Source organism: Microbacterium sp. B19(2022), assembly GCF_012030385.1.
Taxonomy (GTDB): domain Bacteria; phylum Actinomycetota; class Actinomycetes; order Actinomycetales; family Microbacteriaceae; genus Microbacterium; species Microbacterium oxydans_B.
Genome location: NZ_JAAUVO010000009.1, coordinates 112,122 through 195,006 on the forward strand (window position 1 = coordinate 112,122; position 82,885 = coordinate 195,006).

An 82,885-nucleotide genomic window follows, 5' to 3' on the forward strand; every position below is an offset into this window, starting at 1 on the left:
CTCACCCGCTCGCTCGCGAGGCTGGGGCGACCCCTCGCGGCGATCGACATCGACGAGCATCGGGTGCATCGCCTGCGAATGGCGCTGCCCGACGTGCGCATCGAGATCGCGGATGCGACGCGCCATCCGCTCGACGCGGAGGTCGTCGTCGGCAACATCCCGTTCCATGTGACGACGCCCATCCTCCGGCGACTTCTGTCGAGCGGTCGGTGGCGTCAGGCGGTCCTGCTGACGCAGTGGGAGGTGGCGCGCAAGCGCGCCGGCGTCGGCGGCGGCACGATGATGACCGCGCAGTCCGCGCCGTGGTTCGAATTCTCTCTGGAGGGCCGCGTCCCGGCCTGGGGGTTCTCACCGCAGCCGAGCGTCGACGGTGGGGTGCTGGCCATCACCCGTCGCGGCTCACCGCTCGTCCCGGCATCCGACCGCGGGGAGTACGAGGCGTTCGTGCGGGCCATGTTCACGGGACGGGGATCGAACCTCGTTGCGGTGGTGGCCACGGCGGCACGTGTACCGATGTCCCGTGCCCGACGTTCCGTCACGGCGGCGGGTGCCGACGACCGGCGTCTTCCCCGCGACCTGCGTCCGGAGCACTGGGCCGCGCTCTGGGATCAGGTCTCGCAGCGATGACGCAGGGGTCCGTCGAGCACGCGATCTGCTCGACGGTCCCGTCGTGGCGTCGACACGCTCAGAGCGCCGCGAGCACCTCCCGCAACCGGACCGCGAACTCCGCGGTGTGATCGACGAACCCGGTGTGATCGCCGGGGAAACGCGTCGGCGCGATGCCGAGCTGTGCGCCGAGCGCGGTCGTGGTGCGCTCGCACAGCTGACCGACCGACTCCTCGCCGATGCCGAGAACCAGGTGGTCCGCGCGTGCGCGCAGCGCTTCGATATCAGGCAGCCAGCGCACGCTCGCCGGCAGCTCGTATCGGAACCAGAACTGCTCGTCGGCGTGGTGCTGCGGATCGACCTCACCGCCGAACCACTGCACCAGTGCCTCTTCGGGCATCGGGATGTTCGCCTGGGCGAAGAACAGACGCCAGGCGCCGATGCGGTCGCCTGAGAGCGCTGCCGTCGTGAGCTCATCGGTGATCCGCCGCTGCTCGACGCGGTCGGGGAGCAGCTCGAGCAGAGGTGGCTCGTGGGCGACGACCGTGGGAGCCAGGTCGGGGCGGGCCTGCGCCAGCGCCAGGCTGGTCACGGCGCCGCCGCTCGAGCCGAAGACGATCGCGGGGCCGAGGTCGACGTGCTCGATCAGTGCCGCGAGGTCGGCGGCCCGGCGCTCCAGAGGCGAGCCCTGGGACGGGTCGTTCAGGATGCTCCGCTTGATGCCGCGCGGGTCGGTCGTCAGCACCGTGTGGTCGGTGGCGAGCTCGTCCGCGAACGGGGCGAAGGCATCGGCGTCCATCGGGGCACCGATCAGGACCATCAGCGGTCCCTCGCCGCGGAGTTCGAAGTGGAGACGCACGTCGGGCAGGTCGAGTGCCGCGCTGGTCATGCTCATGGGTGCTCCTTGTCGTCGTGGTCATCGGACGGCGTGTGCCGAATCCCTGAGTCCAGGGTCGTCCTGAACAGTCGACGACACCACCCCGGTCTGCGACACCGCTGTGTCCCGGGCCGTCGATCCGTCTGTCTGAAGCGGGCGGTAGCCTCGACGCATGTCCGCCTTCGCCACGCTCGCGACCCCGGTCGGGGTGATCGGGGTGGTCAGCGACAGCGTGGCGATCACCCGCGTCACGTGGCGGTCCACTCCGCCTGAGGGCAGCGCACTCCCGGCCAGCCCGACTGCTGATCCGCTGCTCGCCGAGGCACTCGCGCAGCTGGCCGCCTACTTCGCGGGCGAGCTGCGCCGCTTCGACGTTCCGGTTGATCTCGGCGTGCAGACCGTGGCGACGCGAGCCGTCCTCACGGCCCTCCACGAGACGGTCGGGCACGGAGAGACGATCACGTACGGCGGCCTCGCCGCGCGCAGCGGCACCGACGTCCCCGCCCGGGGGATCGGTTCGATCATGGGTGCGAACCCCGTCCCCCTGATCGTGCCCTGTCATCGGGTGGTGGCCGGCGACGGCCTCGGCGGATACTCCGGCGGCGATGCGGGCCAGGGCCTCGAGACCAAGCGCTGGCTGTTGGAGCATGAGGGAGCTCTGCCGACCTCGCTGTTCTGAGCCGGCGCTGCGGCATCCGTCATCCCGTCATCTCACCGACGAACACCCTGCGAGAATGGACGTGCCGAGTCCCGAGCCGAGGAGCCAACGTGCAGTTCATCTCCACCCGCGGCGGCATGCAGCCGCAGTCGTTCAGCGAGACGCTGTTGGAGGGCCTCGCGCCCGACGGCGGACTGGCGGTACCCGAGGTCATGCCGACCGTCGACGGCGAGACGCTCGAACGCTGGCGGGCACTGACCTACCCGCAGCTGGCGACCGAGGTGCTCGGACTCTTCGCGACCGACATCCCGCGCGCTGATCTGGCCCGGATGACCGACGCGGCATACGCCGACTTCCCCGACGGTGTCGTGCCTCTGCGTGCCATCGACGACGAGCTGACGCTCGTCGGACTCTCCGAGGGCCCGACGCTCGCCTTCAAGGACATGGCGATGCAGTTCCTCGGCCAGGTGCTCGAGTACACGCTGGAGCGGAATGACGCGGTGCTCAACATCCTCGGTGCCACCTCGGGCGACACGGGCTCGGCGGCCGAGCACGCCCTTCGCGGTAAGGAGCGCGTCGCGGTGTTCATGCTGTCGCCGCAGGGCCGCATGAGCGCATTCCAGCGGGCGCAGATGTTCTCGCTCGACGACGCGAACGTGCACAACATCGCGGTCGAGGGTGTCTTCGACGACTGCCAGAACCTCGTGAAGAAGCTCGCCGGCGATCTCGACTTCAAGCGCGCGCAGCACCTGGGCGCGGTGAACTCGATCAACCTGGCGCGCATCACGGCGCAGACCGTCTACTACTTCTGGGCGTGGTTGCGGGCGACGGATGCCGGCGGTTGGACCGAGCTGTCCTTCACGGTGCCCTCCGGAAACTTCGGCAACATCCTGTCCGGCTTCTTCGCCAAGCAGATGGGTCTCCCGATCCGTCGCCTCGTGCTCGCCGCGAACGAGAACAACGTCCTCGACGAGTTCTTCCGCTCCGGCGTCTACCGCCCGCGCAGCGCCGCCCAGACGCTCGCGACCTCGAGCCCCTCGATGGACATCTCCAAGGCGTCGAACCTCGAGCGGTTCATCTTCGAGCTCGTCGGCCGTGACCCTGCCCGCGTCGTGGGGGCCTGGGACGACCTCGAGGCCCAGGGGTACTTCGACTTCTCGGCCGATCAGGAGCGCTTCCTCGAGGAGTTCGGCATCGTCAGCGGCACCTCGACGCACGAGGACAGGCTGGCGACGATCCGCTCGGTGTACGAGACGACCGGTGAGGTCATCGACCCGCACACGGCCGACGGTGTCAAGGTCGCGCGCGAATTCGTCGAGCCGGGTGTTCCGATGCTCGTGCTCGAGACGGCCAAGCCGGAGAAGTTCGCGGAGACGATCCACGAGGCCATCGGTGTCGAGCTCGGTTACGCGCCGGAGTTGCAGCAGATGCTCGACGCGCCCCAGCACGTGACCGAGATGGGTGACGACGAGCAGGCTCTCCGCGCCTTCATCGAGACGAACGCGCTGCACTGATCCTCGCGGTGCTCACTCCTCGGGGTCGCCGTGCAGCATCCAGGGGATGCCGAAGCGGTCGACCAGCATCCCGAAGAGCCCGCCCCACGGCGGCACATCCAGCGGCATCGTGATCGTCGCCCCGTCGGCGAGCTTCTCCCAGACCGCCCGCGTGGCGTCCTGCGAATTGCCGCTCAGTGACACCGAGAACCCCTGCGGCTTCTCGTAGGGCATGCCGTCGGGAGAGTCCGACGCCATGAGGACGAGGCCCCCGGGAGCATCGATCTGTGCGTGCATCACGAGGTCCTTCTGGCTCGGATCCTGCGCCATGTCGGGGAACTCTCCGAAGGTGTTGATCACCAGCTCACCACCGAGCACGCTTTGATAGAACTCCATCGCCTCGCGGGCTTCGGTGCGGAACGAGAGATACGGGTTGAGAGCAGGCATGCGGACTCCAGGAGGTGAGAGGTGGGATGGCGGCACCGCTGACGCTCAGTCTGCGCCGCGTGTCTTGCCTCCGCAAGAGGTCCGACGAGGTCGCCCGCGCTCAGGCCGGCAGCGCCTTGACCGCCGCGGTGAGCACCTGCGGAACGGTGGGTACGCCCGTGGCGCGGAACACCTCGACTCCTGAGGAATCGCGGATTATCACGGTCGGCGTGACGTCGATGTCGAGTGCTTCTGCGGCATCGGGATCCTGCGCGACATCGATCTCGGTCACCGTCGCATCCGGCAGGAATCGAGCGGCGTCAGCCAACACGGACCGGGTCCGTGCGCAGGCGCCGCAGAACGACGATGACACCAGGGTCAGCTCCATCCCCACCTCCTCGGATCCGCGATGCTTCTCCCTCGTGCAACCGAAGACCGCGCCGGGCTGTTCCCCGAGCTAGGACGCGAGCCACTCGTCGAACGTCTGGACACCCAGGTCCGCATCGGGGCCGGGCAGAGCATGTCCCGCGCGCATCCCCGCCATCTGGGGCCCCGGCACGTTCAGGGCCGGAATCCAACCGCGATATCCCTCGCGGCGGGCGAAGGCGCGAATCATGTCGGACAGGCTCTCCTCGCGCGGGCCTGCGAAGTCGCGCACGCGACCCTGCGGCGACCCGGCAGCGAGCGCGGCGAGGCGTGCGCCCACTTCGGCGGCAGCCACCGGCTGCGTCCGCGCGTTCGGAGCGAGGTGCAGCGGGCCCACCTTCGCGCGCTCGAACATCTGACCCGCGAACTCATGGAACTGCGTCGCGCGGAGGATCGTCCACGGCACGCGCGAGGCCTCGACGACCTTCTCCTGCGCGACCTTTCCCGCGTAGTAGTCGTACGGGATGCGATCGATCCCGACGATCGACAGCAGCAGGATGTGGCGGATTCCGGCGTCCGCGGCCGCCGACAGCAGGTTCCCGGTCGCGGCGGTGAAGAACTCGATCGCCGCGCTCGCCTTGAGCGTCTGGATGCTCGCGACGTCGATCACCGTGTCGGCGCCCGCGAGAGCGGCATCCAGGCCTTGCCCGGTCACCAGGTCGACTCCCCGTGACCGGCTGAGCACGATCGCCTCATGCCCGGCGGCGCGCACCGCCTCCACGGTGTGACGACCGACCGTCCCGGTTCCTCCTGCGACAGCGATTCTCATGACTGCTCCTTGTTCTTCTCGGTACATCCTTCTCCATGGCTGACCGGACAGGTGCTCGAAATGTGAGACGTCCGCAGAAACTGCTCGCTACGATTCCTCAGAGCGGGCGACCGCTTGACCTTGTCCCGAGGGCAGAGAGCATCGTGAATCCTGTGAGCCACTCCATCGACCTCCTCAGCATCGGTCCCTTCTCCGAGGCCGCCCTGCTCTCGCCGAAGGCCCTGCGCCTCTACGAGAAGCGCGGACTCCTGGTGCCGCATGCGGTGGACCCGGACAACGGGTACCGCTTCTATCGGATCGAGCAGGCGAGGACGGGGCGGCTCATCTCCCTGCTGCGGACGGCGGGTATGAGCCTCGATGCGATCCAGGAGGTGCTTGCGCTGCCTGACGGCGACGCGATCGCGGCTCTGGATGCATTCCGGGATCAGGTGCGGACGTCCGCAGCCTCGACCGCCACGCTCCTCGACCAGGCGCGTGGCCATTTCAGAGGATCACCGATGAACACGAAGTCCCTCACGACCGACATCCGCCCCGAGCAGGCGGTGCTCAGTCTGCTCGTCACGACCTACGTCGGCGAGCTCGACGAACGCATCCGCGAGGCGCACGAGCGATTGAGCGCGCTGGCGGCCGAGCGCGATCTCACCGTCCCCTCCGACGCGTTCGGGATCTTCCATGCCCCGATCACCGCCGACAGCGACGGTCCCATCGAGGTGTGCCTTCCGGTCGACCGCGTCATCCGGGACACCCCGGAGGGAATCCGGAGCCATCGCCTCAGCGGCGGTGCGGCCGTCGTCGTCACGGTCGAGGGAGACGACACGGAGTTCCCCGCGATCCTCGCCGCCTACGACCGCGGTTGCGAGTGGATCGACGAGCAGAAGGCCACCAGGGTGGGCCCGCCACGGGAGATCTGGCACGTGCTTCCGTGGGACGAGTCGCGTCCGGCGCGCATGACGGTGCTCTGGCACTACGCGTAAGCACCGCCCGGCGGCGCTGCGTCCGGGCGGATGCGGCGATGCGGGCGGATGCGGGCGGAGCCGGGGCGCTCGGTACGATGGCGACTGTGACCACATCGACCGTGCGCCCCGGAATCGCCGAGCGGCTTTCGCAGATGATCCGCATCCCGACGGTCTCGGCTGAGCTCGATGAGCGCGGCGCGGCACCGTTCGAGGAGTTCGTCGCACTGATCGCCGAGCTTTATCCCCTGACGCACGAGCACCTGCGCCTCGAACGGCACACCGACTTCGGTCTGCTGTTCCACTGGCAGGGCACGGGCGCGGCATCGGGCGGACCGGTGGTGCTGATGGCGCACTACGACGTCGTCCCGGTCGATGAGAGCGACCCCTGGACCCATCCGCCCTTCGACGGCGTGATCGCCGACGGTTCGGTGTTCGGCCGCGGCGCCTTGGACGACAAGGGTCCGCTCATCGTCGTGCTCGAAGCGGTCGAGAATCTGCTCGCCGACGGGTTCGCCCCGTCCCGCGATGTGTACCTCTCGTTCGGCGGCAACGAGGAGACGTATGGAAAGGCAGCCGAGGAGATCGCGCGAGTGCTGCGTGAACGCGGCGTCGTGCCCTGGCTCGTGGTCGACGAGGGCGGTGCCGTCGTCGACGCGCCCCTGCCGTTCGTCCCCGGGCGGGCGGCGATGATCGGCGTCGGCGAGAAGGGCGTGATGACGCTCCGGGTGTCGGCGCGCGGCGAGGGCGGTCATGCCTCGGCTCCGCCGTCGCGCACCGCTGTGCGACGCATCGGGAGGGCCGTCGACCGTCTCGGACCCGCCACCTTCCGCCCTCGCGCCTCGAAAGCGGTCCTGCGGATGCTGTCGCAGCTGGCGGCGCAGACGCCGGGGCCGGCCCGCCACCTGCTGCGGTTCCTCGGAGCGGCGCCGCTCGTCACCGGTCAGGTGTTCGCGGCGCTCGGCGGTGAACCGGCGGCGCTCGTGCGCACCACGGTCGCCCCGACGATGCAGTCCGGCGGGACGGCCGCGAATGTGCTGCCCTCCCAGGCCTCCGCGACCGTCAACCTCCGCATCGCGCTGGGGGAGACGACGCAGCAGACCGTGTACCGGGTGCGCCGCCGCATCCGCGATCCGCTCGTGTCCGTCGAGGTGGTCGAGGCCAGTGAGCCCTCGCCGGAATCGCCCACCGACAACGCGCAGTTCGCGCTGCTCGCGGCCGCGCTCGAGGTCTCGCATCCCGGGGTTCCGGCGGTGCCGTACGTGATGATGGCCGCCACCGACTCCCGGCACTTCCACCGCTTCTCGCCGGCGGTCTACCGCTTCGCTCCGTTGGACATGTCGAACGCGCAGCGCGCCTCGATCCACGGCGTCGACGAGAGCGTCGAGATCGCCGCGCTGGAGCGCGGAGAGCGATTCCATCGCGCGCTTCTCGAACGGCTAGGGTGATCTCACCCTCCTCCCGCCTCGAGCGGGAGTACCCGAACAAGAAGCAGGAGACGCGATGACGCGCACCCGCACTCTGGGCACCCTCGCCGTCGTCGTCGGCTTCCTCGCGTTCGTGGAGTTCACGAGCGGCGTGCTGCAGGGCTATTACACGCCCATGCTCAGCGATATCGCCCGCCACCTCGGCATCCACGACGCCGACGTCAACTGGCTCGAGGGTGCGCAGCTCATGCTGTCGGCGCTGGTCGTCCCGGCGTTCGCGAAGCTCGGCGACATGGTCGGCCATAAGCGGATGCTGCTGATCTCCACCGCCGTCACCGCGGCGGCGGCCCTGGTGCTGCCGTTCACGGACTCCTTCGGCGTGTTCCTCGCGGCCTGGGCGCTCATGGGTTTCTACGTCGTCTGGCTCCCGCTCGAGATCGCCCTGATCTGGTCGCGGTCGCGCCGCATGGAAGGACGCTCCTCGATCACGGCCAAGGCGGCCGGTCTCCTGGTCGCCGCCCTCGAAGGCGGTGCGATCATCGGCGCTCTCGTCGGCGGCGCACTGATCGACGTTCTGCCGCTCACGGTCGTCCTCCTGGTTCCGGCCGTGCTCATCATCGTGTGCTTCTTCGTGATCCTGTTCGGAGTCAAGGAGTCGCCCGAGCCCAGCGGCGGGATCTTCGACACGGTCGGCCTCGTGCTGATCTCTCTGGCCCTCGTCTGCTTCACCGGCGGACTCAGCCTGCTCCGCCTCGAGGGCGGTCTCGTGAATCCGTGGTCCTGGGCCGTGGTCGTCTTCGGCGTGCTGCTGGTGATCCCGTTCGTGCTCTGGGAGCTGCGCTGCGACGACCCCCTCATCGATGTGCGCATGTTCCGCTCGCCCGCGCTCGGACCGGTGTTCCTCACCGCGGGCCTCTTCGGCGTCAGCGTGCTCGGTGCACAGGCTCCACTGTCGACGTTCGCGCGCACCGACCCGTCGATCTACGGCTACGGTCTCGGCACGAGCGGGTTCGCGACCTCACTCATCATCGGCGTGTACCTCGTGGCGATGATCGCGGGTGCGCTGCTGTTCCCGACCATCGCACGATGGGCGACTCCTCGGGTCACGCTGATGGGCGCTTCGGTGCTGGTGGGGCTCGGCTTCCTCCTCTTCCTGCCGTTCCATGACACCTACGGTCAGGTCATCACGAACATGGTCGTCGTGGGCCTCGGCTCCGGCGCGCTGGTCGCGGCTCTCCCCGCTGCCGCCGCATCTGCCGCGCCCGCGACGCAGACCGGAGTCGCGACGGGTCTCACCAACTCGGTGAAGACCGTGGGCGGGGCGATCGCCTCGTGCGTCTTCGGCATCGCGCTGCTGCACGGTGTCGCCACCACCGCCGGTGCGACCGAGGGGACCGCGGGTTCGCTCGCGGGGTACTTCACCGTCTGGATCGTCTGCGGTGTCACCGCGCTCGTCGCGGCCGTCATCCTCGTGTTCGTGCCGAAGACCGCGTTCACCGACCGGTCGGTCGACGCGGAGGTCGCCCCGGTCGTCTGAAGTCGGGGCTGATCATTCCCGATCGAGACCGAACGTGCGCTTCACGATGGCCTGCACGTCGCCGTCGAGCCCGTCGATGCGCGTGTTCACGGCATCGAACCGCGTGTCCACGGCGTCGAACCGCGTGTTCACCGCATCGAATCGGGCGTTCATCTCGTTGCGGAGTCCGCCGATCTCACTGCGGACGACGTGGATGAACAGCGTGGAGACCACGGTGAGAGTGCTGAACATCAGCGCGCTGAACGCCCCGATCATGGTCCAGATCTGCGCGTCATTCATGAATTCCACCCCGTCATCGTCGCATCGATTCCGCAAGCTTGCCAGGCCACGGGCAGCGAAGATATCGGTGACCCGGGAGGTGGGGACAGGACGTTTTCGAGCGTGTCGGGGGAGGAGTAGTCGTGCCGCTCTGACGAGGGCGACGAGGATGCCGCCGGAGCCGGGCGGCGCGATCTCCGCCGCCCGGCTCCTTGTCTCAATCGCCCTTCACGTTGACGAGCTGCCGCAGCGTGTGCCGGATCGATACGAGGCTCGCGGCATCCGCCATCACCCGGTCGATCGGCTTGTACGCCTGCGGGATCTCGTCGACGAAGGCGTCCGTGTCACGGAACTCGATGCCCGTCATCGCCTCCCGCAGCTGGTCGTGGGTGAACGCCCGCCTCGCGGCCGACCGGGAGTACTCCCGACCCGCCCCGTGCGGCGAGGAGTTCAGCGACTGCGGGTCGCCGAGTCCCTCGACCACGTAGGAGGCGGTGCCCATCGATCCGGGGATGAGCCCCGGCCGACCGGCGTCCGCCTGGATCGCGCCCTTCCGTGACACCCACACCTGCTTGCCGTAGTGCTTCTCCGACTCGGTGAAGTTGTGGTGGCAGTTGATGCGCTCCTGCTCGTCGACCGCGGTGCCGAGGAACTCGGACACCTGCCGGATGACCCGGTCCATCATCTCCTCCCGGTTCAGCAGGGCGAAGCGCTGTGCCCACCGCAGCTCCCGGATGTAACGGGTGAACTCCTCGGTGCCCTCGACGAGGTACGCCAGGTCGGGGTCGGGGAGGTCGATCCACCACTGCTTGCACAGCCGCTGCGCGACCGAGATGTGCTTCATGGCGATCTTGTTGCCGACGCCTCGGGACCCCGAGTGCAGGAACAGCCACACCCGGTCGAGCTCGTCGACCGACACCTCGATGAAGTGGTTGCCCGAACCGAGCGTGCCCAGCTGCAGCCGCCAGTTGCCGGCGTAGCTCGCGGGGTCGAGGCCGTTCTTCTCCGCGAGCTGCTCGAGCTCGGCGATGCGCGGCTCCGCGGTCGCGACGACCTTGCGGTTGTATCGGCCGGCCGACAACGGGATGGCGCGTTCGATCTGCTCCCGAAGCTCCGCGAGGTCGCGACCTTCCAGGTCGCTCCTCGTGAACTGGGTGCGGACGGCGATCATGCCGCAGCCGATGTCGACACCGACGGCCGCGGGGATGATCGCGCCGAGCGTCGGGATGACCGAGCCGACCGTCGCCCCCTTGCCGAGGTGCGCATCCGGCATCAGTGCCAGGTGCGGGTGGATGAACGGCATGCGGGCCGTGGTGTGCGCCTGAGCGAGTGTCTTCTCGTCGATCAGCGACGCCCACGACAGCAGCCGTGCGGAGAGCCTCTCCATGATTCCTTTCCTTGTGGTGGTGGTCAGCCACAGGTCAGGGTGCTCTCCAACGGAAAACGCCCCGGACCTGACGGTGCGGGGCGTTGCGAGAGCGGATGCTGTCACACGGCGCGCGCCGGAGGGTACGACTTGTTGCGGTCATTGCGCTTCGACTGAAGCTGCAACACCGCTGCGATGGGAAGGTTCCGCTGGGCGTTCATCCGTCGACTCCTCGGCTGGCGTGCTGGGCCGATCGGCACAGCTTTGCCACATTAGGGGGCGACACGCCCGGGAGTCAAGCCGTCTCGCGCGGCGGGTTGTACATGAACTCGATGCGGATGCCGTCGGCGTCTTCGACGAAAGAGGCGTAGTAGCGCTCGGAGTAACGGGGATACTCCTTGGGGTCGCGCACGGCGGTCCAGCCCGCATCCAACGCGATCGTGTGCAGGCGTTCGACCTCGTCGCGCGTCGGAACGGCGAAGGCGATGTGCTGCCAGCCGATCTTGCCGTGCCGGTGCGGGGAGGAGTCCTCGTCCCAGGTGTACAGGATGATCTCGGTCTCGTCGCCGTTGTTCCACGAGACCGAGTGGTCGTCTTCGCCGCCGCTCTGATAGCCCAGAGCCGTGAGGACCGGATGGAACTGCGCGCGGCCGCGCTCGAGGTCGTCGACGGTGATGCCCAGATGATCCAGAAGTGCCATGCGGCCCAGTCTTCCAGAAACGCTCTATCCCGTCAGGGGGCGATCTTCCCGAATGTGGCGGGGTCGACGGGCCGTTGGCGACGAGGGAGGTTCTCCACGACGAGGAGGTACGACTCGGTCACCAGCTCCCGGACGAGGTCCTGCGGCAGCTCGCCGCCGGGGCGGAGCGAGATCCAGTGCTTCTTGTTCATGTGATAGCCGGGGATGATGTCATCGAACTGCCGGCGAAGCGCGTCGCCGTCTTCGGGTGCCGACTTGAGGGTCACCATCGCCTCGCCGGTGGCCGAAGTGAGCAGCATGAACACCTTGTCGCGCACTTTGAACACGTCCCATTCGGGGCCGAAAGGATGCTCGAGTCGAGCCCCCGGCAGTTCCTCGGCGCGGTCGCGCGCACACTGCTGCAGGCGGTCACCTTTCATGAGCACTCCACCCTCGAGACAATGAGAACCACGGTGACACCACCGTACCCACCTGCACCGACAGAGACGGCGGCGGAGCCGGAGAACAGGATCAGTGCGGCGCGTGGTACTCGGCTTCGCCGCGCTTCCAGTAGCCCTTCACGACGGCGTTCGCGGTGTCGACGCCCCAGCGGCCGAGCAGCGCACGGCCTGGCTTGACGATCGACTGCTCAGCGGCGATGAAGACGAACGGGTCGGAGCCCACGGCGTCTTCGGCGGTCAGGCGCTCGAGGAAGGCGATGAGCGCGGAGCCGGAAGGAGCATCGCCGCGGTGCAGCCACTCGACCTCGACCGGCGCTTCGATGTCGAACTCGCGGCCCTGATTGACGGTCTCCACCACGATGCGTGCCGGGGTTCCCTCGGGGATCAGCGCGGCGAAGCGGCGGATCGCGGGGATCGCCGTCTCGTCGCCGACGAGCAGCCATCCACCGGGCTCGCCGACCAGCACGGCCGACCCGCGGGGGCCGCCGACGCCGATGGACGAACCGAGCGGAGCCGTCGCCGCCCACGGCGCCGCGACGCCCTGATCGCCGTGCACGGCGAACTCGACGTCGAGCCAGTCGTCGCCCCAGTCCAGCGGCGTGTACTCACGGCTCGGAGAAGCACGCAGCTCCTCGACGGAGCCGACCGGCCCCGCCGGGAAGAACAGCCGCATGTGGTCGTCCGAGCCCAGCGACTCGAAGCCGGCGAGGTCGGAGCCGGTCAGCCGCACCCGCACGAAGTCCGGAGCCAGCCATTCGCGGGCGCTCAGAGTCACGGTGCGGAAGCGCAGCTCGAGGCCGCGACGCTCGATCGAGAAGCCGAATTTCGTATCGCTCATGAAGTAAGGCTAACCTAAATAAGTCGAGGGAAGGGCACCCTAACCTCGACGTCCCGGCGCCATCGTGTGCGCACAGATCCCGCAGAACAGGAGTCTCTCCATGTCCGTGCCCAGAACCCTCACCGCCACGAGCGCCGCGCTCGTCGGCCTCCTCGCCCTCGCCGGCTGCGCTTCCGGCAGCACGGCTGAACCTGCGAAGGACGAACCCGCGGCGGCATCCGTCACGATCGAGGACAACACCGGCACGCACGAGATCGCGACCCCTCCGGCCTCCATCGTCGCCCTCGACAACCGCACCTTCCAGACGCTCTCGGACTGGGGAGTCGAGCTCTCGGCCGGCGCCGTCGCGCTCATGCCGGAGACCGTGTCGTACGTGAAGGACGACGGCATCGTCGACATCGGTCTGCACAGCGAGCCCGACCTCGAGGCCGTCGTCGCGGTCGAACCCGACCTCATCATCAGCGGCCAGCGCTTCACCCAGCACAACGCGGCCATCGCCGACCTCGTCCCCGACGCGACGATCATCGATCTCGAGCCCCGCGAGGGCGAGCCCTTCGACGCGGAGCTCAAGCGCCAGGTCACCGTGCTCGGCGAGATCTTCGGCAAGCAGGACGAGGCGCAGAAGCTGGTGGACGATTTCGACGCGGCCGTCGAGCGAGCCCAGGCCGCCTACGACGACGCCGACACCGTCATGGCCGTGAACACCTCCGGCGGCGAGATCGGGTACCTCGCCCCGACCGTCGGCCGCTCACTCGGCCCGATCTACGACATCCTCGGCCTGACTCCCGCGCTCGAGGTCGAGGACGCGACCGACGACCACCAGGGCGACGACATCTCGGTCGAGGCGATCGCAGCCTCGAACCCCGACTGGATCCTCGTGCTCGACCGCGACGCCGTGTTCGCTGCGGAGACCCCCGACTACGTCCAGGCGGCCGAGATCCTGGAGAGCTCCGAGGCCCTCTCCAGCGTCACGGCGGTCAAGGACGAGCAGATCGTCTACATGCCCACCAACACCTACCTGAACGAGGGCATCCAGACCTACACGACGTTCCTCGAGGACTTCGCCGACGCACTCGAGGCCGCGAAGAACTGAGGTAACGCGGCGGCATCCGGATGACCCGGGTGCCGCCGCACCGTCATCATGGTCTCCACCGACATCACCCAGCCGTCCCGGAATGCCGGGCGGCTCTTCGACGGCACGCTGCTCATCGGCGTGCTCGTCGTCGTCGTGCTCCTCGTCATCTCGCTCTTCACCGGCGTGTACGACATCGCCGGAGCCGACGACGGCGCGGAGATGTTCCAGATCACGCGCGTCCCCCGCACGATCGCCCTCGTCCTCTCGGGGGCGGCGATGGCGATGGCAGGCCTCGTGATGCAGCTGCTCACCCAGAACCGTTTCGTCGAACCCACCACCACCGGAACCACTGAGTGGGCAGGACTCGGGCTCTTGACGGTCATGATCCTCGTCCCGCAACCGTCGCTCCCGCTGCGGATGGCCGGAGCGGTGCTCGCGGCGTTCGTCGGCACGATGGTGTTCTTCGCCTTCCTGCGCCGCGTCGCCCTCAAGTCCTCGCTCATCGTCCCGATCGTCGGCATCATGCTCGGCGCGGTCGTCGGCGCCCTGTCGACCTATCTCGCTCTCGCCACCAACTCCCTGCAGATCTTGGGCGTCTGGTTCGCCGGCAGCTTCACCTCGGTGATGCGCGGCCAGTACGAGATGCTGTGGATCGTCGCGATCATCGGCGTGATCGTCTTTCTCGTCGCCGACCGCCTGACCATCGCGGGGCTCGGCGAAGAGGTCGCCACGAACGTCGGGGTGAACTACAACCGGATCATCCTGCTCGGCACGGTGCTGATTGCCGTGACGACGGGGGTGGTCACGGTCGTCGTCGGCAACCTGCCCTTCCTCGGCTTGATCGTGCCGAACATCGTCTCGATGGTGCGCGGTGATGACCTGCGCAGCAACCTGCCCTGGGTGTGCCTGCTCGGCATCGCGATCGTCACGGTGTGCGACATCATCGGGCGCACCATCATCATGCCGTTCGAGGTACCGGTGTCGCTGATCCTCGGGGTCGTCGGCGCCGTGGTGTTCGTGCTGCTCCTGTTGAGGCAGCGTCGACGTGGTTAGCGGCGTGGGGGAGCAGTTGACGACGACCCCGGCGACGCGCTCGGCCGGCTCGTTCACGACCCCGCGTGCGCGTCGGCGCTACCTGATCGTGCTGGGCATCCTCATCGTCCTGGCAGCGGGATCCGGATTCGGCCTCCTCGCGTGGGGGAACCCCATGCCCGTCGGATCGACGGGGTTCTGGCGCATCGCCCAGCATCGCGCGATCGATGTGACGGTGATGGCGCTCGTCGCGGTCGCGCAGGCCATCGCCACCGTGAGCTTCCAGACTGTCACCAACAACCGCATCATCACCCCGTCGATCATGGGCTTCGAGTCGCTCTACCGCGTCGTTCAGACCTCGACCGTCTACCTGTTCGGGGTGGCCGGGCTCGTGGCGATCCAGGGGGTCGGCCAGTTCGCGATCCAGGTCGTGATCATGGTCGGGCTCGCGGTCGCGCTTTACGGCTGGCTGCTGTCCGGTCGATACGGGAACCTGCAGATCATGCTCCTGGTAGGCATCGTGATCGGCGGCGGACTGGGCGCGATCGCCACGTTCATGCAGCGACTGCTCACGCCCAGCGAGTTCGACGTGCTCGCCGCCCGGCTGTTCGGCAACGTCTCCAACGCCGATCCCTCCTACCTCCCGTTGGCGGTCCCGCTCGTCATCGCGGCATCTGCGCTGCTCTGGCTGCGGTCCCGCCGGCTGAACCTGATGGCCTTGGGTCCGGATGCCGCGCGCTCCCTCGGCGTCGACCATCGCCGCGAGCTCTTCATCGTGCTCTTCCTGGTGGCCGTGCTGATGGCGACCTCGACCGCGCTCGTCGGTCCGATGACGTTCCTCGGATTCCTGGTGGCGACGCTGGCGTATCAGTTCGCCGACACGCACGACCATCGGCTCATATTTCCCGTCGCGGTGCTCACGGCGTTCACCATCCTCGCGGGCGCGTACTTCGTGATGAAGAACGTCTTCTACGCGCAGGGGATGGTGTCGATCCTGATCGAGCTCGTCGGCGGCACCGTGTTCCTCATAGTCATCCTCAGAAAGGGCAGACTGTGATCGCACTCGACGGCGTCCGCCGTGACTACAGCAGCGAGGTCGCGATCGGCCCCGTCGACCTCGAGATCCCCGCCGGCGGTATCACCGCGCTCATCGGACCCAACGGCGCCGGCAAGTCGACCCTGCTGACGATGATCGGTCGGTTGAACGGCATGGATGCCGGCGCGATCGAGATCGCCGGACTCGATGTCGCCTCCACCAAGTCGAAGGACCTGGCGAAGGTCGTGTCGATCCTGCGCCAGGAGAACCACTTCGTCACCCGGCTCACCGTGCGCCAGCTGGTGGGTTTCGGACGCTTTCCGCACTCGAAGGGGCGGCTGACTCGGGCGGACGAGGAGATCATCAGCCAGGCGATCGACTTCCTCGATCTCGGGCCTCTCGAGGGGCGCTATCTCGACGAGCTCTCCGGCGGGCAGCGCCAGCGCGCCTACGTCGCGATGGTCTTGGCGCAGGACACCGAGTTCGTGCTGCTGGACGAGCCGCTCAACAACCTCGACATGCGGCACGCGGTGCAGATGATGAAGCACCTGCGCCGGGCGGCAGAGGAGCTCGGACGGACGATCGTCATCGTGCTGCACGACATCAACTTCGCCGGGCACTACTCCGACCACATCTGCGCCATGAAGGACGGAGCGGTGGTGGAGTTCGGGCCACCGGCCGAGATCATGACCGACGATGTGCTCACGCGGGTGTTCGACACCCCGGTCCGTGTCGTCGAGGGGCCGTCGGGGCCGCTCGCCGTCTACTACTGAGCGGACCGATGCGGCGCGCGAGGGGGCGCTCAGAGCTCGATGCCGTGGTCCTCGTCGTTGACGCCGGCGTTGTTGCCGCGGCGCGACTCGTAGCCGAGGAACCATCCCAGCCAGACGATCGCAGCGAGGAGCACACCGAGCCAGACGTTCTGGAAGATCAGCCCGACCACCACGCCGACGATCAGCAGGCCGACGGTGATGGAGATGCGTAGCGCTGTACGGGACATGGCCCCAGCATAGGCGGACGGAGTCAGCGGCCGCGATGGTCCTCGGGAGCGAGGCGAGGGCCGCGGCGCGGCTCCTGGACTCCACTGGCGAAGATGAGGCGGATGACGCGCTGCCGCTGACCGGCCCAGGGTTCGAGGAGCTCGAGCATCCCGTCGTCGTCGGTGCGCTTCCCGGTGAGCGCGTGCCCTACCTCGTGCGCCAGGTGGTAGTCGCCGACGCTGACGGCATCGGGGTCTCCCAGCGCGCGGATGCGGGTCTCTGCCGACGTCCAGACGCCGACGCCCGGCAGGCTGGTGAGCACGCGGTCGCGGTCGGCGCCGGTCGTCGCCGCGCTCACGGCACGGGCGATGCGGTCGCCGCGCTCGGCCGCGCGCACGATCGTGCGGGACTGCGGTGGCTCCACTCCCGCGCGGTGCCAGGCCCACGAGGGGATGCGGAACCACTGCGCAGCTGTCGGTGCGGCGAACATCGGTCGCGGCGTGGGGCCGGGTGCACGCTCGCCGAAGCGGGAGACGAGCCAGCGCCAGGCGCCGAAGGCCTGCATGCCGGTGACCTTCTGCTCGATGATCGCGCACGCGAGAGCGTCGAACACCTCGTCGGTGCGGGTGAGCCGGAGGCCGGGATGGCGGCGGGCCGACTCGGTGATGAGGGGATGCCGTGCGGCGTCGAAGTCGCCGGGATCGTCGTGTGCGCCGCAGAGTGCGGGGACGAGCGCGAGTGCTTGCTCGGCGCCGGGTCCCCAGGCCGAGGCCCTGACCTCGTCGCCCGACATGCGCAGGGCGAGCGTCGCGGGGCCGAGCGGAGTGCGCACGGCACGCCAGATGACGGCGCCGTCGATGACGGTCGTCGGATCGGTGCCGCCGCGACGCAGCATGCCGACGGTGCGCCGGAGATCGAGGGGGTGCGGCGGCCGGTAGACAGTGTCCCGGCGAGCATCCGCAGACGCGGCATCGGCCGCTGCAGGATGCTCGATCAGGGTCATGCGCCCACCCTACGCGCCGGTCCTGACACCGACCCCGGGTAACTCAGAAGCGGTCGGGCGAGGGGGTGCCGTGGCCGTAGCGGATGACGACGTCGGCGTGGCGGTCGAACCGGTAGCCGATGCCGCGCACGGTGCGGACGATGTCCTCGTAGCGGCCGAGCTTGGCACGAAGACGGCGGACGTGCACGTCGATCGTGCGCTCGCCGGGCGTCTCGTCGTCCTGTGCCTGCCAGAGCGCGGAGACCAGCTCGCTGCGCTCGATGGTGCGTCCCTCGCGGAGCACCAGGTACTGCAGCAGCTCGAACTCCTTGTAGGTGAAGGCCGCGGACTCTCCGTCGATGAGCACGCGCTTTCGGGAGATGTCGACGGTGACGCCGGTCTCCTCCTCCACGATCTCCTCTTCGGCGGCGGCCTTGGTGCGAGCGATCGCACCCGGCTCCTGCAGGGCGAGGCGGACGACGTCGAGGTCGCGGCCTCCGGAGCCATGGGGAGCGAGGGCGACTGTGGCGTGCGTCTCGGCGCCCGGTGCGAGCTCGGCGAGAGTGCGGCGCAGTGCGTCGACGAGGAGGGGGAGGCTCACTCCGGCTTCGGCCGCCTTGATCTCGTCGAGTCCGACGTAGAGGGCGAAGCCGCGGGGCGAGCGGACAGCGGGCAGATCGGCTCCGGCGGCGGCCAGGGGAGCAGCGGCGTCCGGCTGCGTGCGGATCGCGGCGGTGGTGGCGGGACGCTCGAGAAGTGCGGTGTTCGACATGATGATGAGTCCTCAGGACGTGAGCCCGGATCGAGCGGGGCTCTGATGCGTTGCATGAATGACCGGCGGAGCCGGGAAGCGAGCAAAGGGTGGATGCTCGGTGACTCTGACCTCGCAGATGGCGAGGCGTCAGGTCAGGCGGGGTGGCTGTTCGTTCAGCGACACATTCGGCAACACATGCCAACGCGACCGGGCATCATCATCCCGGCAGTCCTGTTCGCCTCCTGGGCGGACAAAGGGCTTGCGTTGGTGGTCATGGGGGGATTATGTCCGATCGTGACCGCTCATGTCAAAACGCCCGGGCGTCGGCGAGCGGGCGTAACGTTGTGCGGATGACGATCTCGCACACTGTCGGCGGCTTCATCCTGACCGACGAGAAGGACGCGTCGCGCTACACGCTCATGCGCGACGGAAAGCTCGTGAGCGTTCTCGACTACCGCGACGACGGACACACGATCGCTCTGACCAGGGCCTTCACGGTCCCGACTTTCCGCGGCAACGGCTACGCAGGGAAGGTCGTCGAGGGGGCCGTCGCCGACATCGAGGAGCGCGGAGACCGCAAGGTCGACGCTGTCTGCTGGTACGTCGCGGACTGGTTCGCAGCGAACCCCGAGCACGCCCCGCTGTTGCGCTCGCGCTGACTCGCCTGCTGTATGACGCCGTGTTACGGACGCCTGCTGCGAGGATGGGCCCATGAAACTCGCTGAGGCCCTCACCGCACGCGCCGATCTGCAGCGCCGCATCGAGCAGCTGCGTGCCCGCATCGTCGCGAACGCCCGCTACCAGGAGGGTGAGGAGCCGGCTGAGGATGCCGCGGCCCTCATCGTCGAAGCGGACGCCGCACTGACCCAGCTGCGCGACCTGATCCGTCGCATCAACGCGACCAACGCACGACTCGATCTCGGCGCGGACGGCACGATGACGGATGCGCTCGCCGCCCGCGATGTGCTGCGTCTGAGCCACTCCGTGCTGACGGATGCGGCCGCCGCGGCATCCGGATCGAACGACCAGTACCTGCGCCAGATGCGGTCGGAACTGCGGCAGGTCTCGGCGCTGCCGGTCGCGCAGCTGCGGTCGCGCGCCGACGCCGTCGCGCAGGAGCTGCGTGAGCTCGACAATCGGATCCAGCAGGCGAACTGGTCGAACGACCTCGAGGAGGAGAACGGAAGTCGGTAGTCACGACGAAGCGGGCACAACCCTCAGCCGGCGGGGCAAGCCGGCACCTGTTGGGCGGAGGGCAGCCCTGATATCGCATCGCGCAGCCCCGCACGCCGCACAGGTGAAGGTGCACAGCGCATCTCGCATCACCGCGTGCCGATCGTCGCGACGAGGGTGGGTCAGGGGACCTTCCGCTTCCTCCTCGAACATCATGCGATAGAATGGAGTTCTGCTCAGCCCCGTTGGCTGAGGTGGTCAGGCGCCGAGAGGCGTGCTGATCCGAGGCTCGAAACCTCCGGCATCCTCATCAGACACCGGAGGTTTTTCCATGTCTTCATCCCTGCGCGCCCATCCACATTCCCGGTGGTGGGCACTCATCGTCATCTCCCTCACTCAGCTCGTCGTGGTGCTCGACGGCACCATCGTGAGCATCGCGCTGCCGCGCGCACAGGCCGCTCTCGGTCTCACCGACGGGCAGCGGCAGTGGGTCGTCACGGCTTACGCCCTCGCGTTCGGTGCGCTCCTCCTCTTCGGCGGACGCCTCGCCGACTACATCGGCCGCAAGCGCATCTTCATGATCGGCATGATCGGATTCGGCGCGGCATCGCTGTACGGCGGATTCGCACAGCAGGGGTGGGAGCTCATCCTCGCGCGCGGACTCCAGGGCGTCTTCGCGGCGCTGCTCGCTCCGGCGGCGTTGGCGCTCTTGACGGTGTCGTTCCCCTCCGGCCGCGACCGCAACACCGCCTTCGCCGTGTTCGGTACCGTCGCCGGAACGGGGGCCGCGGTCGGCCTGCTGCTCGGCGGGCTGCTGACCGAGTTCGCCGACTGGCGCTGGTGCCTCTTCGTCAACCTCTTCTTCGTCGTGATCGGACTCATCGGCGGCGCTCTCTTCCTCACCGAGAGCAAGGCCGAAGGCGAGAACCGGTATGACGTCTGGGGCACCATCACGGTGACCCTCGGGCTCGGGGCACTCGTCTACGGGTTCAGCCTCGCCGAGCACGGCTGGGGCGATCCACTGACGATCACGTTCCTGGTGCTCGGTGTCGTCCTGCTCGCGGTCTTCGTCTGGATCGAGAGCCGGGTCGCGCAGCCGCTGCTGCCGTTGCGGATCGTGGCCGACCGCGTCCGGGGTGGGGCGTTCCTCATCCAGGGTGTCGCCGGCGCCATCATGATCGGCGCCACGATGTACCTCACGTTCCACCTGCAGTTCGTGCTCGGGATGGGGGCGTTCCCGGCGGGACTCGCCACGCTGCCCCTGCCGATCGCGACGATGATCATCGCACCGATCGCGACCCGGCTGCTGCCGGTGATCGGACCGCGGCCGATGCTCATCGTCGGACCGCTGCTCGCCGCGGCGGGGATGGTGTACCTCTCGGGGATCACGCCCGATGGCGCATATCTCCTGCAGGTCGCCCCTGCGCTGGTGGCGCTCGGTGTCGGCATGGCGTTCATCTTCATCCCGCTGCAGAACCTGGCGCTGTCGGGGGTGGCCCCGCACGACGCCGGTGTCGCATCGGCCATGGCGAACTCGGCGATGCAGATCGGCGGATCGATCGGTCTGTCGGTGTTCACCGCCGTGTACGCGGCTTCCGTGGGCGGTCATGCTCAGGCCGACGTCACGCCGTCGCAGTTGACCGACGCATACGGCTGGACCTTCATCGCCGCAGCGATCTTCATGGTCGCCGCCTCGGTGATCGCGGTCTTCCTGGTGCGCGGCACCAAGGACGAGCTGATGCCGGCGCAGGGCGAACGAGCCCTCGCCGCGCACTGATCCGTGGTCGCGGCATCCGCCCGGGCGCAGATCGCTTGATTCCCACCCCGGGAACGGATGCCGCGGCACGCCTCGGACGTAATGTCCGAGGGTGTTCGTACCGTGTGAGTATGCGAATCCTGCACACCTCCGACTGGCACATCGGCCGGACGTTCCATGGCAACTCGACCATGGACGCGCTGGCCGAGGTGCTCGGCGCGCTCACGGAGCAGGTTCGCGAGAACGCGGTCGACGTCGTCGTCGTCGCGGGCGACGTCTTCGACTCCGCCGCGCCGTCGGGCGCCTCCTACACGCTGCTCGGCGATGCTCTGGTGTCACTGCACGAGACCGGCGCCCGCGTCATCGTCACGAGCGGCAACCACGACTCGGCCGCGCGGCTCGGTTTCCAGGCGCGGCTGCTCCGCGACGGCATCCACGTGCTCACCGATCCGCTCGCGGTCGGCGTTCCGGTCACCATCGCCGATGCCGAGGGGCCGGTGCACTTCTTCGGCATCCCGTATCTCGAACCGGCGATCGTCCGTCAGCACTGGCCCGAGGGCGACAGTTCGGGGCGGCAGCTGCGCACGCAGGCGCAGACCATGGCCCATGCGATGGACCTGGTCCGCGCGGGCATGCGCGAGCACGCGGGGCGCTCGGTGGCGATCGCGCACTGCTTCGCGGCCGGCGTCGACGCGACCGTCGGGCTCGAGCGCGAGGTGCGCCAAGGCGGACTCGACGTCGTGCCGCTGAGCGTCTTCGACGGCCCCGATTACGTCGCGCTCGGGCACATCCACGGGCGCCAGCAGATCAGCGAGCGCGTCCGGTACGCAGGTGCCCCGCTGCACTACAGCTTCGGCGAGCAGGACAAGCCGCGCGGATCCTGGCTCGTCGACCTCGACGCCGACGGCCTCGCCGCGGTCGAGTGGCTCGACCTGCCGGTGCCGCGTCGGCTCGTCACGCTCACGGGCTCGCTCGAAGAGATCCTCGCAGCCGACAACGTCGCCGCGCACGCCGACGACTGGGTCTGCGCCATCTATACGGATGCGGTGCCGCAGTCCGAGCCGATGCGGCGTCTTCGAGAGAGCTATCCCCACTGCGCGATGGTGCAGCACCAGCCCGCCGCCGTCGCCGAGGTGGAGGAGACGTCCTACGTGCAGCGCCTGCGCTCCGCCGTCACCGACGCCGACCGCATCGAGGCGTTCCTCGAGCATGTGCGGGCAGGACACGGGCCCACCGAGGTCGAGCACGAGCTGATCCGCGCGGTGCTCGATGAGCGCGTGCGCGCGGAGGCACTCGTCTAGATGCGTCTCCATCGCCTGGAGGTCGAAGGGTTCGGTCCCTTCCGTTCGCGGCAGGTCGTCGACTTCGACGCGTTCGCCGACGACGGCATCTTTCTGATCGCCGGCCGGACGGGAGCGGGCAAGTCGAGCATCCTCGACGCCGTGTGCTTCGGACTCTACGGAGGCGTGCCGCGTTACGACGGCGGTGAGAAGCGATTGCGCAGTGATCACTGCGAGCCCGACGATCCGTCGGAGGTGGTCGTCGAGTTCAGCACGCCGGCCGGCCGCTTCCGCGTGACCCGCTCGCCCGAGTACCTGCGTCCCGCCAAACGTGGCGGCGGCATGACCAAGCAGGCCTCGGCCGTCGCCCTCGACGAGTGGACCGATGCCGGCTGGGTGGGTCGCGCCGCTCGAGCCGTCGATGTCGCAGGCGAGCTCGACGAGATCCTCCAGCTCAGCCGCGAGCAGTTCCTCCAGGTGATCCTCCTCGCGCAGAACCGATTCTCCGAGTTCCTGCTCGCGGGCAGCAGAGACCGCCAGGCACTGCTGCGGCGGCTGTTCGGCACACAGCGGTTCGAAGACGTGCAGGCACGGTTCGACGAGCGGCGCCGGGAGGCGGAACAGACGCTCGGCACTCGGCTCGCGACGGTGAACGCGCGTATCGACGAGGCCGAGCAGCTCGTGATCACGAGCGGGTTGTCCGGCGACTCCGAGGACGGGACTGCGCCGGCGGAGCGCCCGGCGACATCCGCGCCCTCGTCGGTCGAAGAGCGTCTCGAGGCACTGCGGCGCGCGAGGGCGCGGGCCGACTATCGGGCGGAGCGCCGCGCCTCGGAGCGGGCGGAGGCGGAGAAGCGTGCGGCCGATGCCGACGCGGCGCTCGCCACGGCTCGCGAAGAACAGCACGCCCAGCGGGAACGTGACCGCGCCCGGGCAGCTCTCGCGCGGCTGGATGCCGACGCGCCGTCGATCGATGCGGCCCGTGCAGAGCTCGCGGCCGCGCGCGCCGCCGAGGCGGTGCGGTCGACGATCGCTGCCGCAGCCCGAGCACAGACGGCGGTCACCGTCGCGGCCGAAGACGAGCAGCAGTCACGGGAAGTGTGGGAGGCATTCGAGCTCGCCGTCGACGGCGACCTCGAGGAGTGGGCGGCTGCACGCACCAGGGAGAGCGGTTCCTGGGAGCGCGCGCGGGAGCTCGAGGGGGAGGCGCCGGCGCTCGATGCCGAGCTGCAATCCGCCGAGGAGGCCGTGGCGGCGGCGACCGCACGCCTCGAGGCCGGAGAAGCCGAACGCGCCACTCTCCCCGCCGCGATCACCGCGCTGACAGCGGAACGCGACGAGAGACGCCGCCTGGCCGACCGGGTGGGCGATGCCCGAGCAGCCCAGGAAGAGGCAGACGCTCGACGAGCGGCGGCCCACGAGGCGGAGCGGCTGCAGCGAGCACAGGCCGCGACCGAGGTCGAGCTCACCGATGCCACGACCGTGCACGCCGCCGCGCAGACGGACCTTGCGCAGTTGCGGCAGCGTCGCATCGACGGGATGTCGGGCGAACTCGCCTCGAGCCTGCGTCCCGAGAATCCGTGTCCGGTCTGCGGCTCGCTCGAGCATCCGGCTCCGGCCACGCACGTCGACCCCGTGTCACCCGAAGACATCGCTGAGGCAGAGAAGGCCCGCGACGCCGCGGCGCACCGGGAGCGCGAGCTCTCCTCGGCGTCTTCGACCCTGCGAGCCGAACTCGCGGCTGTGACCGCCCGTGCCGACGGGCGGAGTGTCGATCAGGCCGAGACCGAGCACGAGGCGGCCGCCTCAGCGCATGCGCGCAGTCTGTCCGCCGTCGACGAACTGAAGACGCTCGACGTGCAACTGAGCGAACTCGTCGCCCGGGTCGCGCAGCTCGACGCCGAGAAGACCGAGGGCACGGCGGCGCTCGCTCAGGCGCGGGAGCAGCACGCTCTGCTGCAGCAGCGGAGCACCGAGGCCTGCGAGCTGATCGCCGCGGCGCGAGGAGTCTTCGACACGGTCGCCGAGCGTCTTGCCGACACGGCCGCGAAGATCTCTGCCGCCCGCGGGGTCGCTCAGGCGACCGCAGAACGTCTGCGGAGGACGCAGGCTCTCGCCGAGGCAGAGGCCGAGAGGGATGCGGCACTCGCCGACTCCACGTTCGACGATGTGGAGTCCGCCGAACGTGCCCTCCGCCCGGCGGCGACGCAGGAAGCTCTGGATGCGCGGATCGCTGAGCACGCCGTGCAGCGGGAGAAGGAACGGGCGATCCTGTTCGATCTGGAGCTGCGGACGCTGCCGGAGGAGCCGATCGACCTCACGCCCGTCGAACAGGCCTCGAAGGCCGCCCGAGCGATCTGGACCGACGCGGTCGACGCGGCGGCTCGAGCGGCGGGCACGGCCGAACGGCTGGCTGGTCTGATCGAATCCGCCGCCGCCGAGCACGCGCGCACCGCCACCGATGCCGCCGAGTTCGAGGTGCTGCAGAATCTCGCGGACACGATCGCCGGGCGAGGCGCCAACACCCGCAAGATGACGCTGGAGACGTTCGTCCTCGCGGCCGAGCTCGAAGAGATCGTCGAAGCGGCGAACCGGCGTCTGCACGACATGTCGACGGGCCGCTACCAGCTGCAGCACTCCGACGCGCTCGCGGCTCGAGGGGCAGCATCCGGGCTCGGGATCGTGGTCTCCGATGCCTTCACCGGCCAGACCAGGCCGCCGCAGTCGCTGTCGGGCGGCGAGACGTTCCTCACCTCACTCGCACTCGCACTCGGTCTCGCCGAGGTGGTCACTGCGCGGGCCGGCGGAATCCGCCTCGACACGCTGTTCATCGACGAGGGCTTCGGCTCCCTCGACGGCGACACGCTCGACGTCGCCATGCGCACGCTCGACGAACTGCGGCAGGGCGGCCGGACGGTCGGAGTCATCAGTCACGTCGAGGCCATGCAGGAACAGATCCCGGCGCAGCTCACCGTGCGAGCGCTGCCGAACGGTCCGAGCATCATCGAGGCCCGCTGAGCCCACGCGGAAGCCGATGGCCTCCGCCGGGTCAGACCCCGTACTCGGTGCGGATGAAGTCGCGCAGCTGCACGCTGCAGCGGGCGACCGCCTCGCGCCAGTCGGTCAGAGCGCCGTCCTCGGCCTGATCGGACACGGCACGGAACACGCGGATCGGCACGCCGAACTGTCCGGCGACCCAGATGTACGCGTAGGTCTCCATATCGACCAGTGCCGCTCCCGACGGACGGATCACGGCGGTGACCTCGGCATCCTCGACGAAGTGGTCGCCCGTCGCGATCAGCACGCCGTCGCGTCCGGTGGCGACCCGCGCCGGCAGCGAGACATGCTGGCCGGCGACACCGTCGAGGTCGGTGACGTCGTGCTGGAACGCGGTGCCGACCTCGTGGACGGTCGCTTCCAGGTCGGGATCGATCGCGCCCGCCGTGCCGACGACCACGATCTCGTCGTAGACGGTGGCGTCGAGCGCACGCGTCAGGGCGTACGTCGCCTGCAGCTTGCCCGGGCCGGTCACGAGACGGTCGAAGCCCTCGAGTTCCTCGGGGAAGGCGGACAGTTCGGATGCGAGCGCGGCGACGAGGAGTTTCACTGCCCCATTCTCTCAGGTCGTGACTGACAGGAACGTGCGAACGCCGCGGCGTCACCCCGACGTAACACGGAAGCGGGATACTGATTCGAGGAAACGAGCGGAGGATCACATGTCGTTGCAGCAGCAGATCTCTGAGGACCTCGGTGTCAGGTCCGAGGTCGACCCCGAAGCCGAGACCGAGCGTCGCATCGGTTTCCTCGCCGACTACCTGCGCACGACCGGAGCGAAGGGCTATGTGCTCGGGATCTCCGGCGGGCAGGACTCGACGCTGGCCGGTCGCCTCGCCCAACTCGCGGTCGAGCGGGTGCGGGCCGAGGGCGGCGAGGCGAAGTTCCTCGCCGTGCGTCTGCCCTACCGCGTGCAGCACGATGCCGACGATGCCCAGGCCGCACTCGCCTTCATCGCGCCCGATGCCTCGGTCGAGGTCAACATCCAGAACGGCGTCGATGGTGTCGAGGAGGACATCGAGTTCGCGGTCACGAGAGACATCAGCGACTTCAACCGCGGCAACATCAAGGCACGCGTCCGCATGGTCACGCAGTACGCGCTCGCAGGTCACGACGGACTCCTCGTGATCGGCACGGACCACGCCGCCGAGGCGGTCACCGGCTTCTACACGAAGTTCGGCGACGGCGCGGCCGACATCCTTCCGCTGTCCGGCCTCACCAAGCGTCAGGGGCGCTCGCTCCTGCAGTTCCTCGATGCGCCGGATCGGCTCGCATTCAAGGTGCCGACCGCCGATCTGCTCGACGGGCAGCCCGGTCGTGCCGATGAGGACGAGCTCGGTCTCACCTACGAGCAGATCGACGACTTCCTCGAGGGGCGCTCCGTCGATCCCGAGGTCGCCGGTCGCATCGAGGCGCGATACCTCGCCACGCAGCACAAGCGGCACCTCCCGGTGACCCCCGACGACACCTGGTGGCGCTGACCGCACGTTCGCATCTGCGGAGGCGCCGCTTCGCGTCGTGTCGGATGCCGCAGATAGTGTCGAAGCATCCGACAGAACGGGAGCATCGTGCGGATCGACACTCAGGCGCAGCGCGTCATCTGGAGCGCGAGCGACCTCAAGGCGGCCGCCGAATGCGAGTTCGCGTGGTGTCGGGCGATCGACGCGAAGCTGGGGCGGGTCCCTGCCGTCGAAGAGCCCGAAGACGCGACGCTGAAGCGGGCCGCCGAGCTCGGCGACGTGCACGAGCAGAACGTGCTCGCCCGGTACATCGATGAACTCGGCGATGCGAGTGTCCACCGCATCGAGAAGGTCTCGTCGGTTGATGCCGAGGCGCTGGCGGCCGCGATCGACGAGACGGTCGCGGCGCTGCGCTCCGATGCGCTCGTGGTGTTCCAGGCGGCTTTCTCCACCGACGAGTTCGTCGGATTCGCCGACTTCCTCCGCAAGGACGACGACGGCCGGTGGCGCGTTCAGGACTCCAAGCTCGCGCGCAAGGCGCGAGTCACTGCCCTCATGCAGCTCGCGGCATACGTCGACCAGCTCGACCGCCTCGGCATCCCCCGGTCCGACGAGGTCGACCTGATCCTCGGCGACGGCACGCTCAGCACCCATCAGGTGGATGATCTCCTTCCGCTCTTCCAGGTGCGGCGCGCTCGGCTGCGGGCGCTCATCGCCGACCGGCGCATCGCCGATGGGGCGGCGGGTGCGCCGCTCGCCTGGGGAGACGATCGCGGCGACCTGCAGATCGTGGCCTGCGGACGCTGCGCGACCTGCGAGGAACAGGTGCTGGCGCACCGGGACCTGCTGATGGTCGCGAGGATGCGCCCGGTGCAGCGTGCGCGACTGCGGGCGTCCGGGATCGAGACGATCGATGCCCTGGCGGAGGCATCGGGGCCGCCAGCGGGGATGAACATCGACTCGTTCGAGACGCTCCGCGACCAGGCACGACTGCAGTTGCGCGCCGATGCCGAGGGGCGGCCCACCTACGACGTGCACTACGCGCCGGCGATCCACACCCTCCCGCTGCCCAGCCACGGCGACATCTTCTTCGACTTCGAGGGCGACCCCCTCTACACGGAGCCGGCCGCCGACGGCGAGGGGCACTGGGGAATCGACTACCTCTTCGGGTGGGTCGACAACGCCGACCAGTACTCGGCCCTCTGGGCGCATACCTTCGCCGACGAGAAGCGCGCGCTCGAGACGTTCCTCGACTTCGTGAATGCGCGCAGGATCGCCCACCCCGGCATGCACATCTACCACTACGCGCCCTACGAGACCTCGCACCTGGTGGCGATGGCGGCACGGCATGGGGTGCGCGAGGGTGAGGTGGATCGGCTGCTCCGCGAGGGCGTGTTCGTCGACCTGTATCCGCTCGTGCTGCGGACGGTGCGCGTCGGTTCGCGCTCGTACTCGATCAAGAAGCTCGAGCCGTTGTACATGGGCGCCGACGTGCGAACCAGCGACGTGCAGAAGGGCGACGACTCGATCGTGCAGTACGTCGCGGCTCGTGAGCTCGCGGCTGCGGGGGAGCAGGCCGGGGCCGACGCGGTCCTGGCAGACCTCGCCGACTACAACCGCTACGACTGCGTGTCGACCAGGCGCCTGCGCAACTGGCTGATCGACATCGCGCGTAAAGAGGGTGTCACCCCGGCCCCGCCCGACGAGGCTGACGAGGTCATCTACGAGCCGTCGCCGCGCTCGGTCGCCCTCCTCGCAGATGCCGAGCGCGCCGTCGAGGCGGGTGGTGACGGGCTCGTTCATCGGCTCGCGGCCGCCGCGATCGACTACTTCCCGCGCGAGGCGAAGAGCTTCTGGGTGTCGCACTTCCAGCGGCTTCGCGAGCCGGTGACCATGTGGGACGGTACGCGCGATGTGGTGCGGGTCGACCGCCCGTCCTCGACCGTCCGTCGTGACTGGAGCATCGGTGAGGGGCGTCGGGTGATGTCTCGTGACGTCGAGATCCGTGGCGAGGTGTCGCCCGGCACGACGCTCGGCGCCGGGTCGCAGCCGTTCGCGCTCTACGGCGTTCCGGCGCCGTTCGACACCGAGGTCCCTTCGCGGGCGGTGCATGTGCCGCACACCGTCACGGTGGCGGAGGTGCTCGACGACGGCTACCTCATCACCGAGTCGGCGGTGCAGGGGCAGACCTGGGACGAGCTGCCGCTCGCCCTCACCCCGGCCGCACCGCCACGCGTCGTGTCCCTCCAGGGCGCGATCGACGAGTGGGCCGATGCGGTGCACACCGCGGCTCCGGGGTTCCCCGACGATGCGGCGACCGACATCCTCCGTCGGATCCCCCCGCGCACCGTATCGGGCGCGCCGCTGCCCGCCCCGGGCGATGACACGGTCGACGCGATCGTGACGGGGGTGCTCGACCTCGACCACAGTTATCTGGCGGTGCAGGGCCCTCCGGGAACGGGCAAGACCTACACCGGATCCCGGGTCATCGCACGCCTCGTGAACGAGCACGGCTTCAAGGTCGGCGTCGTCGCGCAGTCGCACGCGATCATCGAGACGCTCCTCGAGCGAGTGGTAGCCGACGGTGTCGCGCCGGCTCAGGTCGCCAAGGCCCCGAAGGACCCGAACGGGGAGCATTCCTACACGACCATCCCGAAGACGGGGATGGCGGCGTTCCTCTCCGAGCATGCCGGTGAGGGCGCCGTCGTGGGCGGGACGGCCTGGGACTTCAGCAACACCCAGCGCGTCGAGCGAGACGGCCTCGACCTGCTCGTGATCGACGAGGCGGGGCAGTTCTCGCTCGCCTCGACCATCGCGGTCGCCGCCGGGGCGAAGCGGCTCCTGCTCCTCGGCGATCCGCAGCAGCTTCCGCAGGTGAGTCAGGGAGCCCACCCCGAACCGGTCGATGCCTCCGCGCTCGGCTGGGTGATGGACGGCGACCCGGTCGTGCGGCCGGAGTACGGCTACTTCCTCGCGCGCTCCTGGCGCATGCATCCGTTCGTCGCGGCCCCGGTGTCGAAGCTCGCCTACGCGGGGCAGCTGGCGTCAGCCCCCGGCACCGAGCTGCGTTCGGTCCAGGGGATCGACCCCGGCCTGCACGTCGTGCCGCTGCGGCACCGCGGCAACTCGACGCAGTCGCCCGAGGAGGCGGCCGAGGTCGTCCGGCTGGTCCGCGACCTGGTCGGTCGCACCTTCACCGACAACGACGAGTCCCGGTCAGCCAGGCCGCTCGTGCCCACCGATATCATCGTGGTCACGCCGTACAACGCGCAGCGTCAGCTCGTGCTCGACGCGCTCGCGGCGGCCGGGTACCACGACGTCCCGGTCGGCACGGTCGACAACTTCCAAGGCAAGGAGGCGGTCGTCTCGATCACCTCGCTCGCGGCCTCGAGCGGTCGGGACGCCCCGCGGGGCCCGGAGTTCCTGCTGCTGCAGAACCGACTGAACGTCGCGATCTCCCGCGCGCAGGCCGTCGCCTATCTGATCCACTCGCCCGCACTGCTCGACGATCTTCCGTATACCCCGGAGGGGGTGGCCCGCCTCAGCGCCTTCGCGCGTCTGGTCGGTGCGGCGGACTGAGTACCGCGCGCTCGAGCGGCCTCTGCGGCCTCTGCGGCCCCGCGACCGCGCAGAACGACCGCGGCGCGGTGTGCAGAACAACGGCGGTGCGGAATGCCGCCGGCCGGGTCAGACCGTGCCGTAGAGCCGATCGCCGGCGTCGCCGAGCCCGGGCACGATGTACCCCTTCTCGTCGAGACGCTCGTCGAGTGCACCCAGGACGAGGGTCACATCGCGGTCGCCGGCCATGGCTTCGATCGCGGCCACGCCCTCCGGCGTACCCAGCAGGCAGATCGCGGTGACGTCCTTCGCGCCGCGGTCGAACAGGAACTGGATCGCCGCGGCGAGCGAACCGCCGGTGGCCAGCATCGGGTCGATCGCGAAGCACTGACGGTCGCTGAGATCGTCGGGGAGACGCTCGGCGTAGGTCGTCGGCTCGAACGTCGTCTCATCGCGGACCATGCCGAGGAACCCGACCTCGGCGGTCGGAAGCAGCTTGACGAGGCCCTCGAGCATGCCGAGGCCTGCGCGCAGGATCGGCACCACGATCGGTCGCGGCTCCGAGATCTTGACGCCCATCGTCGTGGTCACGGGGGTGGTGATCTCGATCGGGCTCACCTTCACGTTGCGGGTCGCCTCGTACGCGAGCAGCGTGACGAGCTCCTCCGTCAGCTGCCGGAACACCGGTGAGGGGGTGCGCACATCGCGCAGCACCGAGAGCTTGTGAGTGATGAGAGGGTGGTCGGCCACGTGAACGCGCATGGATACAGGGTAATGCGCCGCGCCTCCGGGAACGACATCGTGGCCCCCGACGGTGGCCGGTGGCTGTCGTAGGCTCGACGCATGACCGCTGCCGACGACCTCGCGATGGGGCGTGCGCTCGAGCTCGCTGCCGAGGCCGCTGCGGCGTCGGAGATCCCCGTCGGCGCTGTGATTCTGGATCCCGCCGGACGGCTCATCGCTGAGGGACGCAACACCCGCGAGGCCACGAACGATCCGACCGGGCATGCCGAGGTCGAGGCGCTGCGGCGGGCGGCGGCGTCCGTCGGCTCCTGGAATCTCGAGGGGCACACGCTGGTCGTGACCCTCGAGCCGTGCATCATGTGCGCCGGTGCGATCCTGCAGGCCCGCGTCGGTCGGGTGGTCTTCGGCGCGTGGGACGACAAGGCGGGCGCGGCCGGCTCCATGTACGACGTGCTGCGCGATCGGCGACTGCCCTATCGGGCCGAAGTGATCGGCGGCGTCGAGGCGGATGCGGCGACCGCACTGCTGCGGGCGTTCTTCGAGCAGCGGCGCTGATCGCCGAGGCGCACGCACGCGCGTCGGGCTCGTCAGCCCTCGGATTCGACGGTCCACCAGGTGACGTCGACGACGCACAGCCCGTCGTCGGTCTCCTGGTAGAAGACGTAGCCGGGGAATTCCACGCCCCCGGCCACCCGCTCCGTGGGCAGGGAGAGGCCGATGTTCCAGCGTGGCTCCAGGGGGACCTGATCCGGCCAGTAGTCCGCCACGAAGCGTTCGGGCTCCTCCGCGGACAGCCCTTCCCAGTCCGCCGGTTCGCGAAGCTCCGGGTCGTGACCCTCGCACATGTACGACTCGGCTTCGCCTTCCGTCGCTGCGTCGATCAGGCCCTCGGTCGTCTCGATCACCCCAGCTCCGTCGTCGCCCCAGAGCATCGTGTTCAGGGAGCAGCCGGAGAGCAGGACGGCCAGACCGGCCGCGCCCAGGAGACCGAGGAGTTTTTTCGCCTGCGTCATGTCGGAAGCCGACGATCAGTCCGACGACTTCAGCACGAAGACGTCGGTCGACGGCTCGGGGTCGATCGCCGGGCGGTAGACATCCGGCTCGATGTACACGATGCGCGCGACCGGCACGGCTTCGCGGATGCGTGCCTCGATGGCGTTGATGTCGTCGGCGGCCTCGCGCAGCGGCTTGTCGGCGTTGAGGGCGATCTTCGCGGCGACCATCAGCTCGTCCGGGCCGAGGTAGAGGGTCTTCATGTGGATGATCTTCTCGATCTCGTCGCCCGCGTTGATGGCATCGACGATCCGGTCGTGGTCGGCCTGGGTCGCGCCCTCACCGACCAGCAGGCTCTTGGTCTCGATGCCCAGCACGATCGCGATCAGCACCAGCAGCACACCGATTATCACGGTGCCGAGTGCGTCGAACACGGGGTTTCCGGTGAGCAGTGTGAGCCCGACGCCGAGCAGAGCGAAGGTGAGACCGGTCAGAGCGCCCACATCTTCGAGCAGCACGACCGGCAGCTCGGGGGCCTTCGAACGGCGCACGAACGACACCCACGACTGCCCCTTCTCCCGCACGAGGTTGCTCTCGCGCACGGCCGTGCGCAGGGAGAACGACTCCAGCCCGATCGCGACGACGAGCACGACCAGGGGCAGCCACCACCAGGTCTTGTCCAGCTCGTGCGGGTTCGTGAGCTTGTCGATGCCCTCGTAGATCGCGAACAGGCCACCGACCGAGAACAGGATGATCGAGACGACGAACGCGTACACGTAGCGTTCCCGGCCGTACCCGAACGGGTGCGCGCGGTCGGCCTCCCGCTTGGCCTTGCGTCCGCCGAGCATCAGGAGCAGCTGGTTGCCCGAGTCGGCGACGGAGTGGATGGCCTCGGCGAGCATCGAGGCGGAGCCGGAGAGGGCCCAGGCGATGAACTTCGCGATGGCGATACCCAGGTTCGCCAGGAACGCCGCGACGATGGCCTTGTTGCCTCCGGATGCACTCATGGGACGAGTCTAGAACCGCCCGCCCGAGGTTGCGGGAGTGCCCGCCGTAGGATGACGACATGGCTGACTCGCTTCCTTCTCTCGCTTTTCTCGGTGCCGGTTCGATGGGCGGTGCGATCCTCCGGGGTGTGGTCGCCTCCGGCATCCGGATCGACGGCGGGATCACCGCGACGAACCGCACCGCGGAGAAGGCCGAGGCGTTCGCCGGCCTCGACGGGGTCACGAGTATCGCGCTCGCCGAACGGCCGGACGGCAACGCCGAGGCCGCCGCTAGCGCGCGGATCGTGCTGGTCGGCGTCAAGCCCGCGATGGTGCCCGACCTGCTGCGCGAGATCGCTCCGCACCTGACGGACGACGCGATCGTGGTGAGCGTCGCCGCCGGCGTCACGCTCCAGACCTTCGCCGACGTGCTCGGCGCCGACGCCCGCGTCATCCGCTCGATGCCGAACACGCCGTCGACCGTGCGCAAGGGCGTCACGGGGCTCGCTGCCGGTTCCGCCGCCACAGCCGAGGATCTCGCCCTCGTCCGCCGGCTGTTCGAGACCGTCGGCGCGGTCGTCGAGGTTCCGGAGTCGCAGATCGACGCGCTGTCCACGATCTCGGGCTCCGGCCCCGCCTACGTGTACCTGCTGATCGAGGAGTTCACGAAGGCCGCTATCGACATGGGCTTCGCCGAGGCCGACGCCAGGCTGATGGTGGAGCAGACCTTCATCGGCGCGACCGCGCTGCTCGACGCGTCGGGGGAGGCCCCCGCCGAGCTGCGGCGTCGCGTCACGAGCCCCAAGGGAACCACCGAGCGTGCGGTCGCCGTTCTGCAGGACGCGCAGCTCGACCGTACCTTCGCGGATGCCGCGGCCGCAGCCCTCGCACGGGCGAAGGAACTCGCCGCCGGGGCCTGAGCCATGCAGCTGCGGATCGAGGGAGTCATCTGGTACTGGCGCGGGCCGGCGCCGTTCCACTTCGTCACCGTGCCGCCGGCCGAGAGCGAGATGATCCACGATGTCGCGTCGATCGTCACGTACGGGTGGGGGATGATCCCCGCATCCGTCACCATCGGTTCCACCACCGTGACCACGGCCCTCTGGCCGAAGGACGGTGGCTACATCGTGCCGATCAAGAAGGTGCTCCAGGACCGCGAGGGTCTGGGCGTCGATGACGTGGTCGAACTCGTCCTCGACATCGACGCCTGACCGCCCGACCCCGCTCAGCTCTCGCTGGAGACCTCGGCGAGAACTTCCGGCCAGCGCCGGTTCAGGATGCTGCCGCCCAGCACCGCCCCGCCCCACAGGGCCGCGGTGCCGAGCACGACACCGCAGCCGAGACTCACCCAGCCGAGCGCAGGATTCCAGATGCCGGCGATCGCGAAACCGAGCGCCGGCGCCCCGAGCACGAGCGTGATCGGTCCGATGATGATCATCGCCAGCAGCGACTGCACACCACCGGACGAGCCGCGGCCGAGGGGGTTCGCCTCGGGTGCGGGCGCCCGACCCGGAAGGAAGCTGCCCACCCAGGCCCCGGCGCCGGCCGAGATCGCCGTCAGGCCGAAGGCAGACCCGATGCTTGCGGGGAGCAGGTCCCATCGGCCGGCGATCAGGCAGGTGGCCGCGCACAGCAGCAGCGTCACGGGAATCGCGATCAGCCCGAATCCGAGCAGTCGCCCTGCCCGGTCCGCCGCACCGCTGACGCCGTTCAGGATGTGGGCGGCGACCGCGTCGTTGTCGTAGGCGATCGCCATCTGCATGATCGTGCCGGTGAGGAGCGCGTTGATCGTCGGGATGAGGATGATGGCCGGACCGAATCCGAGGGACTCGTCCTGCAAGCCGTTCATCAGGGAGAGGCCGATGAAGATCGCGGGCAGCAGCAGGAGCATCACGATGTTCACGATCTGCCGGGGGTCGCGCCGGAAGTACCGCAGCGTGCGGGCGGCGATCGCCCCGACCGGGCTGGCCGGCAGTATCCGATCGAGCAGTCCGACCGAGCGCACGCGTCCGCCGCCGGTGTCCTGGATGGGGGCGACCAGCCGCGCAGCGAGCAGGCCCTGTGCCGCGAACCACAGTGCCGCGACCGTGGCGAGGGCGATGAGCAGACGGAGTGCCGCGGTGAGGAGGTCGCCCTGAGCGACGGATCCGGATACGCCGAAGACGGCGCCCACCGGTGTCCACGCGGCGATGTCGGCGATGGTGGTGAACGCTCCGCCGACATCGTTCACCCGGACCAGCGCGCCGATGCCCACGTTGAGCAGGACACCGGACGAGGAGAGGAGCACCACGCCGACGATCACGACCAGGTCGCGGGCGCTGCGTCGGGCCAGCCAGCCGGCCAGCACACCGCTCACCACGCGGGCGCCCAGCACGCAGGTGGCGACGGCGACGGGGATCATGATCAGCGCGGTCAGCATTGCGGGCAGGCTCACCGACCAGCCGAGGAGCATGAGCAGGAGGGCGACGGTGGTGCCGATACCGCCCACCGTCGTCGCCCCCGCGACGACGAAGCCCGGCAGCAGGGAGCGCGCGGTCAGGGGGAGCAGCGCGAACCGCTCCGGCGCGAGCGAGTCGTCGGCGCTGACCAGGATCGACCCGATCCACCAGCCGAGGACGATGACCGCGCCCGCCAGCACGATCGCGGTGACGGCGGCGTCGGGCGCGGCGAACCGCAGTGCCACCAGTCCTGCCGTCAGTGCGGCGAGGAAGCCGAGCGCGAACAGTCCGGTGATGACCAGGGTGACGATCATCCAGGGATTGCGGGAGAGCTGATGGCGCAGCTGGCGCCAGCGCAGGCTTACGAGGAGCGCAACCATGCGAGCGTCTCCGTCCCGAGGTCATGTGCCCCCACCAGGGCGAGGAACCGCTGCTGCAGCGACAGTCCGGCGCGCACCTCGTCGAGCGTCCCGTTCGCGAGCAGGCGTCCCTCGGCGACGATCGCGACCCGATCGCACATCGACTCGACGAGCTCCATCACGTGGCTGGACAGCACCACGGTGCCGCCACCGTCGACGAACGCCCGCAGGATCTGCCGGATCGTCTCGCCGGACACCGGGTCGACGGCTTCCAGCGGCTCGTCGAGGATCAGCAGGCGAGGCGCGTGGATCAGCGCGCATGCCAGACCGATCTTCTTGCGCATGCCTGCCGAGTAGTCGACCACGAGTCGGTCTCGAGCGTCGGTGAGGCCGAGCGCGGCCAGGAGCTCGTCACTGCGAGAGACGACCTCGGCTTCGGCCATGCCGCGCAGCAGTCCGGTGTAGCGCAGCAGTTCGGCACCGGTGAGGCGGTCGAGCATGCGGATTCCGTCGGGGAGCACGCCCATCCGGGCCTTCGCGTCGGCAGGGTTCTGCCACACGTCGGCGCCCAGGACCCACGCGGCGCCGGCATCCGGCCGCAGCAGACCCGTGGTCATGGCGAGGGTCGTGGTCTTGCCCGCGCCGTTGGGGCCGAGGAGCCCGAGCATGGATCCGGCCGGCACATCGAGGGAGAGGTCATCGACCGCGATCTTCTGCCCGAATTGCTTGCGGAGCCCGCGGAGGGCGAGGACGGGAGGGGCCGCTGCGTTGTCGGTCATGCGTCCCATCCCACCACGGCCGTGCACGACGGTGCATCCGCCGCGAGGGGGAGTCGAGGGATCGGACGTCTCCGAGGTCAGCGGTCGAGGCCGGCGAAGCGCTCGATGTCGCTGTTGGTCCCCGAGACGATGATGAGGTCGTGGTTCGTGACGATGGTGTTCGCCTCGGCGTAGCGGAAAGGCTTGCCCGGACTCTTCACGCCGACGACCGTGACCTTGTACTTCGAGCGCACGCCCGACTCGTTGAGGCCGACGCCGCGGATGAACTTCGGCGGGTACATCTTGGCGAGGACGAAGTCGTCGTCGAAGCGGATGAAGTCGAGCATCCGCCCGCTCACGAGGTGCGCGACGCGCTCACCGGCCTCGCGCTCCGGGTAGATGACGTGGTTCGCGCCGACACGGGCAAGGATCTTGCCGTGGGACTGCGAGACGGCCTTGGCCCAGATCTGCGGCACCTTCAGGTCGACGAGGTTCGCGGTGATCAGCACGGACGCCTCGATCGAGGAGCCGACCGCGACGACGGCGACCTGGAAGTCCTGGGCGCCGATCTGACGGAGGGCGTCGATGTTCTTCGCGTCGGCCTGCACCGTGTGGGTGACCCGGTCGGACCACTTCTGCACGAGCTCGAGGTTGTCGTCGATCGCGAGCACCTCGCGGTCGAGGCGGTCGAGCTCTCCCGCGCAGGCAGCGCCGAACCGACCGAGACCGATGACGAGGACGGGAGCGTCGCCCCGGAGGACTTCAACCAACGATCGGCCTTTCCACGGGCAGTGAGTAGTACTGCGTTCGCGATGTCGCGGCAACCGCCGCGGCGAGTGTCACTGTACCAACGCGCCCCATGAAGATGGTCGCGGCCATGACGTAGGAAGCCGAATCGGGGAGCTCTGCCGTGAGGCCCGTGGACAGACCGACCGTGCCGAACGCCGAGATGACGTCGAACAGCACATGACTGATGTCGTCTTTGGTGATCTGGGCGATGGTGATGGTCGACAGCGCCACGATCGTGGCGCCCCACGCGACGACGCTGAGCGCCACGCGCTGCACGTCGCTGGGGATACGGCGGCCGAAGGCCTCGACCGACTGGCGGCCCTTGGCCTCGGACCAGACGGCGATCGCGAGCACGGCCAGAGTGGTGACCTTGATGCCGCCGGCGGTCGAGGCGGAGCCGCCACCGACGAACATCAGCATGCTGGCGGCGAGCAGGGACGAGCCGTTCAGATCGTCCATCTCGATCACGTTGAAGCCGCCGGATCTGGTCATGGCGGAGAGGAAGAAGGCTTGGAACGTGGTGTCCGCCGCATCCATCGACCCGAACGTCTTCGGGTTGTTGAACTCGAGCACGACGAAGACGACGGCGCCCAGGATGAACAGCAGCACGGTCGTGACGAGTGTCAGCTTGGTGTGCAGCGACCACCGCTTCACGTGCCAGACGTGCTTGGCGAGGGTATAGATGACGGGGAAGCCGATGCTGCCGAGGAACACGCCCACCATGAGGAGGAACAGCACGAGGTAGTCGTCCGCGAACACCGCGACGCCGCCGTCGTTCGGCGCGAACCCGGTGTTCGTGAACGCCATGGCCGCGAAGTACGGCGCCTCCCAGAGCGCGGCGATGGGGTCGACCTTCGCCATCACCAGTGCCGGGTACAGCAGGGCCGCCAACGACGCCTCGATGATGAGGGCCGACACGGCGACCGTGGTCAGCAGTTGGCCGACCTCACCGAGTCGTACGGTCTGGCTCTCGTTCACCACTCCGCCGTGTGCCCGCAGAGGGTTGGTGTCGCCCGCTGCCAACAGCTTGGCCCGCAGGCCGAGACGCTTGGAGATCAGCATCCCCATGAGAGACGCGAGCGTGAGGACGCCGAGGGCGCCGATGTTCACGCCGAGGAAGATCAGGACGTGGCCGAAGGGGGACCAGTGGTTGGCCATGTCGACGGTGGCGAGGCCGGTGACGCAGATCGTCGACACGGCGGTGAAGAGCGCATCGCTCAGCGGTGTGACCGTGCCGCTCGCGGACGCGATCGGCACCGACAGCAGCACCGTGAACACGAGGATCAGGAGCGCGAACACGACGATCGCGAAGCGGGACGGCGACGAGGTGACGAGGTGCTTCACCCGGCCGGCGGCGCCTTTGAGGGCCTGTCGTGGGGACGACGCCGAAACGATGCCCGACATCGCTGCCCCCTCGTGATTCTCTCTCGCCCGCGCGCCGCGGACACGCGGCGCCAGTCGCCGAGCCTTCGTCATGGTACTCCGTGCCGGAGCCGACTACCCTGATCACATGACGGACATCTTCGACGTGATCGCAGACGGTACGAGGCGCGACATCCTCCAGCTCCTGCTGCGACGCACGGACGAAGGAGAGACGGGCACCAGCGTCAGCCAGATCGTCGCCGATCTCGGCATCAGCCAGCCCACCGTGTCGAAGCATCTGAAGGTGTTGCGCGACGCCGAGCTGGTCTCCGTGCGCGAAGACGGACAGCGTCGTTTCTACAGTCTCGCCGTCGAACCGCTCGAGGTCGTCGACGACTGGCTGGTCCCCTTCCTCGTCGATGCGTACGGCGACGAGGCCCCCGACATCGATTACCCCGTGAACGACAGCGCCGCGCACGCCGCCGAGGTCGTCGGTCGTGCCGCGGCCTCCGCGAAGCATGCCGTCGCCAACGCGCTCAAGCGCCTCGGCGCCTGAGCCGTCCAGGCATCCTCAGCGACGTCCCGCCTTGCGGCGGAAGAGCCACGCGCCCCACGTCACCGCGATCAGCAGGATGACCAGGCACCAGCCGATCGCCCACCATGCCTCGCCCTGTAGGGGCGTATCCATCAGGAGGGCGCGGATCGTCTCGACGATGGGCGTGATCGGCTGATTGGCCGCGATCGGCTGCAGCCACTCCGGCATGCTCGCGACGGGCACGAATGCGCTGGAGAGATACGGCAGGAACAGGAGGACGAATCCGTAGCCGTTCGCGCCCTCGGGGCTTCCCGCGGCGAGACCGATGGCCGCGAACAGGTATGTGATCGCGAGGATGTAGAGGGTGATGAGGCCCGCGAACGCGATCCATTCCCCGAGGCTCGCGGTGGGTCGGAACCCGACCAGCACGCCGACGCCGATCACGATCGCGGTGGCGATCAGGTTCCGCAGCACACTGGCGACGACGTGCCCGGTGAGCACGGCGCCCGCACGCAGCGGCATGGTGCGGATCCGATCGATGATGCCGGTGCGCATGTCGTTCGCGACATACACGGCGGTGGACGATGCCCCGAAGCCGGCGCACGTCAGGATGATGCCCGGCACGACGTAGTCGACGTAGGCGCCCGACGGGTCGATGGCGCCGCCGAAGACCCAGGTGAACATGAGCATGAGCATCACCGGCAGCATGATCGCCATCAGCAGCGATTCACCGTCGCGGACGGAGTGCCGCAGGCTCCGTCCGACGAAGACGGCCTCGGCGGTGAATCCGCGCAGCCTCGGTCGGGGAGTGGGCGCGGAGTGGGCGGATGCCGTCGCTCGAGGCGCGGCCAAGGTGGCGTTCATACGTTCTCCTTCACGGGGCGAGGGGTGGAGGCGGGCGAGGTGACGGCGAGGAACACGTCGTCGAGGGTGGGGCGTCGCAGCGTGACGACGCCGTCGGCGCCCTCCTCGTCGAGCAGGTCGAGCGCTCGCCGCAGGTCGGCGACCGTGCCATCGGTGGGGATCTGGCGGGCGAGCACGCCAGCGTCGTCATGGAGCTCGACGGTGTCTCCGCCGATGCGCGCCTTCAGCTCCGCGGGTGTGCCGAGCGCGGCGATGCGGCCGTCGTGCAGCACGGCGATCCGGTCGGCGAGCTGGTCGGCCTCCTCCAGGTACTGCGTCGTGAGGAACACCGTGGTGCCGGAGGCCGCGAGCATCCGGATGATGTCCCACAGATCGCGGCGGCTCCGCGTGTCGAGACCGGTCGTCGGTTCGTCGAGGAACAGCACCTCCGGCGTCACGACGAAGCTCAGGGCCAGGTCGAGTCGGCGGCGCATCCCCCCGGAAAACGTGCGCACGGTGCGGGTGGCGGCATCGGTCAGGTCGAACTGGGCGATCAGGTCGGTGGCGCGACGCTTGGCGGCGGCGCGGCCGAGGCCGGCGAGCCGGGCGAACATGACCACGTTCTCCGTCGCCGTCAGCGCGTCGTCGACGGCCGCTGCCTGACCGGTGAGGCTGATGCGGCGCTGCACGTCGACCGCGTGCGTGCGCACGTCCCATCCGGCGACGGTCGCCACACCGGTGTCCGCGGTGGTGAGCGTGGTGAGGATGTTGATCGTCGTCGTCTTGCCGGCCCCGTTGGGTCCGAGCAGGGCGAAGACCTCGCCGCGTCCGACGGCGAAGTCCAAGCCGTCGACGACGGTCTTCTGGGCGAAGGCCTTGTGCAGGCCTCGCACCTCGATGGCTGTGTCCATCAGGCGATTCCTTTCTGCGTATGACAAAAACTGTGTACGAGCAACGCAACTGTGTATGACGGTAACACACTGTTTATGAAATAAACAGAAGTAAGATGAGGCCATGACTGAGACCGAACCGCCGGAGCTGCCGCGGGGGATCGCGCTCGCCTGGGGCGTCGCCGCCAATCCGCAGCGCGGACCCAAGCGGGAGATGAGCGTCGAGAAGATCGTCGACGCCGCCGTCGAGCTGGCCGATGCCGAGGGGATCGGCGCCGTGTCGATGGCGGCGGTGGCGGCGAAGCTCGGCTTCACGCCGATGTCCCTCTATCGCTACGTGGCGGCCAAGGATGACCTGCTGCTGCTGATGCAGGAGGAGGCGACAGGGCTTCCGCCCGAGAGCCACCTCGAGGTGGACGGATGGCGCGGGCGGCTGCTGGCGCTCTACGAGGCGCAGATCATGCTCTACCTGCGTCACCCCTGGATGCTCTCGCTGCCGATCACCGGATCGCCGATCACCCCGAACAGCTCCGCCTGGCTCGATGCAGGACTCGCCGCTCTCGAAGAGACCCCGCTGACTGCCGAGGAGCGGTTGGCCGTCGCTCTCGCCATGACGGGGCACGCCCGCTGGTGCGGAATCGTGCAGGCCGGCTACACGGAACAGGCCCGCGGCAGCGGGCTCACGCCTGACGAGGTCTCCGCGCGCGAGGCCGCACTCTTCGATCGGGTGATCACCGCCGAGGAGTTCCCGGCTCTGCGACGCGCGATCCAGGATGATGTGTTCCTCTCCGTCGCCGATCCGTTCCGCTTCGGGGTCGAGCGGACGCTCGACGGCGTGGCCGCCTACATCGCCGGACTCGACCGTGGCGAGACGCGGTCCGCGGCAACCGAGTGGGTCGACCTCGAGCCCGCCGAGCTCGCGGGAGACCGCCGCCTGAAAGAAGCACAGAGGGCGGTGCGCGACGCGGAGAAGGCTCTGCGCACGGCTCACAAGGTCGAGCGACAGGCGCTTCGCGAGGCGCGGGAACGACTGGCCAAGGTGAAGAAGCCGGCCTGACCCCGCTCGCGGCGTGGGCCGTGTGCGCTTCGTCCCGCTGATCACACGGGCCACATGGGTTTACATGCGTCCCAGCTACCCCATAGAGTGTGCACATCGAGAAAGGGGTACGTGGGATGCCCGAGGTTCCAGATGTCCGATTCCTCACGGTGGCTGAGGTCGCCGAGCTGATGCGCGTGTCCAAGATGACCGTGTACCGGCTGGTCCACGCCGGGGAGCTGCCGGCCGTTCGCTTCGGCCGCAGCTATCGCGTGCCCGAGTCCGCCGTGGCCGACGCGCTGCAGCGGCCCATCGCCGACGTCGGTTGAATCCGCGGAGAAGACACCGTGGACGTCAGCACGTTCTACGCTCTCTTCTCCACCACGTGCTTCACGCTCACCGGGCTCTGGTGGAACGTCGTCCGCGCTCGGCGTGACTGGACCGCGAACCCCGCGATGCGCCGGACCATCGGCGGCATCTACCTCTCCTTCCTGCTCCCCGCCCTGATGGGGCTGTTCGCCCAGGTCGGCGGCACCGAGACCCCGATCCTGTGGCGGCTGTCCTTCGTGGTCGTCGCGATCGTGGGGGGCGCCTCCATGGTTCGTCTGGTCGCACAGGCCAGGGGAGACGGGACCCCGGCGTCGGTGCGTTGGATTCAGGCCGGCACCGTGGTCGTCTATGCGGCGGTCGCCGTGATCGGCGTGGCTCCCCAGATCGTCGCTCCGCTCGGGCTCACCGGCATCCAGGTTGAGGCTCTCCTGCTGATCGCGCTCGTGGCCCTCGGGCATGCCCTCGTGTGGCGGTTCCTGGTGACGGACGACGTTCCGGAGTGAAGGCGCACAGCTCAGGCCGTCGGGTTTGCTAGACTGGCCCGAGGCATTTTCCGTGCCCGTACCCGGGTGTCCGATTTCGGCGACACCCAGCCACTGACTTAGTGAGGTTTCCGTGGGTTCTGTCATCAAGAAGCGCCGCAAGCGCATGGCGAAGAAGAAGCACCGCAAGCTGCTTCGTAAGACTCGCCACCAGCGTCGCAACAAGAAGTAAGCGACCAGACACGAGCGCCTGTCTTCGGACGGGCGCTTTGTGTCTCTGCCCGCAGTTCCGTACCGCCGAGAGGATGTCATGAAGTCGATCACCGTCACCGAACTCGCCGAGCGGTCGGGTGTTCCGCTCATCGACGTGCGGGAGGTGGACGAGTTCGCTGCAGGCCATGTGCCCGGTGCCGTCAACATCCCCATGTCCGAGATCGGCAACCGGCTCGAGGAGCTGCCGGCGGAGTCGTTCGACGTCATCTGCCAGGCCGGCGGTCGCTCCGCCCGCGTCGTCGAGGCGCTGGAGTCCCGCGGCTTCGATGCCACCAACGTCGAGGGCGGCACGGGGGAGTGGATCTCCCAGGGGCGCGCTGTCGAGGTGCCGTCGGCGTGACCACGCTGACCCTGATCCGCAAGCCCGACTGTCATCTCTGCGAGGTGGCCTCCGACGTGATCGACGCTGTCGTCGCCGAGCTGCCCGACGCCGCCGCGGAGCAGATCGAGATCGTCGAGGCGTCCATCCAGGACGACCCCGCACTGTATGAGCTGTGGTGGGAGAAGATCCCCGTCGTCCTGATCGACGGCGATCTGCACGCGCACTGGCGCGTCTCGCCCGAACGACTGCGCGAGGCGCTGGAGGCCGCGGTCCGCGGTGAGGCGCGAACCGAGACGAAGGAATCCCTGTGACCATCCGCCATGTCGTGATGTGGAAGCTCGCGGCCGAAGATGCCGCCGTGCGTGCCGAGCAGGCGGCCGAGGTCGCTCGTCGCCTCAACGCCCTGGGCGGTGTCGTGCCGCAGCTGCTGTCGATCTCGGCCGGTGCAAACGCGGCCTACCCCGAGACGAACTGGGACGTGACGCTCGTGGCCGACTTCGGCTCGGTCGCCGACATCGACGCGTACCAGGTGCACCCCGCGCATGAGGAGGTCGCCGGCTACATCCGCTCGGTGGTCGCCTCGCGCGCCGCGGTCGACTTCGAGGTCTGAGACCGCGTCGCACGCGCTGCGGCACTTGATTTCACGTCGCCACTGACGTGCACTTGCAACGCAAACGTGATACGTCGACCGACTGATGTCATTGGTCACGCGACGAGCCGCATGTTTAGATGTTCTCCTACCCGTCCGTGGGCACACCCCGCCCTCGTCTTACAGGAGCCGACATGCCTCGTCGTAACCTCATCGCCGGTCTCGCCCTCGTGGCGACCGCCACTCTCGCGCTCGCCGGCTGCGCGACCGGTTCGTCCGATGCGGGAAGCAGTGACGCTCCCGCCGCGGGCGATGAGTACGGTCTGATCGAGGCCGGCACGCTCACGGTCTGCTCCGACGTTCCCTACCCGCCCTTCGAGGTCGAGGACCCGTCCAGCGACATCGAGTACTCCGGATTCGACATCGATCTCCTCGCGGCGATCGCCGAGAAGCTCGATCTCAAGGTCTCCGTGCAGGACGTGGGCTTCGACCCGCTGCAGTCGGGTGCGATCCTCGTCTCGGGTCAGTGCGACATCGGTGCGTCGGCCATGACGATCACCGAGGAGCGCAAGGCCAACATCGACTTCTCCGACCCGTACGTCGACTCGCTGCAGTCGCTGCTGGTCCGTGCCGATTCGGACATCAAGTCCATCGACGACCTCGACGGCAAGAACGTCGGCGTGCAGCAGGGCACCACCGGCGAGTCCTACGCGACCGAGAACGCCAAGGGCGCCCAGCTCGTGCAGTATCCGTCGGACGGTGAGCTGTGGCCGGCGATGCAGGCCGGGCAGATCGACGCGATCCTGCAGGACCAGCCCGTCAACTATGTGCACGAGCAGGACGACCCCGCGTACAAGATCGTCGAGACCTACCCGACCGACGAGTCGTACGGCTTCGCCTTCGCCAAGGGCGAGAAGGACGAGCTCCGTGAAGCCATCAACAAGGCGCTCAAGGAGCTCCAGGACGACGGCGGATACCAGGAGATCTACGACGAGTACCTCGCGGCCAAGTGACCGGCGGCGTCGGTAGAGCGGGAGGACCTCGACGATGGCGTTGAGGCGTACCACCAAGGGCAAGCTATATCGGTATTCGGTCTATGCGGTGCTGATCGCGATCGCCGTCTGGGCGATCGTGACCACCGACTGGGCGAAGATCGGACCGCTGTTCTTCAACCCCGAGATCGCGGCGAAGATGTTCCCCGGGATCATCACGACCGCACTCGTGAACACCCTGTGGTTCACGGCCGTGGCGTTCGTCGGCGGCCTGCTGCTCGGTGTGCTGCTGGCCCTGATGAAGCTGTCGGTCATCGCGCCGTTCCGCTGGATCGCGACGTGCTGGATCGAGCTGTTCCGGGGACTCCCCGCGATCCTCACGATCTTCGCCATCGCCTTCATCCTGCCGATCGCCGTGGGCGTTCCCGGGACGAAGCTCGGCGGACCGGTCGTGCTCGGACTCATCGGTCTCATCCTCGTCGCCTCGGCGTACATGGCCGAGACGATCCGCGCCGGGATCCAGGCGGTCCCGAAGGGGCAGACGGAGGCCGCGCGCTCGCTGGGTATGTCGCCCATGAAGACGACCTTCTGGATCGTCGTGCCGCAGGGTTTCCGGATCATCATCCCGCCGCTCACCAACGAGTTCGTGCTGCTGCTGAAGGACACGTCCCTGTTGTTCATCGCGGGGTCCTTCATCTGGTCGAAAGAGCTCACGAACTTCGCGCGTGACGCGAGCACCCAGAACGCGAACGGAACGCCGTTGATCATGGCGGCGATCCTGTACCTGATCGTGACGATCCCGCTCACGCGCTTCAGCGCGTGGCTGGAGCGTCGGATGGCGAGGCAGCGATGATCACCGAACTGATCGATGTGCATGCCCCGGCGATCGACGTGCAGGGGCTGGTGAAGTCGTTCGGCGACAACGAGGTTCTCAAGGGCATCGACCTCACCGTCACCAGGGGCGAGGTCGTCTGCGTGATCGGGCCATCGGGCTCCGGCAAGTCGACGCTGCTGCGGTCGGTGAACCTGCTCGAGGAGCCGACCGCCGGCAAGGTGCTGATCGAGGGGATCGACATCACCGATCCCGACGTCGACATCGACGGTGTGCGCACGCGCATCGGCATGGTGTTCCAGAGCTTCAATCTCTTCCCGCACCTCGATGTGCTCGGCAACCTCACGGTCGCCCAGCAGCGGGTGAAGAAGCGCTCGAAGAAGGAAGCCGAGCTGATCGCGCGCGCCATGCTCGAGCGCGTGGGACTGTCCGAGAAGTCGGATGCCTACCCCGGACACCTGTCCGGCGGGCAGCAGCAGCGCGTCGCGATCGCGCGTGCGCTGTGCATGAACCCGGACATGATGCTGTTCGACGAGCCGACCTCGGCACTCGACCCCGAGCTGGTCGGCGAGGTGCTGCAGGTCATGCGCTCGCTGGCCGACGAGGGGATGACGATGCTCGTCGTCACGCACGAGATGGGCTTCGCGCGGGAGGTCGGCTCGCGCCTGATCTTCATGGACGGCGGACACATCGTCGAAGAAGGAGACCCGCGCGAGGTGCTCGCGAACCCGCAGCATCCGCGCACGAAGGACTTCCTGGCGCGCGTGCTCTGAGGTTGCGGCGGCACGGTCTGCCGAGACCCCGCCTTCACGACGAGACCCCCTGGTGCAGACGTCTGCACCAGGGGGTCTCGTCGTGAAGTGGGGGTGTCGAGCTAGTCGACCTCGACGACCTCGGCGTCGGCGGCGTTGCGGCGGACGGCGTCGATGCCGTTCAGCGCGGCGGACTTCGACGAGTAGCCCTCACCCGTCGCGATGACCTCGCCGTTGCCGGCCTTCAGACGGAACCGGTACTCACCGGACTTGTCGGTGTACAGCTCGAACGTGCCTGCCATGAGGCGTCCTTTCTCTTTCGGATGGAGGGAACCCGCCCTCGCGGCTCACGCTATCGGTCCCGGTATATCGGTGGGAAGAGCGGCCTCACCCGCGTGGGTGCACCGCGACCGGCTCCGGCGCGACGGCGATGCGCACCCGGTCGCCGAACGAGGGATGGATGCCGGGGGCATGCTGCACCCGGACGAGCTCGCCCGACTCGGTGCGGACGAGCGTGCGGCGCATGCTGCCGAGGAAGGTGCTCTCCTCGACCAGGGCATCGGTGGCGGCATCCGCCTCCGACGCGAAGTAGACGTTCTCGGGTCGGAGGTACACATCGACCGGACCGTCGGCCGGTGACTGCAGGGGGAGGTGCTGCCCCCAGACCAGCACATGATCGCCCTCGGCAACACCCGAGACGACGCTGGAGAGCCCCACGAAGGCCGCGACGCCCGCCGTCGAAGGGGTCGTGTACAACTGCTCGGGGGAGCCGATCTGCTCGATCCGTCCCGCGTTCATCACGGCGATCCGGTCGGAGACGGCCAGCGCCTCCTCCTGGTCGTGCGTGACGAAGACCGTCGTGATGCCGAGGCGCAGCTGGATGCGGCGGATCTCATCGCGCAGCTGCACGCGCACCTTGGCGTCCAGTGCCGACAGCGGCTCGTCGAGCAGAAGCACCTTGGGCTCGGTGACGAGAGCCCGCGCGAGCGCGACCCGCTGCTGCTGCCCGCCGGAGAGCTGGTGCGGAAAGCGGTCGGCGAAGTCCGCCAGGCCGACCAGCGCGAGGGCATCGAGCGCGCGCTTCTGCGCCTCCTGCCTGCCGATGCCGCGCCGCCGCAGACCGAAAGCCGTGTTGTCGACCACCCGCAGATGGGGGAACAGCGAGTACGACTGGAAGACCATGCCGATGTCGCGCCTGTTCGTCGGCACGCGCGACACGTCGCCGCCCCCGAGCAGCACCGCACCCTCGTCGGCGCCCTCGAGCCCGGCGAGCACGCGGAGCAGCGTGGTCTTGCCGCATCCCGAGGGGCCGAGCAGCGAGACGAACTCCCCGGGTGCGATGTCGAGGTCCACCCCGTGCAACACGCGTGTGCCCGCATAGCTCTTGACGATGCCCTGCAGTTCGACGCGGGTGCCCTCGCCGGCCCTCGCCAGCAGCAGGTTGTCCTTGGTGCGCGGCAGCGCCTGGTCGAGGGTCATGAGCGTGCCTTTCGGGTGCCGCGCGCGACGCGGCCGATGAGGAGGAGCAGGAAGTAGACGAACGCCAGCGCCAGCAGGGTGAAGATCGCCGGCGCGAAAGGATCCTGCTTCTGCACGACGACCATGGCGGTCTGGAACACCGGGCGGTTCAGGAGCGAGGCGATCGTGAACTCGCCGAGCACGACCGCGATCGAGATCAGCGATGCCGCCAGGAGTCCCTGCCGGAGGTTCGGCGCCAGCACCTTCAGGATCACGGTCGGCCAGCTCGCGCCCAGAGAGCGCGCCGCCTCCGAGAGGGTGCGCAGGTCGGCGGCATCGATCGAGGCCTGGATCGATCGGGAGGCATACGGGAGCACGGTGATCCCGTACGCGAAAGCGAGGGTCCAGGTGCCCGTGCCCAGCGTGCGTCCGATCTGCAGATAGAGGGGCGCGAGCCCGACGACGAGCACGATCGCGGGGATCGAGATGGGCAGCAGTGCCGCGAACTCGAAAGCGGGCTTGAGCTTCGGGAAGCGCAGGTTGACCAGGATCATGGTCGGCGCCAGCAGGAGCAGCACGATCGCGACCGTGACGACGGCGAGCACGAGCGAGTTGCCCAGGCCCGTCCAGATCGGCTTGATGGCGGCGGAGGCGGCCGGATCGAAGAGGGCGGCCCAGTGCTCGAGAGTCGGTCCTTCCTTCCCGCGGAGCGTGAACAGGAAGGTCGAGGCGAGGGGGATGACGAAGAATGCGCCGACGAGGATGCCGATGACCCAGCGGGTCACGCGGGAGGGGCCGAGGCGATTCACGACTGCCACCGCGCCGCGCGGCGCTGGATGAGCGAGTACAGGGACATCACGACCGCCACCACGACGATCATGCCGAGTGCGAGGGCACCGGCGAGGTTCTCCCGCCCGAGCAGCGTCTCGCTCGTGAGGGCGGTGCGGATCTGCAGCGGCACGATCTGCGAACCCTGGCTGGCGAGAGCGGCGGCCGTCGCATAAGAGGAGAAGGCATTGGCGAACAGCAGCAGCAGGCTGGCGAGGAATGAGGGGGCGAGCACGGGGAGGCCGATGCGCAGCCAGAAGCTGGAGCGGCTACCGCCGAGCGTGAGGTTGGCCTCGGCCCACTGCGGCTTGAGCGCGGCGAGGGCGGGCATGAAGGTGATGACCATGAGCGGGATCTGGAAGTAGATGTAGGGCAGGATCAGCCCGGGCAGCTCGTACAACCAGGCGCCGTTCGCGAAGATGTCGATGCCGAAAGCGTCCTGGAGGAACAGGGTGACGACGCCCTGGATGCCGATCGTGGCGATGAAGGCGAACGCCAGCATGACCCCGCCGAACTGCGCGAGCACGCCGGCCGCGGCATCCACCGACTGGCGCATCGCCCCGTCGGGGTTCATGCCGAGGAGGGCATAGCAGACGAGCGCGCCGACGACCGCGCCGACGACGGCCGTGAGCAGGGAGAGCCAGGCGGAGTTCGCGAAGGTGTTCAGCACGACCGGGTCGGCGAGGGCCGCGACGTTGGTCCAGGTGAAGGCGCCGTCGTCGTCGAAGAAGCCCGACCCGATCGCGAGGACCGTCGGCACGGCGAGGAAGAGCACCACGTAGGCCGCGAACGGGACGAGCCCGAGCCAGGCCGGGGACGGGCCGGACCGCCGGGCCTTCGCGTGTGGCGAAGACCCGGCGGGGGTGGCGGGGGCGGATGCCGCAGCATCCACCCCCGGTAGGGAGAGGGTCGTCACTGGACGGCCGCGGCCCACTTCTCGCCGAGCAGCGTGCCGGCGTTCGTCGACTGCTCCTCGGTCGGGACGACGGTCTCGTCCGGAGCGTCGGGGAGTGCCGCCGCGAGGTCGGCATCGATGGTTCCGGCCTCGGTCATGGCCTCCATGCGCACGGGGCGCGCTCCACCCTTCAGCCACAGGTTCTGCACCTCGTCGCTGTAGAGGAACTCCTGCCACAGGCGTGCCGCCGCCGGGTTCGGGGCGTCGACGTTGATGGCCTGGTTGTAGTAGCCGGCGTAGCCGGTGCCGTCGAGCACGACGACCTTCCAGTCGTCGTTGTCGGCCGTGTGCGAGGCGTTCAGGTAGTCCCAGTCGAAGACGACCGGGGTCTCGCCGCTCGCGATGGTCGCCGTCGTGACATCGACCTTGAGCAGGTTGCCGGCCTTCTGCATCTCCGAGAAGAAGTCGATGCCGGGCTGGAAGTCGTCGAGCGTTCCGTCGGACTGCACGGTCGCGAGGCCCACGGCGGCGAACGCGGCGCCGGCCTGGGTCGGGTCACCGTTGATCGCGACGGAGCCCTTGTAGCCGGCCGACAGCAGGTCGGCGAGCTCGGAGGGCGCATCGAACTTCGACGAGTCGTAGCCGATCGACATGTATCCGCCGTAGTCGCCGACGAAGAGGCCGGTCGGCTCCTTGAGCTCGTCGGGGATCTCGTCCCACGTCTGCACCTTGTAGGGAGCGAACGTGTCGGTGCTCTGCAGCGCGACGGTCAGACCGAGGTCGAACACGTCGGGCGCGGTGTCGAGGCCCTTGTTGGTCTCGGCGGCCTGGATCTCTTCGGCGCTGGAGACGTCGGGCGAGGCTTCGTTGATCGTGATCTCGGGGTACTTCTCGGCGAACAGGTCGAGGATCTCGCCGTAGTTCGCCCAGTCGCGGGGAAGGGCGATGACGTTGAGCGAACCCTCCTCCTTGGCAGCGGCCTCGAGTTCGGCGAAAGTACCGAAGTCCTCCACGGACGTGGCCGCGGCGGCATCGACCGTCTCGCTGCTCGACGCCGGTGCGTCGGTGGCGGACGCGCAGGAGGTCAGCGCGAGTGCGGCCGTGGTGGCCAGGGCGATGCCGGCGCCGATGCGCGCGCGGCGGATGAAGCGAGCCATGAGTGTCCTCTCGGTGTCCGGCGAGGGTGCGCCGGTTTCGGGTTGCGAGAGGACACTATGAGGCGCAGGTTGCCGACCGTCCCGGGCCGGGTGAACGGCGCGTGTCGCGGTGGTGGCGGGACGGGTGCGGGGTGCGGTTCGCTCGGCCTTCCGCGCTGCGCTCGGCCAGAATCCGAGAATCAGGCCGAGGACGCTGCGATCGGCCGACGGAAGCGCGCGGGTCAGGCCTGCGGGACGTTGTACTTGAAGCCGCGGTGCGAGCCCACGTAGCCCAGGCGCTCGTAGAAGCGGTGGGCGTCGGTGCGGGCGGCATCCGAGGTGAGCTGCACCATCGACGCGCCGACAGCGGGGGCCGCCGCCTCGCCCACCCAGCGCATCACCGCGGATCCGATGCCCGACGACCGCAGACCGCTGTGCACGCGTACCGCCTCGACCAGCAGCCGCCGCGCGCCGCGGCGTGACATCCCGGGGATCGAGGTGAGCTGCAGCGTGCCGACGACCGCACCGTCGAGCTCGACGACGAGCAGGTCGTTCGAGGGCTCGGCCAGGATCTCGGTGAGTGCCTGGGCGTAGACGGGGCGATCCTCGTCGGATGCCACATCGCCCCGCGCCGCGCTGATCGGGTCGTCCGCGAGTAGCGCGATCACGGCATCCGCGTCGTCGACCACCGCGCGGCGGAGCACCGCCGTCCCGATGCGCGAGCCGAACGAATGGGGCAGCGGAAGGGCGTCGAGCATGCGACCAGTCTGCCAGCGGGCGGAGCGGATGCCGGCGCGCGGCCGACTCTCTGGAATCATGGCCGAGTGGATATCGGCGCCGTGCTCGGACTGGAGCAGCTCACCTGGGGGATGCTCCTCCTCGTCGTCATCGCCGCGTTCTGCGCCGGGTGGATCGATGCGGTCGTCGGCGGGGGAGGCCTGCTGCAGCTGCCGGCGCTGCTGCTGATCCCCGGCATCTCGCCCGTGCAGGCACTCGCGACGAACAAGCTCGCCTCCGTCTTCGGCACCGCGACCAGCAGTGTCACCTACTACCGCCGCGCCAAACCCGACATCCGCACGGCGTTGCCGATGGCGGCGATCGCGTTCATCGGCTCGTTCGGGGGTGCGGCCGTCGCGACCGTGCTGCCGCCTGCCGCGTTCAAGCCCATCATCGTGATCGCCCTGCTGGTCGTCGCTCTGTTCACCGCGTTCCGGCCGCAGATGGGCGCGGCGACGAAGCTGCGGTTCCACGGGCACAAGCACCACATCATGGCGGGTGCCGCCGGGCTCGGCATCGGGTTCTACGACGGGATGATCGGCCCGGGCACCGGCACCTTCCTCGTCATCACGCTCGTCGCGCTGCTCGGTTACGACTTCCTGCAGGCGAGCGCGAAGGCGAAGATCGTGAACCTCGCGACGAACGCGGGCGCGCTGATGCTGTTCATCCCGCACGGGGCGGTGCTGTGGCTGCTGGGCGGCATCCTCGCGGTGGCGAACGTCGCGGGCAGCTACCTGGGGTCGCGGATGGCGATCTCGCGGGGGACGACCTTCATCCGCGTCGTGTTCCTCGTCGTCGTGGTCGCCCTGATCGCGAAGCTCGGCGTCGACGTGTGGAACGAGAACATCGTCCCCGCGTTCGCTCTCCTCGGCTGAACGTCGCAGAAAAGCGCCCGGGTCGCACGATTCCGAAGAATGCGTGCGACCCGGGCGCGAGTCTGCGACGGGGCTCAGGCCTCGTCGTCCTCGGGCTCGAAGTCGACGCCGGCCTCGGCGCGCTGCGCGTCGGTGATGGGCGCGGGAGCGGAGGTCAGCGGGTCGAAGCCGTTGCCGGACTTCGGGAACGCGATGACCTCACGGATCGACTCGGTCTTCGACAGGTGCTGCAGCACGCGGTCCATGCCGAGCGCGATCCCGCCATGCGGCGGGGCCCCGAACTTGAACGCGTCGAGCAGGAAGCCGAACTGCTCGTCGGCCTGCTCGTCGCTGATGCCCATGACCTCGAAAACGCGCTTCTGCACGTCTTCGCGGTGGATGCGGATCGAGCCGCCGCCGAGCTCGGAGCCGTTGCACACGATGTCGTACGCGTAGGCGAGGGCCGAGCCGGGGTCGGTGTCGAACGTGTCCTGGAACTCGGGCTTCGGACCGGTGAACGCGTGGTGCACGGCGGTCCAGGCGCCCGCGCCCACGGCCACGTCGCCCGAGGCCACGGCGTCGGCCGCCGGCTCGAACATCGGAGCGTCGACGACCCAGGTGAAGGCGAACTCGTCCGGGTTCAGGTAGCCGAGGCGGCGACCGATCTCGACGCGGGCGGCGCCGAGCAGCGCGCGGCTCTCCTTGGTCGAACCGGCGGCGAAGAACACGCAGTCGCCCGGCTCAGCCCCCACGAACGCGGCGAGTCCGGCCTGCTCGGCCTCGGAGAGGTTCTTGGCAGCGGGGCCACCGAGTGAGCCGTCCTCGTTGAACAGGACGTAGGCGAGACCGCGAGCGCCGCGCTGCTTGGCCCAGTCCTGCCAGGCGTCGAGCTGCTTGCGCGGCTGGCTCGCACCACCGGGCATGCGCACGGCACCGACGTACTCCGCCTGGAACACGCGGAACGGCGTGTCCTGGAAGTACTCGGTCGCCTCGACGAGCTCGAGGCCGAAGCGCAGGTCGGGCTTGTCGGAGCCGTACTTGGCCATGGCGTCGGCATACGTGATGCGGGGGAGCGGGGTCGCGACCTCGACACCGATCGTCTTCCACATCGCGACGATGAGCGACTCCATCAGCGTGATGACGTCTTCCTGGTCGACGAAGCTCATCTCGATGTCGAGCTGCGTGAACTCGGGCTGGCGGTCGGCGCGGAAGTCCTCGTCGCGGTAGCAGCGCGCGATCTGGAAGTACTTCTCCACGCCGCCGACCATCAGCAGCTGCTTGAACAGCTGCGGCGACTGCGGCAGGGCGTACCAGCTGCCCGGGCTCAGACGTGCCGGCACCAGGAAGTCGCGGGCGCCCTCCGGGGTCGAGCGCGTGAGAGTCGGCGTCTCGACCTCGGTGAAGTCCTCGGCGTGCAGCACGTCGCGGATCGCCTTGTAGACGTTCGAGCGCAGGCGCAGGTTCGCTGCCTGGGCAGGACGACGCAGGTCGAGGTAGCGGTACTTGAGGCGGGCTTCCTCGCCGACGGTCTCGGTGTCGGCGACAGCCGTGGAGACCTGGAACGGAAGCGGCGCGGACTCGTTGAGCACCTCGACGTCCGTCGCGATGAGCTCGATCTCGCCGGTCGGCAGGTTCGGGTTCGCGTTGCCCTCGGGGCGTCGCGACACCTCGCCGGTCACCTTCAGGACGAACTCGTTGCGCAGCGGGTGGGCGATCTCCTCGTCGCGGATGACGACCTGGGCGATGCCCGAGGCATCCCGCAGATCGATGAAAGCGACTCCTCCGTGGTCACGACGGCGGTCGACCCAACCCGAGAGGGTGACGGTCTGACCGATGTGCTCGGCTCGCAGAGAGCCTGCCGAGTGGGTGCGAAGCACGGAGTATTCCTTCTGATCTGGGAAATGGGGAACCCGGCCATTCTACGGGGGTGCGCGACTCCTCCCGGCGGGGTGGGCGATCGATCAGTAGGGTGTCTGTGAACGGAAGGTGCCCCCATGAATCTCGCCCTCGTCCCCGCGGCCGACGTCCCGGTCGTCCCCGACTTCGTCAGCCAGATCTTCTCCGGAACCTCCGGCGTGGTGGCGCTGATCTTCTACATCCTCCTGGCCGTCGCGTGGTGGAAGGTGTTCACCAAGGCCGGATACCCCGGCATCCTCGCCCTCATCCCGATCGTCAACGCGATCTTCCTGCTGCGGATCGCCGGGATGTCAGGCTGGTGGGTGCTGCTCTATCTGGTGCCGATCGCCAACGTGGTGCTCGCGATCGTCGTCGCCGTCAAGGTCGGCGCACGCTTCGGCAAGGGCGGGGTCTTCTCGTTCTTCCTGCTCTTCGTGTTCTCGTTCATCGGATACTTCATCCTCGGCTTCGGCGACTCCCGCTACCGCAAGGCGTGACATGACGGCGTCTCGTCTGCACCTCGTCCGACACGGTGAGGTGCACAACCCTGCTCGCGTGCTCTACGGGCGGCTTCCCGACTATCACCTGAGCAAGGCCGGCCGGGGGATGGCGGCGGCTGCGGCCGATCACGTGGGATCGCTCGATCGTCCCGTCGTCGCGCTGTACGCCTCGCCTCTTGAGCGGGCGCAGGAGTCGGCGGAGCCGTTCGCTGAGCGGTTCGACCTCGTGCCCGAGACGGACATCCGCCTGATCGAGCCGGCCAACGTGTTCGAGGGCACGCAGATGCGTCGCTCCCTGATGAACCCGATGAACTGGTGGCACCTGCGCCAGCCTTCTGTGCCGAGCTGGGGCGAGCCGTACACCTCCATTGCGGAGCGGATGCTCAGCGTGATGGACGAGGCCTGGGATGCGGCGCCGGAGGGGGACCTCGTCATGGTCTCGCACCAGGCGCCGATCTGGATCACGCACCTCCGGGTCGCGGGTCTGCCGTTGCGGCACGACCCGCGCACCCGTCGCTGCGCGCTGTCGAGCGTCACCTCGTTCGAGCGTGTGGGTGACGTCTGGCGCGAGGTGGCGTACGCGGAGCCCGCCGCGACGGGCTCCGCCGTCGACGTCGGCGCGGTCTGACCCGCTCACGCGAGTGACTGGATGATGCCGACCGCCGCGAGCTGACCGGCGGCTGCCGCCAGCAGCACCGACGCCATCGGGCCCGGGAGGCTGGCGCGGTGGGCGAGGTCGCCGGCGGCGAAGACGCCCGGGGTCGAGGTGCGGCCGAACTCGTCGATCTCGATCGAGCCGGACTCGAGCATCGCCAGTTCGAGATCCGCGGCGAACGGCGCCCGCTGGCGGATCGACCCCGCGGCCACGAAGATGCCGGCCACCACGCCCTCGTCGTCGGCCGTGCGGATCCGCACACCGTCGGCGTCCTTCTCGACCGAGGTGACCGGGGTGCTGCTCGCCCGCACGCCCTTCGCCTCCAGCGTCCGCATGTCTTCATCGGAGAACGCCTCGCCGAGGGGGAAGACGGTGATGTCGCCGACGATACGACCGAGAAGCCCGATGAGGTGCTCGGCTCGAGGAGCGGCGCCGAAGATGCCGATGGCCCTGCCCGCGTGCTCGTGTCCGTCGCAGAACGGACAGCTGAACGCGCGCGTGCCCCACAGGTCCTGCAGTCCGGGGACGTCGGGCAGATCGTCCGCGACTCCCGTGGCCAGGATCACGCGACGTCCGTCGACCGTCGAGCCGTCGGCCAGGGCGACCTGGAAGGCCCCCTCGCTTCCGGAGATGCCGGTCGCACCGGTGTCACGGATCTCCACGTCGGCGTAGGCGGCGAGCTCGGCGCGGGCGGTGGCGCGGAGCTCCGCCGGGGGTGCTCCATCTTCGCCGATCATGTTGTGCATGTGCAGGACGGTGCCGTTGCGGTATTCGCCCGAATCGAGGAGCAGTGTCGAGCGGTGCATGCGTCCGAGGGTCAGAGCGGCCTGCAGTCCTGCCGGTCCTGCGCCGATCACGATGGCGTCGTACATGGTGGTCCTTCCGGTGGATGTTGCGTTCTCCGTCAGCCTGTGACTTCATGTCAACATGAAGTCAAGCGCTGAGCATCCGTGGTCCGTCGGCGATGTCGCTGCCCGTTTCGAGCTGCCCACCAACGTGCTGCGGCACTGGGAGTCGGTGGGTCTCCTGCAGCCGCCGCGCGACTCTGCCGGACGACGCCGCTACGGAGAGGACGAGGTCGTGCGCATCGCCGTGATCCAGCGCAGCAAGGCCGCCGGGATGACGCTCGACCAGATCGCTGTGCTGCTCGACGACGGCAGCGCAGGTCGACACCAGGTGCTGCAGCAGCATCTGGACGACCTCGACCGGCGCATGGAGGAGATGCGCCGGTCACGCGAGATGACCGAACACGCGATGGGATGCCGGGCTCATGACATCGCGACCTGTCCGCGGTTCCGGGCCGGCGTCGACGACGTTCTGGCGCGATTCTGACCGGGGTCTCAGGCCCTTCCGCATCCACCTCGTGCATAGGATCCTCTGCGTAAACTCGGAGTCGTGCCACGCGATTCGACGGTCCGTCAGATCCGCAGCGGCCGCTCCTCCCGCACCCGGCGTTCACGCCGTGCGGTCGGTGCCGCGCTCGCTGCGGTGCTCGCCATCGGTCTGAGCGCCTGCGCTCCCGATCCGGTCAGCCAATCCTTCCTGAGCGGCGAGAACACCGGCTACGTCGCCGCCGACGGCGCGATCGTCGAGATCCCCGTCGCCGAGCGCGACGAACCCGTGGAGTTCGGTGGGGTCACCGAGACCGGCGAGAAGTTCGACAGCGCTGACATCGCCGGCGACGTCACCGTCGTCAACTTCTGGTATGCCGGGTGCGCGCCGTGCCGGCTCGAAGCCGCCGACCTCGAAGCCGTGTGGCAGGACTTCTCAGGCGAAGACGTCTCGTTCGTCGGTATCAACACCCGCGACCAGGCCGACACTGCCGTCGGTTTCGCCGAGGAGCACGACATCACATACCCCAGTCTGATCGACGTCGACACCGCCGAGGCCAAGCTCGCGTTCGCGAAGGTCACGCCGATCGCCGCGACGCCGACCACGCTCGTGCTCGACAAGCAGGGGCGTGTCGCCGCGCGCATCATCGGACCGATCGACGGCCCCTCGATCCTCTCGACGCTCGTCAAGGACGCGCTCGCGGAGGACTCGTGAGCTGCCCGGGAGCGTTGTGAACCCCGAAGCGATCATCGGCTCCGGGGCCCTCTGGATCGCGATCCCGGTCGCGATGTTGGCGGGACTCGTCTCGTTCCTGTCTCCGTGCGTGCTGCCGCTCGTTCCCGGCTACCTCGGCTTCCTCGGCGGTGCCGTGGCACCCCGCCAGGTCGCTTCCGGCGGCGGCGAAGGGCGCGCCACGACGCAGACGACCGAGACCGCGACTCGCGGCCGGCTCGTCCTCGGCGTGCTGCTCTTCATCTTCGGCTTCAGTTTGGTCTTCGTCTCGATCACCGCCCTCGGGGGCGTCGCGAGCGTCTTCCTGCTGCAGTGGGGCGAGATCATCACCCGGGTCCTCGGCGTCGTGATCATCGCCATGGGGCTGGTCTTCCTCGGCCTGTTCGGCTTCGCCCAGCGCGAGCTCCGCTTCCACGTCGACTCGAAGGCCGGCATCATCGGCGCTCCGCTGCTGGGCATCGCGCTCGGCATCGGTTGGGCGCCGTGCCTGGGCCCGACGCTCACGGCGATCTTCGCGCTGTCGTTCAACGCCGGCGACCCGGTGCGCGCGGGGTTCCTCGGGCTCGCCTACTCGCTCGGCCTCGGCATCCCGTTCCTGCTCGTCGCGCTCGGCTTCGGCTGGGCGACGAAGGCAATCGGCTTCCTCCGCCGCCACATCCGCGTGGTCAACGTCATCGGAGGGGTGCTGCTGATCCTGCTCGGCATCCTGATGGTCACCGGCCTGTGGACCGACATCATGTCTCGACTGACGGCGGTGATGGGCAGTGTCATCCTCCCGCTCTGACCGTTCTGAGAAGAACCGCCCCGAGAAGAACACGACCAAGAACAAGGGTGCCGTGAACAGCGACTCCAGCGATCCGCTCCGCCCGTCCGACCACGTCGACGGCGACGACTCGATCACCCAGCCGCGTCTCGGCTTCGTCGGCTGGCTGCGCTGGGGCTGGCGTCAGCTGACGTCGATGCGCACCGCGCTGGTGCTGCTGCTCGTTCTCGCGATCGCGGCTATCCCCGGCTCGATCTTCCCGCAGCGGATGGCCGACCCGAACGGCGTCACGCAGTGGGAGCGCGACAACCCCGATCTCTTCCCGGTGCTCGACGGACTCAAGATGTTCGACGTGTACCTGTCGCCGTGGTTCTCGGCGATCTACCTGCTGTTGTTCGCCTCGCTCGTCGGCTGCGTGATCCCGCGTATCAAGCACCACGCCAAGGCGCTGCGTGCCCGTCCGCCGCGCACTCCCGCACGACTGCAGCGGCTCGAGGACTACCGTGCCGTCAGGCGCGATCCCGCTGCCGACTCGGGAACGAAGACCGGCGACGCCGAGGCTGAGGCCGCTGCGTCGATCGACGTCGCCACCAAGCAGCTCAAGGCTCTCGGCTACCGCGTGGAACGCTATGACCGCGGCCGCACGTTCTCGGTCTCCGCCGAGCGCGGGTACTGGCGCGAGACCGGCAACCTGCTCTTCCACCTCGCGCTTGTCGGGGTCCTGGTCACGGTCGGCGTCGGCGGCGGCTTCTCCTATACCGGACAGCGGGTGCTGGTCGAGGGCGAGACCTTCGCGAACACCCTGCTCGACTACGACTCGATGAACCGCGGCCGCTTCGTGGGCGACGACGCCTTCTCGCCGTACTCGATGCGCCTCGACTCGTTCGACGTGACCTATCAGCCCTTCGGCGAGCCGGGCTCGGGACAGGCAGGCGACTTCTCGGCCAACGTCACGGTGCAGGAGAACGGCGAGGAGCGCACGGGAGCCGTCAAGGTCAACGAGCCGCTCGGCGTCGCCGACGACGACGTGTTCCTGCTCGGCAACGGCTACGCGCCGACCGTGACCGTGCGCGACCCGGACGGCAACGTGGTCTTCACCAACAGCACGCCGTTCCTCCCGCAGGACACCAACATGACCTCGCTCGGTGTGCTGAAGATTCCGGACGGCCTGGCCGAGCAGATCGGGCTCGTGGGGTTCTTCTACCCGACGACCGGTGTGCTCGAGAGCGGAGCCTTCTTCTCCGCCTACGGCGACCTCACCAACCCGACCCTCACGCTCGACGTGTACACCGGCGACCTCGGCATCAACGAGGGCGTGCCGCGTTCGGTCTACGTGCTCGACACCACCGGCATGACCAAGCTCACCGGCCGCAGCACCGACGTCGAATCGATCGAACTCGTCCCAGGGCAAACGGCCCAGCTGCCGAACGGCCTCGGCTCGGTCACGTTCGATGACGAGTCCCCGGCCGGGGCAACGGATTCCTCGGAATCGGTGAAGAGGTTCGCGTCGCTGCAGATCCACCGTGACGAGTCCGGCGTGTGGGTGCTCGGCTTCGCGCTGCTGGCGCTCGGCGGGCTCATGATCGCGCTGTTCGTGCCGCGTCGACGTGTGTGGGTCAAGGCCACCGCGCACGACGGGGAGATCGCGCTGGAGTACGCCGCGCTCGCTCGCGGTGAGGACCCCACGCTCGCCGCCGCCGTGGACGACCTCGTCGCCGGTCACGCCCGACTCCTCGACGCGGCGGGCGGCACCGCCGTGCGCACCGAGACGGATGCCGCCGCCGACGACACCGCGCAGGAGTCCGCAGCGCCGGACGCCCCGGCTCCCGACACCCGGAAAGTAGACTGACACCATGCTCGAGCTCAACGTGATCTCGCCGGTCCTGCTGTGGACGGCGATCGCGATCTACGCGGCGGCCTTCGTGGCCTACGCCTTCGATCTCGCACGGCGCTCGCAGGCCACGGCCGACGCGCAGACCGTTCGCGAGCCGGCGCTCGTCGGCGCCGGCGGGGGAACCGCCGTCACCGCCACGGGCGCACCTGGTGCAGAGGTGCCGCCGCAGCGCTTCGTGATGGCACGGATCGGCACCTCGCTGACGGTGCTCGGATTCGTCTTCCACCTCGCGGCAGCGGTCACCCGCGGTATCGCCGCCGGGCGCGTGCCCTGGGCGAACCTCTACGAGTTCGCGATGATGGGCACGCTGCTCATCGTGGCCGTCTTCCTCGTCGTCCTCACGCGCCTCGACCTGCGCTTCCTCGGCACCTTCATCACCGGTCTCGTCGTGGTGCTGCTCGGCCTCGGAGCGACGAACTTCTACGTCGACGTCTCGCCGCTGATGGACCCGCTCAAGAGCGTGTGGCTCGTCATCCACGTGTTCGTCGCCTCGCTCGCCACGGCGTTCTTCGCACTCGCCTTCGCCCTCTCGGTGATCCAGCTCATGCAGTCGCGTCGTGAGCGTCTCGTCGCAGAGGGCGCCGCGAAGACGGGCCCCGGGTTCCTCCGCACCTTCCCGACGTCGGTGCGGCTGGAGAGCCTGGCGTACATGTTCACGATCATCGGGTTCATCCTCTGGACCTTCACGCTGATCGCCGGATCCATCTGGGCGTACTACGCCTGGAGCCGGTTCTGGGGCTTCGACGTCAAGGAGACCTGGACCTTCGTGATCTGGGTCATCTACGCGGGGTACATCCACGCGCGTGCGACGCGCGGCTGGCGCGGCAACCCTTCGGCGTGGCTCGCGATCGTCGGCTTCTCGGCCGTGATCTTCAACTTCACGATCGTGAACGTCTTCTTCAAGGGCCTGCACGCCTACTCCGGCCTGAGCTGAGTCTCGCCGACTGGCACACCTGAGGCCCGTCCGCGGCACGATCCGCGCGGACGGGTCTCGTGCGTCCGACGCGCGCGGACACATGCCGCCGAAACCGCGAATACGCGGTTGTATGCTCATCGCAGGGGAGCGCGCCGGAGGCAGGAGCCCACATGCCCGTACTCGTCGGAATCGTCGAAGAACATCCCGCGATGCTGTTCGGCATGGCCACGATCCTCAACAGCAGCGACGGCATCCGAGTGGCGGCGAGCGGTGCGACGGCCGATGAGCTGGTGAGCCGCGCCCGACGACTCGACCTGATCCTGCTGGATCTCGCGCTGTCCGACGGTTCCACTCCGGCCGAGAACCTGCGCACCCTCGAACCCCTCGGCGCGAGCGTCGTCGCCTACACCGCAGGTGATCAGCCGCATCATCTCCGCGAGGCCGCGCGGGCGGGGGCCGTGGGCATGATCAACAAGTCCGACTCGCTCGAGGTCATCACCTCGTCGGTCCGCCGTGCGGCGCAGGGCCACATCCTCGCCACGGCGGAGTGGGCGGCCGCCCTCGACTCGGATCACCAGTTCGTCGCGGCGCACCTCAGCCGCCGCGAGTCCGAGGTGCTGTCGCTCTACGCCTCGGGGGAGACGGCCGAGCGCGTCGCACGGACACTTTTCCTGTCGCGCGAGACCGTGCTCGATCACATCCGACGCATCCGGGCGAAGTACGCGGCCGTCGATCGGGCGGCACCGACCAAGGTCGACCTGTTCCGCCGGGCCGTGGAAGACGGGCTGGTCCTGCAGAACCTGTGAGGGAGCCCGGACGTGCTCAGCCCGTGAAGGGCCAGATCAGCGGCACGTAGAACACCGCGACCACGAAGAACAGGATCGTCAGCGGCCAGCCGAAGCGCGCATAGTCGCCGAAGCGATAGCCGCCGGGCTCCATGACCATGAGATTCGCCGGCGTTGCGACGGGGGTGAGGAACGCGGCCGCTCCGGCGATCGTGAGAGCCATCAGGAACGGCAGCATCGACGCCTCCATCGCGGTGGCCAGAGCGACGGCGACCGGAGCCACGATGAGCACGGTCGCGGTGTTGCTGATGAGCTGCCCGAGCACCAGCGTGATCAGCACGATCACCGCCACGGCCGCGTGCGGACCCGCGTCGCCGAGGAACGAGCGCAGCCCGTCGGCGATCAGCTGCGCGGCACCGGTCTCCTGGAAAGCCGTCGAGAGCGGGATCATTCCCGCTACGAGGATGACCGTCGTCCAGGAGATCGCGCGGTAGGCCTGGGTGATCGAGACGACACGGGTGAGGATCAGCGCCCCCGCGGCGAGCAGCCCCGCGATCGCGGCCGGCACGATCCCCGTCGCGAGCAGCACGATCATCGCGAGCAGGATCACCGCCGTCCGCTTCGCGCCCGCGCCGAGCGGCACGGAGCGGCGGAGGGTGAGTGGCGCGTCGACCACCAGGACCTCATCGCGCCTGGACGTGTGACGCTGGAGGTCGTCCCAGGAGCCGTCGAGGAGCAGGGCATCGCCGGCCTGCAGATCGGTGCCGGACTCGTCCAGCGCCTCCTGCCCGCGCCGCACACCGAGCACGACGAGGTCGCCCGACGGTGTGCACATGCCGGGGAACACGTGCAGGCCGATCAGGCTGGAGCGCGGCGGCACGACGACCTCGGCGACTCCGCGCGAGGCGGACACCAGTGCCCGGTCGGGCGAGAGCGCATAGTCGGCGCGCAGCAGGGATGCGAGGCGCTCGAGGTCGATCGGTGCGGAGGCCGGCCTGCGCTCCGGCAGCAGCCGGTTGCCCAGGAGCAGGATGATCGCGAGCGTGCCGACGAGCAGCGGGAGCCCCGCGAGCGCGAACTCGAAGAAGCCGAACGGTCGGGCGCCGTTGTCGGTGGCGACCTCGGACACGATGATGTTCACCGGAGTGCCGGTGAGGGTGAGCATCGACCCGGCATGGGCCGAGAAGGCGAGCGGCATCAGCATCTGCGAGGGGCGGATCCCCGCGCGCGCGGCGACCACGACGACGAGCGGCAGGAGCGAGGCGACCGAGCCGTTCACGCTGATCACGGCCGTCATCGCGGCGGTCAGCAGCCCGATCGTGAGCAGCAGCCGCCGACGGCCGGTGCCGGAGCGGGCGACCACCTCCTGCCCCGCCCACGCGATGATGCCGGTCGATTCCAGTGCCTCGCTGACGACGAACAGGGACGCGATGAAGAGCACCGTCGGGTCGCCGAATCCGGCGAGAGCCGACCCCAGATCGAGCACCCCCGTCAGGTAGAGAGCCACCGAGACGCCGACGGCCACGACACCGAGGGGGATGCGGTTGGAGACGAAGGCGATGACCGCGCACAGCAGGATGACGAGGGTCGCGACGATCGGGTCCACGGCCCCACGATAGGGCGCGCTCCGGATCGCGGCGACCCCCCTAGTTCTAGGGGGTGTGCTTGCAGGAGCTTCTCGCTCGACACGATCATGGGGGCTATGGCTGCGGAGAAGTCGGTGAGTGCCTCGGATGCCGAGAGCAAGGGATTCCTGAACTGGATCGAGAAGGTCGGCAACAAGGTGCCGGACCCGACGATCATGTTCGTCTACCTGATCGGTCTGATCGCGGTGCTCTCCGCCATCCTGTCCTGGGTGGGGGTGTCGGTCACGGACGACGTCGTGATCCCGGTCCCGAAGGACGAGTTCTCCCAGGTCAACGAGCAGTTCGGCGGCAACTGGGAGATCTACGACACCACGACAGGAATGCCCGCGGAGGTCCCCGACTACACGATCGAGGAGCAGACCTTCGAGGTGCGCAACCTGCTGTCCATCGACGGCATCCGCTTCTTCTTCTCGTCTTTCGTCGACAACTTCGCCGGCTTCGGCGTCGTCGCGGTGGTGCTCATCGCGATGGCGGGTGTCGGCGTGGCCGAGCACGCCGGACTCATGGGGGCGATGATCCGCCGCGTGGTCAAGGTCGCGCCGCGTCGCTGGCTCGCGTTCATCCTGATCTTCGTCGGTGTGCTCTCCTCGGTGGCGACGGATGCCGGCTACCTGATCCTGGTTCCCTTGGCCGCCGCCGCGTTCTTCACCGTGGGGCGGCATCCGCTCGCAGGTCTCGCCGGTGCGTTCGCCGGCGTCGGGGCGGCGTTCGGCGCGAACCTCCTCATCACACCGAGCGACAGCATGCTCACCGAGATCACGAACGAGGTGCTCACCAGCGCCGGGATGCAGCCGATCGAGGTGACGCAGAACTTCTACTTCGGGATCGTGTCGACGTTCCTGCTCACGGCGGTGGCGCTGCTCGTGACCGTCCTCGTCACCGAGAAACGGCTCGGAAAGTACGACCGCAAAGACATGACGATCGCGGACGAGGCCGAGAACGTCGACCACGACGCCGAGGCCCGCGGGCTGAAGTTCTCGTTCTGGGCGCTGCTGGGCTTCGTCGCCGTGATCCTCGCGCTCACCCTGCCGCCCGGCGCACCGCTGCGCGACCCGGAGACGGGCGACATCATCGGCACCACGCCGTTCATGGCCAGTCTGGTCTTCATCATCTCGCTCGCGTTCCTCGTGTGCGGCCTCGCGTACGGGGCGGGCGCGAAGACACTGCGCGGTGGCTCGGCCGCGGTCGGTGCGATCGCGAAGACGTTCGGGAGCCTGGGCGGCCTGCTCGTGATGTTCCTGATGATCGCCCAGTTCATCGCCCTGTTCAACTGGAGCAATCTCCCCACCGTCGCCGCCATCTCGGCCGCCGAACTGCTGGAGCAGGCGAACGTGCCTGCGATCGTGCTGCTGCTCGCATTCATCGTCGTGATCGTGATCCTCGACTTCATCCTTCCCGGCCTGGTTCCGAAGTGGGTGATCTTCGCCCCGGTCTTCATCCCGATCTTCGCGTCGCTCGATGTGGCACCGCAGACGCTGCTCGCCGCGTACCGCGTCGGTGACTCGCCGGTGAACGTGCTGACCCCGCTCATGGTCTACCTGCCGTTCATGGTGACCGTCGCACAGCGCTACAAGAAAGAGGCCGGCATCGGCACGATCATCGCGCTGATGATCCCGTACGCGGTGTGGATGCTGCTGTCGTGGACGGCGCTGTACGTGGTCTGGTTCCTCCTCGGCATCCCCTGGGGCCCCGGCTCACCGGTCGACATGGTCGGCTGACCCGTCTCCCGTCCCGGCAGGGTGCAGGGACGGATCTCGACGCCGCATCGCAGAACAAGGAGCAGACTCATGGACCGCAGGCCGAACAAGCTGATCCCCGCCGATCTGAAGACCACCCCGGGGCTGGATGCCGTCGATGCGGCCCGGATCCGGGTGGATGAGATCGCCGCCGATGTCGAGGCGATCGGGATCGGGGTGTATTCCGACGGTGAGGTGCCCGCAGCCCTCGGGTTCGATCGCGACGCACTCGAGAACGCCGGGTTCACGGCGAAGCCGGGCACCTCGATCGTGCTTCCGCGCGCCGGGGAGCCCGACCTCGTCGCCGTCGGACTGGGGGCGAGGGCGGATGCCGGGGCCGGCGGACTGCGTGACGCCTCCGCGACCCTCGCCAGGGCCGCCTCGCGGCGGCAGACGCTGGGCCTGCGGATCGACGACCTCGCGGGAGTGGATGCCGCTGTTGCCGTGCGTGCGCTCGCCGAAGGGGCTCTGCTCGCCCGCTACCGCTACACGGTGCTGAACGGGTCGTCGAAGCACGTCCCGCTCGTGTCGTTCACGATCGACGTCCCCGGAGGGACGGCCGAGCCCGTCGCCGCCGCTCTCACCGGCGTGCGTGCCGCCGTCGTCGCCCGTGATCTGGCGAACACGCCTCCCGGGCATCTGACCGCGGTCAACATGGGCGAGATCGCCGTCGAGCTCGGCGCCCGCTTCGGGTTCGAGGTCGAGCTCTTCGACAAACAGGCGCTCATCGATCTCGGCTGCGGCGGGCTGCTCGGTGTGAACCAGGGCTCAGTGGAGGAGCCGCGCATGATCAAGCTGGTCTACACCCCCGACGGCGGTGGCACGGGGCATCTGGGCCTCGTCGGCAAAGGCATCATGTACGACTCGGGAGGCATCAGCCTCAAGCCCAGCGACCCCATGCACCTGCTCATGAAGATGGACATGGGCGGCGCGGCCGCCGTGCTCGGCGCCTTCGTCGGGCTTCGCGACGCCGGGGTCGGCGCCCAGGTCTCGGGGTGGCTGATGTGCACCGACAACATGCCTTCGGGCACGGCGTACAAGCTCGGCGACGTGCTCACCGCCCGCGGCGGCACCACGATCGAGGTGAAGAACACCGACGCCGAGGGGCGCCTGGTGATGAGCGATGCGCTCGTGCTCGCGACCGAAGACGAGGTGGATGCGATCATCGACATCGCGACGCTGACCGGTGCCGCGCTGGTGTCGCTTGGCGCCGCGACCGCTCCGGTCTTCGGCAACGACCAGGCGACGGTCGACCTGGTGCTCGCGGCCTCCGAGGCCGTCGACGAGTCGGTGTGGCAGCTGCCGCTGGAGCAGAAGTACCGCAAACAGCTCGACTCCGAGATCGCAGACATCGCGAACCTCGGCGGTCCGTTCGCGGGGGCGACGACGGCGGCGCTGTTCCTGGAGCACTTCGTCGGCGGCACTCCCTGGGCGCACCTCGACATCGCCGGCACGATGCAGACCGAGAAGGACGACTCCTGGCGCACGGCCGGAGCCACCGGTTTCGGGGCGCGGCTGCTGCTGGAGGCGGCCCGGACGTTCCCGCCGGCATCCTGACCTCCTCGGCTTCGCTGGCGCGGCGAAAACGGAGACCGAATGCGGTCGGCCCGGCGTGTCATGATGTGACGCGCCGGGCCGGCAGTGGATGGTCTCCGTTTTGGCAGGGGTGAGGGGGCAGGGAGCGGATCAGGCCGTGGCGAGGACCGCCTTGGCCGAGGTCGTCCGGCGGAGGGTGACCGCGAGCGTGGTCGCCACCAGGGACAGCACGCCCCAGACGACCAGGGCAGCGACGGCCGAGCCGCTTCCCGCGATCAAGCCGGCGAACGCCGGAGCGGTAGGCAGCGCGGCACCGATGCTGGAGAGCCACCCTGGCACGGTCGAGATGAGACCTGTCGCGACGGCGAGCACACCGACCAGGGCGGAGATCCAGCGCCCGACGCCACCGAACAGGGCCACGAGGGCCTGGTTCACGGCTGCGAACGCCACGCCGGCGAGCACCGCTGTTCCCGCGAACGCCCACCACGCGGCCGCGTCGTAACTCGCCACGATCTGCACGATCAGTGACACCAGCAGCCCCTGGCCCGCGCCGATCAGGGCGGCCGGAGCGAAGGCGCGCAGCGTCAGCGCGGCGGACGGGCGACGGGACGTGAGAGTGCGGGCGGTGTGGGCGCGCATCACCACGAAGGTGGCGAGTCCGCCGAACCACAGCACGACGGCGGCGAGCAGTGGGATCGCGGTCGGTCCGAAGATCGTGTCCATCGAGGAGTTCGACGACACCGGGTCGGCGATCACCGAGGCGAGCGACTTCGAATCGCTGTCGCTGAACGAGGGGAGCGAGTCGGATGCCGTGCGCAGCCCGCCCGCGAGGTCACCGGTTCCGGTCGCCAGGGTGTCGATCCCGGTCGCCAGCTCGGTCGTGCCGTCGGCCAGTGCGGTCGCGCCGGTGGAGAGCTGGGTCGCACCGGTCGCGATCCCGCGTGCTCCGGTGGCGGATGCGGCGATGCCCTGGTCAGCGAGCTGGGTGAGTCCGCCGGAGAGCTGGGTGGCTCCCGCACCGGCCTGAGACATCTGAGAGGAGAGCTGCGACGTGGCCTCGGTGTCGAACGCGGTCAGGCCCGCGGCCGTGCCGGCCGCCGCACCCGCGGACGTGTTCGCTGTGTCGACGAGCGTGTCCGCCCCGTCGGCGATGGCGCTGAGCTCGCCGCAGAACTCCGGGGTGGCTGCGGCCGCGCACTTGGCAAGGAGGCCATCGAGTCCCGTGGACAATCCGGAAACGCCCTTTGCCACTCCGCCAGCCAGCTGAGAGGCGCCGTTCGCGCCCTTGAAGAGTGGATCAGGCACCAGCCCGTTCTGCGACAGCGTCGTGGCCCCGCCGGTGAGCCCCGACCCGATCTGCGCAGCACCTGCCGCGGCCTCCCGCGTCTTGCCGGCGATCGTGTCCAGCCCCGAGGCCAGCGACGACGCACCCGTCCCGAGCTCGCCCGCCCCCGATGCCAGCTTCGTGGCGCCGTCGGGGATCGCCGCAGCACCGGTCGCGGCATCCCGCGCACCGTTCGCGAGCTTCAGCGCCCCGTCGGCGGCTTCGCCGATCTGGTCGCCGATCGTGGTGAAGCCGACCAGGATGTTCTCGGTCGTCGCCTCGGACAGCATGGTGCCCATCGTCGAGGCGGCGACATCGGCGATCTGGCCGGTGATGAGGTCGTCGGCGACGAGGCCGTCGTCGGGAGTGGTCACGGTGATGGTGGCCTGCTCAGCCTCACCGCCGCCGTCCGAGATCGCCTGACCGGCCGAGGTGGCCGCGGCGGAGAACTCCTCCGGGATCGTGATGACCGCCTGGTACGAGCCGTCGGCGAGACCGTCGGCCGCATCCTCTTCGTTCGAGATCACCCAGGTCAGGTTCGAGTCGAGGTCGTCCGAGCCCTCGACGAGACCTGCGGCCAGCTGGCGTCCGAGCGGGGTGACCTGGTCGTCGATGGTGACCGGCTCGTCGAGGTTGACGATCGCCGCGGTCATCGAGTCCAGACGCTCGGTCGGGTTCTGCAGGGCCGCGACCAGGATGCCGCCGACCGCTGCCGGGAGCAGCAGTACGCCGAGGATGGTCAACCACGTGATGGGCTTGCGGGAGCGCGCGCGCTCGATGGGGAGGGTCATGCGGTCACCTCGGTGGATTCTGCGGCGCTCCGGCGAGGAGCACGCGTGTCGAGAGTTTCGGCGGCGGGCCAACCGGCCTCCGCGAGAGCGGTCCGTGCCACGTCGGCATCGGAGGCGGTGGCGAACACCGCGAGCGTGCGGGAGGCCGCGGCATCGCGCAGCATCGCGGCCGCCTGGTCGCGCTGGCCGCCGGTCAGGCGGTCGATCCCGTCGATCACGACGATCTTCGACTTTCCACGCAGCGCCTCGGCGAGGTCCGCGAGGGCAGCGTCGGCGTCGTCGACCAGCACGCAGCCGACGTGTGCGCGCACCCAGGCGCCGCGTCCGGGCAGCAGATGGCCCGCGACGCGGAGCCGTCCGTCGGTGGGCGTCACCCGGCCCGCGATCGTGAGCGCCAGTGCGCGTCGGGCGCGCACGTCGCCACCGGTCGCGACGAGCGCCCCGCCTTCCGGGATGCGCAGCGACAGGTTCTCGACGATCGGCGCATCGGCGCTGATGTCGAGATCATCGGCGGCGACGATCGAGCCGTCTCCCGGCCACTGGGCCAGGTGACGCTCGCGCTCCACGGCCTCGCCTTCGACGTCGACCCGGGGGAGGATCTTCTCCAGCCACGCGGGCAGCTCCCAGGCGCGCTCACCGAGGATCGCCATGAGGGCGGGGATCAGTGTCATCCGCACCAGGAAGGCGTCGATCGCGATGCCGGCCGCGAGGCCCAGGGCGATTGGTTTCAGCGACGAGTCGCCCTCGGGGACGAACGCCACGAAGACCGCGAACATGATGAGCCCTGCGGCGGTGACGACCTTGGCCGATCCCGTGAAGCCGCTGCGGACGGTGCGCAGCGCGGCAGCGCGTCGCGTGGCCCGATCAGGGCTCTTCGAGTCGGGGTCGTGCACGAAGTCCTCGCGCATCCGCGAGACGAGGAACACCTGATAGTCCATCGCGAGCCCGAACAGCACGCCCATCAGGATGATCGGCATGAAGCTGATGATCGGGCCGACCTTGGCGACGTGCAGCAGATCGGCGAACCAGCCCCACTCGAACACGGCGCCGACCACGCCGAACGCGGCGACGATCGAGAGCAGGTAGCCGGCGGCTGCGGTGATCGGCACCCACAGCGAGCGGAAGACGATGGTGAGCAGGATGAGCGAGAGCCCGATCACGAAGATGCCGAACGGCAGCAGCGCGTTGCCGAGCTGGTCGGAGATGTCGATGCCGATGGCGGTGAAGCCGGTGACCTTGAGGTCGATCCCGAACTCATCGAGCCACTCGTCGTGGTGGCTCCGCAGCTCGCGCACGAGGTCGGCGGTCGCCGGGTCGTCCGGGGCGGTCTCCGGGACGATCTGCACGATCCCGGTGTCCGCCGTCTCGTTCGGCGTCGCGAGGGCGACCTCCTTGACGCCGGGAACCTCGGCGACAGCATCCCCGAGGTCTTCCATCAGCGTGAGCGGGTCGGTGGAGGTGACGATGGTGCCGGTGAGGATCATCGGGCCGTTGAAGCCCGGTCCGAACTCCCCGGCCACCAGGTCGTAGGTCTGACGCGCCTCCGAGTCCTTCGGCAGCACGCCGGCGTTCGGAAGTGCGAGGTTGAGGCTGAGTGCCGGGATGGCCACGATGCCGAGGCCGATCACGACCGCGAGCGACACGAGGATCGGGCGCTTGGTGACGCCGTTCACCCACCGCGCGCTGCCCTTCGCACGCACCGGAGCAGCGGGAGCATCGTCACTGTCGGCCTTCTTCTTCGCCTTCGGGGCGCGCCTCGGGCGACCGACCACCTTCCCCTTCATGAAGCCGAGGAAGGCCGGCGTCAGGGTGACCGCGATCGCGACGGCGACCGCCACCGAGACGGAGGCCGCGATGCCCATGGTCGTCAGGAACGGGATGCCGGCGAAGCCGAGGCCGATCAGTGCGATGAGGACCGTGACGCCGGCGAACACGACGGCCGATCCGGCGGTGCCGACGGCGCGCGAGGCGGATTCCTCGGGATCGACGCCCTCACGGACCTGGTCCTGATGTCGCGCCATGATGAACAGCGCGTAGTCGATGCCGACCGCGAGTCCGAGCATGAGCGCGAGCAGCGGGGTGGTGGACGACACGGTGGCGAACGCGGTCGCGGTGAAGATGCCCGCCATCGAGATGCCGACACCGAGGATGGCGGTGAGCAGCGGCAGGCCGGCCACGACGAAGGAGCGGAAGGTGACGATCAGCACGAGCAGCGCGATCAGGAGGCCGACCGCCTCGGTGAGGGTGACACCGGGGATCGAGATCGCGAAGAGGTCGCCGCCCAGCGAGGTCTGCGCACCATCGGGGAGCTCGGCGTCGAGGTCGCTCACGACGGAGCGCAGCGCATCCTTCGTGTCATCCGAGACGTCGGTGGACTCGCCGTCGAACTGCACGCGCACGATGGCGGCGGTGTCGTCGTCGTTGATCATGCCCTCGACCATCTCGTCGTAGGGCGAGGTGGCGGCGAGCACGCCGTCGAGGTCGCCGAGTTCGTCGACGGCATCCTCGATGTGGTCGCGGTAGTCGTCGGCAGTGATCTCGTCGCCGTCGGCGGCCACGACGATGAACTGCGCGTTCGTGCCGCTCACCTGCGGGAACGAGCGCGAGAGCTGCTCGAGGCCGGCCTGTGATTCAGTGCCGGGGATCGAGAACGTGTTGTCGGTGCCCGCCCCCAGCACGAGTGCTCCGGCTCCGGCGATGCCGAGCGCGAGCAGCCAGGACACGAGGACTCGCCAGGGGTGCCGGAAGGACCAGCGGCCGAGCGAGGACAGGAGTGTGGACACGCGTTCCTCCGAGGGGTACTGATTGGATACACAGGTGTATCCGATACATGCATGTATCGTAAATTGACCGGCACGTCGGAATCTGTGTGCCGGGTGTGAATCGTGCGAGAGTGAAGGGTCAGGAGGTTTCGATGTCGACACCCGCAACCCGCAGCCGTGAGAACACGCGTGCCCGTCTGCTCGAGGCCGCCGCGCAGGTCTTCGCCGAGGTCGGTCTCGACGGCGCCTCGGTCGAGGCCGTGTGCGAGCGAGCCGGATTCACCCGCGGCGCGTTCTACTCGAACTTCGAATCCAAGGACGAGCTGTTCCTCATGCTCGCCGCGAGCGTCTCCGACGTGCGCGTGAGCGGAGTTCGCACCCGGGTCGAGGAACTGACGGCGGAGGGTGCCCTGGTCGAGGGGTGCGATCCGATCGAGCTCGTGCAGCAGATCATGGAGCTCGGCGGCGACGACCGCCTGGGCGTGATGCTGCTGAGTGAGATCCGCATCCGGGCTCTGCGCGACGCGAAGTTCGGCGAGGCCTACCTCGCACAGGAGAGCGAGATGGTCGCGAGCATCGCGCAGATCATCGACGACATCGTCTCGGTCAGTGCGTTGAAGCTGCGCCTGCCGGCCGAGACTGCAGCACGCATGCTCATGATCCTCTGGGAGGGCATGACCGTGCGCGGGGCGATGGCCGGCCAGGACGACGCGCAGCTGCGCCAGGCGGGCAGCGAGCAGCTCGGGCGGCTCGTGCAGCTGATCATCGAGTCGTAGCGCGAGTCGCCGAAGCATCGGGCGCGGAATCGCTCGATCGGGCGCGATTCGGCGCGAGCGACAGCAGGGCGCCGGCCACCAGGAGCGCGGCCGTGACGAGGAACGTCGTCCGGAGCGCAGCAGTCAGCGCGTCCGGGGAGGCGGCGGCGATCTCGCCGGAACCGGATGCTGCGGCGAAGAGTGCCGCGAGCACGGAGGCCCCCGTGACGAGACCGAGATTGCGGGAGAGACCCAGCAGTCCTGACGCCGCCCCGCGACGGTCGGCGGGCGTGGAGTTCAGGACGCCGGTGTTGTTGGCGGCGAGGAACAGCTGGTAGCCGGGGGCGAGCAGCACGGTGCCCGTGAAGTATCCCGGCAGCCCCCACCAGGCTGGCAGCAGGGCGAGCGCGAGCGCCCCGAGGAGCATCCCGCCGAGTCCGACCGATGTCATCCGGTGCGTGCCGAACCGGTCGACCGCGCGTCCGGCCAGCACGCCGGTGCAGATCGATGCGAGCGGTCCGGCCGCCATGACGACGCCGATCGCCGCGGGAGGCAGGTGCAGCGCGCCCGCGAGGAAGAAGGGGCCCACCACGAGGGTGCTCATCATGACGGTGCCGACGATGAGGTTCAGGATCGCGCCCCGCGAGATACTGCGGTTCCTGAGCAGCACCGGCGGCAGCAGCGGGTGGCTCGCGCGACGCTCGCGCATCACGAACAGCACGGCGGCGGCGACGGCTCCGCCGAGGAGTGGCAGCGTCGGCCACGAGGCCTGATCGCCCGGTGCGGTGACGCCGAGCGTGTAGAGGGCGACGGCCACCGTCAGCAGGACCATGCCCGGCAGGTCGAAGCCGCGTCGGGGACTGCCTGCCTGCCGTGCTTCCGCTCCGGTCGCGGCCGCCAGGGCTGCGGCGAGGAGTCCGAGCGGCACCATGGCGGCGAAGATCGCCGGCCAACCCGCCACCGTGATCAGGAGACCGCCCAGCGCCGGACCGGAGGCGGTCCCCACCGCTGCCGTGGTGCCGAGCAGGCCCATGACGCGCCCCAGGCGATCGGGCGGGACCAGGTCGCGGGCGCGCGCCAAAGGGAGCGCCATCATGACGGCGGCGCCGATGCCCTGCAGTGCGCGGGCGGCGATCAGCATCCACAGGGTCGGCGCGATCGCAGACAGCGCGGCCGCGATCGTGAAGACCGCGATGCCGAGCAGCAACACCCGACGCCGGCCGAGCAGGTCGCCCAGGTGTCCCACCGTGAGGCTCGTCGCCGTCATCGCCAGCAGGTACGCGAGAGCCACCCACTGCGTCTGCGCGAAGGTGCCGTCGAGTTCCGCGGCGATCGTGGGGAGCGCGACGTTCGCGGCGCTGGTCCCGAGCGATGCGACCAGGACGCTGAGGGCGAGCCCGGCCGTGCCCGCGCGCAGGAGGGGCGTGGGGGTGGAAGTCTCCGTCATGTCCTCAGCATCGATCGCGGAACGCTCGACCAGCAACCCGCGTTGCCGAAACCGGGACGCCCGTGGTCCTATAAAGCCATGGAACAACAGGAATCGGTCCTCGACGCGACGCTGGAGCAGATCGGTCCCCGTCTTCAGTCGCTGCGCGCTCGCCGCGGCCTCACGCTGACCGAAGTCGCCACAGCCACCCGGATCTCGAAGAGCACACTGTCACGGCTCGAGACCGGTCAGCGACGTCCGAGCCTCGAGCTGCTGCTGCCGCTCGCGCGGATGTACCGCGTCTCGCTCGACGACCTCGTCGGCGCTCCGGAGACCGGCGACCCACGGGTGCGGCTGCGCCCGCGGAGGGTCAACGGCCGCACCGTGGTCGCGCTGACCCGCCAGCCCGGGGAGAGGCATGCGTGGAAGATCCTCGTGCCGCGGGAGGCGTCGGAGCCGAAGCTCACCGCGCACGACGGGTCATCGTGGATGTACGTGCTCGCCGGCCGCATCCGCCTCATCGTGGGGGACCGCGACGTGATTCTCGAAGCCGGCGAGGTCGCGGAGTTCGACACCCGAACGCCGCACTGGTTCGGCGCCGACGGTGAGCAGGATGCGGAGATCCTCACGATCTTCGGCGCGGACGGCGACCATGGCCCGCGGGCTGCTGACCTTGCGACGCGTCACCTCGCCGAGATGCTCGGCGAGGTGGGAGAGACGCACTGACCTCCGGTGGGATGTCGCGCGCCGGCCCGTATCGGTTCAGTTCGTGGTGGAGGTCAGTTCGTAGTGGCAGCGGGCGAGCCGGGCGAGCCACCATTCGCGACGCTCGTCTGATGCTGCGAGGCGGGTGAGTGCCTCGGAGTCGGGCGTCACGCGGCCTACCGGGATCGAGCCGTCGACCGGACGCAGGTCGGCCACGTCGTCGAGGAAGAGTGAGGCGGTGCCGAGTCCGCAGTCGTAGTCCAATGTCGGGAGGGCTGCGGCCAGTGCGGCGCCCTGCGACAGGCCGATCGCCGTGTCGAGTGCGCTCGAGACCACGACCGGGAGCCCCGCCGCGGTGACGATCTGCAGCGCGTGCGTGATGCCGCCGAGCGGCTGGGCCTTGATGACGAGCAGATCGGCCGCGCCGGCGCGGGCGACGGCGAGCGGGTCGGAGGACTTGCGCACGCTCTCGTCGGCGGCGACCGGGATGCCCATGTACTTGACCCGCTTGCGCAGATCAGCGAGCTCCGGCACGGTCGCGCAGGGCTGCTCCACGTACTCCAGGTCGTACTCGCCCAGGGCGTGGACGGCGTGTTCGGCCTCGTCGACGTTCCAGGCGCCGTTCGCATCCACCCGGATGCGTCCCTCCGGCCCCATCGCCTCACGCACGGCGCGGATCCGTGCCACGTCATCGGCGAGGCTCTGACCAGGCTCGGCGACCTTGACCTTGGCGGTGCGGCATCCGGGGAACCGCTCCAGGATTTCGGCGACGCGGGCGGCTTCCACCGCGGGGATCGTCGCGTTCACGCCGATCCGGTCGCGCAGCGGCGCCGGCTGCTCGCGCCACGCGAAGTCGATCGCCGCGGCGAGCCAGGTCGAGGCCTCGGCATCCTCGTACTCGGTGAACGGCGAGAACTCCGCCCATCCCTCCGGCCCCTCGAAGAGGAGGGCCTCCCGTACCTCGACGCCGCGGAAGCGGCTGTGCATCGGGAGGGCGACGACCCTGGCCGAGTCGATCAGGTCTGCGAGCGGCGGGATCATGTGCCCATTCTGCTCCGTGGAAGCGTCCGCGCGCCGCTCGTCTTCCGGGTGAGTCGCCTCGCCCCGCCCCCTGCCGAGCGCACGGCTTGCTGCCGAGCGCACGGCTTGTAGACGCGACGAAGCCGTGCGCTCGACGAGAAGCCGTGCGCTCGGCGATCCCGAGGGGGAGGGGGTAGGTCAGGCATAGATGTGCGATTGACAATGGTGTGTGACGCACAGTAATGTGATCGACATGAACGAGACGCTCGACACGCACCTGCAGGAACTGCGGCGCGGCACCGTGGTGCTCGCCTGCCTGCAGCTGCTGCGCACGCCGGGTTACGGATACTCGTTGCTCGAGCAGCTCGAGCAACGAGGATTCGCGACCGACGCGAACACGCTGTACCCGCTGCTCCGTCGGCTCGAGAAGCAGGAGTACCTCACGAGCGAGTGGAACACCGACGAGGCCCGGCCCCGCAAGTTCTACCGCACCTCGGATGCCGGCATCCGCCTCGCCGACACCCTCACCGACGAATGGCGGTCGCTCACCACCGCGATCACCACCCTCACAGCAGAGGAGAACTGACATGGTCACGACAGCCACTCTCACCGAGCGCTACATCAGCGCGACGATCCGCAGCCTCCGACCTGAGGCGCAGGACGATGTCCGTGCCGAGCTCGAAGCCTCCATCGCCGATGCGATCGAGGCGAGGCTCGAGCAGGGGGAGGCGCCGGAAGACGCCGAACGTGCCGTCCTCACCGAGCTCGGCGACCCCGGGGTGCTGGCCGCCGGGTACGCGGATCGCCCGTTGTACCTCCTCGGCCCGCGCTTCTATCTGACTTGGTGGCGACTGCTCAAGCTGCTGCTGATGATCGTTCCGGTCTGCGTCCTCGGCGGCGTCGCACTGGGGCAGACCATCTCCGGTGCCCCCGTGGGCGAGATCATCTCGACGTCGATCGTGGCGACCGGCGGGGCAATCCTCCACATCTGCTTCTGGACCACGCTCGTCTTCGTCATCCTCGAGCGTTCGAACAGCACGACGGCGATCGAGAAGTGGGATCTCGACCAGCTGCCGGAGCCGACGGAGAAGGGAGTGGGGCGTAGCGAGCTGATCGCGTCGCTCGTCTTCCTCGGTATCGCGATCGGTGCTCTCCTCTGGGATCGCTACCGCGGCTTCGTCCACGTCGACGGCGAGACCTTGCCGATCCTGAACCCGCAGCTGTGGCCCTGGGGGATCGGTGTCCTGTTCCTGCTCATCGCCGCGGAGGCCGTGTTCGCGGTCGTGCTCTACCGCAGGGGACGATGGACCACGGGGCTGGCCGTGACGAACACGATCCTCGCCGTCGCATTCCTCGCCTGGGTGCTCGTTCCGCTGCTGACCGGTGACCTGGTGAATCCGGAGTTCGTGGCGCAGATCACCGCGGCCGGCGGCGAGGACTTCGCGGCAGGACAGGCCGAATCGGCCGACGAAGGCGGGGTGTTCCGCATCCTCGCCGTACTGCTGGGATTCGGTATCGCGCTCGGCGTCGGCTGGGACATCGTCGACGGCTGGATCAAGACGGTCCGTGCTCGTCGCCGCTGACACGTGCGATCGAGGAAGCGCCGTCCCGGTCGGGGCGGCGCTTCCTCCGTGGCCGGGGGCGGGCGAGGAATAGGGTGGATGCCGTGACCAGCGCATTCGTCTCCGATCTGTTCGACCCGGCCGAATGGGTGCTCGCGCCCGGCGCCGAGGACTACACCGACATCACCGCGCATGTCTCGCACGACGGCGGAGTCGCGCGCATCGCCTTCAACCGTCCGGAGGTGCGTAACGCCTTCCGCCCGCACACCGTCGACGAGCTCTACCGCGCGCTCGACATCGCTCGGCAGGATGCGCACATCGGAGCGGTGCTGCTGACCGGAAACGGTCCGAGCCCGAAGGACGGCGGCTGGGCGTTCTGCTCGGGTGGCGATCAGCGCATCCGCGGCCGCGACGGGTACAAGTACTCGGATGCCGAGACGGCGATCGTCGACGGTGCGAGCCGCGCGGCGGTCGGACGCCTGCACATCCTCGAGGTCCAGCGGCTCATCCGCTTCATGCCCAAGGTCGTCATCGCGGTCGTTCCCGGGTGGGCTGCCGGCGGAGGGCACTCGCTGCACGTGGTGTGCGACCTCACGATCGCCTCGGCCGAAGAGGCCCGCTTCAAGCAGACGGATGCCGACGTGGGAAGCTTCGACGCCGGGTACGGCTCCGCATACATGGCACGGCAGACCGGGCAGAAGTTCGCCCGCGAGGTGTTCTTCCTGGCCGAGGAGTATTCGGCGCAGCGTGCCTACGAGGCCGGTGCCGTGAACCGCGTCGTACCGCACGCCGAGCTTGAGCGCGAGGCGCTGAAGATGGCGCGCACCGTGCTCACGAAGTCGCCCACGGCGATCCGCATGCTGAAGTTCGCTTTCAACGCGGTCGACGACGGTCTGGTCGGTCAGCAGGTCTTCGCCGGTGAGGCGACCCGTCTGGCCTACGGAACGGACGAGGCGGTCGAGGGTCGCGACTCCTTCCTCGAGAAGCGGGACGCCGACTGGTCGTCGTTCCCCTGGCACTACTGAGCCGGAGACCCGCATGACCGCCCTGACCCCCACGGATGCCGAAGATCCGGATGTGCTGCGGCACGCCTTGCAGCGCGCGCTCGAGGGCGGACCGGCGCTGGGTTTCGGAATGCTGGACGGTGCGCCCGAGAACGTGGCGGACGGCATCGCGGCGGTGATCGCGACCTCCGGATCGAGCGGCATACCCAAGCGTGTCGCCCTGAGCGGTGAGGCGCTGCGCGCGAGTGCCGAAGCCACGGCGGCGAGGATCGGGAGCGGGCGCTGGCTGCTCGCACTGCCCGCCGGGTACGTCGCGGGGCTGCAGGTGATCGTGCGGTCGATCCTCGCGGGCACTCGGCCGGCCGTCATCGACGGCAGATTCTCTCCCGCGTCCTTCGCCGAGGCGACACTCGCGATGATGCGTCCGTCGTCGGGGACAGGGATTCCCGACCTCTACACCTCGCTCGTCCCCGCACAGATCGCGACGCTGCTCGACGCCGCCGACGACACGGCCGTGCGTGCCGCGCTCACGGCGTACCGGGCGATCCTGGTGGGCGGACAGTCGCTGCCGGAGCCGCTTCGCGAGCGCGCGGCCGACCTGGGTGTACGGGTGGTCCGAACCTACGGCTCCACCGAGACCAGTGGGGGCTGTGTCTACGACGGCGTGCCGCTCGACACGGTCGGCGTGCGCACGGTCGAGGGGGAGTTGCGCATCGCGGGGCCCATGCTCGCCGAGGGCTATCTCGGTGACGCCTCGTTGAGCGCACGCACCTTTGTCCGGGACGAGCACGGCATCCGCTGGTATCGCACGGGCGATCTCGGTCTGGTCGAAGACGGCGTGGTGCGCGTGCACGGCCGAGCCGACAACGTGATCGTGTCGGGCGGCATCAACATCTCCCTCGATCGGGTGGAGCGGATCGTCCGGCGGGTCCCGGGATTGCACGAGGCCGTCGTGGTCGGCGTGGAGGACGAGCACTGGGGCGAGGCATCCGTGATCGTCGCCGCGCGTGGTGAGGTACTGAGGCGGAGCGAGTCTGAGCAACTCACTCAGGCCCGTGACGCTGTCGCGGAAGAACTCGGCAAGCACGCGCGTCCCTCCCGCCTGATCCTGGTCGACGAGATGGATGTCCTGGCGTCGGGCAAGCCCGATCGCGAGGCCATCCGGCGGGCCGTCGCCGACCTGCACTGAGTGCGATCCACTGCCAGACTGAGTCGCATGGATGTGCTGCGGCTGGCCGGAGCGCCGGGTGTGGGAAAGAGCACCGTCGCGTGGGCTGTCGCCGAGCGTCTCGCATCCGACGGAGTGCCGACCGGGTACCTCGATATCGATCAGCTCGGCATGTGCTACCCCGCTCCGTCCGATGACCGCGACCGCTGGGCCTTGAAGGAGACGGCGCTCGCCCGGCTCGCCGTGCGGTTCCGCGACGCGGGCGTCAAGCGCCTCGTCGTATCCGGAGTCGCCGATCCATCTCAACCGCCCCCGGTGAACGGGCATCCGACGCTCTCCCTGTGGCTGGATGCGGACGAGGAGACGAGACGGAGACGATTGGCTCCCCGGCGGTGGGAACGCGAACAGGTGGATGCCGCGCTCGCGGCCGGCACCGAGGAGGCGAGCGCCGCGCACCCCGCCTGGGAACGTCTGGACACCGAGCGGTCGACCATCGAGGAGTCGGTGCAGGCAGTGATCGCGCGGCCGGCAGTCGGGGCGGAGGTGGCATCCGACGTCGTATTCTTCGAAGCGCATGCGACCGGTCGAGTCATCTGGATCACCGGTCCGAGGTGCGCCGGTGCCTCACCTGTCGGCTGGGAGCTGGCTCGCACGCAATGGGCTGGGGGCGAGCGCACGGGGTTCCTCGATGGCGCCCAACTGAGCTTCGTGTGGAATGCCGATCCTGTGGACGGAGCAGCGGCCGCAGCGGTGCTGCAGGCGGTGTTCGCTGAGGTGGGGGCGAAGACCGTGATCGCGGTCGCGCCGTTCGAGATCTCGCCGAAAGACGTGCACGCTGCCTTCCCGCGAGCGGACGTCCGGTTCTTCCGACTCGATGCCGACGATCGCACGCGCCGCGGCCACGCTGTCCGGAGGGCGGAAGGAGCGGACGGCGCGGTGCTCGCCGGTGACGACCTGATCGGGGCGGATGCCGACGCGATCGAGAGGATCCTCGCGGTCGGGGCGCGTCAGCGCGCGTCGCCGTTGCGCATCGGTGAGATCCTCGTCGACATGCCGACGTCCGCGGTGACGCAGGTGGTCGACAGAGTGCGGGAATTGGCCGGTCTGGCCGCTCTGCCAGACTGAAACGCATGGCCTCGTACACGCACGGACACCACGAATCAGTTCTCCGCTCGCACAACGTGCGCGACATCGCGAACTCCGCCGCCTACCTCCGTCCGCACCTCACGGACACGACCCGGCTCCTCGACGTCGGGGCCGGCCCCGGCACGATCACCGTCGACTTCGCCGGGGCCGTCGGGCATGTCACTGCCACCGAGATCGACGAGAACGCCCTGTCGCTGTCGCGTGGCCTCGCCGAGGAACGCGGCCTGACCAACCTCGCCTTCTCGGTCGAGGACGTGCACGCGCTGAGCTTCCCTGATGACTCGTTCGACGTGGTGCACGCGCACCAGGTTCTGCAGCACGTCGGCGACCCGGTGCAGGCGCTTCGCGAGATGCGTCGGGTGACCGTTCCCGGCGGACTCGTCGCAGCCCGCGATGCCGACTACTCGGGGTTCATCTGGTTCCCCGTCCTGCCCGAGCTCGACAGGTGGTTGGCGCTGTACCAGGCGGCGGCGCGTGCGAACGGCGGCGAGCCGGATGCCGGGCGCCGGTTGCTGGCGTGGGCGCGGGCCGCGGGTTTCGATGACGTGACCGCGACGGCATCCACCTGGTGTTACGCATCGCCGGCTGAGCGCGCCTGGTGGGGTGGGATGTGGGCCGACCGCATCCTCGAGTCGGCACTCGCGCGGCAGCTGGTGGACAGTGACATGGCGACTCCTGCGGATCTGCAGGAGATCAGCGATGCGTGGAAGCGCTGGGCCGACGACGGCGACGGCTGGTACCTCGTGCCGCACGGCGAGATCCTCGCCCGCGTCTGACAAGACGCCCGTGCCGGGCGCGGCGCATTATATCGGTATTTTTCCGGTAACCCTATGTTTCCGCTGAGTGTCGTAATACTCTTCGATCGTTACGTGTGCCCCAGCGCGGAACAGTTGAGGGGAAAGAGCAATGAAGCGGATCACTCGCGGGACAGGTCCGGTTCGCCGGGCTGCCGTGGCCACTGCGGCCCCTCGTACCGCGGCCCCACGAAAGATGGCTGCGACTCTGGCGCTGCTCCTCGGCGTGGCGTCGGCGTTGACCGCGGGCTTCGGCGGGTCGGAATCTGCTTCGGCAGCGGAGGTCGCGTGTGTCCCGACGGGCGCGTACGTGCATTGCGTCGACTTCACCTACAGCGGCGGCGACCAGACCTTCACCGTCCCCACAGGCGTCACGCAGGTGAGCGCCACGCTCACGGGTGCCGGCGGCGGGGGCCAGTGGGCGGGCGCGGGTCAGGGCGCGCAGGGCGGAGGCGCGGGCGGACAGGCGGTCGGCGTCCTATCCGTCACGCCCGGAGCATCTCTCACGGTCACCGTCGGCCAGGGCGGTGCGCCGTTGCAGGGGGCTCCGACTTACGGCGGCGGCGCCGTCGGTGGCGGCGCGGCCACCGGAAACGTGCGTCCTGGTGGAGCCGGTGGAGGCATGAGCGCGATCTGGCAAGGCGGGTACGGCGTCACTCCCTTGCTCATCGCAGGCGGTGGAGGTGGTGCACCCGGAGGAAGCAGTGCGGCCGGTTCCGCCGGAGGCGCCGGAGGAGGCACCGCGGGAGCCCCGGCGCCCGCAGAAGGGCTAGCCGAAACCGGACGCGGCGGTAGCCAGACTGCGGGCGGAGCAGCGGGGACGGGTGCGTGTACGGCTGGTGCTCCGGCGGCGGGGACGCAATATGCGGG

The 82,885-nt window shown here is 69.0% G+C and carries 85 protein-coding genes and 1 pseudogene (1 of these 86 running past the window's edge); 51 read left to right on the forward strand and 35 right to left on the reverse strand.

Annotated elements, in window-relative coordinates:
- A protein-coding gene (erm, locus tag HCX50_RS10180; RefSeq protein ID WP_167634181.1) for a 23S ribosomal RNA methyltransferase Erm crosses the window boundary here: on the forward strand, positions 1–627 show its 3' portion. 138 nt of this gene lie to the left of the window's left edge; 627 of the gene's 765 nt are visible here — the last part of the coding sequence; its start codon lies off the left edge, out of view; the stop codon is at positions 625–627.
- Positions 628–685: 58 nt separating this feature from the next.
- Here the strand turns inward: erm and HCX50_RS10185 are convergent, their stop codons facing one another.
- Positions 686–1,501 carry an alpha/beta fold hydrolase gene (locus HCX50_RS10185; protein ID WP_167634183.1) on the reverse strand — a complete coding sequence of 272 codons (816 nt, stop codon included), beginning with the start codon at positions 1,499–1,501 and terminating at the stop codon, positions 686–688.
- Between the two features lie 154 nt (positions 1,502–1,655).
- Between HCX50_RS10185 and HCX50_RS10190 the strand changes: the two genes are divergently transcribed.
- Together HCX50_RS10190 and thrC are read left to right on the forward strand one after the other, a co-directional pair.
- Positions 1,656–2,162: a methylated-DNA--[protein]-cysteine S-methyltransferase gene (locus HCX50_RS10190; protein WP_167634185.1), complete on the forward strand. Its 507-nt coding sequence runs from the start codon at positions 1,656–1,658 to the stop codon at positions 2,160–2,162.
- An 89-nt stretch (positions 2,163–2,251) separates the two neighbouring features.
- Positions 2,252–3,655, forward strand: a complete 1,404-nt coding sequence (gene thrC / locus HCX50_RS10195; protein ID WP_167634187.1) for a threonine synthase — start codon at positions 2,252–2,254, stop codon at positions 3,653–3,655.
- A 12-nt stretch (positions 3,656–3,667) separates the two neighbouring features.
- On the opposite strand, the gene HCX50_RS10200 is transcribed toward thrC, so the two are convergent.
- From HCX50_RS10200 to HCX50_RS10210, 3 genes are all read right to left on the reverse strand, one after another.
- A complete protein-coding gene (locus HCX50_RS10200) occupies positions 3,668–4,081 on the reverse strand; it encodes a VOC family protein (RefSeq protein ID WP_091035482.1) in 414 nt (137 codons plus the stop codon).
- Between the two features lie 100 nt (positions 4,082–4,181).
- A complete protein-coding gene (locus HCX50_RS10205) occupies positions 4,182–4,448 on the reverse strand; it encodes a glutaredoxin domain-containing protein (RefSeq protein ID WP_167634189.1) in 267 nt (88 codons plus the stop codon).
- A 69-nt stretch (positions 4,449–4,517) separates the two neighbouring features.
- Complete coding sequence (locus HCX50_RS10210) at positions 4,518–5,255, reverse strand: SDR family oxidoreductase (RefSeq protein ID WP_167634191.1); 738 nt, start codon at positions 5,253–5,255, stop codon at positions 4,518–4,520.
- 152 nt (positions 5,256–5,407) lie between these two features.
- Here HCX50_RS10210 and HCX50_RS10215 point away from each other — a divergent pair, with 152 nt between their 5' ends.
- The 3 genes from HCX50_RS10215 (at position 5,408) to HCX50_RS10225 (ending at position 9,172) form a co-directional block, all read left to right on the forward strand.
- Positions 5,408–6,229, forward strand: coding sequence for a MerR family transcriptional regulator (locus tag HCX50_RS10215; RefSeq protein ID WP_167634193.1), 822 nt, complete (start codon positions 5,408–5,410; stop codon positions 6,227–6,229).
- An 86-nt stretch (positions 6,230–6,315) separates the two neighbouring features.
- Positions 6,316–7,656 (forward strand): M20/M25/M40 family metallo-hydrolase, encoded by a 1,341-nt coding sequence (locus HCX50_RS10220; RefSeq protein ID WP_167634195.1) that lies wholly within the window; start codon positions 6,316–6,318, stop codon positions 7,654–7,656.
- Between the two features lie 55 nt (positions 7,657–7,711).
- Positions 7,712–9,172 (forward strand): MFS transporter, encoded by a 1,461-nt coding sequence (locus HCX50_RS10225; protein ID WP_167634196.1) that lies wholly within the window; start codon positions 7,712–7,714, stop codon positions 9,170–9,172.
- A 12-nt stretch (positions 9,173–9,184) separates the two neighbouring features.
- Here the strand turns inward: HCX50_RS10225 and HCX50_RS10230 are convergent, their stop codons facing one another.
- From HCX50_RS10230 to HCX50_RS10250, 5 genes are all read right to left on the reverse strand, one after another.
- Positions 9,185–9,451: a hypothetical protein gene (locus HCX50_RS10230; RefSeq protein WP_205829010.1), complete on the reverse strand. Its 267-nt coding sequence runs from the start codon at positions 9,449–9,451 to the stop codon at positions 9,185–9,187.
- 196 nt (positions 9,452–9,647) lie between these two features.
- Positions 9,648–10,817, reverse strand: a complete 1,170-nt coding sequence (locus tag HCX50_RS10235) for an RtcB family protein (protein ID WP_167634198.1) — start codon at positions 10,815–10,817, stop codon at positions 9,648–9,650.
- 274 nt (positions 10,818–11,091) lie between these two features.
- Positions 11,092–11,496, reverse strand: coding sequence for a VOC family protein (locus HCX50_RS10240; RefSeq protein WP_091035463.1), 405 nt, complete (start codon positions 11,494–11,496; stop codon positions 11,092–11,094).
- 32 nt (positions 11,497–11,528) lie between these two features.
- Complete coding sequence (locus tag HCX50_RS10245; RefSeq protein ID WP_091035904.1) at positions 11,529–11,915, reverse strand: MmcQ/YjbR family DNA-binding protein; 387 nt, start codon at positions 11,913–11,915, stop codon at positions 11,529–11,531.
- A gap of 91 nt (positions 11,916–12,006) precedes the next feature.
- The gene (locus HCX50_RS10250) at positions 12,007–12,774 is read right to left on the reverse strand and encodes a siderophore-interacting protein (protein ID WP_167634200.1); all 768 of its coding nucleotides are present in this window, start codon (positions 12,772–12,774) and stop codon (positions 12,007–12,009) included.
- Positions 12,775–12,874: 100 nt separating this feature from the next.
- On the opposite strand from HCX50_RS10250, the gene HCX50_RS10255 reads away from it, so the two are divergent.
- From HCX50_RS10255 to HCX50_RS10270, 4 genes are read left to right on the forward strand one after another with little or no spacing between them, the layout of a single operon-like run.
- Positions 12,875–13,867 carry a siderophore ABC transporter substrate-binding protein gene (locus tag HCX50_RS10255; RefSeq protein WP_167634219.1) on the forward strand — a complete coding sequence of 331 codons (993 nt, stop codon included), beginning with the start codon at positions 12,875–12,877 and terminating at the stop codon, positions 13,865–13,867.
- Positions 13,868–13,915: 48 nt separating this feature from the next.
- Positions 13,916–14,902, forward strand: coding sequence for an ABC transporter permease (locus tag HCX50_RS10260; RefSeq protein ID WP_167634221.1), 987 nt, complete (start codon positions 13,916–13,918; stop codon positions 14,900–14,902).
- Positions 14,895–15,938: an iron chelate uptake ABC transporter family permease subunit gene (locus HCX50_RS10265; protein ID WP_337749462.1), complete on the forward strand. Its 1,044-nt coding sequence runs from the start codon at positions 14,895–14,897 to the stop codon at positions 15,936–15,938. The genes HCX50_RS10260 and HCX50_RS10265 overlap by 8 nt, the downstream gene beginning before the upstream one ends.
- Positions 15,935–16,690 carry an ATP-binding cassette domain-containing protein gene (locus HCX50_RS10270; protein ID WP_167634223.1) on the forward strand — a complete coding sequence of 252 codons (756 nt, stop codon included), beginning with the start codon at positions 15,935–15,937 and terminating at the stop codon, positions 16,688–16,690. Before HCX50_RS10265 ends, HCX50_RS10270 begins: the two co-directional genes overlap by 4 nt.
- Before the next feature lie 29 nt (positions 16,691–16,719).
- Here HCX50_RS10270 and HCX50_RS10275 read toward each other — a convergent pair whose 3' ends face one another.
- From HCX50_RS10275 to HCX50_RS10285, 3 genes are read right to left on the reverse strand one after another with little or no spacing between them, the layout of a single operon-like run.
- Positions 16,720–16,917: a hypothetical protein gene (locus HCX50_RS10275; protein WP_167634225.1), complete on the reverse strand. Its 198-nt coding sequence runs from the start codon at positions 16,915–16,917 to the stop codon at positions 16,720–16,722.
- Between the two features lie 23 nt (positions 16,918–16,940).
- On the reverse strand, positions 16,941–17,900 hold the full coding sequence (locus tag HCX50_RS10280; RefSeq protein WP_167634227.1) for a DNA-3-methyladenine glycosylase family protein: 960 nt from the start codon (positions 17,898–17,900) through the stop codon (positions 16,941–16,943).
- Between the two features lie 43 nt (positions 17,901–17,943).
- Positions 17,944–18,651: a winged helix-turn-helix domain-containing protein gene (locus HCX50_RS10285; protein WP_167634229.1), complete on the reverse strand. Its 708-nt coding sequence runs from the start codon at positions 18,649–18,651 to the stop codon at positions 17,944–17,946.
- Between the two features lie 332 nt (positions 18,652–18,983).
- Between HCX50_RS10285 and HCX50_RS10290 the strand changes: the two genes are divergently transcribed.
- From HCX50_RS10290 to HCX50_RS10310, 5 genes are all read left to right on the forward strand, one after another.
- Positions 18,984–19,292, forward strand: a complete 309-nt coding sequence (locus HCX50_RS10290; protein WP_029263834.1) for a GNAT family N-acetyltransferase — start codon at positions 18,984–18,986, stop codon at positions 19,290–19,292.
- A gap of 52 nt (positions 19,293–19,344) precedes the next feature.
- On the forward strand, positions 19,345–19,827 hold the full coding sequence (locus tag HCX50_RS10295; RefSeq protein ID WP_167634231.1) for a DIP1984 family protein: 483 nt from the start codon (positions 19,345–19,347) through the stop codon (positions 19,825–19,827).
- 310 nt (positions 19,828–20,137) lie between these two features.
- Entirely contained in the window at positions 20,138–21,583 is a 1,446-nt protein-coding gene (locus HCX50_RS10300; RefSeq protein ID WP_091035438.1) for an MFS transporter, read from the forward strand.
- 110 nt (positions 21,584–21,693) lie between these two features.
- A complete protein-coding gene (locus HCX50_RS10305) occupies positions 21,694–22,863 on the forward strand; it encodes an exonuclease SbcCD subunit D (RefSeq protein WP_167634233.1) in 1,170 nt (389 codons plus the stop codon).
- A complete protein-coding gene (locus HCX50_RS10310) occupies positions 22,864–25,860 on the forward strand; it encodes an AAA family ATPase (protein ID WP_167634236.1) in 2,997 nt (998 codons plus the stop codon). It abuts the gene before it with no gap.
- 31 nt (positions 25,861–25,891) lie between these two features.
- Here the strand turns inward: HCX50_RS10310 and HCX50_RS10315 are convergent, their stop codons facing one another.
- Positions 25,892–26,449 (reverse strand): phosphorylase family protein, encoded by a 558-nt coding sequence (locus HCX50_RS10315; protein WP_029263839.1) that lies wholly within the window; start codon positions 26,447–26,449, stop codon positions 25,892–25,894.
- A 109-nt stretch (positions 26,450–26,558) separates the two neighbouring features.
- Between HCX50_RS10315 and nadE the strand changes: the two genes are divergently transcribed.
- Together nadE and HCX50_RS10325 are read left to right on the forward strand one after the other, a co-directional pair.
- Positions 26,559–27,377 carry an ammonia-dependent NAD(+) synthetase gene (gene nadE / locus HCX50_RS10320; RefSeq protein ID WP_167634238.1) on the forward strand — a complete coding sequence of 273 codons (819 nt, stop codon included), beginning with the start codon at positions 26,559–26,561 and terminating at the stop codon, positions 27,375–27,377.
- Between the two features lie 87 nt (positions 27,378–27,464).
- Positions 27,465–30,935 carry a TM0106 family RecB-like putative nuclease gene (locus tag HCX50_RS10325; RefSeq protein ID WP_167634240.1) on the forward strand — a complete coding sequence of 1,157 codons (3,471 nt, stop codon included), beginning with the start codon at positions 27,465–27,467 and terminating at the stop codon, positions 30,933–30,935.
- Between the two features lie 108 nt (positions 30,936–31,043).
- On the opposite strand, the gene upp is transcribed toward HCX50_RS10325, so the two are convergent.
- The gene (upp, locus tag HCX50_RS10330) at positions 31,044–31,676 is read right to left on the reverse strand and encodes a uracil phosphoribosyltransferase (protein WP_091035426.1); all 633 of its coding nucleotides are present in this window, start codon (positions 31,674–31,676) and stop codon (positions 31,044–31,046) included.
- Positions 31,677–31,757: 81 nt separating this feature from the next.
- On the opposite strand from upp, the gene HCX50_RS10335 reads away from it, so the two are divergent.
- Positions 31,758–32,213: a nucleoside deaminase gene (locus HCX50_RS10335; protein ID WP_091035424.1), complete on the forward strand. Its 456-nt coding sequence runs from the start codon at positions 31,758–31,760 to the stop codon at positions 32,211–32,213.
- Positions 32,214–32,245: 32 nt separating this feature from the next.
- Here HCX50_RS10335 and HCX50_RS10340 read toward each other — a convergent pair whose 3' ends face one another.
- Both HCX50_RS10340 and HCX50_RS10345 read right to left on the reverse strand, forming a co-directional pair.
- Positions 32,246–32,671, reverse strand: a complete 426-nt coding sequence (locus HCX50_RS10340; RefSeq protein ID WP_237682440.1) for a hypothetical protein — start codon at positions 32,669–32,671, stop codon at positions 32,246–32,248.
- 15 nt (positions 32,672–32,686) lie between these two features.
- A complete protein-coding gene (locus HCX50_RS10345; protein WP_167634242.1) occupies positions 32,687–33,658 on the reverse strand; it encodes a cation diffusion facilitator family transporter in 972 nt (323 codons plus the stop codon).
- Positions 33,659–33,717: 59 nt separating this feature from the next.
- On the opposite strand from HCX50_RS10345, the gene proC reads away from it, so the two are divergent.
- Together proC and HCX50_RS10355 are read left to right on the forward strand one after the other, a co-directional pair.
- The gene (gene proC / locus HCX50_RS10350) at positions 33,718–34,557 is read left to right on the forward strand and encodes a pyrroline-5-carboxylate reductase (RefSeq protein ID WP_167634244.1); all 840 of its coding nucleotides are present in this window, start codon (positions 33,718–33,720) and stop codon (positions 34,555–34,557) included.
- 3 nt (positions 34,558–34,560) lie between these two features.
- The gene (locus HCX50_RS10355) at positions 34,561–34,848 is read left to right on the forward strand and encodes a DUF1905 domain-containing protein (RefSeq protein WP_091035414.1); all 288 of its coding nucleotides are present in this window, start codon (positions 34,561–34,563) and stop codon (positions 34,846–34,848) included.
- Positions 34,849–34,862: 14 nt separating this feature from the next.
- Here the strand turns inward: HCX50_RS10355 and HCX50_RS10360 are convergent, their stop codons facing one another.
- The 4 genes from HCX50_RS10360 to HCX50_RS10375 all read right to left on the reverse strand — a co-directional run bounded on the left by HCX50_RS10360 (position 34,863) and on the right by HCX50_RS10375 (position 39,385).
- Entirely contained in the window at positions 34,863–36,455 is a 1,593-nt protein-coding gene (locus HCX50_RS10360; protein WP_167634246.1) for a hypothetical protein, read from the reverse strand.
- On the reverse strand, positions 36,437–37,213 hold the full coding sequence (locus HCX50_RS10365) for an ABC transporter ATP-binding protein (RefSeq protein WP_029263849.1): 777 nt from the start codon (positions 37,211–37,213) through the stop codon (positions 36,437–36,439). Before HCX50_RS10365 ends, HCX50_RS10360 begins: the two co-directional genes overlap by 19 nt.
- Positions 37,214–37,290: 77 nt before the next feature.
- The gene (locus HCX50_RS10370) at positions 37,291–37,962 is read right to left on the reverse strand and encodes a potassium channel family protein (RefSeq protein ID WP_021198064.1); all 672 of its coding nucleotides are present in this window, start codon (positions 37,960–37,962) and stop codon (positions 37,291–37,293) included.
- Entirely contained in the window at positions 37,955–39,385 is a 1,431-nt protein-coding gene (locus HCX50_RS10375; RefSeq protein ID WP_167634248.1) for a TrkH family potassium uptake protein, read from the reverse strand. The genes HCX50_RS10370 and HCX50_RS10375 overlap by 8 nt, the downstream gene beginning before the upstream one ends.
- Before the next feature lie 106 nt (positions 39,386–39,491).
- Here HCX50_RS10375 and HCX50_RS10380 point away from each other — a divergent pair, with 106 nt between their 5' ends.
- Entirely contained in the window at positions 39,492–39,899 is a 408-nt protein-coding gene (locus HCX50_RS10380; RefSeq protein ID WP_091035902.1) for an ArsR/SmtB family transcription factor, read from the forward strand.
- A gap of 15 nt (positions 39,900–39,914) precedes the next feature.
- On the opposite strand, the gene HCX50_RS10385 is transcribed toward HCX50_RS10380, so the two are convergent.
- Positions 39,915–40,742, reverse strand: coding sequence for an ABC transporter permease (locus HCX50_RS10385; RefSeq protein ID WP_091035406.1), 828 nt, complete (start codon positions 40,740–40,742; stop codon positions 39,915–39,917).
- Positions 40,739–41,632: an ATP-binding cassette domain-containing protein gene (locus HCX50_RS10390; protein ID WP_205828996.1), complete on the reverse strand. Its 894-nt coding sequence runs from the start codon at positions 41,630–41,632 to the stop codon at positions 40,739–40,741. The genes HCX50_RS10385 and HCX50_RS10390 overlap by 4 nt, the downstream gene beginning before the upstream one ends.
- 103 nt (positions 41,633–41,735) lie before the next feature.
- On the opposite strand from HCX50_RS10390, the gene HCX50_RS10395 reads away from it, so the two are divergent.
- The 10 genes from HCX50_RS10395 to HCX50_RS10440 all read left to right on the forward strand — a co-directional run bounded on the left by HCX50_RS10395 (position 41,736) and on the right by HCX50_RS10440 (position 47,240).
- On the forward strand, positions 41,736–42,668 hold the full coding sequence (locus tag HCX50_RS10395; RefSeq protein WP_167634250.1) for a TetR/AcrR family transcriptional regulator: 933 nt from the start codon (positions 41,736–41,738) through the stop codon (positions 42,666–42,668).
- Between the two features lie 116 nt (positions 42,669–42,784).
- Positions 42,785–42,976: a helix-turn-helix domain-containing protein gene (locus HCX50_RS10400; RefSeq protein WP_017204627.1), complete on the forward strand. Its 192-nt coding sequence runs from the start codon at positions 42,785–42,787 to the stop codon at positions 42,974–42,976.
- An 18-nt stretch (positions 42,977–42,994) separates the two neighbouring features.
- Complete coding sequence (locus HCX50_RS10405; RefSeq protein WP_167634252.1) at positions 42,995–43,480, forward strand: hypothetical protein; 486 nt, start codon at positions 42,995–42,997, stop codon at positions 43,478–43,480.
- Positions 43,481–43,592: 112 nt separating this feature from the next.
- Complete coding sequence (locus HCX50_RS10410) at positions 43,593–43,691, forward strand: 30S ribosomal protein bS22 (protein WP_003792170.1); 99 nt, start codon at positions 43,593–43,595, stop codon at positions 43,689–43,691.
- Between the two features lie 78 nt (positions 43,692–43,769).
- Positions 43,770–44,072, forward strand: a complete 303-nt coding sequence (locus HCX50_RS10415; RefSeq protein ID WP_091035398.1) for a rhodanese-like domain-containing protein — start codon at positions 43,770–43,772, stop codon at positions 44,070–44,072.
- Positions 44,069–44,365 carry a glutaredoxin family protein gene (locus tag HCX50_RS10420; protein WP_029263857.1) on the forward strand — a complete coding sequence of 99 codons (297 nt, stop codon included), beginning with the start codon at positions 44,069–44,071 and terminating at the stop codon, positions 44,363–44,365. Before HCX50_RS10415 ends, HCX50_RS10420 begins: the two co-directional genes overlap by 4 nt.
- Complete coding sequence (locus HCX50_RS10425) at positions 44,362–44,664, forward strand: Dabb family protein (protein WP_167634254.1); 303 nt, start codon at positions 44,362–44,364, stop codon at positions 44,662–44,664. The genes HCX50_RS10420 and HCX50_RS10425 overlap by 4 nt, the downstream gene beginning before the upstream one ends.
- Before the next feature lie 173 nt (positions 44,665–44,837).
- Positions 44,838–45,656 carry a basic amino acid ABC transporter substrate-binding protein gene (locus tag HCX50_RS10430; protein ID WP_167634256.1) on the forward strand — a complete coding sequence of 273 codons (819 nt, stop codon included), beginning with the start codon at positions 44,838–44,840 and terminating at the stop codon, positions 45,654–45,656.
- Between the two features lie 34 nt (positions 45,657–45,690).
- Entirely contained in the window at positions 45,691–46,488 is a 798-nt protein-coding gene (locus HCX50_RS10435) for an amino acid ABC transporter permease (protein ID WP_029263860.1), read from the forward strand.
- The gene (locus tag HCX50_RS10440) at positions 46,485–47,240 is read left to right on the forward strand and encodes an amino acid ABC transporter ATP-binding protein (RefSeq protein WP_029263861.1); all 756 of its coding nucleotides are present in this window, start codon (positions 46,485–46,487) and stop codon (positions 47,238–47,240) included. Before HCX50_RS10435 ends, HCX50_RS10440 begins: the two co-directional genes overlap by 4 nt.
- Positions 47,241–47,341: 101 nt before the next feature.
- On the opposite strand, the gene HCX50_RS10445 is transcribed toward HCX50_RS10440, so the two are convergent.
- From HCX50_RS10445 to HCX50_RS10470, 6 genes are all read right to left on the reverse strand, one after another.
- Positions 47,342–47,521: a YegP family protein gene (locus HCX50_RS10445; RefSeq protein ID WP_167634258.1), complete on the reverse strand. Its 180-nt coding sequence runs from the start codon at positions 47,519–47,521 to the stop codon at positions 47,342–47,344.
- 85 nt (positions 47,522–47,606) lie between these two features.
- On the reverse strand, positions 47,607–48,698 hold the full coding sequence (locus tag HCX50_RS10450) for an ABC transporter ATP-binding protein (RefSeq protein ID WP_167634260.1): 1,092 nt from the start codon (positions 48,696–48,698) through the stop codon (positions 47,607–47,609).
- The gene (locus tag HCX50_RS10455) at positions 48,695–49,486 is read right to left on the reverse strand and encodes an ABC transporter permease subunit (RefSeq protein WP_167634262.1); all 792 of its coding nucleotides are present in this window, start codon (positions 49,484–49,486) and stop codon (positions 48,695–48,697) included. The genes HCX50_RS10450 and HCX50_RS10455 overlap by 4 nt, the downstream gene beginning before the upstream one ends.
- Positions 49,483–50,421 (reverse strand): ABC transporter permease subunit, encoded by a 939-nt coding sequence (locus HCX50_RS10460; protein WP_167634264.1) that lies wholly within the window; start codon positions 50,419–50,421, stop codon positions 49,483–49,485. The genes HCX50_RS10455 and HCX50_RS10460 overlap by 4 nt, the downstream gene beginning before the upstream one ends.
- Complete coding sequence (locus HCX50_RS10465; protein ID WP_091035381.1) at positions 50,418–51,557, reverse strand: ABC transporter substrate-binding protein; 1,140 nt, start codon at positions 51,555–51,557, stop codon at positions 50,418–50,420. The genes HCX50_RS10460 and HCX50_RS10465 overlap by 4 nt, the downstream gene beginning before the upstream one ends.
- 221 nt (positions 51,558–51,778) lie before the next feature.
- Entirely contained in the window at positions 51,779–52,294 is a 516-nt protein-coding gene (locus tag HCX50_RS10470; protein ID WP_091035893.1) for a GNAT family N-acetyltransferase, read from the reverse strand.
- Between the two features lie 111 nt (positions 52,295–52,405).
- Here HCX50_RS10470 and HCX50_RS10475 point away from each other — a divergent pair, with 111 nt between their 5' ends.
- Positions 52,406–53,188, forward strand: a complete 783-nt coding sequence (locus tag HCX50_RS10475; RefSeq protein ID WP_167381647.1) for a sulfite exporter TauE/SafE family protein — start codon at positions 52,406–52,408, stop codon at positions 53,186–53,188.
- Positions 53,189–53,262: 74 nt separating this feature from the next.
- Here the strand turns inward: HCX50_RS10475 and aspS are convergent, their stop codons facing one another.
- Positions 53,263–55,044 (reverse strand): aspartate--tRNA ligase, encoded by a 1,782-nt coding sequence (gene aspS / locus HCX50_RS10480; RefSeq protein WP_105711151.1) that lies wholly within the window; start codon positions 55,042–55,044, stop codon positions 53,263–53,265.
- Between the two features lie 117 nt (positions 55,045–55,161).
- Between aspS and HCX50_RS10485 the strand changes: the two genes are divergently transcribed.
- Both HCX50_RS10485 and HCX50_RS10490 read left to right on the forward strand, forming a co-directional pair.
- On the forward strand, positions 55,162–55,560 hold the full coding sequence (locus HCX50_RS10485) for a DUF5684 domain-containing protein (RefSeq protein ID WP_205828997.1): 399 nt from the start codon (positions 55,162–55,164) through the stop codon (positions 55,558–55,560).
- 1 nt (position 55,561) lies between these two features.
- Entirely contained in the window at positions 55,562–56,191 is a 630-nt protein-coding gene (locus HCX50_RS10490; protein WP_167634266.1) for a histidine phosphatase family protein, read from the forward strand.
- A 5-nt stretch (positions 56,192–56,196) separates the two neighbouring features.
- Here the strand turns inward: HCX50_RS10490 and HCX50_RS10495 are convergent, their stop codons facing one another.
- Positions 56,197–57,090 carry an NAD(P)/FAD-dependent oxidoreductase gene (locus HCX50_RS10495; RefSeq protein ID WP_167634268.1) on the reverse strand — a complete coding sequence of 298 codons (894 nt, stop codon included), beginning with the start codon at positions 57,088–57,090 and terminating at the stop codon, positions 56,197–56,199.
- 55 nt (positions 57,091–57,145) lie between these two features.
- Here HCX50_RS10495 and HCX50_RS10500 point away from each other — a divergent pair, with 55 nt between their 5' ends.
- The 6 genes from HCX50_RS10500 to HCX50_RS10525 all read left to right on the forward strand — a co-directional run bounded on the left by HCX50_RS10500 (position 57,146) and on the right by HCX50_RS10525 (position 62,661).
- Positions 57,146–57,550 (forward strand): MerR family transcriptional regulator, encoded by a 405-nt coding sequence (locus tag HCX50_RS10500; RefSeq protein WP_091035367.1) that lies wholly within the window; start codon positions 57,146–57,148, stop codon positions 57,548–57,550.
- Positions 57,551–57,613: 63 nt separating this feature from the next.
- Positions 57,614–58,264, forward strand: coding sequence for a TlpA family protein disulfide reductase (locus tag HCX50_RS10505; protein WP_091035364.1), 651 nt, complete (start codon positions 57,614–57,616; stop codon positions 58,262–58,264).
- A 16-nt stretch (positions 58,265–58,280) separates the two neighbouring features.
- On the forward strand, positions 58,281–59,066 hold the full coding sequence (locus HCX50_RS10510) for a cytochrome c biogenesis protein CcdA (RefSeq protein ID WP_167634270.1): 786 nt from the start codon (positions 58,281–58,283) through the stop codon (positions 59,064–59,066).
- A gap of 52 nt (positions 59,067–59,118) precedes the next feature.
- The gene (gene resB, locus HCX50_RS10515) at positions 59,119–60,894 is read left to right on the forward strand and encodes a cytochrome c biogenesis protein ResB (protein WP_337749475.1); all 1,776 of its coding nucleotides are present in this window, start codon (positions 59,119–59,121) and stop codon (positions 60,892–60,894) included.
- A gap of 4 nt (positions 60,895–60,898) precedes the next feature.
- Positions 60,899–61,873 carry a c-type cytochrome biogenesis protein CcsB gene (gene ccsB / locus HCX50_RS10520; RefSeq protein WP_029263877.1) on the forward strand — a complete coding sequence of 325 codons (975 nt, stop codon included), beginning with the start codon at positions 60,899–60,901 and terminating at the stop codon, positions 61,871–61,873.
- A gap of 152 nt (positions 61,874–62,025) precedes the next feature.
- Positions 62,026–62,661: a response regulator transcription factor gene (locus tag HCX50_RS10525; protein WP_167634274.1), complete on the forward strand. Its 636-nt coding sequence runs from the start codon at positions 62,026–62,028 to the stop codon at positions 62,659–62,661.
- Between the two features lie 16 nt (positions 62,662–62,677).
- On the opposite strand, the gene HCX50_RS10530 is transcribed toward HCX50_RS10525, so the two are convergent.
- Complete coding sequence (locus tag HCX50_RS10530; RefSeq protein ID WP_167634276.1) at positions 62,678–64,246, reverse strand: SLC13 family permease; 1,569 nt, start codon at positions 64,244–64,246, stop codon at positions 62,678–62,680.
- A 96-nt stretch (positions 64,247–64,342) separates the two neighbouring features.
- On the opposite strand from HCX50_RS10530, the gene HCX50_RS10535 reads away from it, so the two are divergent.
- Both HCX50_RS10535 and HCX50_RS10540 read left to right on the forward strand, forming a co-directional pair.
- A complete protein-coding gene (locus HCX50_RS10535; RefSeq protein WP_167634278.1) occupies positions 64,343–66,004 on the forward strand; it encodes an AbgT family transporter in 1,662 nt (553 codons plus the stop codon).
- Between the two features lie 69 nt (positions 66,005–66,073).
- Positions 66,074–67,579, forward strand: coding sequence for a leucyl aminopeptidase family protein (locus HCX50_RS10540; protein WP_167634280.1), 1,506 nt, complete (start codon positions 66,074–66,076; stop codon positions 67,577–67,579).
- Positions 67,580–67,708: 129 nt separating this feature from the next.
- On the opposite strand, the gene HCX50_RS10545 is transcribed toward HCX50_RS10540, so the two are convergent.
- Positions 67,709–69,673 carry a YhgE/Pip family protein gene (locus tag HCX50_RS10545; protein WP_167634282.1) on the reverse strand — a complete coding sequence of 655 codons (1,965 nt, stop codon included), beginning with the start codon at positions 69,671–69,673 and terminating at the stop codon, positions 67,709–67,711.
- Entirely contained in the window at positions 69,670–72,456 is a 2,787-nt protein-coding gene (locus tag HCX50_RS10550) for an efflux RND transporter permease subunit (RefSeq protein WP_167634284.1), read from the reverse strand. The genes HCX50_RS10545 and HCX50_RS10550 overlap by 4 nt, the downstream gene beginning before the upstream one ends.
- 131 nt (positions 72,457–72,587) lie before the next feature.
- Here HCX50_RS10550 and HCX50_RS10555 point away from each other — a divergent pair, with 131 nt between their 5' ends.
- Positions 72,588–73,211, forward strand: coding sequence for a TetR/AcrR family transcriptional regulator (locus tag HCX50_RS10555; RefSeq protein WP_167634286.1), 624 nt, complete (start codon positions 72,588–72,590; stop codon positions 73,209–73,211).
- Here HCX50_RS10555 and HCX50_RS10560 read toward each other — a convergent pair.
- Entirely contained in the window at positions 73,198–74,637 is a 1,440-nt protein-coding gene (locus HCX50_RS10560; RefSeq protein WP_167634288.1) for an MFS transporter, read from the reverse strand. The two genes, HCX50_RS10555 and HCX50_RS10560, sit on opposite strands and share 14 nt — an antisense overlap.
- A 78-nt stretch (positions 74,638–74,715) precedes the next feature.
- Here HCX50_RS10560 and HCX50_RS10565 point away from each other — a divergent pair, with 78 nt between their 5' ends.
- Positions 74,716–75,342 (forward strand): helix-turn-helix domain-containing protein, encoded by a 627-nt coding sequence (locus HCX50_RS10565; RefSeq protein ID WP_167634290.1) that lies wholly within the window; start codon positions 74,716–74,718, stop codon positions 75,340–75,342.
- A 36-nt stretch (positions 75,343–75,378) separates the two neighbouring features.
- Here the strand turns inward: HCX50_RS10565 and HCX50_RS10570 are convergent, their stop codons facing one another.
- Positions 75,379–76,362 (reverse strand): o-succinylbenzoate synthase, encoded by a 984-nt coding sequence (locus tag HCX50_RS10570; RefSeq protein WP_167634292.1) that lies wholly within the window; start codon positions 76,360–76,362, stop codon positions 75,379–75,381.
- A gap of 232 nt (positions 76,363–76,594) precedes the next feature.
- Here HCX50_RS10570 and HCX50_RS10575 point away from each other — a divergent pair, with 232 nt between their 5' ends.
- The 7 genes and pseudogenes from HCX50_RS10575 to HCX50_RS20040 form a co-directional block, all read left to right on the forward strand.
- On the forward strand, positions 76,595–76,927 hold the full coding sequence (locus HCX50_RS10575; protein WP_091035888.1) for a PadR family transcriptional regulator: 333 nt from the start codon (positions 76,595–76,597) through the stop codon (positions 76,925–76,927).
- A 1-nt stretch (position 76,928) separates the two neighbouring features.
- Entirely contained in the window at positions 76,929–77,924 is a 996-nt protein-coding gene (locus HCX50_RS10580) for a permease prefix domain 1-containing protein (protein ID WP_167634294.1), read from the forward strand.
- Positions 77,925–78,007: 83 nt separating this feature from the next.
- The gene (locus HCX50_RS10585) at positions 78,008–78,928 is read left to right on the forward strand and encodes a 1,4-dihydroxy-2-naphthoyl-CoA synthase (RefSeq protein WP_091035886.1); all 921 of its coding nucleotides are present in this window, start codon (positions 78,008–78,010) and stop codon (positions 78,926–78,928) included.
- A gap of 13 nt (positions 78,929–78,941) precedes the next feature.
- Positions 78,942–80,096 carry an AMP-binding protein gene (locus HCX50_RS10590; protein ID WP_167634296.1) on the forward strand — a complete coding sequence of 385 codons (1,155 nt, stop codon included), beginning with the start codon at positions 78,942–78,944 and terminating at the stop codon, positions 80,094–80,096.
- Between the two features lie 27 nt (positions 80,097–80,123).
- Positions 80,124–81,200, forward strand: coding sequence for an AAA family ATPase (locus HCX50_RS10595; protein ID WP_167634298.1), 1,077 nt, complete (start codon positions 80,124–80,126; stop codon positions 81,198–81,200).
- 5 nt (positions 81,201–81,205) lie between these two features.
- A complete protein-coding gene (locus HCX50_RS10600; protein ID WP_167634300.1) occupies positions 81,206–81,997 on the forward strand; it encodes a methyltransferase domain-containing protein in 792 nt (263 codons plus the stop codon).
- 214 nt (positions 81,998–82,211) lie between these two features.
- Positions 82,212–82,885, forward strand: a pseudogene (locus HCX50_RS20040) (hypothetical protein); the annotation flags it as partial.

Coding starts and splice junctions, on each gene's coding strand:
- HCX50_RS10475 (WP_167381647.1), top strand. CDS start 52,406: ATGCTCCTCCTCGTCGTCATCGCCGCGTTCTGCGCCGGGTGGATCGAT.
- HCX50_RS10205 (WP_167634189.1), bottom strand. CDS start 4,448: ATGGAGCTGACCCTGGTGTCATCGTCGTTCTGCGGCGCCTGCGCACGG.
- HCX50_RS10285 (WP_167634229.1), bottom strand. CDS start 18,651: ATGTCGAACACCGCACTTCTCGAGCGTCCCGCCACCACCGCCGCGATC.
- HCX50_RS10555 (WP_167634286.1), top strand. CDS start 72,588: ATGTCGACACCCGCAACCCGCAGCCGTGAGAACACGCGTGCCCGTCTG.
- HCX50_RS10595 (WP_167634298.1), top strand. CDS start 80,124: ATGGATGTGCTGCGGCTGGCCGGAGCGCCGGGTGTGGGAAAGAGCACC.
- HCX50_RS10440 (WP_029263861.1), top strand. CDS start 46,485: ATGATCACCGAACTGATCGATGTGCATGCCCCGGCGATCGACGTGCAG.
- HCX50_RS10310 (WP_167634236.1), top strand. CDS start 22,864: ATGCGTCTCCATCGCCTGGAGGTCGAAGGGTTCGGTCCCTTCCGTTCG.
- HCX50_RS10575 (WP_091035888.1), top strand. CDS start 76,595: ATGAACGAGACGCTCGACACGCACCTGCAGGAACTGCGGCGCGGCACC.
- HCX50_RS10470 (WP_091035893.1), bottom strand. CDS start 52,294: ATGCTCGACGCCCTTCCGCTGCCCCATTCGTTCGGCTCGCGCATCGGG.
- HCX50_RS10365 (WP_029263849.1), bottom strand. CDS start 37,213: ATGACCGACAACGCAGCGGCCCCTCCCGTCCTCGCCCTCCGCGGGCTC.
- HCX50_RS10600 (WP_167634300.1), top strand. CDS start 81,206: ATGGCCTCGTACACGCACGGACACCACGAATCAGTTCTCCGCTCGCAC.
- HCX50_RS10230 (WP_205829010.1), bottom strand. CDS start 9,451: ATGAATGACGCGCAGATCTGGACCATGATCGGGGCGTTCAGCGCGCTG.
- HCX50_RS10415 (WP_091035398.1), top strand. CDS start 43,770: ATGAAGTCGATCACCGTCACCGAACTCGCCGAGCGGTCGGGTGTTCCG.
- HCX50_RS10260 (WP_167634221.1), top strand. CDS start 13,916: ATGGTCTCCACCGACATCACCCAGCCGTCCCGGAATGCCGGGCGGCTC.
- HCX50_RS10385 (WP_091035406.1), bottom strand. CDS start 40,742: ATGAACGCCACCTTGGCCGCGCCTCGAGCGACGGCATCCGCCCACTCC.
- HCX50_RS10545 (WP_167634282.1), bottom strand. CDS start 69,673: ATGACCCTCCCCATCGAGCGCGCGCGCTCCCGCAAGCCCATCACGTGG.
- HCX50_RS10445 (WP_167634258.1), bottom strand. CDS start 47,521: ATGGCAGGCACGTTCGAGCTGTACACCGACAAGTCCGGTGAGTACCGG.
- HCX50_RS10355 (WP_091035414.1), top strand. CDS start 34,561: ATGCAGCTGCGGATCGAGGGAGTCATCTGGTACTGGCGCGGGCCGGCG.
- HCX50_RS10295 (WP_167634231.1), top strand. CDS start 19,345: ATGAAACTCGCTGAGGCCCTCACCGCACGCGCCGATCTGCAGCGCCGC.
- proC (WP_167634244.1), top strand. CDS start 33,718: ATGGCTGACTCGCTTCCTTCTCTCGCTTTTCTCGGTGCCGGTTCGATG.
- HCX50_RS10390 (WP_205828996.1), bottom strand. CDS start 41,632: ATGGACACAGCCATCGAGGTGCGAGGCCTGCACAAGGCCTTCGCCCAG.
- HCX50_RS10340 (WP_237682440.1), bottom strand. CDS start 32,671: ATGACGCAGGCGAAAAAACTCCTCGGTCTCCTGGGCGCGGCCGGTCTG.
- HCX50_RS10590 (WP_167634296.1), top strand. CDS start 78,942: ATGACCGCCCTGACCCCCACGGATGCCGAAGATCCGGATGTGCTGCGG.
- HCX50_RS10280 (WP_167634227.1), bottom strand. CDS start 17,900: ATGACCCTGATCGAGCATCCTGCAGCGGCCGATGCCGCGTCTGCGGAT.
- HCX50_RS10190 (WP_167634185.1), top strand. CDS start 1,656: ATGTCCGCCTTCGCCACGCTCGCGACCCCGGTCGGGGTGATCGGGGTG.
- HCX50_RS10210 (WP_167634191.1), bottom strand. CDS start 5,255: ATGAGAATCGCTGTCGCAGGAGGAACCGGGACGGTCGGTCGTCACACC.
- HCX50_RS10430 (WP_167634256.1), top strand. CDS start 44,838: ATGCCTCGTCGTAACCTCATCGCCGGTCTCGCCCTCGTGGCGACCGCC.
- HCX50_RS10570 (WP_167634292.1), bottom strand. CDS start 76,362: ATGATCCCGCCGCTCGCAGACCTGATCGACTCGGCCAGGGTCGTCGCC.
- HCX50_RS10540 (WP_167634280.1), top strand. CDS start 66,074: ATGGACCGCAGGCCGAACAAGCTGATCCCCGCCGATCTGAAGACCACC.
- HCX50_RS10375 (WP_167634248.1), bottom strand. CDS start 39,385: ATGTCGGGCATCGTTTCGGCGTCGTCCCCACGACAGGCCCTCAAAGGC.
- HCX50_RS10580 (WP_167634294.1), top strand. CDS start 76,929: ATGGTCACGACAGCCACTCTCACCGAGCGCTACATCAGCGCGACGATC.
- HCX50_RS10380 (WP_091035902.1), top strand. CDS start 39,492: ATGACGGACATCTTCGACGTGATCGCAGACGGTACGAGGCGCGACATC.
- HCX50_RS10395 (WP_167634250.1), top strand. CDS start 41,736: ATGACTGAGACCGAACCGCCGGAGCTGCCGCGGGGGATCGCGCTCGCC.
- HCX50_RS10335 (WP_091035424.1), top strand. CDS start 31,758: ATGACCGCTGCCGACGACCTCGCGATGGGGCGTGCGCTCGAGCTCGCT.
- HCX50_RS10305 (WP_167634233.1), top strand. CDS start 21,694: ATGCGAATCCTGCACACCTCCGACTGGCACATCGGCCGGACGTTCCAT.
- HCX50_RS10290 (WP_029263834.1), top strand. CDS start 18,984: ATGACGATCTCGCACACTGTCGGCGGCTTCATCCTGACCGACGAGAAG.
- HCX50_RS10255 (WP_167634219.1), top strand. CDS start 12,875: ATGTCCGTGCCCAGAACCCTCACCGCCACGAGCGCCGCGCTCGTCGGC.
- HCX50_RS10250 (WP_167634200.1), bottom strand. CDS start 12,774: ATGAGCGATACGAAATTCGGCTTCTCGATCGAGCGTCGCGGCCTCGAG.
- nadE (WP_167634238.1), top strand. CDS start 26,559: ATGTCGTTGCAGCAGCAGATCTCTGAGGACCTCGGTGTCAGGTCCGAG.
- HCX50_RS10275 (WP_167634225.1), bottom strand. CDS start 16,917: ATGTCCCGTACAGCGCTACGCATCTCCATCACCGTCGGCCTGCTGATC.
- HCX50_RS10360 (WP_167634246.1), bottom strand. CDS start 36,455: ATGGTTGCGCTCCTCGTAAGCCTGCGCTGGCGCCAGCTGCGCCATCAG.
- HCX50_RS10490 (WP_167634266.1), top strand. CDS start 55,562: ATGACGGCGTCTCGTCTGCACCTCGTCCGACACGGTGAGGTGCACAAC.
- HCX50_RS10500 (WP_091035367.1), top strand. CDS start 57,146: ATGAAGTCAAGCGCTGAGCATCCGTGGTCCGTCGGCGATGTCGCTGCC.
- upp (WP_091035426.1), bottom strand. CDS start 31,676: ATGCGCGTTCACGTGGCCGACCACCCTCTCATCACTCACAAGCTCTCG.
- HCX50_RS10525 (WP_167634274.1), top strand. CDS start 62,026: ATGCCCGTACTCGTCGGAATCGTCGAAGAACATCCCGCGATGCTGTTC.
- HCX50_RS10300 (WP_091035438.1), top strand. CDS start 20,138: ATGTCTTCATCCCTGCGCGCCCATCCACATTCCCGGTGGTGGGCACTC.
- HCX50_RS10185 (WP_167634183.1), bottom strand. CDS start 1,501: ATGAGCATGACCAGCGCGGCACTCGACCTGCCCGACGTGCGTCTCCAC.
- HCX50_RS10435 (WP_029263860.1), top strand. CDS start 45,691: ATGGCGTTGAGGCGTACCACCAAGGGCAAGCTATATCGGTATTCGGTC.
- HCX50_RS10535 (WP_167634278.1), top strand. CDS start 64,343: ATGGCTGCGGAGAAGTCGGTGAGTGCCTCGGATGCCGAGAGCAAGGGA.
- HCX50_RS10245 (WP_091035904.1), bottom strand. CDS start 11,915: ATGAAAGGTGACCGCCTGCAGCAGTGTGCGCGCGACCGCGCCGAGGAA.
- HCX50_RS10235 (WP_167634198.1), bottom strand. CDS start 10,817: ATGGAGAGGCTCTCCGCACGGCTGCTGTCGTGGGCGTCGCTGATCGAC.
- ccsB (WP_029263877.1), top strand. CDS start 60,899: ATGCTCGAGCTCAACGTGATCTCGCCGGTCCTGCTGTGGACGGCGATC.
- HCX50_RS10200 (WP_091035482.1), bottom strand. CDS start 4,081: ATGCCTGCTCTCAACCCGTATCTCTCGTTCCGCACCGAAGCCCGCGAG.
- HCX50_RS10400 (WP_017204627.1), top strand. CDS start 42,785: ATGCCCGAGGTTCCAGATGTCCGATTCCTCACGGTGGCTGAGGTCGCC.
- HCX50_RS10565 (WP_167634290.1), top strand. CDS start 74,716: ATGGAACAACAGGAATCGGTCCTCGACGCGACGCTGGAGCAGATCGGT.
- HCX50_RS10225 (WP_167634196.1), top strand. CDS start 7,712: ATGACGCGCACCCGCACTCTGGGCACCCTCGCCGTCGTCGTCGGCTTC.
- HCX50_RS10560 (WP_167634288.1), bottom strand. CDS start 74,637: ATGACGGAGACTTCCACCCCCACGCCCCTCCTGCGCGCGGGCACGGCC.
- HCX50_RS10465 (WP_091035381.1), bottom strand. CDS start 51,557: ATGGCTCGCTTCATCCGCCGCGCGCGCATCGGCGCCGGCATCGCCCTG.
- HCX50_RS10485 (WP_205828997.1), top strand. CDS start 55,162: ATGAATCTCGCCCTCGTCCCCGCGGCCGACGTCCCGGTCGTCCCCGAC.
- HCX50_RS10450 (WP_167634260.1), bottom strand. CDS start 48,698: ATGACCCTCGACCAGGCGCTGCCGCGCACCAAGGACAACCTGCTGCTG.
- HCX50_RS10495 (WP_167634268.1), bottom strand. CDS start 57,090: ATGTACGACGCCATCGTGATCGGCGCAGGACCGGCAGGACTGCAGGCC.
- HCX50_RS10345 (WP_167634242.1), bottom strand. CDS start 33,658: ATGAGTGCATCCGGAGGCAACAAGGCCATCGTCGCGGCGTTCCTGGCG.
- HCX50_RS10240 (WP_091035463.1), bottom strand. CDS start 11,496: ATGGCACTTCTGGATCATCTGGGCATCACCGTCGACGACCTCGAGCGC.